Source organism: Streptomyces sp. NPDC050315, from assembly GCF_040655775.1.
Classification (GTDB): domain Bacteria; phylum Actinomycetota; class Actinomycetes; order Streptomycetales; family Streptomycetaceae; genus Streptomyces.
Window position 1 is genome coordinate 1 of sequence record NZ_JBFAKN010000002.1, and the last position, 110,727, is coordinate 110,727.

At 72.1% G+C, this 110,727-nt stretch carries 110 protein-coding genes and 1 riboswitch; of the genes, 48 read left to right on the top strand and 62 right to left on the bottom strand.

Annotated features, from left to right (window positions below; translation table 11 throughout):
• Positions 1–391: 391 nt before the first annotated feature.
• Positions 392–1,042, bottom strand: a complete 651-nt coding sequence (locus AB0I82_RS07015; RefSeq protein WP_363256110.1) for a DNA-3-methyladenine glycosylase — start codon at positions 1,040–1,042, stop codon at positions 392–394.
• Between the two features lie 214 nt (positions 1,043–1,256).
• Between AB0I82_RS07015 and AB0I82_RS07020 the strand changes: the two genes are divergently transcribed.
• From AB0I82_RS07020 to AB0I82_RS07030, 3 genes are all read left to right on the top strand, one after another.
• Positions 1,257–2,039 carry a sporulation protein gene (locus tag AB0I82_RS07020; RefSeq protein WP_363256111.1) on the top strand — a complete coding sequence of 261 codons (783 nt, stop codon included), beginning with the start codon at positions 1,257–1,259 and terminating at the stop codon, positions 2,037–2,039.
• Positions 2,040–2,163: 124 nt separating this feature from the next.
• A complete protein-coding gene (locus AB0I82_RS07025; protein WP_030264789.1) occupies positions 2,164–2,703 on the top strand; it encodes a YbhB/YbcL family Raf kinase inhibitor-like protein in 540 nt (179 codons plus the stop codon).
• A 386-nt stretch (positions 2,704–3,089) separates the two neighbouring features.
• Positions 3,090–3,593: an HNH endonuclease gene (locus AB0I82_RS07030; protein ID WP_030264786.1), complete on the top strand. Its 504-nt coding sequence runs from the start codon at positions 3,090–3,092 to the stop codon at positions 3,591–3,593.
• Between the two features lie 69 nt (positions 3,594–3,662).
• Here the strand turns inward: AB0I82_RS07030 and AB0I82_RS07035 are convergent, their stop codons facing one another.
• From AB0I82_RS07035 to AB0I82_RS07050, 4 genes are all read right to left on the bottom strand, one after another.
• Positions 3,663–4,430: a sulfite exporter TauE/SafE family protein gene (locus tag AB0I82_RS07035; protein WP_363256112.1), complete on the bottom strand. Its 768-nt coding sequence runs from the start codon at positions 4,428–4,430 to the stop codon at positions 3,663–3,665.
• Positions 4,431–4,529: 99 nt separating this feature from the next.
• Entirely contained in the window at positions 4,530–5,462 is a 933-nt protein-coding gene (locus AB0I82_RS07040) for an SPFH domain-containing protein (protein WP_363256114.1), read from the bottom strand.
• Between the two features lie 141 nt (positions 5,463–5,603).
• The gene (locus AB0I82_RS07045) at positions 5,604–6,017 is read right to left on the bottom strand and encodes an NfeD family protein (protein ID WP_363256884.1); all 414 of its coding nucleotides are present in this window, start codon (positions 6,015–6,017) and stop codon (positions 5,604–5,606) included.
• A gap of 126 nt (positions 6,018–6,143) precedes the next feature.
• Positions 6,144–6,956 carry an ABC transporter ATP-binding protein gene (locus AB0I82_RS07050; RefSeq protein ID WP_363256115.1) on the bottom strand — a complete coding sequence of 271 codons (813 nt, stop codon included), beginning with the start codon at positions 6,954–6,956 and terminating at the stop codon, positions 6,144–6,146.
• Between the two features lie 87 nt (positions 6,957–7,043).
• Here AB0I82_RS07050 and AB0I82_RS07055 point away from each other — a divergent pair, with 87 nt between their 5' ends.
• Positions 7,044–7,847 carry a hypothetical protein gene (locus AB0I82_RS07055; protein WP_363256116.1) on the top strand — a complete coding sequence of 268 codons (804 nt, stop codon included), beginning with the start codon at positions 7,044–7,046 and terminating at the stop codon, positions 7,845–7,847.
• A gap of 60 nt (positions 7,848–7,907) precedes the next feature.
• On the opposite strand, the gene AB0I82_RS07060 is transcribed toward AB0I82_RS07055, so the two are convergent.
• Both AB0I82_RS07060 and AB0I82_RS07065 read right to left on the bottom strand, forming a co-directional pair.
• Positions 7,908–8,576, bottom strand: a complete 669-nt coding sequence (locus tag AB0I82_RS07060; RefSeq protein ID WP_363256117.1) for a response regulator transcription factor — start codon at positions 8,574–8,576, stop codon at positions 7,908–7,910.
• On the bottom strand, positions 8,569–9,726 hold the full coding sequence (locus AB0I82_RS07065; protein ID WP_363256118.1) for a GAF domain-containing sensor histidine kinase: 1,158 nt from the start codon (positions 9,724–9,726) through the stop codon (positions 8,569–8,571). Before AB0I82_RS07065 ends, AB0I82_RS07060 begins: the two co-directional genes overlap by 8 nt.
• Positions 9,727–10,329: 603 nt before the next feature.
• Here AB0I82_RS07065 and AB0I82_RS07070 point away from each other — a divergent pair.
• Complete coding sequence (locus tag AB0I82_RS07070) at positions 10,330–11,082, top strand: transglycosylase SLT domain-containing protein (protein ID WP_363256119.1); 753 nt, start codon at positions 10,330–10,332, stop codon at positions 11,080–11,082.
• A 102-nt stretch (positions 11,083–11,184) separates the two neighbouring features.
• Here AB0I82_RS07070 and AB0I82_RS07075 read toward each other — a convergent pair whose 3' ends face one another.
• Positions 11,185–13,677 (bottom strand): FHA domain-containing protein, encoded by a 2,493-nt coding sequence (locus AB0I82_RS07075; RefSeq protein WP_363256885.1) that lies wholly within the window; start codon positions 13,675–13,677, stop codon positions 11,185–11,187.
• A gap of 284 nt (positions 13,678–13,961) precedes the next feature.
• On the opposite strand from AB0I82_RS07075, the gene AB0I82_RS07080 reads away from it, so the two are divergent.
• Both AB0I82_RS07080 and serB read left to right on the top strand, forming a co-directional pair.
• On the top strand, positions 13,962–15,731 hold the full coding sequence (locus AB0I82_RS07080) for a streptophobe family protein (RefSeq protein WP_363256120.1): 1,770 nt from the start codon (positions 13,962–13,964) through the stop codon (positions 15,729–15,731).
• A 146-nt stretch (positions 15,732–15,877) separates the two neighbouring features.
• Positions 15,878–17,122: a phosphoserine phosphatase SerB gene (gene serB / locus AB0I82_RS07085; RefSeq protein WP_363256121.1), complete on the top strand. Its 1,245-nt coding sequence runs from the start codon at positions 15,878–15,880 to the stop codon at positions 17,120–17,122.
• Between the two features lie 114 nt (positions 17,123–17,236).
• Here serB and AB0I82_RS07090 read toward each other — a convergent pair whose 3' ends face one another.
• The 4 genes from AB0I82_RS07090 to AB0I82_RS07105 all read right to left on the bottom strand — a co-directional run bounded on the left by AB0I82_RS07090 (position 17,237) and on the right by AB0I82_RS07105 (position 19,658).
• Positions 17,237–17,755: a histidine phosphatase family protein gene (locus AB0I82_RS07090; protein WP_363256122.1), complete on the bottom strand. Its 519-nt coding sequence runs from the start codon at positions 17,753–17,755 to the stop codon at positions 17,237–17,239.
• Positions 17,756–17,838: 83 nt separating this feature from the next.
• Positions 17,839–18,042 carry a hypothetical protein gene (locus tag AB0I82_RS07095; protein WP_363256123.1) on the bottom strand — a complete coding sequence of 68 codons (204 nt, stop codon included), beginning with the start codon at positions 18,040–18,042 and terminating at the stop codon, positions 17,839–17,841.
• Positions 18,043–18,211: 169 nt separating this feature from the next.
• Entirely contained in the window at positions 18,212–18,328 is a 117-nt protein-coding gene (locus AB0I82_RS07100; RefSeq protein WP_263302694.1) for an SGM_5486 family transporter-associated protein, read from the bottom strand.
• A gap of 37 nt (positions 18,329–18,365) precedes the next feature.
• Positions 18,366–19,658, bottom strand: coding sequence for an MFS transporter (locus AB0I82_RS07105; RefSeq protein ID WP_363256124.1), 1,293 nt, complete (start codon positions 19,656–19,658; stop codon positions 18,366–18,368).
• 58 nt (positions 19,659–19,716) lie between these two features.
• On the opposite strand from AB0I82_RS07105, the gene AB0I82_RS07110 reads away from it, so the two are divergent.
• Entirely contained in the window at positions 19,717–20,403 is a 687-nt protein-coding gene (locus AB0I82_RS07110; RefSeq protein ID WP_363256126.1) for an FCD domain-containing protein, read from the top strand.
• Positions 20,404–20,594: 191 nt separating this feature from the next.
• Here AB0I82_RS07110 and fabI read toward each other — a convergent pair whose 3' ends face one another.
• On the bottom strand, positions 20,595–21,362 hold the full coding sequence (fabI, locus tag AB0I82_RS07115; RefSeq protein ID WP_363256127.1) for an enoyl-ACP reductase FabI: 768 nt from the start codon (positions 21,360–21,362) through the stop codon (positions 20,595–20,597).
• A gap of 5 nt (positions 21,363–21,367) precedes the next feature.
• The gene (fabG, locus tag AB0I82_RS07120; RefSeq protein ID WP_363256128.1) at positions 21,368–22,072 is read right to left on the bottom strand and encodes a 3-oxoacyl-[acyl-carrier-protein] reductase; all 705 of its coding nucleotides are present in this window, start codon (positions 22,070–22,072) and stop codon (positions 21,368–21,370) included.
• A gap of 200 nt (positions 22,073–22,272) precedes the next feature.
• Between fabG and AB0I82_RS07125 the strand changes: the two genes are divergently transcribed.
• The 3 genes from AB0I82_RS07125 to tyrS all read left to right on the top strand — a co-directional run bounded on the left by AB0I82_RS07125 (position 22,273) and on the right by tyrS (position 26,817).
• Positions 22,273–23,835, top strand: coding sequence for a TldD/PmbA family protein (locus tag AB0I82_RS07125; RefSeq protein ID WP_363256886.1), 1,563 nt, complete (start codon positions 22,273–22,275; stop codon positions 23,833–23,835).
• Positions 23,836–23,861: 26 nt separating this feature from the next.
• A complete protein-coding gene (locus AB0I82_RS07130) occupies positions 23,862–25,277 on the top strand; it encodes a metallopeptidase TldD-related protein (RefSeq protein WP_363256129.1) in 1,416 nt (471 codons plus the stop codon).
• Between the two features lie 136 nt (positions 25,278–25,413).
• On the top strand, positions 25,414–26,817 hold the full coding sequence (gene tyrS, locus AB0I82_RS07135) for a tyrosine--tRNA ligase (RefSeq protein WP_363256130.1): 1,404 nt from the start codon (positions 25,414–25,416) through the stop codon (positions 26,815–26,817).
• An 83-nt stretch (positions 26,818–26,900) separates the two neighbouring features.
• Here the strand turns inward: tyrS and AB0I82_RS07140 are convergent, their stop codons facing one another.
• Positions 26,901–27,185: a GlsB/YeaQ/YmgE family stress response membrane protein gene (locus AB0I82_RS07140; RefSeq protein ID WP_363256131.1), complete on the bottom strand. Its 285-nt coding sequence runs from the start codon at positions 27,183–27,185 to the stop codon at positions 26,901–26,903.
• Between the two features lie 219 nt (positions 27,186–27,404).
• Here AB0I82_RS07140 and AB0I82_RS07145 point away from each other — a divergent pair, with 219 nt between their 5' ends.
• Both AB0I82_RS07145 and AB0I82_RS07150 read left to right on the top strand, forming a co-directional pair.
• A complete protein-coding gene (locus tag AB0I82_RS07145) occupies positions 27,405–27,791 on the top strand; it encodes a DUF3099 domain-containing protein (protein ID WP_363256132.1) in 387 nt (128 codons plus the stop codon).
• Positions 27,792–27,990: 199 nt separating this feature from the next.
• Entirely contained in the window at positions 27,991–28,227 is a 237-nt protein-coding gene (locus AB0I82_RS07150; RefSeq protein WP_363256133.1) for a hypothetical protein, read from the top strand.
• A gap of 51 nt (positions 28,228–28,278) precedes the next feature.
• Here AB0I82_RS07150 and moaA read toward each other — a convergent pair whose 3' ends face one another.
• The 3 genes from moaA to AB0I82_RS07165 all read right to left on the bottom strand — a co-directional run bounded on the left by moaA (position 28,279) and on the right by AB0I82_RS07165 (position 31,326).
• The gene (gene moaA, locus AB0I82_RS07155; protein WP_363256135.1) at positions 28,279–29,268 is read right to left on the bottom strand and encodes a GTP 3',8-cyclase MoaA; all 990 of its coding nucleotides are present in this window, start codon (positions 29,266–29,268) and stop codon (positions 28,279–28,281) included.
• A gap of 148 nt (positions 29,269–29,416) precedes the next feature.
• A complete protein-coding gene (locus AB0I82_RS07160) occupies positions 29,417–31,042 on the bottom strand; it encodes a cation acetate symporter (RefSeq protein ID WP_363256136.1) in 1,626 nt (541 codons plus the stop codon).
• Complete coding sequence (locus AB0I82_RS07165) at positions 31,039–31,326, bottom strand: DUF485 domain-containing protein (RefSeq protein WP_363256887.1); 288 nt, start codon at positions 31,324–31,326, stop codon at positions 31,039–31,041. The genes AB0I82_RS07160 and AB0I82_RS07165 overlap by 4 nt, the downstream gene beginning before the upstream one ends.
• Before the next feature lie 681 nt (positions 31,327–32,007).
• On the opposite strand from AB0I82_RS07165, the gene AB0I82_RS07170 reads away from it, so the two are divergent.
• A complete protein-coding gene (locus AB0I82_RS07170) occupies positions 32,008–33,513 on the top strand; it encodes a S8 family serine peptidase (protein ID WP_363256137.1) in 1,506 nt (501 codons plus the stop codon).
• Here the strand turns inward: AB0I82_RS07170 and AB0I82_RS07175 are convergent.
• The 3 genes from AB0I82_RS07175 to AB0I82_RS07185 form a co-directional block, all read right to left on the bottom strand.
• On the bottom strand, positions 33,474–34,175 hold the full coding sequence (locus AB0I82_RS07175) for a lysoplasmalogenase (RefSeq protein WP_363256138.1): 702 nt from the start codon (positions 34,173–34,175) through the stop codon (positions 33,474–33,476). The two genes, AB0I82_RS07170 and AB0I82_RS07175, sit on opposite strands and share 40 nt — an antisense overlap.
• Positions 34,172–35,053 (bottom strand): sterol desaturase family protein, encoded by an 882-nt coding sequence (locus tag AB0I82_RS07180; protein ID WP_363256139.1) that lies wholly within the window; start codon positions 35,051–35,053, stop codon positions 34,172–34,174. Before AB0I82_RS07180 ends, AB0I82_RS07175 begins: the two co-directional genes overlap by 4 nt.
• A gap of 101 nt (positions 35,054–35,154) precedes the next feature.
• Positions 35,155–36,453 carry an amidohydrolase family protein gene (locus tag AB0I82_RS07185; protein WP_363256140.1) on the bottom strand — a complete coding sequence of 433 codons (1,299 nt, stop codon included), beginning with the start codon at positions 36,451–36,453 and terminating at the stop codon, positions 35,155–35,157.
• Between the two features lie 260 nt (positions 36,454–36,713).
• On the opposite strand from AB0I82_RS07185, the gene AB0I82_RS07190 reads away from it, so the two are divergent.
• From AB0I82_RS07190 to AB0I82_RS07210, 5 genes are all read left to right on the top strand, one after another.
• Complete coding sequence (locus AB0I82_RS07190) at positions 36,714–37,748, top strand: DEDDh family exonuclease (protein ID WP_363256141.1); 1,035 nt, start codon at positions 36,714–36,716, stop codon at positions 37,746–37,748.
• Positions 37,749–37,877: 129 nt separating this feature from the next.
• A complete protein-coding gene (locus AB0I82_RS07195; RefSeq protein WP_052868272.1) occupies positions 37,878–38,111 on the top strand; it encodes a hypothetical protein in 234 nt (77 codons plus the stop codon).
• Between the two features lie 45 nt (positions 38,112–38,156).
• On the top strand, positions 38,157–38,984 hold the full coding sequence (locus AB0I82_RS07200; protein WP_363256142.1) for an SURF1 family protein: 828 nt from the start codon (positions 38,157–38,159) through the stop codon (positions 38,982–38,984).
• A gap of 41 nt (positions 38,985–39,025) precedes the next feature.
• Complete coding sequence (locus AB0I82_RS07205; RefSeq protein ID WP_363256143.1) at positions 39,026–40,825, top strand: glycoside hydrolase family 15 protein; 1,800 nt, start codon at positions 39,026–39,028, stop codon at positions 40,823–40,825.
• Between the two features lie 4 nt (positions 40,826–40,829).
• Positions 40,830–41,585 (top strand): SDR family oxidoreductase, encoded by a 756-nt coding sequence (locus AB0I82_RS07210; RefSeq protein ID WP_363256144.1) that lies wholly within the window; start codon positions 40,830–40,832, stop codon positions 41,583–41,585.
• 24 nt (positions 41,586–41,609) lie between these two features.
• Here AB0I82_RS07210 and amaP read toward each other — a convergent pair whose 3' ends face one another.
• The 8 genes from amaP to abc-f form a co-directional block, all read right to left on the bottom strand.
• Positions 41,610–42,212: an alkaline shock response membrane anchor protein AmaP gene (gene amaP, locus AB0I82_RS07215; protein WP_363256145.1), complete on the bottom strand. Its 603-nt coding sequence runs from the start codon at positions 42,210–42,212 to the stop codon at positions 41,610–41,612.
• 9 nt (positions 42,213–42,221) lie between these two features.
• The gene (locus AB0I82_RS07220) at positions 42,222–42,887 is read right to left on the bottom strand and encodes a DUF6286 domain-containing protein (RefSeq protein ID WP_363256146.1); all 666 of its coding nucleotides are present in this window, start codon (positions 42,885–42,887) and stop codon (positions 42,222–42,224) included.
• Positions 42,888–42,921: 34 nt separating this feature from the next.
• Positions 42,922–43,419, bottom strand: coding sequence for a hypothetical protein (locus AB0I82_RS07225; protein ID WP_363256147.1), 498 nt, complete (start codon positions 43,417–43,419; stop codon positions 42,922–42,924).
• 3 nt (positions 43,420–43,422) lie between these two features.
• On the bottom strand, positions 43,423–43,623 hold the full coding sequence (locus AB0I82_RS07230; protein WP_363256148.1) for a hypothetical protein: 201 nt from the start codon (positions 43,621–43,623) through the stop codon (positions 43,423–43,425).
• A gap of 56 nt (positions 43,624–43,679) precedes the next feature.
• Complete coding sequence (locus tag AB0I82_RS07235) at positions 43,680–44,147, bottom strand: Asp23/Gls24 family envelope stress response protein (protein ID WP_363256149.1); 468 nt, start codon at positions 44,145–44,147, stop codon at positions 43,680–43,682.
• 229 nt (positions 44,148–44,376) lie between these two features.
• Positions 44,377–45,165, bottom strand: a complete 789-nt coding sequence (locus AB0I82_RS07240) for an enoyl-CoA hydratase/isomerase family protein (protein ID WP_363256150.1) — start codon at positions 45,163–45,165, stop codon at positions 44,377–44,379.
• 130 nt (positions 45,166–45,295) lie between these two features.
• The gene (locus AB0I82_RS07245; RefSeq protein ID WP_006606369.1) at positions 45,296–45,517 is read right to left on the bottom strand and encodes a helix-turn-helix domain-containing protein; all 222 of its coding nucleotides are present in this window, start codon (positions 45,515–45,517) and stop codon (positions 45,296–45,298) included.
• 438 nt (positions 45,518–45,955) lie between these two features.
• Positions 45,956–47,554 carry a ribosomal protection-like ABC-F family protein gene (abc-f, locus tag AB0I82_RS07250; RefSeq protein ID WP_363256151.1) on the bottom strand — a complete coding sequence of 533 codons (1,599 nt, stop codon included), beginning with the start codon at positions 47,552–47,554 and terminating at the stop codon, positions 45,956–45,958.
• A 282-nt stretch (positions 47,555–47,836) separates the two neighbouring features.
• On the opposite strand from abc-f, the gene AB0I82_RS07255 reads away from it, so the two are divergent.
• Positions 47,837–48,253, top strand: coding sequence for a VOC family protein (locus tag AB0I82_RS07255; RefSeq protein ID WP_363256152.1), 417 nt, complete (start codon positions 47,837–47,839; stop codon positions 48,251–48,253).
• A gap of 59 nt (positions 48,254–48,312) precedes the next feature.
• Here AB0I82_RS07255 and AB0I82_RS07260 read toward each other — a convergent pair whose 3' ends face one another.
• From AB0I82_RS07260 to AB0I82_RS07270, 3 genes are all read right to left on the bottom strand, one after another.
• Positions 48,313–49,908 carry a hypothetical protein gene (locus AB0I82_RS07260; RefSeq protein ID WP_363256153.1) on the bottom strand — a complete coding sequence of 532 codons (1,596 nt, stop codon included), beginning with the start codon at positions 49,906–49,908 and terminating at the stop codon, positions 48,313–48,315.
• 163 nt (positions 49,909–50,071) lie between these two features.
• Complete coding sequence (locus AB0I82_RS07265; protein ID WP_363256154.1) at positions 50,072–51,199, bottom strand: alpha/beta fold hydrolase; 1,128 nt, start codon at positions 51,197–51,199, stop codon at positions 50,072–50,074.
• A gap of 83 nt (positions 51,200–51,282) precedes the next feature.
• The gene (locus tag AB0I82_RS07270; protein ID WP_363256155.1) at positions 51,283–51,954 is read right to left on the bottom strand and encodes a class II aldolase/adducin family protein; all 672 of its coding nucleotides are present in this window, start codon (positions 51,952–51,954) and stop codon (positions 51,283–51,285) included.
• Positions 51,955–52,169: 215 nt separating this feature from the next.
• Between AB0I82_RS07270 and AB0I82_RS07275 the strand changes: the two genes are divergently transcribed.
• From AB0I82_RS07275 to AB0I82_RS07285, 3 genes are all read left to right on the top strand, one after another.
• Positions 52,170–52,946: a lysozyme gene (locus AB0I82_RS07275; RefSeq protein ID WP_363256156.1), complete on the top strand. Its 777-nt coding sequence runs from the start codon at positions 52,170–52,172 to the stop codon at positions 52,944–52,946.
• A gap of 170 nt (positions 52,947–53,116) precedes the next feature.
• Positions 53,117–54,367 carry an inorganic phosphate transporter gene (locus AB0I82_RS07280; RefSeq protein WP_363256157.1) on the top strand — a complete coding sequence of 417 codons (1,251 nt, stop codon included), beginning with the start codon at positions 53,117–53,119 and terminating at the stop codon, positions 54,365–54,367.
• Between the two features lie 31 nt (positions 54,368–54,398).
• Positions 54,399–54,647 carry a hypothetical protein gene (locus AB0I82_RS07285; protein ID WP_363256158.1) on the top strand — a complete coding sequence of 83 codons (249 nt, stop codon included), beginning with the start codon at positions 54,399–54,401 and terminating at the stop codon, positions 54,645–54,647.
• Between the two features lie 25 nt (positions 54,648–54,672).
• Here the strand turns inward: AB0I82_RS07285 and AB0I82_RS07290 are convergent, their stop codons facing one another.
• Genes AB0I82_RS07290 through AB0I82_RS07300 form a run of 3 tightly spaced genes read right to left on the bottom strand, consistent with a single transcriptional unit; the run spans position 54,673 to position 59,126 of the window.
• Positions 54,673–56,019 (bottom strand): extracellular solute-binding protein, encoded by a 1,347-nt coding sequence (locus AB0I82_RS07290; protein ID WP_363256159.1) that lies wholly within the window; start codon positions 56,017–56,019, stop codon positions 54,673–54,675.
• Positions 56,016–58,694 carry a caspase family protein gene (locus AB0I82_RS07295; RefSeq protein ID WP_363256160.1) on the bottom strand — a complete coding sequence of 893 codons (2,679 nt, stop codon included), beginning with the start codon at positions 58,692–58,694 and terminating at the stop codon, positions 56,016–56,018. Before AB0I82_RS07295 ends, AB0I82_RS07290 begins: the two co-directional genes overlap by 4 nt.
• Before the next feature lie 6 nt (positions 58,695–58,700).
• Positions 58,701–59,126 carry a hypothetical protein gene (locus tag AB0I82_RS07300; protein WP_363256161.1) on the bottom strand — a complete coding sequence of 142 codons (426 nt, stop codon included), beginning with the start codon at positions 59,124–59,126 and terminating at the stop codon, positions 58,701–58,703.
• Between the two features lie 201 nt (positions 59,127–59,327).
• Positions 59,328–59,461: riboswitch (cobalamin riboswitch) on the top strand.
• A 156-nt stretch (positions 59,462–59,617) separates the two neighbouring features.
• On the opposite strand from AB0I82_RS07300, the gene AB0I82_RS07305 reads away from it, so the two are divergent.
• From AB0I82_RS07305 to AB0I82_RS07325, 5 genes are read left to right on the top strand one after another with little or no spacing between them, the layout of a single operon-like run.
• Positions 59,618–60,586, top strand: coding sequence for a cobalamin biosynthesis protein (locus AB0I82_RS07305; protein ID WP_363256162.1), 969 nt, complete (start codon positions 59,618–59,620; stop codon positions 60,584–60,586).
• Complete coding sequence (locus tag AB0I82_RS07310) at positions 60,583–62,118, top strand: cobyric acid synthase (RefSeq protein WP_363256163.1); 1,536 nt, start codon at positions 60,583–60,585, stop codon at positions 62,116–62,118. The genes AB0I82_RS07305 and AB0I82_RS07310 overlap by 4 nt, the downstream gene beginning before the upstream one ends.
• Positions 62,119–62,168: 50 nt before the next feature.
• A complete protein-coding gene (locus tag AB0I82_RS07315; RefSeq protein WP_363256164.1) occupies positions 62,169–64,289 on the top strand; it encodes a putative cobaltochelatase in 2,121 nt (706 codons plus the stop codon).
• Positions 64,289–64,885: a cob(I)yrinic acid a,c-diamide adenosyltransferase gene (cobO, locus tag AB0I82_RS07320; RefSeq protein ID WP_363256165.1), complete on the top strand. Its 597-nt coding sequence runs from the start codon at positions 64,289–64,291 to the stop codon at positions 64,883–64,885. Before AB0I82_RS07315 ends, cobO begins: the two co-directional genes overlap by 1 nt.
• Before the next feature lie 34 nt (positions 64,886–64,919).
• Positions 64,920–66,284 carry a cobyrinate a,c-diamide synthase gene (locus AB0I82_RS07325; RefSeq protein ID WP_363256166.1) on the top strand — a complete coding sequence of 455 codons (1,365 nt, stop codon included), beginning with the start codon at positions 64,920–64,922 and terminating at the stop codon, positions 66,282–66,284.
• A 5-nt stretch (positions 66,285–66,289) separates the two neighbouring features.
• On the opposite strand, the gene AB0I82_RS07330 is transcribed toward AB0I82_RS07325, so the two are convergent.
• Entirely contained in the window at positions 66,290–67,018 is a 729-nt protein-coding gene (locus AB0I82_RS07330; RefSeq protein WP_363256167.1) for a ZIP family metal transporter, read from the bottom strand.
• 119 nt (positions 67,019–67,137) lie between these two features.
• On the opposite strand from AB0I82_RS07330, the gene AB0I82_RS07335 reads away from it, so the two are divergent.
• The 3 genes from AB0I82_RS07335 to AB0I82_RS07345 all read left to right on the top strand — a co-directional run bounded on the left by AB0I82_RS07335 (position 67,138) and on the right by AB0I82_RS07345 (position 69,741).
• Complete coding sequence (locus AB0I82_RS07335; protein WP_363256169.1) at positions 67,138–67,611, top strand: cobalamin biosynthesis protein; 474 nt, start codon at positions 67,138–67,140, stop codon at positions 67,609–67,611.
• Positions 67,608–68,645: an Rv2231c family pyridoxal phosphate-dependent protein CobC gene (gene cobC, locus AB0I82_RS07340; protein ID WP_363256170.1), complete on the top strand. Its 1,038-nt coding sequence runs from the start codon at positions 67,608–67,610 to the stop codon at positions 68,643–68,645. The genes AB0I82_RS07335 and cobC overlap by 4 nt, the downstream gene beginning before the upstream one ends.
• Before the next feature lie 73 nt (positions 68,646–68,718).
• Positions 68,719–69,741, top strand: coding sequence for a bile acid:sodium symporter family protein (locus tag AB0I82_RS07345; protein WP_363256171.1), 1,023 nt, complete (start codon positions 68,719–68,721; stop codon positions 69,739–69,741).
• A gap of 111 nt (positions 69,742–69,852) precedes the next feature.
• Here AB0I82_RS07345 and AB0I82_RS07350 read toward each other — a convergent pair whose 3' ends face one another.
• Positions 69,853–70,944, bottom strand: coding sequence for an amidohydrolase family protein (locus AB0I82_RS07350; RefSeq protein WP_363256172.1), 1,092 nt, complete (start codon positions 70,942–70,944; stop codon positions 69,853–69,855).
• 410 nt (positions 70,945–71,354) lie between these two features.
• Between AB0I82_RS07350 and ectA the strand changes: the two genes are divergently transcribed.
• The 4 genes from ectA to thpD all read left to right on the top strand — a co-directional run bounded on the left by ectA (position 71,355) and on the right by thpD (position 74,707).
• A complete protein-coding gene (gene ectA, locus AB0I82_RS07355) occupies positions 71,355–71,921 on the top strand; it encodes a diaminobutyrate acetyltransferase (RefSeq protein WP_363256173.1) in 567 nt (188 codons plus the stop codon).
• 55 nt (positions 71,922–71,976) lie between these two features.
• Positions 71,977–73,245 carry a diaminobutyrate--2-oxoglutarate transaminase gene (gene ectB / locus AB0I82_RS07360; RefSeq protein WP_223735891.1) on the top strand — a complete coding sequence of 423 codons (1,269 nt, stop codon included), beginning with the start codon at positions 71,977–71,979 and terminating at the stop codon, positions 73,243–73,245.
• A gap of 83 nt (positions 73,246–73,328) precedes the next feature.
• A complete protein-coding gene (locus tag AB0I82_RS07365) occupies positions 73,329–73,733 on the top strand; it encodes an ectoine synthase (RefSeq protein ID WP_030264599.1) in 405 nt (134 codons plus the stop codon).
• Positions 73,734–73,807: 74 nt separating this feature from the next.
• Positions 73,808–74,707: an ectoine hydroxylase gene (gene thpD / locus AB0I82_RS07370; RefSeq protein ID WP_351587737.1), complete on the top strand. Its 900-nt coding sequence runs from the start codon at positions 73,808–73,810 to the stop codon at positions 74,705–74,707.
• An 88-nt stretch (positions 74,708–74,795) separates the two neighbouring features.
• On the opposite strand, the gene AB0I82_RS07375 is transcribed toward thpD, so the two are convergent.
• The 4 genes from AB0I82_RS07375 to AB0I82_RS07390 all read right to left on the bottom strand — a co-directional run bounded on the left by AB0I82_RS07375 (position 74,796) and on the right by AB0I82_RS07390 (position 78,755).
• Positions 74,796–75,854: a maleylpyruvate isomerase family mycothiol-dependent enzyme gene (locus AB0I82_RS07375; protein ID WP_363256174.1), complete on the bottom strand. Its 1,059-nt coding sequence runs from the start codon at positions 75,852–75,854 to the stop codon at positions 74,796–74,798.
• Positions 75,854–76,399 carry a sigma factor gene (locus AB0I82_RS07380; RefSeq protein WP_363256176.1) on the bottom strand — a complete coding sequence of 182 codons (546 nt, stop codon included), beginning with the start codon at positions 76,397–76,399 and terminating at the stop codon, positions 75,854–75,856. The genes AB0I82_RS07375 and AB0I82_RS07380 overlap by 1 nt, the downstream gene beginning before the upstream one ends.
• Before the next feature lie 146 nt (positions 76,400–76,545).
• Positions 76,546–77,613 carry an alkene reductase gene (locus AB0I82_RS07385; RefSeq protein WP_363256177.1) on the bottom strand — a complete coding sequence of 356 codons (1,068 nt, stop codon included), beginning with the start codon at positions 77,611–77,613 and terminating at the stop codon, positions 76,546–76,548.
• A gap of 92 nt (positions 77,614–77,705) precedes the next feature.
• A complete protein-coding gene (locus tag AB0I82_RS07390) occupies positions 77,706–78,755 on the bottom strand; it encodes an aminotransferase class V-fold PLP-dependent enzyme (protein WP_363256178.1) in 1,050 nt (349 codons plus the stop codon).
• Positions 78,756–78,997: 242 nt separating this feature from the next.
• On the opposite strand from AB0I82_RS07390, the gene AB0I82_RS07395 reads away from it, so the two are divergent.
• The gene (locus AB0I82_RS07395) at positions 78,998–79,585 is read left to right on the top strand and encodes a methyltransferase domain-containing protein (RefSeq protein ID WP_363256179.1); all 588 of its coding nucleotides are present in this window, start codon (positions 78,998–79,000) and stop codon (positions 79,583–79,585) included.
• On the opposite strand, the gene AB0I82_RS07400 is transcribed toward AB0I82_RS07395, so the two are convergent.
• Both AB0I82_RS07400 and AB0I82_RS07405 read right to left on the bottom strand, forming a co-directional pair.
• The gene (locus tag AB0I82_RS07400; protein ID WP_363256180.1) at positions 79,560–80,090 is read right to left on the bottom strand and encodes a GNAT family N-acetyltransferase; all 531 of its coding nucleotides are present in this window, start codon (positions 80,088–80,090) and stop codon (positions 79,560–79,562) included. The genes AB0I82_RS07395 and AB0I82_RS07400 overlap by 26 nt on opposite strands.
• 5 nt (positions 80,091–80,095) lie before the next feature.
• Positions 80,096–81,622, bottom strand: coding sequence for an aldehyde dehydrogenase (NADP(+)) (locus tag AB0I82_RS07405; RefSeq protein WP_363256181.1), 1,527 nt, complete (start codon positions 81,620–81,622; stop codon positions 80,096–80,098).
• 121 nt (positions 81,623–81,743) lie between these two features.
• Here AB0I82_RS07405 and AB0I82_RS07410 point away from each other — a divergent pair, with 121 nt between their 5' ends.
• On the top strand, positions 81,744–82,514 hold the full coding sequence (locus tag AB0I82_RS07410) for an IclR family transcriptional regulator (protein WP_363256182.1): 771 nt from the start codon (positions 81,744–81,746) through the stop codon (positions 82,512–82,514).
• 31 nt (positions 82,515–82,545) lie between these two features.
• On the opposite strand, the gene AB0I82_RS07415 is transcribed toward AB0I82_RS07410, so the two are convergent.
• A complete protein-coding gene (locus AB0I82_RS07415; RefSeq protein ID WP_363256183.1) occupies positions 82,546–83,745 on the bottom strand; it encodes a hypothetical protein in 1,200 nt (399 codons plus the stop codon).
• Between the two features lie 159 nt (positions 83,746–83,904).
• On the opposite strand from AB0I82_RS07415, the gene AB0I82_RS07420 reads away from it, so the two are divergent.
• The 3 genes from AB0I82_RS07420 to AB0I82_RS07430 all read left to right on the top strand — a co-directional run bounded on the left by AB0I82_RS07420 (position 83,905) and on the right by AB0I82_RS07430 (position 86,500).
• Positions 83,905–84,714, top strand: a complete 810-nt coding sequence (locus AB0I82_RS07420; RefSeq protein WP_363256184.1) for an NAD(P)-dependent oxidoreductase — start codon at positions 83,905–83,907, stop codon at positions 84,712–84,714.
• A 115-nt stretch (positions 84,715–84,829) separates the two neighbouring features.
• Positions 84,830–85,102 (top strand): GlsB/YeaQ/YmgE family stress response membrane protein, encoded by a 273-nt coding sequence (locus AB0I82_RS07425; RefSeq protein WP_363256185.1) that lies wholly within the window; start codon positions 84,830–84,832, stop codon positions 85,100–85,102.
• Between the two features lie 117 nt (positions 85,103–85,219).
• Positions 85,220–86,500, top strand: coding sequence for a TerD family protein (locus AB0I82_RS07430; protein WP_363256888.1), 1,281 nt, complete (start codon positions 85,220–85,222; stop codon positions 86,498–86,500).
• On the opposite strand, the gene AB0I82_RS07435 is transcribed toward AB0I82_RS07430, so the two are convergent.
• Together AB0I82_RS07435 and AB0I82_RS07440 are read right to left on the bottom strand one after the other, a co-directional pair.
• Positions 86,475–87,524, bottom strand: a complete 1,050-nt coding sequence (locus AB0I82_RS07435) for an MsnO8 family LLM class oxidoreductase (RefSeq protein WP_363256186.1) — start codon at positions 87,522–87,524, stop codon at positions 86,475–86,477. The two genes, AB0I82_RS07430 and AB0I82_RS07435, sit on opposite strands and share 26 nt — an antisense overlap.
• On the bottom strand, positions 87,469–87,831 hold the full coding sequence (locus AB0I82_RS07440) for a hypothetical protein (protein WP_363256187.1): 363 nt from the start codon (positions 87,829–87,831) through the stop codon (positions 87,469–87,471). Before AB0I82_RS07440 ends, AB0I82_RS07435 begins: the two co-directional genes overlap by 56 nt.
• Before the next feature lie 100 nt (positions 87,832–87,931).
• Between AB0I82_RS07440 and AB0I82_RS07445 the strand changes: the two genes are divergently transcribed.
• Positions 87,932–88,156, top strand: a complete 225-nt coding sequence (locus AB0I82_RS07445; RefSeq protein ID WP_363256188.1) for a GntR family transcriptional regulator — start codon at positions 87,932–87,934, stop codon at positions 88,154–88,156.
• A 42-nt stretch (positions 88,157–88,198) separates the two neighbouring features.
• A complete protein-coding gene (locus AB0I82_RS07450; RefSeq protein WP_363256189.1) occupies positions 88,199–89,032 on the top strand; it encodes a class I SAM-dependent methyltransferase in 834 nt (277 codons plus the stop codon).
• Between the two features lie 40 nt (positions 89,033–89,072).
• Here the strand turns inward: AB0I82_RS07450 and AB0I82_RS07455 are convergent, their stop codons facing one another.
• Positions 89,073–90,509, bottom strand: a complete 1,437-nt coding sequence (locus tag AB0I82_RS07455; RefSeq protein ID WP_363256190.1) for an alkaline phosphatase PhoX — start codon at positions 90,507–90,509, stop codon at positions 89,073–89,075.
• A gap of 465 nt (positions 90,510–90,974) precedes the next feature.
• Here AB0I82_RS07455 and AB0I82_RS07460 point away from each other — a divergent pair, with 465 nt between their 5' ends.
• Together AB0I82_RS07460 and AB0I82_RS07465 are read left to right on the top strand one after the other, a co-directional pair.
• Positions 90,975–92,135 carry a hypothetical protein gene (locus AB0I82_RS07460; RefSeq protein ID WP_363256191.1) on the top strand — a complete coding sequence of 387 codons (1,161 nt, stop codon included), beginning with the start codon at positions 90,975–90,977 and terminating at the stop codon, positions 92,133–92,135.
• Positions 92,136–92,152: 17 nt separating this feature from the next.
• Entirely contained in the window at positions 92,153–92,596 is a 444-nt protein-coding gene (locus AB0I82_RS07465) for a hypothetical protein (RefSeq protein ID WP_363256192.1), read from the top strand.
• Between the two features lie 64 nt (positions 92,597–92,660).
• On the opposite strand, the gene AB0I82_RS07470 is transcribed toward AB0I82_RS07465, so the two are convergent.
• Entirely contained in the window at positions 92,661–94,142 is a 1,482-nt protein-coding gene (locus AB0I82_RS07470) for a hypothetical protein (RefSeq protein WP_363256193.1), read from the bottom strand.
• Between the two features lie 325 nt (positions 94,143–94,467).
• Between AB0I82_RS07470 and AB0I82_RS07475 the strand changes: the two genes are divergently transcribed.
• Positions 94,468–96,297 (top strand): endonuclease/exonuclease/phosphatase family protein, encoded by a 1,830-nt coding sequence (locus AB0I82_RS07475; RefSeq protein WP_363256194.1) that lies wholly within the window; start codon positions 94,468–94,470, stop codon positions 96,295–96,297.
• On the opposite strand, the gene AB0I82_RS07480 is transcribed toward AB0I82_RS07475, so the two are convergent.
• The 12 genes from AB0I82_RS07480 to AB0I82_RS07535 form a co-directional block, all read right to left on the bottom strand.
• Positions 96,287–97,093 (bottom strand): EI24 domain-containing protein, encoded by an 807-nt coding sequence (locus tag AB0I82_RS07480; RefSeq protein ID WP_363256195.1) that lies wholly within the window; start codon positions 97,091–97,093, stop codon positions 96,287–96,289. The two genes, AB0I82_RS07475 and AB0I82_RS07480, sit on opposite strands and share 11 nt — an antisense overlap.
• A gap of 95 nt (positions 97,094–97,188) precedes the next feature.
• A complete protein-coding gene (dapD, locus tag AB0I82_RS07485) occupies positions 97,189–98,178 on the bottom strand; it encodes a 2,3,4,5-tetrahydropyridine-2,6-dicarboxylate N-succinyltransferase (RefSeq protein ID WP_363256196.1) in 990 nt (329 codons plus the stop codon).
• 43 nt (positions 98,179–98,221) lie between these two features.
• Entirely contained in the window at positions 98,222–98,797 is a 576-nt protein-coding gene (locus AB0I82_RS07490) for a TetR family transcriptional regulator (protein WP_363256197.1), read from the bottom strand.
• Positions 98,797–99,120, bottom strand: a complete 324-nt coding sequence (locus AB0I82_RS07495) for a multidrug efflux SMR transporter (protein ID WP_363256198.1) — start codon at positions 99,118–99,120, stop codon at positions 98,797–98,799. Before AB0I82_RS07495 ends, AB0I82_RS07490 begins: the two co-directional genes overlap by 1 nt.
• A 124-nt stretch (positions 99,121–99,244) precedes the next feature.
• Entirely contained in the window at positions 99,245–99,610 is a 366-nt protein-coding gene (locus tag AB0I82_RS07500; RefSeq protein ID WP_031065217.1) for a metal-sulfur cluster assembly factor, read from the bottom strand.
• Positions 99,607–100,065: a Fe-S cluster assembly sulfur transfer protein SufU gene (sufU, locus tag AB0I82_RS07505; protein WP_030264518.1), complete on the bottom strand. Its 459-nt coding sequence runs from the start codon at positions 100,063–100,065 to the stop codon at positions 99,607–99,609. The genes AB0I82_RS07500 and sufU overlap by 4 nt, the downstream gene beginning before the upstream one ends.
• Before the next feature lie 20 nt (positions 100,066–100,085).
• The gene (locus tag AB0I82_RS07510; RefSeq protein WP_363256199.1) at positions 100,086–101,342 is read right to left on the bottom strand and encodes a cysteine desulfurase; all 1,257 of its coding nucleotides are present in this window, start codon (positions 101,340–101,342) and stop codon (positions 100,086–100,088) included.
• Positions 101,339–102,103: a Fe-S cluster assembly ATPase SufC gene (gene sufC / locus AB0I82_RS07515; RefSeq protein WP_363256200.1), complete on the bottom strand. Its 765-nt coding sequence runs from the start codon at positions 102,101–102,103 to the stop codon at positions 101,339–101,341. The genes AB0I82_RS07510 and sufC overlap by 4 nt, the downstream gene beginning before the upstream one ends.
• 7 nt (positions 102,104–102,110) lie before the next feature.
• Positions 102,111–102,434 carry a non-heme iron oxygenase ferredoxin subunit gene (locus AB0I82_RS07520; RefSeq protein ID WP_363256201.1) on the bottom strand — a complete coding sequence of 108 codons (324 nt, stop codon included), beginning with the start codon at positions 102,432–102,434 and terminating at the stop codon, positions 102,111–102,113.
• On the bottom strand, positions 102,431–103,612 hold the full coding sequence (sufD, locus tag AB0I82_RS07525; protein ID WP_363256202.1) for a Fe-S cluster assembly protein SufD: 1,182 nt from the start codon (positions 103,610–103,612) through the stop codon (positions 102,431–102,433). Before sufD ends, AB0I82_RS07520 begins: the two co-directional genes overlap by 4 nt.
• An 89-nt stretch (positions 103,613–103,701) precedes the next feature.
• Entirely contained in the window at positions 103,702–105,123 is a 1,422-nt protein-coding gene (gene sufB, locus AB0I82_RS07530; protein ID WP_363256203.1) for a Fe-S cluster assembly protein SufB, read from the bottom strand.
• A complete protein-coding gene (locus AB0I82_RS07535; RefSeq protein WP_363256205.1) occupies positions 105,120–105,986 on the bottom strand; it encodes an ArsR family transcriptional regulator in 867 nt (288 codons plus the stop codon). Before AB0I82_RS07535 ends, sufB begins: the two co-directional genes overlap by 4 nt.
• Before the next feature lie 184 nt (positions 105,987–106,170).
• Here AB0I82_RS07535 and AB0I82_RS07540 point away from each other — a divergent pair, with 184 nt between their 5' ends.
• The 3 genes from AB0I82_RS07540 to AB0I82_RS07550 all read left to right on the top strand — a co-directional run bounded on the left by AB0I82_RS07540 (position 106,171) and on the right by AB0I82_RS07550 (position 109,002).
• Positions 106,171–107,133, top strand: a complete 963-nt coding sequence (locus AB0I82_RS07540; protein WP_363256206.1) for an ABC transporter ATP-binding protein — start codon at positions 106,171–106,173, stop codon at positions 107,131–107,133.
• On the top strand, positions 107,130–107,915 hold the full coding sequence (locus AB0I82_RS07545) for an ABC transporter permease (RefSeq protein WP_363256207.1): 786 nt from the start codon (positions 107,130–107,132) through the stop codon (positions 107,913–107,915). The genes AB0I82_RS07540 and AB0I82_RS07545 overlap by 4 nt, the downstream gene beginning before the upstream one ends.
• Before the next feature lie 97 nt (positions 107,916–108,012).
• Entirely contained in the window at positions 108,013–109,002 is a 990-nt protein-coding gene (locus tag AB0I82_RS07550; RefSeq protein ID WP_363256208.1) for a COX15/CtaA family protein, read from the top strand.
• A gap of 115 nt (positions 109,003–109,117) precedes the next feature.
• On the opposite strand, the gene AB0I82_RS07555 is transcribed toward AB0I82_RS07550, so the two are convergent.
• Positions 109,118–109,465: a hypothetical protein gene (locus AB0I82_RS07555; RefSeq protein ID WP_363256209.1), complete on the bottom strand. Its 348-nt coding sequence runs from the start codon at positions 109,463–109,465 to the stop codon at positions 109,118–109,120.
• Between the two features lie 142 nt (positions 109,466–109,607).
• Positions 109,608–110,570, bottom strand: coding sequence for a heme o synthase (locus AB0I82_RS07560; RefSeq protein WP_363256210.1), 963 nt, complete (start codon positions 110,568–110,570; stop codon positions 109,608–109,610).
• Between the last annotated feature and the right edge of the window lie 157 nt (positions 110,571–110,727).

A 110,727-nucleotide genomic window follows, 5' to 3' on the forward strand; every position in this document is an offset into this window, starting at 1 on the left:
TCACCCTCGCGGGCTTTCCTCCGGGCGCTTCCCTTCGGTCTTGCGTTTCCGACTCTATCAGATCCTTGCGGCTCCGATTTTCGCCGGTGCGTTTCCGCCTTTCGGCTTCTTCGCGGTTCCGACTTTACCAGATCCTCGTTCGTTCCGTTTCCGGTCCGAATTTGTTTCCGGTGGCCTTTGGATTGGCCTTTGCCTTTCGGCGTGTCCACTACTTTAGCGGATTCCCTTGGGCACTCATAATCGAGTCGCCCGGGCCTATTTTCGGCAGCGCCGAAGGAGACCCGATTGAGGGAGTCGTTCGAAAGTGATGGTGGTGCCGCCTGCGGCGTGCGCACATAGCGCTGCCCGTCTCAAGCGGCTCGGGCTACGTTACGACTCTGCCCGGGCAGAGTCAAGCAGCCCTGGTCCGGCGCTTTCGGGGGACGTGTGCCCGGTACGGACTGACCGTCGGGTCGCCGTCGATCCAGAAGCGCCACGGGTGGGTCGCACCGTCGCCGCCAACTCCGGTGCGCGGCCCGCTGCGTACCAGGTCAGGGGCGGCCGGCGTGCCCTCGAGGACGGAGAGCGGCGCATCGGGACCCGCGCACACGTCGGTGCCGTTCAGCTGCCGGTCGATGGCGAGGCCGGTGGCCAGCCGGGCCGGGCCCTGGGCGAGTTCACTCGGGCGGCGGGACTTCGGGCGGCGCGCGGCCACCTGCTCCGTACCGCTGAGCACCTCGCCGGCACGCAGCAGGACACCGCTGGCGTAGCCGTTGGGGCCGCAGACGAGGTTGAGGCTGAACCACATGCCGTAGATGAAATAGACGTACGCGTGTCCGGGCGGGCCGAACATCGAGGCGTTCCGCTCCGTGCGGCCCCGGTAGGCGTGCGAGCCGGGGTCGTTCTCACCGTCGTACGCCTCGACCTCCGTAAGGCGCAGTTCGATGGTGCCCTCCGGGGTGCTGCGCACGAGGGTGCGGCCGAGCAGGTCGGGGGCGACTTCGAGGACGGGGCGGTCGAAGAATGTCCGCGGGAGCGGCATACGGGTGGGTTCGGAGATCATGCGTTCCCAGGGTAGTGGACCTCGGCTGTTCTCTTCGGGGCCGCGGAGTGGCCTGGGAGTACCCCGTCTTGGCAGGCTGTGGGCGTGCGGCGGCCGGCCGCCGGGGGAACCGCCGTACGCCGTTTCGCGTTCGTAGGGATCGGACCCGGAGCGGGCAGGCGTGCCGCGGCCGGACATCACCGAAGTACAGGCGCGTGCCTGGAGAGGACGATCAATGGGGTTCAAGAAGCTGCTGGCGAGTCTGGGTGCCGGAGGCGCGGCGGTGGAGACGGTGCTCTTCGAGGAGAACGTCGTTCCCGGCGGCGTCGTGCACGGTGAGGTGCGGATCCAGGGCGGTTCCGTGGATCAGGAGATACAGGGGCTGTCGGTCGGGCTGCAGGCCGTCGTGGAGGTCGAGACCAGCGACGGGGAGCACAAGCAGAACATCGAGTTCGCCAAGCAGAAGCTGGGCGGGGAGTTCGCGCTGCAGGCCGGCGCGGCGCACACCGTGCCGTTCGGCCTGGAGGTCCCGTGGGAGACCCCCATCACGTACTTCCTGAACACGCGCCTGAAGGGCATGCAGGTCGGTGTGACGACCGAGCTGGCGATCGCCCGCGCGGTGGACTCCGGTGACCTCGATCCGGTGAACGTGCACCCCCTGCCGGCGCAGCAGGCGATCCTGGACGCGTTCGGGCACCTGGGTTTCCGCTTCAAGAACGCGGACCTGGAGCGCGGGCACATCCGGGGCACGCGCCAGTCGCTGCCCTTCTACCAGGAGATCGAGCTGTACGCGCCGCAGCAGTACCGCGGTCTGAACCAGGTCGAGGTCTCGTTCGTGGCGGACAGCAACGCGATGGACGTCGTGCTGGAGATGGACAAGAAGCCCGGTCTGTTCACGGAGGGCAGCGACACGTTCCGCTCGTTCCAGGTGGGTCTGCACGACTTCCAGGGCACGGACTGGGTGGCGTACCTGAACCACTGGCTGGCCGAGGTCGGCAGCAAGCGCAACTGGTTCTGAGCCCCGGGCGCGGCACCTTCTGACGCGCGGTGACATGAGTTCCGGCCGGGCCGGGCACCGGTTCTGCCACGAGCAGGTTCTAACCTGGCCGGACGGTCTCCGAATGCGATCAGGAGGTGTCGAAGTGTCCGAGCAGAAGCGCCGGCCGCTCCCGCACGATTTTCATCCGCAGGTGCCCTCGTTCACGGTGGTGAGCGACGATCTGCAGGAGGGCGGGACGCTGGCGGACGCCCAGGTGTTCAGCGCGGGGAACACCTCGCCGCATCTGCGGTGGGAGGGCGCCCCGGAGGGGACCCGCAGCTACGCCGTCAGCTGCTACGACCCGGACGCGCCGACCGGCAGCGGTTTCTGGCACTGGTCGGTGTTCGACATTCCGGCGTCGGTGACGGAGCTGCCGGCCGGTGCGGGTTCCGGTGACATGAAGGGCCTGCCCGAGGGCGCGGTGCACGTACGGAACGACTACGGGACGCGTGACTTCGGTGGCGCGGCGCCGCCCCCCGGGGACGGCCCGCACCGGTACGTCTTCACCGTGTACGCGGTGGACCAGGAGAAGCTCGGCCCGGACGCGGACGCTTCGCCTGCCGTGGTGGGCTTCAACCTGCGGTTCCACACGCTGGGCCGGGCCCAGCTGATCGGCGAGTACGAGATCCCCGCCGAGGGGTGACGCGGGCTCGCCCGTAATTCCGTTGCGCCCCGGCGCCCCGGATCGCACAGTGGTGTTTGGCCGACGGTTGCCGCATGGCCGTCGGGCAGTCGGCACCGCAGTGGCGGGGGCGGCGGGGCGCAGGTGTGTCCCCTGTCGTCTGCCGGAGTCCGCTTCGTGTCGGACGTCCGCGCCGGCTGCCGTGACGCTCCGGGTCCCTTGTCACGGGGGACGGGGCCCGGAGCGTTCCCCCGCCTCTCCCCCTTGCCGGTTCGCCATTCGTTCGCCCGTTGCTCACCTGTCATCTCCCTTGCGGCATACGGAAATTGCGTTGTCCGGGGGATCACTGGAACTGCACAGTGGAGCCACTTCGCCGAGCGGCGGACGGGATGCGGGAGGTGGTCGGGATGCGCGAGACGCTGGTCCTCAACGCGAGCTTCGAGCCGCTGTCGACGGTGTCGCTGCGGCGGGCGGTCGTGCTGGTCATGCAGGACAAGGCCGTGGTCGAGCAGGCGCACCCCGGGCTGCGCATCCGGGGCGCCGCGGTGGATCTCCCGGTACCGCTGGTGATCAGGCTGAGCAGGTACGTACGGGTGCCGTTCCGAAGACAGGCGCCGTGGTCGCGGCGGGGTGTACTGGTGCGGGACCAGCATCGGTGCGCGTACTGCGGGCGGCGGGCGACGACCGTGGACCATGTGGTGCCGCGGGCGCACGGGGGCGGTGACACTTGGCTGAATACTGTCGCCTCCTGTGCCGAGGACAATCACCGCAAGGCGGACCGGACGCCGGAGCAGGCGGGGATGGAGCTGCTGCGGCGGCCGTTCGTGCCGACGCCCGCCGACACGATGCTGGCGGCGCTGGGGGTGTCCGTACGGGAGGAGCTGCCGGACTGGCTGGTGCAGTCGGCGTAGGGCCGGCGCACGAGTGTGCGTGAAGGGGCGCGGGGAGAGACCCGCGCCCCTTCTTCGTACGTGATCCTGTCAGCGCAGCAGCAGCTGCACGATGGCGACGATGCCGACCGCGACGATGACACCGCGCAGGACAGGAGGCGGCAGCCGGCGGCCGATCTTCGCGCCGAGCTGGCCGCCGAGCGCGGAGCCGACGGCGATCAGGAGGACGGCGGTCCAGTCGAAGTCGGCGACGAAGAGGAAGAAGACGGTGGCGACGGCGTTGACGATGAGGACGAGGATGTTCTTGAGCGCGTTGTTGCGCTGCAGGGTCTCGTCGAGCAGCAGGCCCATCAGGGCGACGTAGATGATGCCCTGGGCGGCGCCGAAGTAGCCGCCGTACATGCTGGCGCACAGCAGTCCGGTCAGGAGCGCGAGGCCGCCGTCGCGGTGCGGCACGGTGCCGTTGCGGGCGCGGCGGGCCTTGACGGCGGCGGACAGCCGGGGCTGCAGGACGACCAGGACCAGGGCGACGGCGATCAAGGCGGGGACGATCGCGTCGAAGGCGCCGGAGGGCAGGGCCAGCAGCAGGACGGCGCCGATGAGGCCGCCGAGGGCCGCGGCGGCTCCGAAGCGGAGCATGCGGGGGCGCTGGCCGCGCAGTTCGCGGCGGTAGCCGATGGCGCCGCTGATGGAGCCCGGTACGAGGCCGAGGGTGTTGGAGACGTTCGCGGTGACGGGCGGGAGGCCGATCCCCAGGAGTACGGGGAAGGTGATGAGCGTGCCGGACCCGACGACGGTGTTGATGGTGCCGGCGCCGATGCCCGCGGCGAAGACCGCGAGCGCTTCCCAGACGGACATGCCGAACCCCCGGTGCGTGATCGGTGCAGTACGAACCGATCATGCACCAGGGGTGCGGCGGGACGACTCAGGAGGCCATGGATCGAGACGGCCTGTCGGTCAGTCGATGGACGGCTTCTCGAGGTGGGTGGTGGTGGGCGCGGACGGGGTGCCGCCGCCGGGCGTGAAGTTCCCGAGGGCGCCGCCGAGGCCCTTGAGCGCGTCGCCGATCTCGCTGGGCACGATCCAGAGCTTGTTGGCGTCGCCCTCGGCGATCTTCGGGAGCATCTGGAGGTACTGGTACGAGAGCAGCTTCTGGTCCGGGTCGCCGGCGTGGATGGACTCGAAGACCGTACGGATCGCCTGGGCCTCGCCCTCGGCGCGCAGCGCCGCGGCCTTGGCCTCACCTTCGGCGCGGAGGATCGCGGACTGCTTCTCGCCCTCGGCGCGCAGGATCTCGGACTGCCGGACACCCTCGGCCTGGAGGATCGCGGCGCGCTTGTCACGGTCGGCGCGCATCTGCTTCTCCATCGAGTCCTGGATGGAGGTCGGCGGCTCGATGGCCTTGAGCTCGACGCGGTTGACGCGGATGCCCCACTTGCCCGTGGCCTCGTCCAGGACGCCGCGCAGCGCGGCGTTGATCTCCTCGCGGGAGGTGAGGGTGCGCTCCAGGTCCATGCCGCCGATGATGTTCCGGAGGGTGGTGACCGTGAGCTGCTCGATCGCCTGGATGTAGCTGGCGACCTCGTACGTCGCGGCGCGGGCGTCCGTCACCTGGTAATAGATGACGGTGTCGATGTTGACGACGAGGTTGTCCTGCGTGATGACCGGCTGGGGCGGGAAGGGCACGACCTGTTCGCGCAGGTCGATGCGGTTGCGGATGGAGTCGATGAACGGCACGACGATGTTCAGGCCCGCGTTCAGCGTGCGGGTGTAGCGGCCGAAGCGCTCGACGATGGCGGCGCTGGCCTGCGGAATGACCTGGATCGTCTTGATGAGTGCGATGAACACCAGCACCACCAGGATGATCAGGACGATGATGATCGGTTCCACAGTGGCTCCTCGTGTCCTTCCATAGCTGTCGGCCGGTCCCGCCCGGCGAGTAGGTGATCGAGTCTTTCAGAGACTCGCCCTCTTGTGCAGGCCGTTCTCCGGTCCTGCGAGGGCCAGTTGATCAAGCCGTCATGCAAGTCGTCACATGACGACGGCGGTTGCTCCCTCGATGTCCACGACGTCCACTTTCTGGCCTGGCTCGTACACCTGACCCTCGTCCAGCGCGCGTGCGGACCACACCTCGCCGTTGAGCTTGATGCGGCCGCCGCCGGAGTCGTCGACCCGCTCGATGACCGTTGCCTGCCTGCCCTTCAGGGCGTCAACTCCGGAGGCCATGCCGGGCCTTCGGGAGCGGGCGCGCTTGGCGATCGGGCGCACGACGGCGACGAGCGCGACCGAGACGGCGGCGAAGACGATGACCTGCGTGACGATGCCACCGCCCAGCGCGGCCACCACGGCACCGGCGACAGCGCCGACCGCGAACATCCCGAACTCGGGCATCGCGGTGACGACGAGAGGAATTCCCAGTCCTACGGCAGCGATGAGCCACCACACCCATGCATCCACGGGCTCATGGTAGATCGGCGAGCGGCGTCGCGGACAGGGTGCGATCGATCGCGGCCGGATAGGGCCGGGGCTTTTCGGCCCCGGCCCCGGTCAGCGATCGTTCCGCGCCAACTGTCAGGTGAGCGGCAGGCCTTGGGCGGTCCAGCGATCACTGCCGTTGCGCTCGACGATGAGCGGCAGGCCGAAGCAGCGGGAGAGGTTGCTGGAGGTCAGCTCCAGGTCGATGGGGCCGGCCGCGAGCACCTTGCCCTGACGGATCATCAGGACGTGGGTGAAGCCGGGCGCGATCTCCTCGACATGGTGGGTGACCATGATCATCGACGGTGCGAACGGGTCGCGGGCGAGTCTGCCGAGGCGGCGTACGAGGTCCTCGCGGCCGCCGAGGTCCAGGCCCGCGGCCGGCTCGTCCAGCAGGAGCAGCTCCGGGTCGGTCATCATCGCGCGGGCGATGAGGGTGCGCTTGCGCTCGCCCTCGGAGAGCGTGCCGAACTTCCGGTCGAGGTACTTGCTCATGCCCAGCCGGTCGAGGAAGGCGCGGGCGCGCTGCTCGTCGACCGGGTCGTAGTGCTCCTGCCAGGTGGCGGTCATGCCGTACGCGGCGGTGAGCACGGTCTGCAGCACGGTCTGGCGGCGCGGCAGCTTGTCCGCGAGCGCGATGCCGGCCATGCCGATGCGCGGGCGGAGGTCGAAGACGTCGACCTTGCCGAGCGTCTCGCCGAGGATCGTGCTGGTGCCCGTGGTCGGGAAGACATAGCTGGAGGCGACATTGAGGAGGGTGGTCTTGCCGGCGCCGTTCGGGCCCAGGATCACCCAGCGCTCTCCCTCCTTCACCGACCAGGAGACCTGGTCCACCAGAGCCCGGCCCTCGCGGACCACGGATACGTCCACCAGCTCCAGAACATCGCTCATGAGCGCGTTGTCTCCCATTGCATCTCGGTCGTCGGTGCGCCTGTGGGCGCAGCCCTCTGCAAACCTACGCCACCCATTGTCAGTGCCTGTCCTTAGGCTGGGTCCATGCTCGATGAACCTCGATCAGGACGGCTGGCCGCGTGGGGAAATGCCCTGTTGGCCGGGCTTGTCCCACCTGATGACGCAGCGGAGCGGATCGCGGAGGGTGACGCGGTGCACCGTGTCACCGGGCTGCCCGGCGAGCCGGGCCCTGTGGGGCTGACGCTCGCGCTGGGCCGGCTGCGGGCACTGGGCGCGACCGGACTGCGGGTGGCGCTGCCGGTGCCGGGGCACCCGCTGGGGCTGAGCGGGCCGCCGGAGTTCAACGCGCGGGCGATAGAGGCCGAGGAAGCGGTCACCGTCTGCGGGGTGGCGCTGGGCCTGGTGCCGGAGGTGCACGAGGCGGGGCCCGAGGGCGATGTGCACGTCGAGGTCGTATGGCACTGCATGGCGGTACGGGACGCGCCGCCGGCGGACGTGCCCTCGCTCGGCGAGGCGGAGCGGGAGCTGGCGCAGGCGCTGCGGGAGGCGACGGAGCTGCTGGCGAAGCTGGATGTGGCCGGATCGGGCCCGGTCGCCGACGCGGCGCTGGCGGCGTACCGCGCGCGGGCCGAGGCCGGGCGGCAGCTGCTGGCGCCGGGGTATCCGCCGCGGTCGGTGCGGGTGCTGGAGCTGGCGCAGAAGGTCGGCGCGCTCATCCGCATTGCGGAGGGGCCCGGCGGGGATGGCCGGGAGCATGGGGCGGCGGTCAGCGCCTCGCAGATGGCCGCGCGTCGGGACGCGTTGCGTCCGGTTGAGCGGACTGCTCGGCGGGCGCAGGTGGCTGCGTACAACGCGGCTGTGGAGGAGCGGGAGAGGCGGGCGCCGTAGGGGTTCTGTGCGTTGGCGGGCGCGGCGCCGTTGTGGTTGCTCGCGCAGTTCCCCGCGCCCCTACGGGGCGCTCACTCCGTGGCGGACTGCCCACAGGGCGGCCTGGGTGCGGTCTGACAGGTCCAGTTTCATGAGGATGTTGGAGACGTGGGTCTTGACCGTTTTTTCGGAGAGGACCAGGGCGCGGGCGATCTCGCGGTTGGAGCGGCCGTCCGCTATCAGGGCCAGCACCTCGCGCTCCCGGTCGGTGAGGGAGCCGCCGCGGCCCTGGCCGCCGCCCGTGTCCTCCTGGCTGAGCAGCGCGTCGGCGACCTCGGGCTGGAGCAGGACGTGCCCGGCGTGCACGGAGCGGATGGCGCCGGCCAGCGCGTCGGGGTCGATGTCCTTGTAGACGTAGCCCGCGGCGCCCGCCCGCAGCGCGGGGATGACGGTCCGCTGCTCGGTGAAGCTCGTCACGATCAGCACCCGGGCGGGGCTGCGCTGCTCCCGCAGCAGCCGCAGCGCCTCGACGCCGTCCATGCCGGGCATCTTGATGTCCATGAGGACGACGTCGGGGTGCAGCCGCTCCGCCGCGGCCACGCCTTCCTCACCGTCGGCGGCCTCGCCGACGACCTCGATGTCGTCCTGCACTTCCAGGAACGTGCGCAGCCCGCGCCGTACGACCTGGTGGTCGTCGACCAGCAGCACCTTGATGGGGCCGCCGAGCGAGCCCCTGCCTCCGTCAGCCACCGGGGACCTCCATCTCGACAGCGGTGCCCTTGCCGGGCGCCGACTCCACCGTGAGCGTGCCGCCGACGCCGCTCGCCCGGTCCCGCATCGACACGAGGCCCAGGTGGCGTCCGGCCCGGCGGACGGTGCCGGGGTCGAAGCCGCGGCCGTCGTCGGCGACCCGCAGCACCGCGCCCTGCCCGTGACGTACGAGAGTGACGTCGACACGCTGCGCGTCGGCGTGGCGCAGCGCGTTGTGCAGGGCTTCCTGCGCCACCCGCAGCAGCGCCTCCTCCTGCGCGGCGGGCAGCGCCCGCAGCCCGTGGGCGGCGAAGGTGACCTTGGCGCTGTGGGCGCGGTCGAGCACCTGGATCTGGGTACGCAGCGTGGCGATCAGGCCGTCCTCGTCCAGGGCGGCGGGCCGGAGCTCCACGACGGCCGCGCGCAGCTCGTCGGCGGCCTCCGCGGCGAGCCGGGTGACCTGCTGCAGCTCGCCCTTGGCGCGGGCCGGGTCGCGGTCGACCAGGGCGGTGGCGGCCTGCGCGGTCAGCCGCAGCGAGAAGAGCTTCTGGGAGACCGCGTCGTGCAGCTCGTGCGCCAGCCGGGCGCGCTCCCCCGCGATGGTCAGCTCGCGGCTGCGCTCGTACAGCCGGGCGTTGGTCAGGGCGATGGCGGCGTGCTGGGCGAGCATGCCGAGCAGCGCCTCGTCCTCCTCGGTGAAGCCGCAGCCGCCGGCCGGCTTCGGGCACCTCTTGTTGGCGAGGAAGAGCGCGCCGAGGATCTCGTCGCCGTCGGCGACCGGCATGCCCAGGAAGTCGGACATATCGGGGTGGGCGCCGGGCCAGCCCTCGAAGCGGGGGTCCTGGCGGACGTCACCGAGGCGCTGCGGGGTGGCCTCCTGGAGCATCGCGGCGAGGATGCCGTGCTGGCGGGGCAGCGGGCCGATGGCCTTCCACTGCTCCTCGCTCACCCCGTCCACGACGAACTGCGCGAAGCCACCGTGGTCGTCCGGCACGCCGAGCGCGGCGTACTCCGCGTCCAGCAGCTCGCGGGCCGACGCGACGATCGTCTTGAGCACGTCGCGCACTTCCAGGTGCCGGCTCATGGCGAGGATGGCGCCGCTCACCGCGGAGAGCCCGGCCCCCCGCGCCGCCCCTGGTCCCTTGGTCATGCGCTTACCGTACCGGCGGCCCGCACCCCGCGTATCCGCCTGCGGCGGGGCGCCGGCTACGTCCGCGGGCCTAGGGCGGAAGGCCGGGCGGCGGGCGCAGCCCTGGCATGCCCGGCCCCCGTGCGGGTCTTTCCGCTCCCGCCCCGCGGGACCATCGGCCACTTTGGAGCGAGGACTTTCTGCCCCCTATATATAGGGGAGAGGAAAGGCCGCCTTTCGCGGCCGGCCGGCCGCGGGGCACGCCCTCGCGCAGGCAATCCCGGCGCTTACTTTCCGTACCGAGTCAATGACATAACGGCAGGCGGCACCCCTAAACATGTGAGCCCGGGCATAGGACGTACATCACTTACGACCGAAGTTAGTGGGGGGTAAATGCGGGCAGCCGCAGGAGTTGATCCGAGCCACCCCTTGGACTGAGTGCCTTTCGGACGCAATTCGGTGGCCCGAGGTTCCACTATCCAGCTTCGTACGTCACATGATTGCGGGGTCAAATTCCGGCCGCTAACAATGGCTGACGTCGCCCGGCGCCGTGGAAAAGGATCTCGGCGTTCTTGCGCCAATCCGGCCCACGCGACGTCCCCCATTGGAAGAGGTTCTTTCCGCATGCCCCTGCACGCCATTCCTGGCTACAGCCGCCTGAACCGGAATCACAAGCTCTCCGCCGCTGCCGTGGCCACGGGCGGTGCCGCCGCACTGATCTTCACCGTCGTCCCGGGTTCGGCCAACGCCGAGCCGACCCAGGCCGCCCAGAACGTAAAGCCCGTCGCCTACCACGTGGTCGACGACTCCTCCGCGTACAGCCTGGTCGACAACGCGGCCGCCAAGGCGCAGCACGCCGAGCTGACGCAGAACAGCACCCGCGCCGCCGAGCAGGCCAGCGCCTCCGCCCTCGCGGCGAAGAAGCAGGCCGAGGGTGACGCCAAGGCCGCCGCTCAGGCCAAGGCCAAGGCTGCCGCCGACGCGGCCGCCCGGGCCAAGGAGGCCGCCAAGAACCAGGCCGCGAGCCGGTCCGCCGAGCGCCAGCCGGTCACCTACCCCAACAACCTCGACGGCTGGATCCGCGAATCCCTCGCGATCATGAAGAAGCACGGGATCCCCGGCTCCTACGAGGGCATCAAGCGCAACATCATCCGTGAGTCCGGCGGTAACCCGCGCGCGATCAACAACTGGGACGTGAATGCCCAGATGGGTATCCCGTCCAAGGGTCTGCTGCAGGTCATCAAGCCCACCTTTGACCAGTACCACGTCGAGGGCACGGCGCACGACCAGTACGACCCGGTCGCCAACATCGTCGCCGCCTGTAACTACGCGGCCGACAAGTACGGCTCGATGGACAACGTCGACTCGGCGTACTGAACCACCGCGGCGCGCCGGAGCATCGGCGCCGGACGATGAATACCGCGAGGGGCGGCACCCGAATTCCGGGTGCCGCCCCTCGCGGCTCTCTGCCTGTAATTGCTACTTGCGCATGACCTCGGGCTCGTGGCGGCGCAGCAGCCGCGCCACCGCGAAGGCGAGGAGCACGCCGAGCGCCAGCATGAAGACCATGTCCATCACATAGACGCCGGTCTGGTGCTGCCACAGCGGGTCGGGGTCGGTCTTGTCCCACGGCAGGAGCGTGTTCAGGTCGGCGGTGGCGCCCAGCGCCGCGACCGCCCAGCGCGAGGGCATCAGCCAGGAGATCTGCGCGACGCCCGGGGTGTTGTACAGCTGGAAGAGCACGCCGGTGAAGACGACCTGCACGATGGCGAACATGACCAGCAGCGGCATGGTCTTCTCGGCGGTCTTGACCAGGGCGGAGATCAGCAGGCCGAACATCATCGAGGTGAAGCCGAGCGCGATGATCGCGACGGTCATCTCGATGGCCGGCAGGTCCTCCACGATCAGGCCCTCGGCGGGCATGTTCCGGGTCGAGAAGCCGATCACCGCGATGATCACGCCCTGTACGGCGGTGACCAGGCCGAGCACGATCACCTTCGACATCAGGTATGCCGAGCGGGACAGGCCGGTGGCCCGTTCGCGCTCGTAGATGACGCGTTCCTTGATCAGTTCTCGTACGGAGTTGGCCGCGCCCGAGAAGCACATGCCGACCACGAGGATCAGCATGATCGTCGTGGCGTCGCGGTTGGTCCGGGCCTTCTCCAGCGGCCCGTACCCGAGGCCGAAGTCGCTGGGGATCAGCATGGAGACCACGCCGAGCACGGCGGGCAGCACCAGCATCAGGCCCAGGAAGCCGCGGTCGGAGGCGATCACGGAGACGTACCGCCGCATCAGGGTCCACAGCTGGGAGCCCCAGCTCTGGGACTTCTGCATACGGGCCGGCGGCGCCTGGACGCTCACCGACTGCGGCGCGACGGCGTCGATGTCGGCCGCGTACATCTGGTAGTGCGGGGAGCCGCGCCAGCGGCCCATCCAGTCGTAGTCCCGGTAGTTCTCGAACGCCGAGAAGACGTCCGCCCAGGACTCGTACTGGAAGAAGTTCAGCGCCTCCTCGGGCGGGCCGAAGTAGGCGACGCCGCCGCCCGGCGCCATGACCAGCAGCTTGTCGCAGAGCGCGAGCTCGGCGACGGAGTGCGTGACCACCAGGACCGTACGGCCGTCGTCGGCGAGGTCCCGCAGCAGCTTCATGACGTCGCGGTCCATGCCCGGGTCGAGGCCGGAGGTCGGCTCGTCCAGGAAGATCAGCGACGGCTTGGTCAGCAGCTCCAGGGCGACCGAGACGCGCTTGCGCTGGCCACCGGAGAGCGAGGTGACCTTCTTCTCCTTGTGCACGTCGAGCTTGAGCTCGCGCAGCACCTCGTCGATCCGGGCCTCGCGCTCGGCCTCCGCGGTGTCACCGGGGAAGCGGAGCTTGGCCGCGTACCGCAGCGCCTTCTGGACGGTCAGCTCCTTGTGCAGGATGTCGTCCTGCGGGACCAGACCGATGCGCTGCCGCAGCTCGGCGAACTGCTTGTAGAGGTTCCGGTTGTCGTAGAGGACGTCGCCCTGATTGGCGGGGCGGTAACCGGTGAGCGCCTTGAGCAGCGTGGACTTGCCGGAGCCCGACGGGCCGATGACCGCGACCAGCGACTTCTCGGGCACGCCGAAGGAGACGTCCTTCAGGATCTGCTTGCCGCCCTCGACCGTGACGGTCAGATGGCGCGCGGAGAAGGAGACCTCACCGGTGTCGACGAACTCTTCCAGCCGGTCGCCGACCAGCCGGAACGTGGAGTGACCGACGCCGACGGTGTCGTTGGGCCCGATGAGGGCGCTGCCGCTCTTGGGGACCGGCTGGCCGTTGACGTACGTACCGTTGTGGCTGCCCAGGTCGTGGATCTCGAAGCGGCCGTCGGGCGTGGCCCGGAACTCCGCGTGGTGCCGGGAGACCTGCAGGTCGGAGACGACCAGCTCGTTCTCCAGGGCACGGCCGATGCGCATGACACGGCCGAGGTCCAGCTGGTGGAAGGTGGTCGGGCTGCGGTCGCCCGCCGCCTGCGGGGCCGCGCCGCCCTGTGCCGGGGGCTGCTGCGACCCGCCCTGCGGCGGGATACCGGCGCCGTACGAGGACGGGCCCTGCTGCGGTGCGCCCTGCTGCGGCGCGTCCTGCCATCCCTGCTGCGGCGCCGGCTGCTGCTGCGCGCCGGCCCAGCCGGGGGCGCCCTGCTGTGCGGGTGCCGGGGCGGCGTACGCGTCCGCCGCGGCGGCCGCCGCCGTACCGCTGAGAGTCAGCCGGGGACCGTCGGTGGCGTTACCGAGGTGCACGGTCGAGCCGGGGCCGATCTCCATCTGGTGGATCCGCTGCCCCTGCACATACGTGCCGTTGGTACTGCCCTGGTCCTCGATGACCCAACTGCGCCCTCCCCAGCGGACGGTCGCATGTCGCCAGGACACCCGCGCGTCGTCCAGCACCACATCACCGTGGGGATCGCGCCCCAGGCTGTACACCCGGGACGCATCGAGCGCCCAGGTCATTCCGTTGATTTCGAGTACGAGTTCAGGCACTCCATGCCCCACTAGTTGTCCCCCGAGTGACCCCCTGCACGGGAAGTCTAGGGATGGTGAACATCGTGAGGAACTATTCCAGGCAGCGGGCCACGACCGAAAGCCGGGCCGTGGCAAGAGCACGAAGCAGACAGCGTTGACGTCGGCGAAAGGCCCCCGGAGAGTGGGAGAAACCCACGGATCCGTACGGATGCCACGCGATGCGGGCAACACGGATGACTCAGCATCGCTCGGCGGCACGATCGGGGGCCGCGATGAGCGCGACCGCAACTCCGCACACCGGGCCGGGTGCTGTGCTGCTCTCCGCCGTCGTCGCGGTCTGCTGCGCGTTCCTGGCGATGGCCGGCGTCGCGGCGCTCGGACTGCATCTGCTGGGCGCCGATGCGTACGGTTCGCTGGGCCCGATGACGGCTGCCGTCATGGTGCTGGCGGTGGGGGGATCGGTGACCCCGCGGGGTGCTGTCTCGGCCTTCGGGGAGTCCGGCGTGACGGCCGAAACCGCCATTGACATCGTGCCGTTGGGCGTGGGACTGACCGGTGCCCTGGTGCTGGGGACGGTGTTCTTACGGTCGGTGCGCGCGGTACCGGGCGGGGTCACGCCGGGCGGGCTGGCGGCGCGCGCCGCGACGGTGGCCGCGCTGTTCACCGCGCTGGTCGGCGGCCTCACCTGGGCCGGACACGACTCCGTAACGATCCCGGGGCGAGCGCTGATACCCGGCCCGGGCGGCGGGGGCGGCGGGCCGTTCGACCGGCTGCCGGACCTGCCGGGGCTCGGCGAGCTGCCGGATCTGCCCGGCCTCGGTGACTTACCGGATCTGGGGCGGGAGCTGCCCGGTCTGCGGCTGCCGGACGGGCTCGCGGAGCTCGCGGACGCCCGGCTCCGCGTCGACTTCGAGGTGGCGGCCTGGCCCTCGCTGGTGGCCGGCGCGGTGTGGGTACTGGCCGTCCTGCTGATCGCGCTGGCGGCCTCCCGGCGCACCCCGCTCCCCCGCGCGCTGGCCGGCGCGGGCCGCGCCGTCCGCCCCGCCGCCTCCGCGCTCACTCAGGTGCTGGGCTTCGCGGTACTCCTGGGCCTGGCGGCCGGGGTGTACGGGGTGACCAGCGGCGGCCAGCCGCGCCGGGCGCTGGGGGCCGCGCTGCTGGGCGCGCCCAACGGGGTGTGGCTCGCGATGCCGCTGGGCCTTTTCGTGCCCTGGCACGGCTCGGCGAGCGGGGCCCTGCTGGCGGTCCTCCCGGCGCCGCTGCGGGAGCTGCTGGGCGGGCCGGGCTCCGGGGGTGCGCGGACCCTCACGTTGCAGCGGCTGGCCGAGCAGAGCGGGTGGGTGTGGCTCGCGGCGCTGGTGGCGGCGGTGCTGATGCTGCTGGCCGGGGTCCTGACGGCCGCCCGTACGGCGCGCGGGGGATCCGGCGTCCTGGCGTACGCGGGCGGCTGTGCGCTGCGTCTGGGCGCGCTGACCGCACTGGCCGTACCGCTGCTGGTGTGGCTGACGGAGGTCACGGCGGACGTCCGGCTGACCGTCATGGGGATCGGCGTCCACGGGACGGGCCTCGACCTGCGCGGGAGCCCCGGAGCGGGGCTGCTGCTGGGGGCGCTGTGGGGCGCGGCGGCCGGGCTGGCGGGGGCGCTGCTGGCGGTCGGGACGGGGCTCGCGGGCCGGAGCGCGGCGGACCCGCCGCGACCGGTGCACGGACCGGTGCACGGACCGGCCGCATACGGGCCGGGGTACGGGGACGATTCGGGGCGCCCGGGGCCGTACACGCCGTCGGTCCCGTACCGGCGGCCGAACCCGGACACCAATCCGTACATGCGGACGCTGCCGCCGCGTGGGGAGCCTTCCCCTGGGGAGCCGCCCCGGAAGCCGCCGCCGCACGGGAGCGACACCGCCTCGGCGCCCACCGTGAGCGGCACACCACTCCCCCGCCCCGCCCGGCCGGGCCCCCGGCCGCGGCGGGACCGGGACGAGCCGCCACCGGAGCCGCCACCGGAGCCGCCGCCACCCGGACGGCCGGGCGCCGGCCGCTGAGGACGGGCCCCCGCGGGCCGCGGGCCGGACCCCGCTCCGTACGGGCATGTACGGGCCCGTGGCCCACTCGGCCGCGTGGTGGCAGACGTCCACTCGGCGGGACACCTGTACGGTCCCGCGACGCGGCCGGATACCGTAAGAGCACCATGAGCGCATCGCAGACACCGCCTGCCACCGCCGTACCGGGCGACGACGTACCGACCCTTCTCGTGAAGATCTTCGGAAAGGACCGGCCCGGGATCACCGCTGGTCTCTTCGACACCCTCGCCGCCTACTCGGTCGACGTCGTCGACATCGAGCAGGTCGTGACCCGGGGCCGCATCGTGCTGTGCGCCCTGGTGACCACGCCCTCCGGGAGCGCGTCGAACGGTGCCTCCGAAGGCGACCTGCGCGCGACCGTGCACAGCTGGGCCGAGTCGCTGCACCTCCAGGCCGAGATCATCTCCGGTACCGGTGACAACCGTCCGCGCGGCACCGGCCGTTCGCACGTCACCGTCCTCGGGCACCCGCTCACCGCCGAGTCCACCTCCGCCATCGCCGCCGCCATAACGGCCACCGGCGGCAACATCGACCGCATCTTCCGGCTCGCCAAGTACCCCGTGACCGCGGTCGAGTTCAATGTCTCCGGCACGCCCACCGACACGCTGCGCACCGCACTCGCGACCGAGGCGTCGGTGCTGGGCGTGGACATCGCCGTGGTGGACTCCGGACTGGCCCGCCGCGCCCAGCGGCTGGTCGTGATGGACGTGGACTCCACGCTGATCCAGGACGAGGTCATCGAGCTGTTCGCGGCGCACGCGGGCTGCGAGGCCGAGGTCGCCGAGGTGACCGCCGCCGCGATGCGCGGCGAGCTGGACTTCGAACAGTCGCTGCACGCCCGGGTGGCGCTGCTGAAGGGCCTGGACGCCTCGGTCGTCGAGCAGGTGCGCAAGGAGGTGCGGCTGACGCCCGGCGCGCGGACGCTGGTACGCACCCTGAAGCGGCTGGGTTACCAGGTCGGCGTGGTCTCCGGCGGCTTCACGCAGGTCACCGACGCGCTCAAGGACGAGCTGGGGCTGGACTTCGCCTCGGCGAACACCCTGGAGATCGTGGACGGCCGGTTCACCGGCAAGGTCACCGGCGACATCGTGGACCGGGCGGGCAAGGCCCGGCTGCTGCGCTCCTTCGCCCAGCAGGCCGGGGTGCCGCTGGCGCAGACGGTGGCCATCGGCGACGGCGCCAACGACCTGGACATGCTGAACACGGCGGGCCTGGGCGTCGCCTTCAACGCCAAGCCGGTCGTACGGGAGGCCGCGCACACCGCCGTGAACGTGCCGTTCCTGGACACCGTGCTGTACCTGCTCGGCGTCACCCGCGAAGAGGTCGAGGCCGCCGACACGATCGCGGACTGACCCGTCACCCACCGCATACGAAAGGGCCCCGGCACGAGGTGTGCCGGGGCCCTTCGGCGTACACGGCCGACGGCGACCGCCGGTGTCAGGCGCTCAGCTCCGGCGCTCCGGTGATCAGTCCCGGGGCGACCAGTAGGCGACCAGGCGGCCGACGCCGTGCTCGACGGACTTCCAGGAGCCGTTGAAGGTCACCACCGCGAGGGAGGCGGTCGGGAAACCGCTGCGGTTCATCCGCGCCAGCAGCTCGCCGTCCGCCTCGCCGGAGAGCGCGTCGGCGAGGGCGTGCATGCCCGGGTTGTGGCCGACCAGCAGCAGGTCGTTCACGTCGTCGGACGTCTCGTTGACCAGCGCGATGAGCTCGCCCAGCGAGGCTTCATACAGCCGGTCCTCGTACACGGTCTTCGGGCGCTGGGGCAGCTTGGGGGCGCACAGCTTCCAGGTCTCGCGAGTGCGAACGGCCGTGGAGCAGAGGGTCAGGTCTGGATTGATGCCGGCCCCGGCGAGCCAGAGTCCGGCGGCGGGGGCGTCCCGGCGGCCGCGGTCGGCGAGCGGCCGCTCGTGGTCGTCCCCATCGGACCACTCGGCCTTGGCATGTCGGAGAAGGACAATCCGGCGAGGAGAATCGACGCTCATGTGTCCCAGCTTCGCATGAAACGCGGCGCGGGGCGCGGGGTGTTGACAGCCTCATCCCACAAAGCGGGACACGGAACCGGCGGCTACACTCCGGCGCCGACCAGCCGCGCGAGGAAGTGAACCACGGAGGTCATGGCGGGCGGAGCACCCGCCGCTTCGGCCTCCGCGGCGGGGGTCATCACGAAGAGCAGCGCCACGAACGAGACCACCGCCAGGGCCACGGCCCACCACGGCAGCCGCACGGGCCGGGCACTGCCCTCGGTGTGCCGGGTCTGAGCGGCGGACATGGGATCGCCTCCGTACGGATCGGGGTGCGGCGCGTTGTCCCTCGAATCTACGGGTGTCCGACGGCGCTTCCCATCAGGTGAGCCACCCACTTACCCCTGACCCTGGCCCCCTAGGGGACGCTGGGGAAAACCCCACCGGAGCCCCCGAGCCGGCCCCACCGGCGCCGGGTCAGGGTGCGGCGATGCTGGCGATGATCCCCACCACGACGGTCACGGCGAGCATCGCGCCAAAGACGAGGAGCAGCTTCTTCTGTCCGCCCTGCGGATTCGGTTCGAGCACTGGCATGACCCCAGTGTCGCACCCTCCCGTCACCGGGCTTCCGTCAGCCCTCGTCCTCGATCCGGCGGTCCCGCCCGGCCAGTACGCCCACCGCGATCTGCGGCACCATCAGGCCCGCCATCAGCGCGATGGGCAGGCCCCAGCCGCCGCTGTGCTGGTACAGCGCGCCCACCAGGAGCGGCCCGGGGATGGAGATCAGGTAGCCGATGCACTGGGCGAAGGCGGAGAGCTTGACGACGCCGGTGGCGCTGCGGGCACGCATGCCGATCATGGTGAGGGCGAGCGGGAAGGCGCAGTTCGATATGCCGAGCAGCAGCGCCCAGCCCCAGGCGCCGGCCGCGGGCGCCAGCCACAGGCCCGCGTACCCGATGAGCCCGCAGGCCCCGAGGGCCACGGCCAGCAGCCCCTGGTGACGCATCCGGGCGGCCAGCCGCGGCAGCAGGAAGGACAGCGGGATGCCCATGGCCATGACGAGGGCGAGCAGCACGCCGGCGGTCCCGGCCGACACCCCGGCGTCGCGGAAGATCTGCGGCAGCCAGCCCATGGTGACGTACGCGGCGGTGGCCTGCAGGCCGAAGAAGACGGCCAGCGCCCAGGCGGTGGGCGAACGGCTGATCCGGACGGCCGGGGCGTCCTGCTGAGGCGCGCCCGCCGCTTCCGGTGCCGCCTGGGGCGCGCGGTGCTTCAGTACGGCGAGCCAGGGCCCGACGGCCAGTACGGCGAGCGCGGCCCACACGGCGAGCCCGGCCTGCCAGCCGCCGCCGAGCGCGCCGGTGACCGGCACGGTGAGGGCGGCGGCCAGCGAGGTGCCGAGCGCCAGGGCCATGGAGTACAGCCCGGTCATCGAGCCGACCCGGTCGGGGAAGAAGGTCTTGATCACGACGGGCAGCAGGATGTTGCTGACCGCGATGCCGGCGAGCGCCAGGGCGCTGGCGGCGAGGAAGCCGGCCGTGCCGCCCGCGAAGGGGCGCACCAGGACGCCGACCGCGATGGCGACCATGCCGGCGCACACGATGGTGGCCGCGCCGAAGCGGCGGGCCAGTCGCGGCGCCGCGATGCCGAAGACGGCGAAGCAGAGGGCCGGTACGGAGGTGAGCAGGCCCGCGACGGTGCCGCTCATGCCGAGCCCGTTCCGCACCTCCTCCAGGAGGGCACCCAGGCTGGTGATGGCCGGGCGGAGGTTGAGCGCGGCGAGGACGAGACCGGCGGTCAGGACCGCGCCGAGCCAGCGCGGTACGGGCGCGGGGGCGGGGTCCAGGGGGCCGGTTCCCGGGTGCGCGGTGGTCCGTGGTGTCTCGGTGCCGGTGCCGAGGGTCGCAAGGTCGTCGTCTGCCATAGGACTCATCATAGAATCATGGGATGAATGGCTGTCCAATCGCTTCGGGAGCTCGTCCATGCCACTGACCCCCTCGCCCCGGCGCTCCGCCCTGGCCGACCAGGTGATCGCCCAGCTGCGCGCCCAGATCACCGCGGGCGAGTGGCCGGTCGGCGAGCGCATCCCGACCGAGCCCGAGCTGGTCGAACAGCTCGGCGTGGCCCGTAACACCGTCCGCGAGGCGGTCCGCGCGCTCGCCCACAACGGGCTGCTCGACATCCGCCAGGGCTCCGGCACGTACGTCGTCGCCACCAGCGAGCTGGCCGGGGTGATGAACCGCCGCTTCGCCGACGCCGACCCCCGGCACGTCGCGGAGCTGCGCAGCGCCCTGGAGGCGGAGGCCGCCCGGCGCGCCGCGGAGCGCCGTACGGAGGCGGACATCAAGCAGCTGGACGCGGCACTCGTGCGGCGCGAGCAGGCGTGGGAGTCGGGCGCGGCGGCCGCGTTCGTGGAGGCGGACGCCACGCTGCACATGGCGATCGTGGCGGCCTCGCACAACGACGTACTGGCCGAGCTGTACGCGGACCTCGGCGGCGTCCTGCGCGAGTTCCTCCGCGCCGACGTGGGCGAGGAGCTGCGCCCCGAGTGGCACATGGACCACTCGCGGCTGGTGGACGCGATCCGCGAGGGCGACGGCGACCGCGCGGCGGCCGAGGCGAGCTCCCATTCGTACGGCTGCCGCCCCGGGCGCCTGGGACGGAGCTGAGGCGATTCCCGGCCGCCCCCCTCGGGTAATCCCCCGGTGGGGGAGCGCTCTCGTTCGATTCCCCCCGTATGCGCAGCGGTAAGCGCAGGCAGCAACGCACCCAGCAAGCGCACCCGGCAAACCCACGCACAAGGGCCGCGGCCCGTACGTCTCCGTACGGGCCGCGGCCCTCATCGCGTCAAGCGGACGGGTCAGGCACCCATCATGTGCACGCCGCCGTCGACGTGGACGATCTCGCCCGTCGTCTTCGGGAAGAAGTCCGAGAGCAGGGCGACGACGCCGCGGCCCGCGGGCTCCGGGTCGGCCATGTCCCACTTCAGCGGGGAGCGGGTGTTCCAGACGTCCGCCAGCTCGGAGAAGCCCGGGATGGACTTGGCGGCCATCGAGCCGATCGGGCCGGCCGAGATCAGGTTGCAGCGGATGCCTTCGGGGCCGAGGTCACGCGCGAGGTAGCGCGAGGTGGCCTCCAGGGCGGCCTTGGCCGGGCCCATCCAGTCGTACTGCGGCCACGCGTACTGCGCGTCGAAGGTGAGGCCGACGACGGCGCTGCCCTCGCTGAGCAGCGGGCGGCAGGCCATGGTGAGCGACTTCAGCGAGAACGCCGAGACGTGCATGGCCGTGGACACCGACTCGAAGGGGGTGTTCAGGAAGTTGCCGCCGAGGGCGTCCTGCGGGGCGAAACCGATGGAGTGCACGACGCCGTCGAGGCCGCCGAGCTCCTCACGGACGACGCCCTCCAGGCGGTCCAGGTGCTCGTCGTTGGTCACGTCCAGCTCGATGACCTTGGCGGGCTTGGGCAGCTTCTTGGCGATGCGCTCGGTGAGGGTCGGCCGCGGGAACGCGGTGAGGATGACCTCGGCGCCCTGCTCCTGCGCGACCTTGGCCGCGTGGAAGGCGATGGAGGACTCCATCAGCACACCCGTGATCAGAATGCGCTTGCCGGCGAGGATTCCGCTCATATCGATCAGTGACCCATGCCCAATCCGCCGTCGACGGGAATGACGGCTCCAGTGATGTACGCGGCCTCGTCGGAGGCCAGGAAGCGGACCGAGGCGGCGATCTCCTCGGGCTGCGCGTAGCGCGCGAGCGGCACCTGCTTCACGATGTTCTCGCGCTGCTCATCGGTGAGCGCGCGGGTCATGTCCGTGTCGACGAAGCCGGGGGCCACGACGTTCACGGTGATGTTGCGGGAGCCCAGCTCGCGGGCGAGGGAGCGCGCGAAGCCGACCAGGCCCGCCTTGGAGGCCGCGTAGTTCGCCTGCCCCGCGGAGCCCAGCAGCCCCACGACGGACGAGATCAGCACGACCCGGCCCTTGCGCGCCCGCAGCATGGCCCGGTTGGCCCGCTTGACCACGCGGAACGTGCCGGTGAGGTTGGTCTCCAGGACCGAGGCGAAGTCGTCCTCCGACATCCGCATCAGCAGCTGGTCGCGGGTGACGCCGGCGTTGGCCACCAGCACCTCGACCGCGCCCTGCTTCTCCTCGATCTCCTTGTACGCCTGCTCGACCTGCTCCGTGTCGGTGATGTCGCACTTCACGGCCAAGAACCCCTTGGGGGGCTCGCCGGAGCGGTAGGTGATGGCGACCTTGTCGCCTGCCTCGGCGAAGGCCCGGGCGATGGCGAGGCCGATGCCGCGGTTGCCTCCGGTGACCAGAACCGAGCGGCTCAAGAGATCACCCTTTCCGTGTCCTGTCCGTCGTGTGTTCTTTACGAAACTAGCGGTCACGACCCTCATACGGAGAATCCAGCTCGCACAGGGGCACATCCCGGTCACTGTGGGGTCCCTACAGAAGCGACCGCTCCGCGACCCGGCGAAACGGCGCGACGAACCGCCGGACCCCGTGCGCGCCCGGGGTCCGGCACGGCATGATGCGTGGCGCCGACCCCGGGAGGGATGCCGTGCCCGCTACACCTCGTTCCGTTGACGAGAGCTTCCTCGCGCTGCCCCTGCATGCGCTGGCCGACGCCGCGCTCGCGCGGGCCCGCGCGCTGGGGGCCGACCACGCCGACTTCCGGCTGGAACGCATCCGGTACGCGTCCTGGCGGCTGCGCGACGCGAAGACGGCCGGGTCCTCGGACAGTACCGACCTGGGGTACGCGGTGCGCGTCGTGCACGGCGGGGCCTGGGGGTTCGCGTCCGGTGTGGACCTGACCATGGACGCGGCGGCGCGGGTGGCGGCGCAGGCGGTGGCGATGGCCAAGCTGTCGGCGAAGGTCATCGACGCGGCCGGCTCGCAGGAGAAGGTGGAGCTCGCCGACGAGCCCGCGTATCCGGACCGGACGTGGATCTCCTCGTACGAGGTCGATCCGTTCGATGTGCCGGACGCGGAGAAGACCGGGCTGCTGGCGGAGTGGAGCGGGCGGCTGCTGGCCGCGCCGGGCGTCACGCACGCGGACGCCTCGCTCCTCACGATCCGGGAGAACAAGTTCTACGCCGACACGGCGGGAACGACGACCACCCAGCAGCGGGTCCGGCTGAACCCGGAGTTGACGGCCGTCGCGGTGGACGACCGCAGCGGGGAGTTCGACTCGATGCGGACCATCGCGCCGCCGGTCGGCCGCGGCTGGGAGTACCTGACCGACGGGCGGTACGACTGGGACGCCGAGCTGGCGGAGATGCCCGCGCTGCTCGCGGAGAAGATGCGCGCGCCGAGCGTCCGGGCCGGGCGGTACGACCTGGTGGTGCACCCCTCCAACCTGTGGCTGACGATCCACGAGTCGATCGGGCACGCGACCGAGCTGGACCGGGCGCTGGGCTACGAGGCGGCGTACGCGGGCACCTCGTTCGCCACCTTCGACCAGCTGGGGAAGCTGGCCTACGGGTCGTCGCTGATGCACGTCACGGGCGACCGGACGGCCGAGCACGGGCTGGCGACGATCGGGTACGACGACGAGGGCGTGGCGGCGCAGTCCTGGGACCTGGTCAAGGACGGCGTCCTGGTCGGCTACCAGCTGGACCGCAGGATCGCGCGACTGACCGGCTTCGAGCGGTCCAACGGATGCGCGTACGCCGATTCGCCCTCCCATGTACCGGTGCAGCGGATGGCCAACGTCTCCTTGCAGCCGGCACCCGAGGGGCCGTCCACCGAGGAGCTGATCGGGGGCGTGGAGCACGGCATCTACGTGGTCGGCGACCGGTCCTGGTCCATCGATATGCAAAGGTACAATTTTCAATTTACCGGACAGCGGTTCTTCCGGATCGAGAACGGGCGGCTGGCGGGGCAGCTGCGGGACGTGGCGTACCAGGCCACCACCACCGACTTCTGGGGCTCGATGGCCGCGGTCGGCGGCCCGCAGACGTACGTACTGGGCGGCGCCTTCAACTGCGGCAAGGCCCAGCCGGGCCAGGTCGCCTCCGTCTCGCACGGCTGCCCTTCCGCCCTCTTCACGGGCGTCAACATCTTGAACACGACCCAGGAGGCCGGTCGATGAGCACACACGACTCAGGAGGCCGGTCGATGAGTACACGTCGTACGTCTCGTGCTTCTCGTACGAGCGCGCCGCACGAGGTGGTCGAGCGGGCGCTGGATCTGTCGCGGGCCGACGGCTGCGTGGTCATCGCCGACGAGACCGCCACCGCCAATTTGCGCTGGGCGGGCAACGCGCTGACCACCAACGGGGTCACCCGCGGCCGCACCCTCACCGTGATCGCCACCGTGGACGGCAAGGAGGGCACCGCGTCGGGCGTCGTCTCGCGCGCCGCGGTCACCGCCGACGACCTGGAGGGCCTGGTGCGGGCGGCGGAGGCGGCCGCCGCATCGGCGGGCCCCGCCGAGGACGCGCAGCCGCTCGTACCGGGCGGCGCGCCCTCCCCCGGCTTCACCGAGCCGCCCGCCGAGACCTCCTCCGAGGTGTTCGCGGACTTCGCGCCGGCGCTGGGCGAAGCCTTCCGGCGGGCCCGGGACGGCGGCCGCGAGCTGTACGGGTTCGCCCACCACGAGGTCGTGTCCTCCTACGTGGGCTCCTCCACCGGGCTGCAGCTCCGGCACGACCAGCCCACCGGCACCCTGGAGCTGAACGCCAAGTCGCCCGACCGCACCCGCTCGGCCTGGGCGGGCCGGGCCACCCGGGACTTCCGGGACGTCGACCCGCTGGCCATGGATGCCGACCTGGCGCGGCGGCTGGCCTGGGCGGAGCGGCGGACCGAGCTGCCCGCCGGGCGGTACGAGACGTTGCTGCCGCCCACCGCCGTCGCCGACCTGCTCGTGTACCAGATGTGGTCCTCCGGGGCGCGGGACGCGGCCGAGGGCCGCACGGTCTTCTCGGCGCCCGGGGGCGGCACCCGGGTCGGCGAGAAGCTCTCCGGGCTCCCTCTGACGCTGCGCAGCGACCCGGGGGCCGCGGGCCTGGAGTGCGCGCCCTTCGTACTGGCGCACAGCTCCGGGGACGACGCCTCGGTCTTCGACAACGGGCTGCCCCTGGAGCCCACCGACTGGCTGCGGGACGGCGCGCTGAACCGGCTGGTCACCACCCGGCACAGCGCGGGCCTGACCGGCCTGCCGGTGGCCCCCGCGGTCGACAATCTGCTGCTGGACGCGGGCGGCACGAAGTCGCTGGACGAGCTGGTGGCCGGTACGGAGCGCGGGCTGCTGCTGACCTGCCTGTGGTACATCCGCGAGGTCGACCCGGCGACGCTGCTGCTCACGGGGCTGACCCGGGACGGGGTGTACCTCGTGGAGGGCGGCGAGGTGGTCGGCGAGGTGAACAACTTCCGGTTCAACGAGTCGCCGGTGGATCTGCTGGGGAGGGCGAGCGAGGCGGGCCGTACGGAGCGGACGCTGCCGCGCGAGTGGAGCGACTACTTCACGCGGGCCGCGATGCCGGCGCTGCGTATCCCGGACTTCAACATGAGCTCGGTGAGCCGGGGCGTGTGAGGGGCCCCTCCCAGAGGTGGCGGGCATTCGTCATACCGCGTGGCCGGCCTGTGGATACTCGGTCGGCCACGCTTCGCGCGGCTAATAGAATCGGTTCCGTCCTCCCGTTTGGGATCAACGACCGATCAGGAACGCCATGACACGCCTCGGCGAATCCGTCGCCCGCGCCAGCACGCTGCTCTCCGCAGACCTCTCCGCCGACGCCACCGTCGAGGAGCTGCTGAAGGAGACGGGCGCGCGGCGCTATCTCGACCTGACGGACCTGCCGGCCAAGGAGCAGGCCGAGCTGATCGCCTCGCGCACGGTCGAGGTGATCCCGGGCGTGGAGCAGCTCGCCGAGCGCATCGAGGAGCGCAAGGCGGCCGGCAAGGGCCTGCACATCAAGCTGGGCATCGACCCGACGGGCACGGACGTGCACCTCGGGCACGCGGTCCCGCTGATCGTCCTCAGCCGCTTCCAGCGCCTCGGCCACGACGTCACGCTGATCATCGGTGACTTCACGGCCAAGATCGGCGACCCCTCGGGCCGCAGCACCGAGCGCCCGCCGCTGACCGACGAGGACATCGCGAAGAATCTCGCGACCTACCGCGACCAGGTCCGGCCGTTCTTCGACTTCGAGAAGGTCAGCTTCCGGCAGAACAGCGAGTGGCTGGCGCCGTACACCTTCCCCGAGCTGCTCGGCCTGCTCGCGAAGGTGCCGGTCTCCCAGCTGCTGCAGCGCGACGACTTCCGCACCCGCCTCGCGGACGGCTCCGGCCTGACCATGACCGAGATGCTGTACCCGATCGCGCAGGGCCTGGACTCGGTCGCGCTGAACGACGACGTGGAGCTCGGCGGCGCCGACCAGCTGCTCAACCTCCAGTTGGCCCGCAAGCTCATGGAGCTGCACGGCCAGCAGCCGCAGCTGGTCGTCACGATGCCGCTGATCGAGGGCACGGACGGCACGGGCGCGAAGATGTCCAAGTCCAAGGGCAACTACGTCGCTCTGAACGCCCCCGCCGAGGACGTCTTCGGCAAGATCATGTCGATCCCGGACCGGCTGATGGAGCCGTACCTCAAGGCGTGGACGGAGTGGACGGACGAGGAGATCGCCCAGGTCCTGGCCCGCATCGAGGCGAAGTCGCTGCACCCGATGGATCTGAAGAAGATCCTCGCGGGTGAGGTCGTGACCGCGCTGTACGGCGTCGAGGCGGCTATGGCGGCCCGCGCCGGGTTCGTCGCGCAGTTCTCCAAGAAGTCCTTCGCCGATGTCTCCACGCTGCCCTCGGTGGACCTCGCCGAGCACGGCTCGGAGACGGTGGCCACGGTGCTGACCAAGGTGCTGGAGTTCACGCAGAGCGCGTCGGCGGCCCGCCGGCTGGCGAAGCAGAACGCACTGCGGCTGGTCATCGAGGCCGAGTCGGGCCAGGAGACGGTGGTACTGGCCGAGGCGGACGCGATTCGCCCGCTGGCCGAGGTACTGGCGGAGAAGCTGGCCGCCACGCCCGGCACTCCGTACCTCAAGGCGGGCCGCAAGCTGGCCCAGGTGGAAGGCGCGTAAAGCCGCGGGAACAGGCGGCCCTGCACCCGACCGCTCCTGCGGGCCTGATGTCAGGCCCGCAGGAGCGGACTGCCGCGGCGCGGTCACGCCTGCTGATGCCGGTGTTTCCTCCCGCGCACCATGGCCCACAGCCGGCTGCCCACGCCGACGACGATCACCGCGCCGATCAGCTGCAGTACGTGCCGGGTCCAGTCGACGCCCTTGGTGTCCTCGACGCCGATCCCGGTGGCCGCCCAGTTGCCCAGCACGCTGCCGAGCATGCCGAAGATCACCGTCAGCCAGAGCGGGATCGCCTGCTTCCCCGGGATGAGCGCCCTCGCGATCACACCCAGAACCAGACCCAGAATGATGGCCCACAACCAATTCATGTCGCCTCCTAGTGGGGCGCGGTGTACAAGGCCGTGCATCGTTCAGTTTCGTACCGCCACCCGTACGGCGCACGTCGGAGCGGCCTGTACGCATGACGCCGGTATGTACCCCGCCGGGCGTATCGCGACCCGGTCTCGAAGGCTGCGCAGACCCGGCGTAACGTGGGAACAGGTCCGGCATCGGCGTGTGCCCGGTACGACAACAGGTGGTGGAACGTGATGCGGAAGCAGAGCAGTGCCCAGTCCTTCCGGATCACGGGAGCCCGCCAGGGGCTGACCGAGGACGTCCGTGGGCGGCAGCGACGCTATGTGATCTCGATGTCCGTACGGACGGTGGCGGTGGTCCTCACCGCCGTGCTCTGGAACGTCGAGCGGCCCATCGCCATTATCACCCTGATTGCGGGTCTGGTACTGCCGTACGTTGCGGTCGTCATCGCCAACGCGGGCCGGGAGAACGTCACTTCGCTCCCCTCGACCTTCGTGGCGGCCCCGTCCCGGCCGATGCTGACCGCGTCGACCGACGAGTCACCGCGGGAGACCGGCGCGGAAGGCGGCCCGGAAGCGACGCGTACGGACTCCGCCGAGCAGCGCGGCGAGCGCGGCTGATTTACCGACGATCCGCAAAGCTCAAGAAAAGCTCAGATCAATCATGTGGTTCCGGTGCACCCGGCACGGTCCCCCGTGACATACTTCGTACGCGCTCCGCATCCCCCGTCGGAGCGACGGACCGACGCCGGGCGGCTCCCCCCGTGGCTGCCCGGCGTCGCCATGTCCGGACGCAGGGGCGCGACGTAGGGTTGAGGACGTGAACCTCCCGAACGTCTCCGAGAACGTCACCATCTGCTCCGCCAAGGGCTGCCGAGCCGACGCGGTGTGGGTCCTGGCGTGGAACAACCCGAAGCTGCACACGCCGGACCGCCGCAAGACCTGGCTCGCGTGCGAGGAGCACCGCGAGCATCTCTCCCAATTCCTCGGCGTCCGGGGCTTCTTGAAGGACGTGGTGAAGCTGGAGGAGTGGGAGGCGACGCAGGCGGAGGGCTGAGGCGAGGCCCGGCCTGGGCCCGCAAGGCCCCCGGGCCGAAGCCGGCCGGCGTCAGCCGCCGATGGCCGACATCGGCCGCTCCGGCTGCAGGAAGCTCGGGTCGTCCAGGCCCGAGCCCGCCTTCTTGCCCCACATCGCGAGCTTCCATATGCGCGCGATCTCTTCGTCCCCCGCGTCCGAGCGCAGCGCGGCCCGCAGGTCCGTCTCCTCCGTGGCGAACAGGCACGTCCGCACCTGGCCGTCGGCCGTCAGCCGGGTCCGGTCGCAGGCACGGCAGAAGGGGCGGGTGACCGAGGCGATGACGCCGACGCGCTGCGGCCCGCCGTCGACGAGCCAGCGCTCGGCGGGCGCGGAGCCGCGCGCCCCCTCGTCCTCGGGGGTCAGCGTGAAGCGAGTACGCAGCGAGGCGAGGATGTCGCCCGCGGTGATCATGCCCTCGCGCTTCCAGCCGTGCTGGGCATCGAGCGGCATCTGCTCGATGAAGCGGAGCTCGTAGTCGTGCTCCACCGCCCAGGCGAGGAGGTCGGGGGCCTCGTCGTCGTTCAGCCCCGGCATGAGCACCGAATTGACCTTGACGGGGGTGAGGCCTGCGGCGCGGGCGGCTTCCAGGCCCCGCAGTACGTCCTCGTGGCGCTTGCGGCGGGTCAGGGTCTGGAAGACGTCCGGGCGCAGGGTGTCCAGCGAGACATTGACCCGGTCCAGGCCGGCGTCGCGCAGCGCGGTGGCGGTGCGCTCCAGGCCGATGCCGTTGGTGGTCAGGGACATCTGCGGGCGCGGCTCCAGGGCCGCGACGCGCTCGACGATGCCGACGAGGCCGGGGCGGAGCAGCGGCTCGCCGCCGGTGAAGCGGACCTCTTCGATGCCGAGGTCGGTGACGGCGATGCGGATGAGGCGGACGATTTCGTCGTCCGTGAGCAGATCGGGCTTGGCCAGCCACTGCAGGCCTTCTTCGGGCATGCAGTACGTGCACCGCAGGTTGCACCGGTCGGTCAGCGAAACCCGCAGGTCGGTGGCTACTCGCCCGTATGTGTCGATGAGCACGAGGCCCCCTCCCCCGGTGGCGGATCAGTTGTTGTCGAGCCTACGCGATGGGTCCGACAACGAGCACGGATCCGATGTCACGATGCGGGACCGGCCGCGTCGTAGGGATCTACGACGCGGCCGGCGCTCCGCCTGCGGGATCGGGCGGTCAGTGCGCTCCGGTGCCGGTCAGGGACCGGACCTCCAGCTCGGCGTACTTGCGGACGTCCGGCTCCTCCTTGGAGAGCAGGGACCCGAGCCAGCCGAGCAGGAAGCCCAGCGGGATGGAGATCAGGCCCGGGTTCTCCAGCGGGAAGAAGTGGAAGTCCACGCCGGGGAACATCGAGGTCTCCTTGCCGGAGACGACCGGCGAGAAGAGCACGAGGAGGACCGAGGAGGCCAGGCCGCCGTAGATCGACCACAGCGCTCCGGAGGTGGTGAAGCGCTTCCAGAAGAGGCTGTAGAGGATCGTGGGCAGGTTGGCGGAGGCGGCGACCGCGAAGGCGAGGGCGACCAGGCCCGCGACGTTCAGGCCGCGCGCGAAGACGCCGAGGATGATCGCGACGGCGCCGATGCCGACGGTGGCCCAGCGCGCGGCGCGCACCTCGTCCTTCTCCGACGCCTTGCCCTTCTTGATCACGTTGACGTACAGGTCGTGCGCGAAGGACGAGGACGAGGCGAGGGTGAGGCCGGCGACCACGGCGAGGATGGTGGCGAAGGCGACCGCCGAGATCACGGCGAGCAGGATGGCGCCGCCGGTGGAGTCGGCGCCGCCGCCGATCTCCTGGGCGAGGAGCGGTGCCGCGGTGTTGCCCGCCGGGTTGGAATCGGTGATCGTCTTTGGCTTGATGAGCGCTGCGGCGCCGAAGCCGAGCGCGATGGTCATCAGGTAGAAGACGCCGATGATGCCGATGGCCCAGTTCACGGACTTACGGGCGGCCTTGGCCGTGGGCACGGTGTAGAAGCGGATCAGGATGTGCGGCAGGCCCGCGGTGCCGAGGACCAGGGCGATGCCCAGTGAGATGAAGTCGATCTTCGAGGTGGCGCTGACGCCGTACTTCAGGCCCGGCTCCAGGAAGGCCGCGCCCTTGCCGCTCTCCTTGGCGGCCTCGCCGAGCAGAGTGGAGATGTTGAAGTCGAACTTGAGCATCACCAGGAACGTGATCAGCAGGGTGCCCGCGATCAGCAGGACGGCCTTGACCATCTGCACCCAGGTGGTGCCCTTCATGCCACCGATGGAGACGTACAGGATCATCACGATGCCGACGAGGATGACGACGAGGATCTTGCCGGCCTCGCTGGTGATCCCGAGGAGCAGCGTGACGAGCGCGCCCGCGCCCGCCATCTGCGCCAGCAGGTAGAAGATCGAGACGATGATGGTGGAGACGCCCGCCGCAGTGCGCACCGGGCGCTGCCGCATCCGGTACACGAGGACGTCGCCCATCGTGAAACGGCCGGAGTTCCGCAGCGGCTCGGCGACCAGCAGCAGCGCGACCAGCCAGGCGACGAGGAAGCCGATGGAGTACAGGAAGCCGTCGTATCCGAAGAGCGCGATGGCGCCCGCGATACCGAGGAAGGACGCGGCGGACATGTAGTCGCCGGAGATGGCCAGGCCGTTCTGGAAGCCGGAGAACTGCCGGCCGCCGGCGTAGAAGTCCTCGGCGCCCTTGGTCTGCCGCCCCGCCCACACGGTGATGCCGAGGGTGGCGGCGACGAAGACCGCGAAGAGCGTGATGATCAGCGGCCGGTGCTGGGAGGCGCCCTCGGCGGCGAGCTGGAAGGTCAGGTGGCTCATGCGTCGCCCTCCAGGCGGTTCTTGATCGCCTCGGCCTTGGGGTCGAGCTTCGCGGCGGCGTGCCGCGAGTACCACCAGGCGATGAGGAACGTCGTCACGAACTGGGCGATACCGAGGACGAACGCGACGTTGATGTTGCCGAGGACCTTGGTGCCCATGAAGCCGCCCGCGTAGTTGCTGAGCAGCACGTACAGCAGGTACCAGAGGACGAAGGCGACGGTCAGCGGGAAGGCGAACGAGCGGTAGGAGCGGCGCAGTTCGGTGAACTCCGCGCCGGACTGCACCTCGGTGAAGTCTCGTGCCTCCTGGGGCGCGTCGTGCTGCGCCTCGTGCTCCTCGTGCGGCCCGGGGTCCTCGGGCGGCTGGGCGGCGGTGCTCACGCGGTCTCCTGATTTCTCACGGTGCTGGCAATTCCTGGCGAGTTCTGTCGCACAAGTCGCACAATCTGCAGGGCGTTCCGTAGGCGACATAAAGTTCAGATCAGTGATCCGGATCACGCATGCTAGAGGGGCACGGCCGCCTTCCGACAGGGGGCAGGCCCTGAAATCCGCAGGAAATCGGGGGGTACGACCGCCACTGCTGCCGCGCCGGATCGTTGTCCGGGTGTGACGCCTTCGCCGCCCCGGCAGCCACCAGGACCGGGCCGACTCCCGTACGGCGCCGTGCGGTTGTCCTCCCCCGTCGCCCTCGCCCCGCCCGCGCCACCCCGCCCGACCTGCGCCGTTGCCCGCCGCTGGGACGGCCGGCGGATCGCGCTGCCGCTGCTGAGCTTCGGGACGCTGCGCCGTCCCGGTGTGGTTGACGGACCCCGCTCCTGCGGAAGTTGACGGGTTTTCCCCCGCCGACAGGCGGGTTTTGGCTGCCGACCGTTGAACTGTCCGGGTGATCACGGTTAGCTTCACTCGTCACGGAACCGGCTCGCGCGCGACCTGCCCGCGAGCGGTCAAAGATGATGTGGAGTACCCATGGCACATCTGAGATCCAGACGGGTGCGCGCACTCGCCGTACCGGTCGGACTGGCCCTCGTCGCCTCCCTCGGCTTCCTCCCGCAGGCGGCGACCGCCGCTCCCCAGGAGGCCCGGGCCACGGTCACCACCGACGGCCCGCTGCTCTCGTACGTCGTCAACGCCACGCCGGGCAAGGCGTCGATGACCGAGGTCGGCAAGGCGATACGCGCGGCCGGCGGCAAGATCGTCGTCGCCCACGAGAAGATAGGCGTGATCGTCGTCCACTCCGCGAACCCGAAGTTCGCCGAGACGATACGCACGGTGCGCGGCGTCCAGTCGGCCGGCGCCTCCCGCACCGCCCCCCTGAAGCCCTCCGGCACCACCGACATCGGAAAGCCGCAGAAGGCCGATCTGAGCAAGGCCGCGAAGCTGGCCGGCGCCAAGGCCAAGGCGGCCGGCGAGGAGCCCCTGGAGTCCCTCCAGTGGGATCTGCCCGCCATCAAGGCCGACCAGGCCGCGAAGGTGAACCCGGGCAGCAAGAAGGTCACCGTCGCGGTCATCGACACCGGCGTGGACGACACCCACCCGGACCTGAAGCCCAACTTCTCCGCGCAGCAGTCCGCCAACTGCGTGGGCGGCGTGGCCGACACCACCGCCGGTTCCTGGCGCCCGTGGAGCGCCACCGACGACTACCACGGTACGCACGTCGCGGGCACCATCGCCGCCGCGCGCAACGGAGTCGGCATGGCCGGCGTCGCGCCGAACGTGAAGGTCTCCTCCATCAAGGTCAGCGAGCCCGAGACCAGCCTCTTCTACGCCGAGAGCGTGGTCTGCGCCTTCGTCTTCGCGGCCGACCACGGCGTCGAGGTCACCAACAACAGCTACTACGTCGACCCGTGGATGTTCAACTGCAAGGACGACCCCGACCAGGGTGCGATCGTCGACGCGGTGGGCCGGGCGGCCAAGTACGCCGAGCGCAAGGGCGCGATCAACGTCGCCGCGGCCGGCAACTCCAACCTCGACCTGGCGGCGAAGGAACTGACCGACAAGTCGAGCCCGAACGACACCACTCCGGTGGAGCGGAAGATCGACCCGGCCAAGTGCTGGGACGTGCCCACCCAGCTCCCGGGCACGGTCACGGTCGCCGCGACCGGCGTGAAGAAGCTCAAGTCGTACTACTCCAACTACGGCAACGGCGTGATCGACGTGGCCGCGCCGGGCGGCGACAGCCGGCAGGTCCCCGAACTCCCCGCCAAGAACGGCAACATCCTCTCCACCATGCCGGGCGGCGACTGGGCCTACCTGGCGGGCACCTCGATGGCCTCGCCCCACGTGGCGGGCGTCGCGGCGCTGGTGAAGAGCGCGCACCCGACGAGCAGCCCGCAGGAGATCCAGTGGCTGCTGAAGAAGGACGCCGACAACCCGGGCTGCCCCCAGGGTGACGCGACGTGCACCGGTACTCCGCACGTCAACGGCCACTACGGCTACGGGATCGTGGACGCGCTGGACGCGGTCAAGGAGTGAGGTGAGCTGCGCCGGGCCGCGGTGGCGGTCCGGCGCAGCGACCCGTCAGCGAGCAGCCACTGGGCCGCGAGGTAGGTCAGCATGATGCAGAACTGCGGCGCTGGCGGCTGCGGCCAGTGCGCGAGGCCGCTCGCGATGAGGGTGTCGGAGGCCAGGAAGAGCAGGCCGCCGAGCAGAGCACGCGGCCCGGCCCGCAGCGCGCCGTACGCCGTCGCGGTGAGCAGCAGGCTGTACCCGGCGACCGGCCCGCGCAGATCGGCCGTCAGATCCGGCCACAGCAGCGCGACGGTGCCGAGCCAGGCAACGGCGTACGCGGCAGCCGCGGCGAGCAGCCACCGGTGGCCCCACTCCGGCGCAGCTCCCCGCCGTACGAACAGCACCAGATAGCAGACGTGTCCGGCCCCGAAGGACGCCATCCCCACAAGGAAGGCGGTGTCGCCGCCCACCTGAAGGAGCGTGTCCCCGCCGCACCCGAAGAGCAGCGCGGCGGCGAGCAGTACGGGGCCGCCGCGCGCGAGTACGTAGGCGGCGAGGACCGGCATCAGCGCCGGCTTGGTCGCTACCTCCACCGTCCCGGCCCCAACGAGCAGCGCCCCGAGGTGGACGGCGGCCAGCAGCCCGAAGGCGGCGAGGAGAGCGCGCGCCGCGGTGCCGCGGCTCATGCGGCGGAGGTCTCGGTGCCCGGCACCCGGGAGGCGGCCTCGCCGCTCCGTGCGGGCTGCCAGCCGGGCCCCCGGAAGATCCGCCCCGCGCGCTCGCTCCAGCTGCCCGCGGCCCGTACATCGCGCGCGATGGCCGCGTACTCGTGCGTGGCGACCCGCAGCGGGTTGAAGGTGTCGATGTTCTTCGTGAGTCCAAAGACGGGCCGCTCGGTCTCCGGTACGAAGGAGCCGAACAGCCGGTCCCAGATGATCAGGATGCCGCCGAAGTTCCGGTCCAGGTAGCCGCCTTGGGAGGCGTGGTGGACGCGGTGGTGGGAGGGCGTGTTCAGCACGTACTCGAAGGGGCGCGGCAGCTTGCCGACCCGCTCGGTGTGCACCCAGAACTGGTACACGAGGTTCGCCGAGGAGCAGAAGGCGACGGCCGCCGGGTGCACGCCGAGCGCGATCATCGGTACGTAGAACGGCCACACCGTCCAGGTGGTCCAGGGCTGGCGGAGCGCGGTGGTGAGGTTGAACTTCCGGCTGGAGTGGTGCACAACGTGACAGGCCCACAGGATCCGGATGACGTGGTGGCCGCGGTGCGACCAGTAGTAGAAGAAGTCCTGCGCGAGCAGCATCAGGGGCAGCGTCCACCACAGCACAGGGATGCGCAGCGGCGTCAGCTCGTAGACCGCCGCGTAGATCGCGACGATCGGGATCTTCCACAGCGCGTCGAAGACCAGGCTGCCGAGCCCCATGCCGATGCTGGTGGCGGCGTCCTTCGTCTCGTATCCGGCGGCGTCCTCGTCCGGGTGCAGCCGGTAGCTCACCATCTCCAGGACGGTGAGCAGGACGAAGGCCGGTATGGACCACAACACGACATCGGGCAGGTGCGGCATGCGGGCACCATAGAACGGCGTACAGGGGCTCGGCCAGAGGTTGTTACCAACGAGTACCAACAAATGTTACCGGCGGTACGCTCGCGGGGTCGGGGCCCGCGTCACTCCCCCACCCCCACGAACGGGAAGTCGAAGCCGGTCAGCCAGTGCCGGCCGGTCTCCCGGGCGCGCCGCCAGGACGCCTCGACGGGCGCCTGATTGCGCGGCTGCCCCAGGTCGTCCGGGGTCGGCCCGATGCGGCGCGCGAGCGGCGCGAGCCGCCGCTTGTCGAAGCCGAAGACCTCCGCGGCCGACTCGCCCAGCATCCGGCGGGTCTCCCCCACCGGGATGTCGTGGAAGGCCCGGCGCAGCCACTCCCCCGTGTGCGGCCAAGTGCCCTCCGGGTGCGGGAAGTCGGAGCCCCACAGGATGTTGTCCACGCCGATCTCGTAGCGCTGCGCCAGCTCGCGGCGCTGCGGCGCGGCGGCGCACACGAAGACCTGACGGTCGAGGTACTCGTGCGGGGACCGCTTCAGCGCGGCGAACGGGGAGCGCTTCTTGCCGCCGCGCGCGCCGAGGTAGAGCCGGTCCATGTGCCACAGCAGGTTCGGCAGCCACCAGCAGCCGGCCCCGGCGACCCCGAAGCGCAGCCCCGGGTGGCGTTCAAAGGCCCCGGACCACAGCAGGAACCACAGCGGGCGGGCCGGCCACCAGGCGGCCTCGGACAGCTCGATGCCGAGGTGGCCGCCGTACTCGTGGCGGGGCGCGGCCCCCGGGTACGTGAGGACGGGCATCGCGGTCTCGGCGGCGGCCGCCCAGACGGGGTCGTACCGGCGGTCGTGGAACGGCGCCCCGTCGGCCCATGTCGCCGGGATCAGCAGCGCGCCCAGCCCGGACTCACGGGCCCGGTGGACCTCCGCGACCACCTCGTCCACCTCTTCCGCCTCGCCGACCGCGAGCGGCAGCACGGCGACCCCGCAGTGCCGCTCCGGGTCGGTGGCACAGAACTCCGCGAGCCAGCGGTTGTACGCCCGGGCACCCGCCATGCCCAGTTCGGGGTCCTGCCCTTCGGGCGCGTCCAGGCCCGCCCCGAAGGGCGCAGCGACGCCGCCGTCCACGGGGTCCGTGTCGGGCAGTACGACCTCGGCGGCCACCCCGTCGCCGTCCAGCTCCTTGGCGCGCCGTGCGGCGTCCCAGCCGCCGCGCAGCCCTTCCTCGTTGTCCTCGTGCCACTTCATGGCGGAGGTCTCGGTCCGTATGCCGCGCCGTGCCGTACGGGCGCGCCGGGCGTCCCGCTGCCCGAGAAAGTCCTCGAAGGCCCGGTGGTGCCCGGCCTCCAGATAGGGCCGGTACCGCTCGGCGGGCAGCCCGGCGTGGCAGTCGGCGGAGATGATCAGGTACGGGTCGGTCGGGTCCGTCATCGCGGCTCCTCGGTCGGTCCGGAAGGAAGCGTTCGAGGTGGTGCGCGTACGTGTCGTGCCCGTGCTGGAACAGGGTTACAGCGCGACACCGCAAGAGGTAAAGAGACGTGCGTCGGTCATGGCGTGGAGGCACCAGGGAACTGACGCACTTTCAGGGGCTCGGGCGCACGGGGCGCGCGATGTCCGAATCATCCCCAAGCGCGCATCCGTACGCCCCCGCAGGGCATCGCTGTCAGTGCCGGCCCGTATCCTCATGGACCATGCTCGAAGACCGCACGGCAGCCGACCGCCCGCTCTCCCCGGAGATCGTGCGGCAGCCGGCCCCGCAGGAGGAACAGGCCGACTGGCCCACCGCGTACCCGCAGGGGTATGCGGTGGTCGACGTGGAGACCACCGGCCTGGCCCGCGACGACCGGATCATCTCTGCCGCCGTGTATCAACTGGACGCCCGCGGCGAGGTCCAGGACCGCTGGTACACCCTCGTCAACCCCGAGCGCGACCCCGGCCCGGTCTGGATCCACGGCCTCACGACCGAGGTGCTGGCGGGCGCCCCGCTCTTCCCGGAGATCGTCCCCGAGCTGTCCCGGCGTCTGGAGGGCCGCGTCCTCGTCGCGCACAACGCGATGTTCGACTGGTCGATGATCGCCCGCGAGTACGCCCGCGCGAAGGCCGAGGCGCCGGTCCGCCAGCGCCTGTGCACGATCGCCCTCTCCAAGGAGCTGCGGCTCCCCCTCCCCAACCACAAGCTGGAGTCCCTCGCGGCGCACTACGGCGTCGTGCAGGAGCACGCGCACCACGCGCTGGACGACGCCCGGGTGCTCGCCGAGGCGTTCCGGCCGAGCCTCCTCCGCGCCGCCCGGGAGAACCTCCGGCTGCCGCTGCTGGCCTGCCAGCCGCTGACCGAGTGGACCGACGCACCGCGCCCGCCCGCGCAGCGCTCCGGATACGGCGCGGGGTACCGCCCGACGACGACCTGGCGCCCCTCCCGCAAGCGCCCGGCCTGCCCGTATCCGAACCCGGGGCGGTACGAAGCGGGTGGCCGGCTCATCCAGGGCATGCGGGTCGCCTTCTCCGGCGACACCTCCGTGGACCGCGAGCTGCTGGAGGACCGCGCGATCGAGGCCGGCCTGCACGTCGCGACCAGCGTCTCCCGCCTGACCAGCCTCCTCGTCACCAACGACCCCGACTCCCCCACCTCCAAAACCACCAAGGCCCGCACCTTCGGCACCCCGGTCATAGACGAGCCCGCCTTCATGCAGCTCCTGCAGGACGTACTCCCAGCCCAGCCCAAGTAAGGGGCCGCGCCCCGTAAGGGGCGCGGGGAACTGCGCGAGCAACCACAACGACGCGGCAGCCGGGTGAACGAGGGCAACACACCCGCCCCGGGCCTGGCCCGTCGGAAAACCGCGCCCCACCCTGGGCGCATGGCACGATGCGAAGTCTGCGGAAACGACTACGGCATGACGTTCGAGGTGCACGCGCAAGGCGCCGTGCACGTCTTCGACTGCTTCTCCTGCGCCATCCACCGCATGGCGCCCATCTGTGAGCACTGCCGGTGCCAGGTGATCGGCCACGGCGTCGAGGCCGAGGGCCGCTGGTTCTGCTGCGCCCACTGCGCCCGCGCGGAGGGGATGGTGGGCATCGTCGACCGAGTCTGAGACCCGGGCGTCGCCACCCAAAGCCTGACAGGTACCGTCAATGACGTGTACCGCTTCCTGTTGTCCCGGCAGTGGGTGATCCTCACCCTCGTGGGCCTCGTCCTGATCCCCGTCATGGTCAAGCTGGGCTACTGGCAGCTGCACCGCCATGAGCACAAGGTGGCGCAGAACGCCCAGATCGCCAAGGCGCTGGACGCGAAGCCGGTACCGGTCACCGATCTCGCGAAGCCGGGGCGCGACCTGCCGGAGGCGGACCGCTGGCACCCGGTGAAGGCCACGGGGCAGTACGACACCAAGGGCGAGGTCGTGGTGCGCAACCGCACCGCCGCCGACGAGCAGACCATCGGCTACTACGTCCTCACCCCGCTGCGCCTGACCAGCGGCGCAACCGTCCTGGTCAACCGCGGCTGGATCGCGCCCAGCGGCGGCGCGCTCACCACCTTCCCCGACGTGCCCCCGGCGCCGATGGGCACGGTCACCGTCACCGGCCGGGCGATCCCCGACGAGACCACCGCCGAGAGCGGGATCAAGGACACCAAGGGGCTGCCCGACCGCCAGGTCATGCTGATCAACAGCAAGCAGGCGGCCGAGCGGCTGCACCGCCCGGTGCTCGGCGGCTACATCGAGCAGACCGCGCCGGAGCCCAAGAGCGGCAAGCCCGAGCTGGTCCCCGAACCGGACCACGACAGCATCGGCCCGCACATGGCGTACGCCATCCAGTGGTGGCTGTTCGCCGCTGCCGTACCGGTCGGCTGGGTGATCCTCGTACGCCGAGAACGCCGGGACCGCGCCGCTGCCGCCGCCTCGGAGACCGCCGGCACACCCGCGGAACCGGCCGAACCGGCCACCCCCGCAGCCGCGGCCAAGGACTGACCCCCGCATAGCCCCCGCCCCCTCCGGGCAGTCGTCACAGCGTGCATCCACCTATCGAGGACTACGCGCTCATCGGGGACCTGCAGACCGCCGGGCTCGTCGGCCGCGACGGCTCCATCGACTGGCTGTGCCTGCCCCGCTTCGACTCCGCCGCCTGCTTCGCCGCCCTGCTGGGCAACCGCGACAACGGCCACTGGCGGCTCGCCCCCGCCGACCACCGCGCCCACGGCGAGCGGTCCTACCGGGGCGACTCGCTCGTCCTGGACACCGTCTGGACGACCGACACCGGCCGCGTGCGCGTCACGGATTTCATGCCGCAGCGCGACCGCGCCCCCGATGTCGTCCGTCTCGTCGAGGGCCTGGAGGGCAGCGTCGAGATGCGCGGCGTCCTGCGGCTGCGCTTCGACTACGGACGCGCCGTCCCCTGGGTCCGGCACGTCGGGGACTGCCGGGTCGCCGTCGCCGGGCCCGACTCCGTATGGCTGCGCGCCGTGCCCGAGGTGACGACGTACGGCCAGGGCTTCAGTACCCGCTCCGACTTCACCGTCGAGGCCGGCGAGCAGGTCGCCTTCGTCCTCACCTGGCACCCCTCCCACGAGCCGCGCCCCCGCCGCATCGACCCGTACGAGTCGCTGCAGTGCACGCTGGACGACTGGAAGGAGTGGGCGGCGCACTGCTCGTACGACGGGCCGCACCGCGATGCCGTCGTCCGCTCCCTGATCACGCTCAAGGCGCTGACGTACGCGCCCACCGGCGGCATCGTCGCGGCCCCCACCACCTCGCTGCCCGAGGAGATCGGCGGCGTCCGCAACTGGGACTACCGCTACTGCTGGCTGCGCGACGCCACCCTCACCCTCAACGCGCTGCTCTCCGCCGGGTACACCGAGGAGGCCGTGGCCTGGCGCGACTGGCTGCTGCGCGCGGTGGCCGGCTCCCCCGCCGACCTGCAGATCATGTACGGACTGGCGGGCGAGCGGCGGCTCCCGGAGGCGGAGCTGCCCTGGCTGGCTGGCTACTCCGGCTCCAGCCCCGTCCGTATCGGCAACGCCGCCGTCGAACAGCTCCAGCTCGACGTCTACGGCGAGGTCCTGGACTCCCTCTACCTCGCTCAGGCCGCCGGGATGCCCGACAAGCCGCACGCCTGGAACATCCAGCGCGCGCTGCTCGCCTTCCTGAAGAAGAACTGGCAGGAGCCGGACGAGGGGCTGTGGGAGGTGCGCGGCCCGCGCCGGCACTTCGTGCACTCCAAGGTCATGGCCTGGGTCGCCGCCGACCGCGCCATCCGCACCGCCGAGGCGCACCCGCATCTGAAGGCGGACCTCGACGTCTGGCGCGCGATGCGGGACGAGGTGCACCGCGAGGTCTGCGAGAAGGGGTACGACCCCGAGCGCGGGACGTTCACCCAGTACTACGGCTCGGAGGAGCTGGACGCGGCGACGCTCCTCATCCCGCGCGTCGGCTTCCTGCCGGGCGACGACCCCCGCGTCATCGGCACGGTCGACGCGGTCCAACGGGAGCTGACGCACAACGGCCTGGTGCACCGGTACAGCACGCGGCGGGCCGACGGGCCCCACCACAAGACCGACGGGCTGCCGGGCCAGGAGGGCACCTTCCTGGTGTGCTCCTTCTGGCTCGCCGACGCGCTGCACCTCACCGGGCGGAAGAAGGAGGCCCGCGAGCTCTTCGACCGCCTCCTCGAACTCCGCACCGACCTCGGGCTGCTGGCCGAGGAGTACGACCCGGCGACCGGCTGCCAGCTCGGCAACTTCCCGCAGGCGTTCAGCCACGTCGGCCTGATCGGGACCGCCTTCACGCTGGCGGGGATGCTCAAGGCAGACTGACCCCATGGACCTTGGACTCACCGACCGTACGTACATCGTCACCGGCGCGACCCGCGGACTGGGCAACGCCACCGCCGCCGCGCTCGTCGCCGACGGCGCGAACGTCGTGATCAGCGGGCGTACGGAAGAGGCGGCCACCGAGGCCGCGAAGCAGCTCGGCCCGCGCGCCCACGGCGTCGGCGCGGACAACGCCGACCCGGCCGCGGCCCAGCGCCTGGTGGACGCCGCCCGCGACCGCTTCGGCGGCCTGGACGGCATCCTCATCAGCGTCGGCGGCCCGCCCCCGGGCAGCGCCGCCTCCAACACCGACGAACAGTGGCAGGCCGCGTTCGACTCGGTCTTCCTCGGCGCGGTCCGGATGGCCCGCACGGCCGCCCAGGCGCTCGGCGAGGGCGGCGTGATCGGCTTCGTCCTCTCCGGCTCCGTCCACGAGCCGATCCACGGCCTGACCATCTCCAACGGGCTCCGCCCCGGCCTGGCCGGCTTCGCCAAGTCGCTCTCCGTCGAGCTGGGCCCGCAGGGCATCCGCGTCCTCGGCGTCCTCCCCGGCCGCATCGCCACCGACCGGATGCAGCAGCTGGACGAGCTGTCGGGCGACGCGGAGGCGTCCCGCGCCCGCAACGCCGCGACGATCCCGCTGCGCCGCTACGGCACCCCGGAGGAATTCGGCCGCACCGCCGCCTTCCTGCTCTCCCCCGCCGCTTCGTACGTCAACGGCGTCATGCTGCCCATCGACGGCGGGGCGCGGCACGGCTTCTGAGCTCCCCGGGCGGCGCTCCCGGTCTCAGCTGACCCGTTCGGCCCGGTGCCGTACGGCCCGCAGCCTGACCTCCGCCGGGAGTTCCGGCAGGCCCGTCGACTCGCGGGCGTGCGCCACCGCCTGCGTGCCGAGGAGGTCCACCGCGCCGGCCGGGTCCGCGTGCGGTTCCAGCAGGAGCCGGACCCGTACGCGGGGCTCGCGGCGCCGTCCCGTCAGGTGCGCGACGGCCCTGTGCACCCCGTCCGCGCTCGCCGCCTCGGCCGCGAGGACGTCTTCCAGGGCGCGCCCGCGCAGCAGTGCGCCCTCGCCGTCCCCGGTGTCGACGAGGACCTCGCGCAGCCGGCGGCCGCGGAACTGGGTCAGCAGCCACCAGAGGGCGAGCAGTACCAGGACGCCGAGCGCGCCGAGCACCACCGGCCACCACCAGCCCGTACCCGTCCAGCGCGTGCGCTCGGCCGCGGGCAGCAGCACGTCACCGGGCGCGGCCCACGGCCACCCGTCCGGCAGTCCGGAGTGCCACTCCCGCGGCAGCGCGCCGCCGAACAGCACCAGCCCGCCGGCGCCCAGCAGCACCAGCCCGGTCAGCCCGAGCAGTACACGGTTGACCGCCCGCCGTACCTGACGCATCGGCACCGCTCACCTCTTCCCCGGACGGCGTACGTGGACGGACAGGGCGAGCGGCCGGGCGAGGCCGAGCCGGTCCAGGCCCTCGGCGAGCGCGGCGTCCACGTCACCACGCACCTCGTCCAGCTCGCGGAAGTGCGCGACCGCGCGCGCCCGCACCCGGCGGCGCGAGACCGTGATCCGTACGGACTGCACGCCCGCCACCTCCATGACGCGGTCGCGCAGCACCAGCGCGGCGGCCGGGCGGTCCAGCCCGGCCCGTATCCCGGGCGTCGCGGGCCGCATCGTCAGGACGCCGCGCAGCCCGGGCGTCACCGCGAGCACGATCAGCCAGAGACCCAGGGCCGCGGCGAGCGCCGCCGCGGCCAGCACCCAGGGGCTGTCCACGCGGCGGGTCGCCAGCTCGTCGGCGAGCCACCGGCGCCAGGCCATCGCCGGCTCCCCGGCCCGCACCGCGGCCACGTCGTACAGGAAGAGCCCGGCCACCGCGAGCAGTACCAGCGCCACCAGCGCGGCCGGCACCCGCCGGGCGGACCAGAAGCGTCCGGCCCGGCCACCGGCGGCGCCGGAGGTGTACGCGGCGGCGGACGCCGACTGCTCGGGCCCGTCCGGGCCCCCGGGGCCGTCCGGTGTCTTCTCCAGCGTCGGGAGCCGCCGCGTCGTCTCCGGCTCGCTCATGTCGCGCGCCCCGTCGCACAGGTCGCCGTACGTCTCATCGCACTCTCCCCTGCCCGGCCCGCTTGAGCTGCGGCGAGTGCAGGCGCGTCACCCGCACCGCCACCTCGGGCACCGTCATGCCCGCCAACGCCCATACCCGTTCGGTCACTTGCCGACGCACGGCACCGCACTCCGCGCCGATGTCGCAGGGATAGCCGAGCTCGACGGAGATCCGGACGTGCGCCTCGCCGAGGGTGTCCTGACTGTTGTGCCGCCGCACCACGACGGTGGCACGGGCGTCATCGGGACGGACGTCGCGGGGACGGGTGTCGCTCTGCGGGGTGTCGCTCTGAGCTGTGCCGTTCTGCGGATCCTGGGGATACGGGACGTCGGCGGCGTGCGCGCCGCTGACCTCCCCCGGCACCCCTTCCGGTCCGCGCCGCAGCGCCTCCCGTGCCGCCTGGGCCGCGATCTTCGCGACCACCCGGTCGGCGACCCGTGTCGCGCCGCGCTGTCCCGGCGGGACGGCGGGCTGCGGGGTCGGTCCGGCCACGCCTCACCGCCGCCGGGCGTCGCGTTCGCGGCCGCCGGCGCGGCGGAAGAAGTCGCCCGGCTCCAGGTCCCCGTCCAGGAACCGCCCGGCCACGAAGCCGACCGCGCCCAGCGCCGCCACCAGCAAGAAGGCACCGAACCCGCCGAAGTACCCGGCGAAGCCCAGCGCCATGCCGGCCAACAGACCGGCCACGGCCATGCTCATCGTGCACTCCCTTGTCGGGCCGTAACTGCTATCGGGCTGTTACTGCTTTCGGGCTACTACTGGAGCCTGGGCTCCTCTTCTTCCTCGTCCACTTCGTCCGGCAGCTTGACGTCGCTGACCGCGATGTTGACCTCGACGACCTCCAGGCCCGCCATCCGCTCGACCGCCGCGATGACGTTCTCCCGTACCGCCCTGGCCACCTCGCCGATCGCCACGCCGTACTCGACGACGATCTCCAGGTCCAGCGCCGTCTGCACCTCGCCGACCTCGGCCTTCACGCCGCGCGTGACGGACCGGCCGCCGGGCACCCGGTCGCGTACCGCGCCGAACGTGCGGGCGAAGCCGCTGCCCATCGTGTGGACGCCCATGACGTCCCGGGCCGCCATGCCCGCGATCTTCTCGACCACGCCGTCCGCGATGGTCGTGCGCCCCCGGGTCGCCGGGTCGCCGCCGCCGCGCTTGGTCCCGAGGGTCCTCCGGGCGCCCTCGCCCTGCGGCTGGCCGCCTTGTGCGGTGTCGCTCATCGCATCGTCCCTTTCCGCGGAAGGAGCGGACGGAGCGGCACGCCTGACACCGCTCCGTGGCCCACAGTAGGCGGGACCGGGGCATCGCGCCGCCGGGATACGCCTAGTGGGCGAGGAACGACGCGGACTCGCCCGTCGCACGCCCCGGCGCAGCACTGCAGGGGTACTCCCTTGTCACGCGCCCCCGTTATTCCTCGGGCGCACCGCGGCAGGCGTGCGAACCGGTGTCCTACTCGCCCGCGCCCGCGAGGTCGCGGAGGCGGCGGCCCTGTGCCGCCCGTTCCGCCGCGCGCTGCTCGTCGAGCGAGCGCGTCCCGGCCCCGGCCAGCAGGGCCTTGGTCTCGATGACGGCGTCCCTGGGCGCGGCGAGCAGCGCCGCCGCGAGATCCGTGACGGCGCCGTCGAGCTGGTCGCCGGGCACCACGAGATTGGCGAGGCCCGTACGCTCGGCCTCGTCCGCGTGGACGTACCGCCCGGTGGCGCAGATCTCCAACGCCCGGGCATAGCCCACGAGATGGACGAGCGGCTTGGTGCCGGTGAGGTCCGGCACCAGGCCAAGGCTCGTCTCACGCATGGCGAACTGCACGTCCTGCGCGCACACCCGCAGGTCGCAGGCGAGCGCGAGCTGGAACCCGGCGCCGATGGCGTGCCCCTGGACAGCGGCGACCGACACGACGTCGTTCCGCCGCCACCACGTGAACGCCTCTTGGTACTCGGCGATCAGCGCGTCCATCTCGTGCTCCGGGCCGCGCCCCATCTCCAGGAACGACGGCTCGCCCGCGAAGCCCTCGGGAGTGAATGCCTGCCGGTCCAGGCCGGCGGAGAAGGATGGGCCCTCGCCGCGCAGCACCACGACCCGCACACTCCCGGGCAGCTGCTGCCCCGCCTCGACCAGGGCCCGCCACAGGGCGGGCGACTGCGCGTTGCGCTTCGCAGGGTTGGTGAGGGTCACCGTGGCGACGGCGTCGTCAACGGTGAGCCGGACACCGTCCTTGTCGAGCAGGGTCTGGGAACTCATCGCGCGCCTCCGAGTCGGCCGTCGGCCACTGAACAGTAGCCAGTGAGTCTACTGAACAGTAACCACCCGGTCGATGGCTTCTTCGACCGGGTGGCACCGTCGGCTCTTCGGAGTCGCGGGCCGCCTCAGGTCACGCCGAGGCGGCCTTCTTGCCCCTCGTGGCCCCGCCGCGACCGCGCAGGACCACACCGGATTCGCTGAGCATCCGGTGCACGAATCCGTAGGAGCGGCCCGTTTCCTCGGCCAGCGCCCGGATGCTCGCTCCGGAGTCGTACTTCTTCTTCAGGTCTGCCGCGAGCTTCTCGCGCGCGGCGCCGGTCACCCGGCTGCCCTTCTTCAGAGTCTCGGCCACCCGTGCCTCCTCATGGGAAGTGCGCTCTGGACTCTCATGATCACCCCTTACGCCCGTCCTGGCCACCCATTCGGCAAGGTCCGTAGGACATCGTTTGGCGCGCGCGGCGGCGCACGGCCGCTCGGAATAATCGATTCCAAGGGCCTTACGTGGCCACCCGCGCCGAGGCGTGCGAAGAAGGGCCAGGTCAGGGGGTACGCGGCGAAGTGCTGCGGAATCCGTAGCCGTCCGGCCCCACCCGTGCGGCGCGCCGCGCCGGGTACGAGCCGTTCTCACTCAGATGATGGATCACCCGTCGGCCGAATGATCCATACCGCGTTGATCAAGATGCCCTACGGCCCGTGCCGCGCGGTGCCGGGCACCGCGAGCGGCCGGGCGAGCGCGGTGCCGGGCGCCGCGGGCGATCAGGCGAGCGCGGTGGCGGAGCGCCGCGGGGGGTCAGGCGAGCGCCACCAGATCCGCGTAATCCGGGCCCCACAGGTCCTCCACGCCGTCCGGCAGCATGATGATCCGCTCCGGCTCCAGGGCGTCCACGGCGCCCTCGTCGTGGGTCACCAGGACCACCGCGCCCTCGTACGTGCGCAGCGCCCCGAGGATCTCCTCGCGGCTGGCCGGGTCGAGGTTGTTGGTGGGCTCGTCCAGAAGGAGGACGTTGGCGGAGGAGACGACCAGGGTGGCGAGCGCCAGCCGGGTCTTCTCGCCGCCGGAGAGCACGCCGGCGGGCTTGTCCACGTCGTCGCCGGAGAACAGGAAGGAGCCGAGGGTCTTGCGGACCTCCACGAGGTCCAGGTCCGGGGCCGCCGAGCGCATGTTCTCCAGGACCGTGCGGTCCGGGTCGAGCGTCTCGTGCTCCTGCGCGTAGTAACCGAGCTTGAGGCCGTGACCGGGGGTGACCTGGCCGGTGTCGGGCTTCTCGGCGCCCGCGAGCAGCCGCAGCAGGGTCGTCTTGCCGGCGCCGTTGAGGCCGAGGATGACCACCCGGGAGCCCTTGTCGATGGCCAGGTCGACGTCGGTGAAGATCTCCAGCGAGCCGTACGACTTGGACAGGCCCTCCGCGGTGAGCGGGGTCTTGCCGCACGGGGCGGGCTTCGGGAAGCGCAGCTTGGCGACCTTGTCGGACTGCCGCACCTCCTCCAGGCCCGAGAGCAGCTTCTCGGCGCGGCGGGCCATGTTCTGCGCGGCGACGGTCTTCGTCGCCTTCGCGCGCATCTTGTCCGCCTGGGAGTTCAGCGCGGCGGCCTTCTTCTCGGCGTTGGCGCGCTCGCGCTTGCGGCGCTTCTCGTCGGCCTCGCGCTGCTGCTGGTACAGCTTCCAGCCCATGTTGTAGACGTCGATCTGGGACCGGTTGGCGTCCAGGTAGAACACCTTGTTGACGACGGTCTCGACGAGGTCCACGTCGTGGGAGATGACGATGAAGCCGCCGCGGTAGGTCTTGAGGTAGTCCCGCAGCCAGACGATCGAGTCGGCGTCGAGGTGGTTGGTCGGCTCGTCCAGGAGGAGCGTGTCGGAGTCCGAGAAGAGGATCCGGGCCAGTTCGACGCGGCGGCGCTGACCACCGGAGAGGGTGTGCAGCGGCTGGGCGAGGACGCGGTCGGGCAGGCCGAGGCTGGCGCAGATGGTCGCGGCCTCCGCCTCGGCGGCGTACCCGCCCTTGGTGAGGAACTCCGTCTCCAGGCGCTCGTACTTCTTCATCGCGCGCTCACGGGTGGCGCCCTTGCCGCCCGCCATCCGGTCCTCGTTCTCGCGCATCTTGCGCAGGACCTCGTCCAGGCCGCGCGCGGAGAGCACGCGGTCGCGGGCCAGTACGTCCAGGTCGCCGGTGCGCGGGTCCTGCGGGAGGTAGCCGACCTCGCCGGAACGGGTGACCGTGCCGGCGGCGGGGATGCCCTCGCCCGCCAGGACCTTGGTGAGGGTGGTCTTGCCCGCGCCGTTGCGGCCGACCAGGCCGATGCGGTCGCCCTTGGCGACACGGAAAGAGGCGGACTCGATGAGGACTCGGGCGCCGGCGCGCAGCTCGAGGCCGGAGGCGGTGATCACGGGAAAGACTCCAGGGCAGGGTGGACGGCGGAACGGACGGGCGGGAGAAGCCGCAACGCGGCGCGCTCCACGAGGAGCGCAACGGACCGGCGCCGTCTAATGCACAAGGAGAATTGCCATAGGGCCAGTCTAACGGTGGTGTGCAAGCAGTTTTCCCGGCCACCGCCGCCCCCGCCGGGCGCCCGCCGGAAGGGGCGAACTCCCAGGCCAGATGGCGTTGTCAGACCCTGCTGGCAGACTTGTGTGAGTCAGGACACACCGGCTCGCGAAGGGACCGAGATCATGCCCGCCACCCCGCCTCCCTCCATCTGCCCGACGCTGCTCTACGCCGACCCCAAGGCCGCGATCGAGCTCCTGACGACCGCCTTCGGCTTCACCAGGGGCGCGCTGTACGAGGACGAGTCCGGCACTGTGCTGCACGCCGAGCTGTCGTACGGCAACGGCACGGTCATGATCGGCGCCAAGGGGCGCGGCGGCGTCTTCGCCGAGGCGATGGGCGACGCCGGGCCGACCGGCGTCTATGTCGCCGTCGACGACGTCGACGCGCACCACAAGCAGGCCGCCGCGGCCGGTGCGGAGATCCTCATGCCACCCACCGACCAGGACTACGGCTCCCGTGACTACATGGCCCGCGACAAGGAGGGAAACGTCTGGAGCTTCGGCACGTACGCACCGTCGACGAGGGACGCGGACGCCTGAGCCGCGCCCCGGCCCGGGGGGGGGCCGGCGCCCGCACCCGGCCGCCGGGCCCGGAATCGTCAGGCGCCGCCCGTGTGGACCTGGAAGGCCGCGCGGCGGACGGCCTTGGCCAGGGCCGGGTCGGGGTGCGCGGCGGCCAGCGCGACGAGGACCTGGACGGTGCGCGGATGCCCGACGGCGCGTACTTCCTCCAGCAGGCGCGGCACGGAGCCCTGCACGGCGGAGTCCAGGTGCCGTACGAGCAGCCGGCTCTCGCCGTGGTCGGCGACGGCCGCCGCGGTGTCCACCCACAGCCAGGTGGACTCCTCGCGGGTGAGCACGTCCGGCGCGGTCTCCGGGTCGCCGCCCTCGTGCTCGACCAGCCACAGCAGGGCGTAGGGCCGCAGGGCGGGCTCGTCGGCCGCGGCCCGTACGGCGGGCTCGGCCGGTGCGCCGACCGCGCGCAGCGCCTCGAAGGCGAGCCCGCGCAGCAGGGCGTCGTCGCCGCGGGCGACCGCCAGCAGCTCCTCGACGGCGCTGCCGGCCGACCGCGCGGCCAGCCACGCCCGGTACTCGGCGCGGGCGGGTCCCGGGGTGAGCCGCGCGCAGCCGCGCAGCATCGCCTCGGCGGACTGCTCGATGTTGCCGGCGGGGCTCTGCGCGGCCACGCAGATCTGCTCCAGCTTGACCCACACGGCCCAGCTGCCGAGCGGGGTGAGCCGGGCCTGCCGCTCACCGGCCGGTTCGCCGCCCCGCAGCAGCACGGCGGCGTCCCCGGCCGCGCGCGCCCGGGGAGCGCCGTTCTCGCCGCGTACGACGAGCGCACCGACCGCGGCGAGCGCGCCCAGCGCCCAGTCCAGCAGCTCGGCGGACGACACCTCGGCGTCGGGCGCATGTTCAGTGGCCTGGCCATCGGCATCCGGGGCAGTGCCGGTGCCGGTCGCCTCTTGGGCGCCGGGCTCCGCGCCCCGGGCAGCCGCGTCCACCGGACCCGCATCGACCGGGCCCGGGCCCGCGTCCACCGAGCCGGCCTCCGACGGCCCCTCGTACGGCACCTCGCACCGTTCCGTGCGGAGTTCGGCGATGCGTTGGTCGAGGAGCTCCTGGAGGTCGGTCAGCTGGACCGGGCCCGAGGAGAGGTACAGCAGCGACAGGACCTGGGGCAGCGCCTCGATCACCTCGGCGACCGCTCCGGGGCGGGCGGCCTTCGGGGCGGGGCGCGCCAGTGACCAGGCGTCGAAGAGCGCGACCCAGCCGCGCAGCGCCGCCGAGTCGTCGCGGTCCCAGGCGCGCAGCCGCCAGCCCGGCCGGGCCTCTCCGCCGTGCAGCTCGATGAGTCCGGCCAGCCGGGCCCGGTCCCAGTCGGCCCGCACCTGCTGCGGCGTCAGATCCAGTTCGGCGGCGGCCTCCTCGGCCGCGGCGTCCGGGAGCGAGCCGTCGGGGCCCGCGCACGCGCCCACGCCCTCGCCCCGCGCGCGGTCGGCCCAGCGGGCCACCCGGACGGCGCCCGCCAGTCCGCTGCGCGCCATCCGGGCCAGCTCCGCGGGCGGCGGAGTGCCCTCGGGCGGCCGCGTCGCGGGCCTGGCGGTCCGGGTGCTCACCGCGCGGCGCGCGGCGGCGATCGGTTGTCTGGGGACGAGGCGGAGCCGGGAGTCGCGCGGAGTACGGGACGTCACAGGAGCAGTCTTGCTCTTGTGGGCCCGAAAACCCAATCGGAATGCGGATTGCGTTCTTCGGAAGGTCCGCTCCTGCCCGTTCCGCCCATGATCGCCCCCCTCACCGCGGCACCCCGTGCCAGCCCCTCGGCCCCTCCGTGCCAGGTCGGCGCGCACGCGGCCGCTACATCAGCGGCGTCAGAAACCGCCGCAGCGACTCCTCGTACTCCTCCGGCTCCGCATTCCACATGGCGCCGTGCGGGGCGTCGCTGACGGTGTGCAGGCTGACCAGGTCGGGGCGGGCCGCCTTCAGGCGGCGGGAGGCCGTCCAGGGGGCGATGGTGTCGCCCGGGCCGTGGAAGATCAGCGTCGGTACGGAGAGCAGCGCCGGGTCGCGCGCCTCGGCCAGCCGGTCGGAGTGCAGCCCCGTGCTCCCCTCGGCGGCCCGCACGGCCAGCGGCAGCACGGGGCGCGGCACCCGGTGGGCCGCCGCCAGCGCCCGTACCGTCGCGCGCCAGTCCAGTACCGGCGAGTCCAGCACCAGCCCGGCGATCCGGTCGCGCAGCACGGAGTGCGCCGCGGTGTGCAGCGCCATCGTCGCGCCCGTGGACCAGCCGTGCAGGATCACCCGGCGCGCGCCGTACCGCAGCGCGTACCGGATCACCGCGTCCACGTCGCGCCACTCGGTGTCCCCGAGGTGCCCGATGCCGTCCGTGGTACGCGGCGCGCCGAGGTCGTTGCGGTACGCCGGGGCCAGCACCGGGAAGTGATGGCGTTGCAGGAACGGCATCACGACCATGGGGTGCTCCCGTGTCGTGCCGAGGCCGTGCACGGCGATGACCCAGGTCTCCCGCTCGCCCGGCACGAACCACGTGGGCAGCGCGCCCAGTTCGCCGGGCACGTCCACGTCCGCGCACTCCAGGCCGAGCGCGTCGGAGGGGCTGCCGATGTGCACCTGCGGGGTCAGCCGCAGGCGGGTGCCGCGGCCGAGGGTTCCGTGGGTGATCCGCTCCAGGCGCCGGACGACGGTGTCGGCCGCGTGCGGCTCGTCGTCGCACACCGGGCCGATGACCGCGTGGCAGTTGCGGCCCGTCAGGCCGTACCGGCCGGGCCGCAGCGCGGACAGGCTGCGGGTGAGCGTGACCCGGTCCGCGGTGGTGGCGTGCACCGTCAGCCGCCCGTCGCCCGGGAACGGCCGGTCGGGGGCGGGTTTCAGAGCGACGTCGCTGGCATACCGGCCGGCCGCCAACACGGCCGCTCCGGTACCGATCACGGTGGAGACGGCCGCTGCCGCCGCGGTACCCAGGCGCACCCTCCCCAGTCTGGGGAGCCGGGCGACGCCTGGCCAGTGGGCCGCTCCGGCCGGGTGACGGCCCCGGCCCCCCGCGGCCCGCCTCAGCCCCGCTGCCCGTACCCCCGCAGCCGCTCGCCCGCCTCGGCGAGCTGGTCCTCGGAGAGCAGGGACGGAGTATGGCCGGGGACGGACGCGGCGGTCAGCCACAGCCGGCACATCCACTCCAGCTGCGCCGTACGGTCGTACGCCTGGTCGAGGGTGTCGCCGTAGGTGAGGGTGCCGTGGTTCTGCAGCAGTACGCCCGTGCGGCCGCGCAGCGCGTGCAGCATGGTGTCGGCCAACTCCTGGCTGCCGTACGTCGCATATGAGGCAACCCGGACGGTACCCCCGAGGGCCGCGGTCATGTAGTGCACCGGCGGGAGTTCGGGGACCAGTGTGGAGACTGCGGTGGCGTGCACCGCGTGGGTGTGGACGATGGCGGCGGCACTGGTGTGGCGGTACACCGCGAGGTGCATCGGCAGCTCGCTCGTCGGCTTCAGCTCACCGGCCACCTGCCGCCCGTCGGCCGGGTCCACGGCCACCAGGTCGGCAGGGCCGAGCCGGTCGTAGGGGACGCCGCTGGGCGTGACGAGCACCAGCCCGCCGGCGCGCACCGAAACGTTCCCCGACGTGCCGACCACCAGCCCGTCTGCCACCGTGCGCCGCGCCGCGGCCACCAGCGCGTCCCACGCCTCCGCCACCTCTCGTACCGGTCCGGGCTCCCGCTCCGTCATCCCGCCCCACTCCCTCCTGACGCACCTGGGCTCCGCACCGTACCGGCCGTCTCCCGCGCAGCCGCCGCACTGTAAGGCGGACCCTTCACCTCCGGTATCCCACAAACCGGTACATCTCAGTGATAAACGGTGATTGGCCGGAGGTCGCCGCCATCTCGGGATCATCCAATAACCTCTGGTTGATTTGTCATGCACGTCGCCATCCGGGGGGAACCATGGCTCGTGACCACAAAGGTGACCACACACCGGCCTTACTGCCCCGCCTGACCTCCGCCGCCACCGGAACCGCTCTGGCCCTGGCCGTACTGGCCGGCGCCGCGCTCACCGATCTCGCCGCCGCGAGCCCCTCGGCGGCATCCAATGTGCCGCACGGCCACGACGTCTCCTCGCACCAGAAGAACGTCGACTGGCCCGAAGCCCGGGCGAACGGCGCGCGGTTCGTGTACGTCAAGGCCACCGAATCGACCTCCTACACCAACCCCTACTTCGGCAGGCAGTACCGCGGCGCACGCAAGGCCGGCCTGCTGCACGGCACGTACCACTTCGCGGTGCCGAACCAGTCCTCCGGCACCGCGCAGGCCCGGTACTTCCTGAACCACGGCGGCCAGTGGAAGGCGGACGGCTGGACGCTGCCGCCGGCCCTGGACATCGAGAACAACCCGTACAGCAAGAAGCACAAGTGCTACGGCGTGAGCAAGAAGAAGATGGTCCGCTGGATCTGGGGCTTCAGCAACGAGGTCAAGCGGCAGACCGGACGCCGGCCGGTCATCTACACGACCACGCGCTGGTGGAACACCTGCACCGGCGGCAGCAGCGCCTTCGCGCAGAGCCACCCGCTGTGGCTGGCGTCGTGGCACGGGAGGCCCGGCAAGCTGCCGAAGGGCTGGTCGTTCCTCAGCATCTGGCAGTACTCCAACAAGGGCCGATTCCCGGGCGACCAAAACGCCTGGAACGGTTCATACAGTCAGCTCCGCAGGTTTGCAGCGGGCTAGTCCGCAGCACGTCTCGGCCACCCCTGGGTGAACTCCGAGTTACTGGTGAGGCGCCTCCGCACGAAATCGGCGGGGGCGTCACCACCAGGCCCGTTGTCGTTCATCTTCCGTTCACCCATCCTCCCTACGGTCGTTCGCGTCACTGACCATCGAACTGATTGCCTGGGTGAATGGAACACATCACGCTTCTCATCGGGATCGTGATCGTCACGGCCTTGGTGTTCGACTTCACGAACGGCTTCCACGACACGGCCAACGCCATGGCCACCACCATTTCCACGGGGGCGCTCAAGCCCAAGACCGCGGTGGCGATGTCGGCGGCGCTGAATCTCGTCGGCGCCTTTCTCTCCGTTGAGGTGGCCAAGACCATCTCCGGAGGCATCATCGACGAAGGCTCCGGCATCCGACCAGAAGTGATCTTCGCCGGTCTCGTCGGCGCGATCGTCTGGAACCTGCTGACCTGGCTCGCCGGCCTCCCCTCCAGCTCCTCGCACGCCCTCTTCGGCGGCCTGATCGGCGCGACCCTGGTGTCCGTCGGCATCGGCGGGGTGAACGCCGACGCGGTCGTCATGAAGGTCCTCATCCCGGCCGTGGCCGCGCCCATCGTCGCCGGCATCGCCGCGACGGTCGCCACCCGGCTGACGTACCGACTGGCCCGCAACCGCGCCGAGGAGGACACCGCCAAGGGCTACCGCGCCGGGCAGATCGCCTCGGCCGCGCTGGTCTCCCTCGCGCACGGCACCAACGACGCCCAGAAGACGATGGGCGTCATCACCCTCGCGCTGATCACCGGCGGCGCGCTGGCCCCGCAGGCCGACCCGCCCATGTGGGTCATCGCCTCGGCCGGTATCGCCATCGCCCTGGGCACGTACCTCGGCGGCTGGCGGATCATCCGCACGATGGGCAAGGGCATCACCGACATCCAGCCGCCGCAGGGCTTCGCCGCCCAGACCGGCGCCGCGGTGACCATCCTCGCCTCCTCGCACCTCGGCTTCGCGCTCTCCACCACCCAGGTCTGCTCCGGTGCGGTCATGGGCTCCGGCCTCGGCCGCAAGGGCGGCGTGGTCCGCTGGTCCACGGCGGGCCGGATGGTCATGGCCTGGGGCCTGACGCTGCCGGCCGCCGGGCTGGTCGCCGCCGGTGCGGCCTTCCTGGCCGGCCAGGGCACCTGGGGCGTCACCACCGTCGCCGTGCTCGGTGTCGTGATCTGCGGCGCCATCTGGGCCGCCTCCCGCCGCAAGCCGGTGGACCACAGCAACGTCAACGACGTCGAGCCCGTCGAGCCGGCCGGTGTCGTCACCGCCGCGCTGCAGTCCGTCGCCCCGCCGCCCGCCGGGTCGACCACGGCCGGCGACGGGACCATAGAGGGCATCCCGGCGCAGTCCACCACCCGCTCCCCCGCCACCTCGGCCGTCCGCTGACGCCGGGCGCTCGAGTTAAGGAACTCACGCCATGAACATCGACTGGGCGGCACTCGGCCAGGTCTTCGGCACCACCCTCGTGGTGACCGTCGCGATGGTGGGCCTGTTCACCCTGGGCATCGTGGGCACGTCCCGCAAGGCCCGCCAGGAGGGCGAGGCAGGCACCGCCGCGACCGTCGGCGGCGGCTCCTCCGCCGTGGCCCGCACCGGCGGCTACGCCTGCTTCGCGCTCTGCCTCGCGGCCGTCGGCTACGGCATCTTCCTGATCGTCGCCGGCTGACCCCACAGGGCACCTTCGAAGGCGCTCAGCGTCCGCGTTCTCCGCGGCCGCTGAGCGCCTTCGTCGCTTCCTCGGCGAGCTCGTCGGCGATGGACGCGTCGTCCTTGCCGGTGAGGTAGTCGAAGACGTACAGCTGCACGACCTTGCTGTACGTGGCGTAGTGCGGGCTGCGCGGCCGGGGCGCCGCGTCCTTGAGCGCGCGGTGCAGCAGGTCCGTGTACGGCGGGCCCTGACCGGGCGGCGCGGTGCGGTGCCGGGCGCCGTCGCCCTCCTCCCGGCGGGCGTCGTCGGGCGGCAGATCGCACGCGGGTGCCGTGCCGTCGTACGCCGAGGCGCGGGTGGCCGCGAAGCCGCGCTGCAGCAGGCAGTGCTCGCTGCGCGCCGAGGTGAGGGCGGTGATCAGGGAGCGGGCCTCGTCCGGGTGCGCGGCGTCGGCCGCGAGGGCGAGGTTCTGGCCGCCCAGGACCGTGCGGTGGCGGCCTTCCGAGGAGCCCGCGGGCAGCTGGGCCACGTCGAACTCCCGGCCCGGTTCGAGCTTCTCCGCGACCGAGGCGTACTCCACCGGCCAGTTCCGCATGAACAGCGCCCGGCCCTCGGCGAACCACTCCCTGCTGGCGGTCTCGTCCATCGCCGTCGCTTCCTGCGGCATGATCGTGCGCAGCCGCTCCTTGAGCGCGTACACGCCCTGCTGCAGCGCCCCGGCGAGGTGCGCCGTCCGCTCCGGGTCGCCGCCGGACGCCCAGACCGACTCCAGGGTGTTGACCGTGAGGCCCTCGTAGGGCCGCAGCTGGGCGACCATGCCGTACAGCTTCTCGTCGGCCGGGCGGTGGGCGTTCTCCTCGGCCATGATCTCCTGCGACCAGGTGCGCAGCTGCTCCCAGGTCTCGGGCGGCCCGTCGTACCCGTACTTCTTCAGCAGGTCGCTGCGGTAGTAGAGCAGCCCGGCGTCGGTATTGAAGGGGACGGCCCAGACGGTGCCGTCGGAGCCGGTGGTGACCGTCTTCTTGACGCTGGCGAGGAAGTCGCCGCTCAGCTCCTTGCCCCAGGGCCGGATGATGCCGGCCGCGGCGAACTCCGCGGTCCAGGCCACGTCGATGTTGAGCACGTCGTACCCGCTGTTGCCGGACTGCCCTGCGGCCAGCAGCTGGCTGCGCTGCCCGTCGGCGGTGTCCGGCAGCTTGACGATGCGGACGTGCTTGCCGGTCCGCCGCTCCCACTGGCGGATCAGCTCCCGGCGCACCCCTGTACTGCTGAGGTCGCTGCCCGTGGCCAGGACGATGTCCCCGTCGGCGGCGGGCGTGGGACCCGGGTCCGTACAACCCGCCGCGAGCAGGCAGAGAACGGCGGCGGCCGCCGCGGCCACGCGCTTCACCGGCCCGCCTCCTGTCCGCCCGTACCGAAGGAGGCCACCAGTCCGGCCAGGGTGTCCGCGGCTCCCGGGCCGCCGGTCACGCAGTTCCCTCCGGAGTCCTCGACGACGTGCCGGACCGGGGCCGCGTCGCAGCCGCCCCGGCCGGTCGCCAGCACCACCACGGGGATCCGGGGGTGCGCGGCGAGCGCGTCGGAGAGCGCTTCGCGCGCCGCCGTCGACCGCTTCCCCGCGCCGTCGTCCTCGTCGAGGACGAGCACCACGGCCTTGGTCCGCTCGGCCGGGCTGTCGCGCAGCCGTTCCAGCCCGGCGGTCAGCGCCTCCTGCATCCACGCCCCCTGATCGACCAGGCCGCCATCGTCCCGCTGCAGGCGCTCCAGCAGCCTGCGCCCCGCCGCCGGGTCGGAGCTCCCGGCCCTGATCCGCTCGACGGGGCGCTCGCGGTCGCGCGCTGCGGTGCCGGGCCGGGGGTAGGTCCACAGCCCGTACGTGTCCTTCGGCCCGAGGATCTCCAGGGCGCGGCCGACCGCGTCCGCCGCCTCGGCGATCCGGCCGCCGTCCGCCATGGAGGTGGAGGTGTCGAGGAGGAAGAGGAGCTGCCCGGGGCGGTGCGCCGTGTCGTACGCGGCCAGCACCCGGGCGACCTGCTCCCGCCCCGCGGTGTACGGCTCCACGCCGACGTCCGGCAGGACGCCCGCGCGGCTGTCGCGGAGCGGGGAGCCGGTGGGCGGCGGGGCGGCGCGGCCGTCCGCGTTCACCCCGCGGTACCCGGCCTCCGTGATCACCCGCTGACCGCCGTCCGGCCGCCGCAGCCAGTCGGCGAACCGCTCCGAGGCGGCCTGCCGGCGGGCGGCGTCGGCGGCCCCCTGCCAGGCCACCCGGATCAGCGGGTGGTCCAGGCCCGGCACGCCGGCCGGGTAGTACGCCTCGTAGCGGTCGTCCTTCTCGGGGACGGTGGCGAGGGCCGGGCAGTTGCCGACCGCGTGGCCGAGGTTGGCGTCGGCGAGGGACTTCTCCGTGACCAGCGGCGCCGCGGTGGCGCGCGCCTGCGCGGCCCCCGAAGCGCCAGGGCGCAGCGAGCACAGCAGCTCGGCGCTGCCCGCGTACTGGCTGCCCGGCGCCCGCAGCCGGCTCTCGGCCCGCTCGGCCACCTCCGCCCGTGGCGCGCCGCTGTCCCGGTCGACGGGGGCGCCCTCGTCGGCCAGGTACAGGCCGATGGTGTGCATCAGGCCGACGCCGGACAGCGCGGGGCTGGGGCGGAGCAGCCGCAGCTTCCGGTCCGCCGCGTCGTCCAGGATCTCGTGCCAGCTGCTGCCGGCCTGCTCCACGTCGGACAGGCCGCGCGCCGCGGGGACGCCCACGACGAGCGGGGTGAAGGCGACCGGGCCGATGCGGTGCAGGGTGGCGGGCGCGTGCGCCGCCATGCCCTGGCGGACCTGGAGGTAGTCGACGGTCGATTCGGGCACCCACAGGTCGGGCTGGGGGCCCGGGCGGTAGAGCGGCTCGGTGACCCGGCCGTCGCCGTCTCCGGGCGGGGTCTCGTCGGCGCCCTCGGCCTCGCCCTGCCAGCGGTCCGCCGCGGCGAAGCCCTGCGCCACCTGGTCCTTGGCGGCGGAGTACACGGTGATCTGGGTACGCCGACAGCCGTCGGGCACGTCGTCCTCGCCCGGCACGGGCTCGGTGTTGAGGGCGGACATCTCGTACGCGAGGGCGGCGGCGCGCAGCGTCGGCTCGGCCTCGGGGGCGGTGAGCAGCCGCAGCTCCTGGGCGGGCGGGCAGCTCTCGGGCGGCGCGAGCCGGTCGGTGAGGACCAGCGCGGTGGCGACGAGGGCCGGCGCGACGGCGGCGGCGGTCAGCAGCCGTAACCGGCGCCGGGGACGGGAGCGCCACCAGCGCCGGGCCCGGACGGTGAACGGGGTACGGGGCCGCAGCTCGCGGGTGGCGAAGGAGACCACCACGTCGTCGACGGTGTTCTGTTTGGAGGCGCGCGGCACCCAGGCGCCGCCCTGCGGGGTCGTGTGCCCGGCGAGCCGCCGCCGCAGTTCGCCCGCCAGATCCTCGAAGGTGACGAACTCCTTGCCCTCGATGCCGTGTTCGAGGATGTCGAGCACGGCCCGGGTGAAGACGGTGCCGCCGCCGGGCTCGGTGCCGCTGAAGATGCGGCGGTTCGGCTGGGCGGCCATCAGCAGCGAGACCGGCTTCTCGTGGGTACGGAAGCTGTCGTCCGCGTTGCCCGCGAAGCAGCATTCGAGCACGACGACGACGCGGTCGGCCCGCGACCTCTCCAGGCGCGGCAGCACGTCCTTGGCCCAGGAGACCGCTTCGTGCGAGGCGACCCGTCGCTCGTCCTGCGCCACCCGCGAGGACCCGACCAGCAGGTGCAGGTCGCTGCCGTCGCGCCGGACCCGGCCGTGCCCGGAGAAGTAGACGAGCAGCAGTCCGCGTGCCTCGTCGGCCGCGGTGCGCAGCGCGGCGGTCAGCTCCTCGGGGGTGTCCGGGCGCAGCGGCGTCACTTCCTGGGGCAGGAAGAGGTCGGTGGCCGGGGCGCACAGCACCCGGCCCAGCTCGTCGGGGTTGGCGAAGACCGCGTCGAGGTCGTGCAGCCGGGGGTCCTGGTACCGGCTGACGCCGATGATCAGCGCGCGGTTCCGCTTGCCCCGCGCGTCGTAGAGGGGCATCGCCGGTTACTCCGTGCCGACGCGGCCGCCCTGGTCGTCGCGTTCGGCGCGCGGATCGGGGTCGTCGAGGCGGCGGTGTCCGGAGGCGTCGGTGATGTCGAGCCCCGGGGCCTCGCCCTTGGCGGCGGTCTCCCTGCGGTGCGCGAGCCACTCCCGCAGGGCGATGAGGAGCTGCTCGGTCATCGGCGCCACGACCGCGCCGATGAGGACCAGGACGAGGTCGTCGATACCGACGGCCATTTCGGGTCCCTGGTCCGCCGCGCCGGTGCGCGGGGCGGTCTCCGCGCCCGGTGCCCGGCGCCATGCGTGGTTGCCGGGCGTCAGCCAGGACTCGCGCTGCAGCCACCGCTGCAGGTCTTCCAGATCCTGGCCCCCGTCATGGGTGCCGGTGACTCTGATGCGTACCTCGTGATGCTGCCGGTTCTCCGCCATCACCGTCCCCCTCCTGCGGCACCTTTGCCATAGGTGCCCCGATGGTGTCGTGCGGGAGGTACGGCAGGCAACAGGTCGTCAACCGCCGTCCACGCTGTGTCGTTGACCACAGGGCCTGCCATACGCCCGCGTCGCAGGTCAAGGGTGAGTTGACGGGCATTCGCGGCACGTGGTGGACTGCCCGATGCCATTCGGCGACAGATGAGGAAGTCCGGTGAGAATCCGGCGCGGTCCCGCCACTGTCACCGGGGAGCGCTCCTCCAGAAGCGGCCACGGCCCGCGCAGACACGGGCTGGAAGGCCGGGGGCAGCGCCGATCCGGGAGCCAGGAGACTCTCGTCGCCCGTCACGTCGAGCCAGGGCGCGGACCCTGAGTGAGGACACACGCCATGCCGGGCCCCGAGCCGAGACCCCTGCCTTCCTCCGCCGTACGCCCGGTACGCGACCGCGTGCGGCCGTCCCTCCGAGGCACGACGGCAGGCTGATCCGACGATGCGTGCCGAACACGCCACCTATGCGTGCGGCGCGGCTCTGGGCTTTCTCGGCGACCTGGCCGTGGGCGATCCCCGCCGCGGCCACCCGGTGGCCGCCTTCGGGCGGGCGGCGGGCGCCGTGGAGCGCGGGCTGTGGCGCGACCACCGTGGATACGGAGCGGCGCACACCGCGCTGTGCGCCGGCGGGGCCGCCGTGGGCGCGGCCCTGCTCTCCCGTGCCGTACGCCGCTGCGCCCCCGCACACATCGCGCTGACCGCCGCCGCCACCTGGGCCGTGCTGGGCGGGACGACGCTGGGCCGGGAGGCGCGCGCCATCGGCGGCGCACTGGAGGCCGGCGACCTCGACGTGGCGCGCGAGCGGCTGCCGCACCTGTGCGGCCGCGACCCGCAGTCCCTGGACGGGCAGCAGATGGCCCGCGCGGTCGTGGAGTCCGTCGCCGAGAACACCTCCGACGCGGTCGTGGGCGCGCTGGTCTGGGGCGCCGTGGGCGGCGTACCGGGCCTGGTCGCCTTCCGCGCGGTCAACACGCTGGACGCGATGGTGGGTCACAAGTCCGACCGCTACCGCCGGTACGGCTGGGCCTCGGCCCGGCTGGACGACGTGGCGGGCTGGCCCGGCGCCCGGCTGACCGCGCTGCTGGCCACCGTCGCCGGGCCCGACCCGCGCGGCGCGTGGCGCGCCTGGCGGGCCGACGGCAAGCGGCACCCGAGCCCCAACGCGGGCCCGGTGGAGGCCTCCTTCGCGGGCGCGCTCGGCGTACGGCTGGGCGGCACGCTCGCGTACGCGGGGCGGGTCGAGCACCGGCCGGTGCTCAACGACGGCGCACGCGCGGTCGACGGCGCGGACATCGCGCGCGCGGTGCGGCTGTCGCGCCGGGTGAGCGCGCTGGCGCTGGCGACGACGGTCGGGGCACGGATCGCCGTGGGCGCGGTCCGCGGCGCGCGGAAGGCGAGGAGATCCCGGTGAGCGGTAGCGGTACGGACAGGACTCTCGGTGGCGGCCTGCTGGTGGCCGGCACCACGTCGGACGCGGGCAAGAGCGTCGTCACGGCGGGCATCTGCCGCTGGCTGGCCCGCAAGGGCGTCAAGGTCGCGCCCTTCAAGGCGCAGAACATGTCGCTCAATTCGTACGTGACGCGCGAGGGCGCGGAGATCGGGCGGGCGCAGGCCATGCAGGCCGCGGCGGCCCGCGTCGAGCCGACCGCGCTGATGAACCCGGTCCTGCTCAAGCCCGGCAGCGACCGCAGCAGCCAGGTCGTGCTGCTGGGCAAGCCGGTGGGCGAGCTGAGCGCGCGCGGCTACCACTCGGGCCGCCAGGAGCGGCTGCTCGGCACGGTCACCGACTGCCTGACCGAGCTGCGCCGTACGCACGACGCGGTGATCTGCGAGGGCGCGGGCAGCCCGGCCGAGATCAACCTCCGCCGCACGGACATCGTGAACATGGGCCTCGCGCGCGCCGCGAACCTCCCCGTGGTCGTCGTCGGCGACATCGACCGCGGCGGCGTCTTCGCGTCCTTCTTCGGCACCACCGCGCTGCTCTCCGCGGCCGACCAGGCGCACCTCGCGGGCTACCTGGTGAACAAGTTCCGCGGCGACGTGACGCTGCTGGAACCGGGCCTGGACATGCTCAAGGAGCTGAGCGGGCGGCCGACGCTGGGCGTACTGCCGTTCCGGCACGGGCTCGGCATCGACGAGGAGGACGGCCTGCACGTCTCGCTGCGCGGCGCGGTGCGCGAGAGCACGGTCGCGCCGCCGCACGGCAAGGACATCCTCCGGGTCGCGGTCGCCGCCGTGCCCCTGATGTCCAACTTCACCGACGTGGACGCGCTGGCGGCCGAACCGGGTGTCGTCGTCCGCTTCGTGGACCGCCCCGAGGAGCTGGCCGACGCCGACCTGGTCGTCCTGCCCGGTACGCGCGGGACCGTACGGGCGCTGCAGTGGCTGCGCGAACGCGGCCTCGCGGACGCGGTCGCGCGCCGGGCCGCGGAAGGCCGCCCGGTACTCGGCATCTGCGGCGGCTTCCAGATGCTCGCAGAGCACATCGAGGACGAGGTGGAGTCGCGGGCCGGCGCGGTCGACGGGCTGGGACTGCTGCCCGTACGCGTCCGCTTCGCGCAGGAGAAGACCCTCGCCCGGCCGGAAGGCACGGCACTGGGCGAGCCGGTGGCGGGGTACGAGATCCACCACGGCGTGGCCGACGTCCGGGAGGGCGACGAAACCTTCCTCGACGGCTGCCGCGTCGGCTCCGTATGGGGCACGCACTGGCACGGCTCCCTGGAGAGCGACGGCTTCCGGCGTGCCTTCCTGCGCCGGGTGGCGGCGGCCGCGGGACGCGCGTTCGTGCCCGCGCCGGACACCTGCTTCGACGCGCTGCGCGAGGAACAGCTCGACGCGCTGGGCGACCTGATCGAGGAACACGCGGACACGGAGGCGCTGCTGCGCCTGATCGAGAACGGGGTGCCCGCGGGTCTGCCGTTCGTACCGCCGGGGGCACCGTGAGCGCGCCCGGCGAGAAGCCAACGAAAGCCACTCGGAGGAGTGATCCGTACGTGAGCACCCGGTATCCGTTCACCGCCGTCGTCGGCATGGACGACCTGCGGCTGGCGCTGCTGCTGAACGCCGTCAGCCCGGCGGTGGGCGGCGTCCTGGTCCGCGGCGAGAAGGGCACGGCCAAGTCGACCGCGGTCCGTGCGCTCGCCGACCTGCTGCCCGACGTGTCGGTCGTCGCCGGCTGCCGCTTCAGCTGCGACCCCGCCGGTCCGGACCCGGAATGCCCGGACGGGCCGCACGAGGTGAGCCCCGCCGAATCGCGCGCGGCGCGCATGGTCGAGCTCCCCGTGGGCGCCTCGGAGGACCGCCTCGCAGGCTCGCTCGACATCGAGCGCGCCCTGTCCGAGGGGGTCAAGGCGTTCGAGCCGGGCCTGCTCGCGCACGCCCACCGCGGCATCCTGTACGTCGACGAAGTCAACCTGCTGCACGACCACCTGATCGACCTCCTCCTCGACGCCGCCGCCATGGGCGCCTCCTACGTCGAGCGCGAGGGCGTCTCCGTACGGCACGCGGCGCGCTTCCTGCTCGTGGGGACGATGAACCCCGAAGAGGGCGAGCTGCGGCCGCAGTTGCTGGACCGCTTCGGGCTGACCGTGGAGGTCGCGGCCTCCCGCGAGCCGGACCAGCGGGTGGAGGTCGTACGGCGGCGGCTGGCGTACGACGCCGACCCGGCCGGTTTCGCGGCGCGCTGGGCCGCCGAGGAGGAGGCCCTGCGGCAGCGGATCGCCACGGCCCGGGCGCTGCTCCCGGATGTCGTGCTCGGTGACGCGGCGCTGCGCCAGATCGCCGCAGTCTGTGCGGCGTTCGAGGTGGACGGTATGCGCGCGGACATCGTGATGGCCCGTACCGCAACCGCGCTGGCCGCTTGGGCGGGCCGCGCCGAGGTGACCGAGGACGACGTCCGGCAGGCCGCGCTGCTGGCGCTGCCGCACCGGCGCCGCCGCAACCCGTTCGACGCCCCCGGCCTCGACGAGGACAAGCTCGACCGGACGCTGGAGGAGTTCGCCCCCGAGGACCCGCAGGACTCCCCGGAGGACGAGGAGCCGGACCCGGAGCCGGAGGGTCCGGACGACGGGCCGGACGGCGGCGGTCCTGACGGCGGTCCCGACGGTGGCGGCGGGCAGCCCCCGCAGGGCAGCGGCCCGGACGACGCGCCGCCGCCGTCCGGCGCGGGCTCCGACGCGGGCCCCGAGCAGCCCTCCGTACCGGACCAGCGTTCGGACGGCGCTCCGGAGCAGCAGCCCGCCCAGCCCCAGAACGAGGGCGGTGCCGCTCCCGAGAAGGCCGCGGTCGGCGCCGCGGAGCCGTTCAAGACCCGGCGGCTGGACGTGCCGGGGCTCGGCGAGGGCGCCGACGGCCGCCGCTCGCGGGCCCGTACCGCGCACGGCCGTACGACCGGCTCCCGCCGCCCCCAGGGCGCGCTGGGCAAGCTGCACCTGGCCGCCACCGTGCAGGCCGCCGCGCCGCACCAGAAGGCGCGCGGACGGAGCGGCCCGGGACTGCTCGTCCGCCGCGACGATCTGCGCGAGGCCGTGCGCGAGGGCCGCGAGGGCAATCTCGTGCTCTTCGTCGTGGACGCGTCCGGCTCGATGGCGGCGCGCAAGCGGATGACCGCCGTCAAGGGCGCGGTCCTGTCGCTGCTGCTGGACGCGTACCAGCGACGCGACAAGGTCGGCATGATCACCTTCCGGGGCGCGGACGCCGAGCTCGCGCTGCCGCCCACCTCCTCCGTGGAGGCGGGCGCGGCCCGGCTGGAGCAGCTGCCCACCGGCGGCCGCACCCCGCTGGCCGCGGGCCTGCTGAAGGCCCATGAGGTACTGCGCGTGGAGCGGATGCGGGATGCCTCGCGCCGCCCGCTGGTCGTGGTCGTCACGGACGGCCGGGCGACCGGCGGCGTCGAGCCGCGCCCGCGTGCCGCCAAGGCCGCGCGGCTGCTGGCCGCCGAGGGCACCGCCTCGGTCGTCGTGGACTGCGAGGCCGGTCCCGTGCGCCTCGGCCTGGCCGGCGAGCTGGCCCGCGATCTGCAGGGCACCGCCGTCACCCTCGACGAACTCCGCGCGGACAGCGTCTCCGCGCTCGTCCGCACCGTCACCGACACCACTCACCGGAGGGCCGCCTGATGCCGCAGGGACAGCCGACCGTCGTACCGAACGACGGCCTCACCACCCGTCAGCGCCGCAACCGCCCGCTCGTCTTCGTCCACACCGGCACCGGCAAGGGCAAGTCCACCGCCGCCTTCGGGCTGGCGCTGCGCGCCTGGAACCAGGGCTGGCCGGTGGGGGTTTTCCAGTTCGTGAAGTCCGCGAAGTGGAAGGTCGGCGAGGAGCGCGCGCTGAAGACGCTCGGCGAGACCGGCGAGGGCGGCACGGTCGCCTGGCACAAGATGGGCGAGGGCTGGTCCTGGGTCCAGCGCGACATCGAGTCCAGCGAGGAGGCGGCCCGCGAGGGCTGGGAGCAGGTCAAGCGGGACCTGGCGGCCGAGTCGTACAAGCTGTACGTGCTGGACGAGTTCGCGTACCCGATGCACTGGGGCTGGATCGACACCGATGAGGTGATCGAGGTGCTGCGGAACCGTCCCGGCACCCAGCATGTCGTGATCACCGGCCGCAACGCGCCGGAGAAGCTGGTGGACTTCGCCGACCTGGTCACCGACATGACCAAGGTCAAGCACCCGATGGACGCGGGCCAGAAGGGCCAGCGGGGCATCGAGTGGTGAGCCGTTCCACGACCGGTCAGCTGAGGATCCCACAGTGAACATCCCGCGCCTGGTGATCGCCGCGCCCTCCTCGGGCAGCGGCAAGACCACCGTCGCCACCGGCCTGATGGCCGCCTTCCGCGAGGCCGGTCTCGCGGTGTCCCCGCACAAGGTGGGCCCGGACTACATCGATCCGGGCTACCACGCGCTGGCCACCGGGCGTCCGGGCCGCAACCTCGACGCCTACCTGTGCGGTCCGGAGCGGATCGAGCCGCTGTTCCTGCACGGCGGGGCGGGCGCGGACCTGGCGCTCGTCGAGGGCGTCATGGGCATGTTCGACGGCGCGTCCGGGATGGGCGAGCTGGGTTCGACGGCGCAGGTCGCCAAGCTCCTGCGGGCCCCGGTCGTACTGGTCGTGGACGCGTCCTCGCAGTCCCGGTCGGTCGCGGCGCTGGTGCACGGCTTCGCGTCCTGGGACCCGGAGGTGCGGCTCGCCGGGGTGATCCTCAACAAGGTCGGCTCGGACCGGCACGAGGCGCTGCTGCGCGAGGCGCTCGGCGGCGCGGGCGTGCCGGTACTGGGCTGTCTGCGGCGCGCGCCGAAGGTCAATACGCCCGCCCGGCACCTGGGACTGGTCCCGGTCGCGGAGCGGGCTCCGGAGGCCGTGGAGTCCGTACAGGCGCAGGCGGCGCAGATCCGCGCCGGGTGCGACCTCGACGGGCTGCTGGCGCTGGCGCGCAGCGCGCCGGAGCTGACCGGCCCCGCCTGGGAGCCGCACGCCCCGGAGACGCCCGCCACGGGCCGCCCGGTGATCGCGGTGGCCGGCGGCGCGGCCTTCACGTTCTCGTACGCGGAGCACGCCGAGCTGCTGACGGCGGCCGGTGCCGAGGTCGTCCCCTTCGATCCGCTGCGCGACGAGAAGCTGCCGCCGGACACGGCCGGGCTGGTGATCGGCGGCGGGTTCCCGGAGGTGTACGCGCCGGAGCTGTCGGCGAACGCGCCGCTGCGCGCCGAGGTCGCCCGGCTGGCGGCCGCGGGCGCGCCGGTCGCCGCGGAGTGCGCGGGCCTGCTGTACCTGTCCCGTTCGCTGGACGGGAAGCCGATGTGCGGGGTGCTGCCGGCCGACGGGCGAATGTCGGAGCGGCTGACGCTGGGCTACCGGGAGGCGGTGGCCATCGGTGACAGCGCGCTGGCGGCCGCCGGGACGCGGGTCCGCGGCCACGAGTTCCACCGCACGGTCCTGGAGCCGGGTACGGGCGAGAGTCCGGCGTGGGGCTTCGTGCGCCCCGAGCGCCGTACCGAGGGCTTCGTACAGGACGGTGTGCACGCCTCGTACCTGCACGTGCACTGGGCCGCCGAGCCGTCGCTCGCGCACCGGCTGGCGGCGCGGGCCGGGGCGTGGGCGGCGGGGCGCGCCTGATGGCCTCAGTGGCCCGACAGGCCGACCACCAGCCACATGAAGCCCACCCCGGCGGCCGTACAGCCCAGCGTCGACAGCGCGGGGTGGTCGTGGTGGGCCTCCGGCAGGATGTCGGAGGTCGCGAGGTAGAGCAGGACGCCGCCGAAGAAACCGAGGTAGAACCCGAGCGGCTGCTCCGGCAGGGTGATCAGGAGCGTGGCCGCCGCGCCCACGAGGGGCGCCAGCGCGTCCGCGCCGAGCAGCAGCAGCGCCTTGCGCCGGGCGTTCCCGTAGAGGCTGGCGATGGTGTACGTGTTGAACCCGTCGGCGAAGTCGTGGGCGATCACGGCGAGCGCCACGGCCACCGCCATCTCGCTGCCGACCTGGTAGGCCGCGCCGATCGCGAAGCCGTCCATGAGGCTGTGCACGACCATGGCGGCCGCGGCCGTCAGCCCCACCTGCGGGACACGCTCCTCCGGGTCCATGCCGTGCGCGGCCTTCCGTACCGCCAGGAGCCGTTCCGCGGCGTGCGCGGCCAGGAAGCCCAGCACGAAGCAGAGCAGCGCGGCAGGCACCCCGAGGAGCGGCACATCGGCCGCCTCCAGGGCCTCCGGCAGCAGGTCGAGGCCGACGACGCCCAGCATCAGGCCGCCGGCGAGGCCGAGGATGAGGTGGCGGCGGTCGGTGACCCGGTGGGCGACCCAGCCGCCGACGAGGGTCATCAGGAACGCGCCGACCGCGATGACCACAGGCACTGTGTCGCCCCTTCCGCCGCCGTGCCCACGCGTGTACCGGTGCCGGTACCCGTGTCACCTGCTTACTGATCCCCGGCCGGTCCCGCATGTCCGGCTCCGCCCCGCTGAAAGGACCCGCCGTGCAAGCAGAGGGACCCCGGCGCGACCTGACGGTAGGGATCGGCGCCCGGCCCGGAGTGCCGGCGGAGGAGCTGACGGCGCTGGTCGGGGCCGTACTCGCGGAGGCCGGGCTGCCGCTCGCCGCGGTCCGTGCGCTGGCCACCGTGGACGCCAGGGCCCGGGAGCCGGGGCTGCGGGCCGCCGCGGCGCTGCTGGGAGTGGAGCTGTTGGCGTACCCGCCGGCCGTACTGGCCTCCGTACCGGTGCCGCATCCCTCGGACACGGTGCTGGCGGCCGCCGGGACGCCGTCCGTCGCCGAGGCCGCCGCGCTGGCCGCGGCGGGCCCTGGCGGCACGCTGGCCGTCCCCAAGCGGAAGGCCGCACCCGCGGACGGCGGCGCGGCCCGGGCCACCTGCGCGGTCGCCCGCCGCGCCGCACCCCACGACAACAGCACGCAGCCGACCGTACGCACGCACGAGGAGACGACGCCGTGACCACCCTGCCCGACCTTCGCCACCACGGGGACGCCGAGGTACGCGGCGCCGCGGCCGGCCTGACCGACCTGGCCGTCAACGTCCGTACGGGCACCCCGCCGGCCTGGCTCAAGGCCCGGATCGCCGCGTCGCTGGACGGGCTGGCCGCGTACCCGGACGGCACGGCGGCGCGCGCCGCGGTCGCCGCGCGGCACGGGCTGCCGGTCTCCCGGGTCCTGCTGACGGCCGGCGCCGCCGAGGCGTTCGTGCTGCTCGCGCGGGCCGTGCGCGCCGCGCGGCCGGTCGTGGTGCATCCGCAGTTCACCGAGCCGGAGGCGGCGCTGCGGGACGCCGGGCACGAGGTGGGCCGGGTGCTGCTGTCCGAGCGGGACGGCTTCCGGCTCGACCCGGCCGCCGTACCGGACGACGCGGACCTGGTGGTGGTCGGCAACCCGACCAACCCGACCTCCGTGCTGCACCCCGCCGAAACCGTGGCGGCGCTGGCCAGGCCCGGGCGCACGCTGGTCGTCGACGAGGCGTTCATGGACGCGGTGCCGGGCGAGGCGGAGTCGCTGGCCTCCCGTACGGACCTGCCGGGCCTGGTGGTGTTGCGCAGCCTCACCAAGACCTGGGGGCTGGCCGGGCTGCGCATCGGATACGTGCTGGCGGACCCGGAGACCATCGAGGCGCTGGAGCGGGTCCAGCCGCTGTGGCCGGTCTCCTCGCCCGCGCTCACCGCCGCGGAGGCGTGCAGCGGCCCGGAGGCGCTCGCGGAGGCCGAGAAGGCGGCCGAGGACATCGCGGCCGACCGGGCGTACCTGATCGCGCGGCTGGGCGAGTTCCCGCAGGTCACGGTGGTTCGGCCGGCCGAGGGGCCGTTCGTACTGATGCGGCTGCCGGACGCGGCGGGCGTACGGGAGCGGCTGCGGGAGCTGGGCTTCGCGGTCCGGCGCGGCGACACGTTCCCGGGGCTGGGCGACGAGTGGCTGCGACTGGCGGTGCGGGACCGGAACACCATCGACCGCTTCGTGACGGCCCTGGCGAAGGCGGTCTGAGGGCCGCCCGAGGGCCGTCCACCATCCGGAACCACGTTGCCCGGGGCACCTAAGATCGCCGTAAGGTGCCGACGTGACGAACGAGCAGACGAATCAGAAGGCCGCGGCGCCCGAGGGGCCCGCACCCGCCGCGCCGCATGGGCCGGGCACCGGTGACCTCCCCGCTTCCGACCGCGCCGCGCGGCGCGCCGTGACGCTCTTCCCGCTGCTCGTGATCGTGGCCGGGCTGATCGGCCTGTTCTGGCCGTCGCACTTCACCGGCTGGGCCCCTGCCGTGCCGTGGCTGCTCGGTGTCGTGATGTTCTCGATGGGCCTCACGCTCACGGTCCCGGACTTCGCCGCGGTCGCCAAGCGGCCGTGGGCGGTCGGACTGGGCCTGGTCGCGCACTACGTGATCATGCCGGGGCTGGGCTGGCTGGTGGCCACGGTGCTGGACCTGCCGCCCGCGCTGGCGGCCGGCGTGATCCTGGTCGGCTGTGCCCCGAGCGGTACGGCCTCCAACGTCGTGACCTACCTGGCACGCGGCGATGTCGCGCTGTCCGTCTCGGTGGCAACGGTCTCGACCGTCGTCGCCCCCTTCGTGACCCCGCCCCTGACGTACCTGCTCGCCGGCCAGTTCATGCACGTGGACGCCGGCGTCATGGTCACGGACATCCTCAAGACGGTCCTGCTTCCGGTCTTCGCCGGCCTGCTGGTCCGGCTGATGGCCGGGCGCTTCATCGACAAGCTGCTGAAGGCGCTCCCGTGGCTGTCCGCGCTGACCATCGCGGTGATCGTGCTGGTCGTGGTGGCGGGCAGCGCGGCGCAGATCAAGGACGCGGCGGCGCTGGTGCTGCTCGCGGTGGTCCTGCACAACGGCCTCGGCCTGGCACTCGGCTACGGCGCGGGCGCGCTGGCCCGCCTGGGCCGCCCGGCGAGCCGCGCCATGGCCTTCGAGGTCGGCATGCAGAACTCCGGCCTGGCCGCCTCCCTGGCCACAGCCCACTTCAGCCCCGCAGCGGCGCTGCCTGCGGCGGTCTTCTCGGTCTGGCACAACATCTCCGGCGCGGTGGTCGCGGCGTGGATGGCCCGGAGCGCCCGCAAGGCCGGCGCGTAGCGCGGCCAAGGGGCGGGCGCGCAGCGCCCGCTCCAGGGGCGCGGGGAACTGCGCGCCCAGCCAGGACGGCGCCGCAGGGGGCCGACGACACCCACCACAGCGGCGCTGTCCCTAACCGACCACCCTCCCCCGCAGAATCACCCGCCGCGGCGTGCCGAGAACTCGTACGTCCGCCCGAGGATCCGCCTCGTACACCACCAGGTCGGCAGGCGCGCCCTCGGTGAGCCCGGGGCGCCCGAGCCACTCCCGGGCGCCCCAGGACGTCGCCGAGAGCGCCTCCACGGCCGGGATACCGGCCTTGACCAGCTCCCCGACCTCCTGGGCGACGAGCCCATGCGCGAGCGAGCCCCCCGCGTCCGTGCCGACATAGACCGGCACACCCGCGTCGTACGCCGCCCGTACCGTGTCGTAGCGCCGCTCGTGCAGCCGCCGCATGTGGTCGGCCCAGCGCGGGTACTTCGCGTCGCCACCGGCCGCCAGCTGCGGGAAGGTCGCGATGTTGACGAGCGTGGGGACGATCGCGACGCCCCGCTCGGCGAAGAGCGGAATCGTCTCCTCGGTCAGCCCCGTCGCGTGCTCGATGCAGTCGATACCGGCGGAGACCAGCGGCTCCAGGGACTCCTCGGCGAAGCAGTGGGCCGTGACGCGCGCCCCCAGCCGGTGCGCCTCCGCTATCGCGGCCTCGACCGCGCCCCGCGGCCAGCAGGACGCCAGGTCGCCGGTCTCCCGGTCGATCCAGTCGCCGACCAGCTTGACCCAGCCGTCCCCCCGCTTCGCCTCCTGGGCGACGTACGCCACCAGGTCCTCGGGCTCGATCTCGTGCGCGAAGTTGCGGATGTAGCGGCGGGTGCGCGCGATGTGCCGCCCGGCGCGGATGATCCGCGGCAGGTCCTCCCGGTCGTCGACCCAGCGGGTGTCCGCGGGCGACCCGGCGTCGCGGATCAGCAGCGTGCCCGCCTCACGGTCGGTGAGCGCCTGCTTCTCGCTGGTCGCCTCGTCGACCGCCCCGTGCGCGTCCAGGCCCACGTGACAGTGCGCGTCGACCAGACCCGGCAGCGCCCAGCCCTCGATGGTGGTGACGTCCCGCGCCCCGGCCGGCCGCTCGTAGCTGACGCGTCCGCCGACGACCCACAGGCCGTCCCGTACGTCGTCCGGCCCGGCCAGGACCCTCCCCTTGATGTGCAGCACCGCGCTATCGCTCATGCACGCACTGTACGAGCCGCGCGTGAACCGCTGGACGGGACGGTCCGCGGGGAGGAATCCCGGAAACCCCATGGCGCTCCGGGCTTTCCTTGCTGTACACCTGTTACCAGAGAATTGCCAATTCTTCAGGCGCGCAGCTTCCCGTATTCTTCTGCCCGCTTTTCCGCAGCTCAAACGCGTCGATTCGGGTGACCCGCAAGTCCCGTAATTCGGACGGATCTCGCAGCCGTTACGCACATGTGACCGACCACACAGGCGGACTGATTTGCCCCCTATTTTCCGGGCAAACCAAGACATCCCAAGGGTCTTCCGTGCGCCCGTGCGTCCCCGCGCGATAACACAGAACCCCCCGTCTCCGTAACCCCAGCCCGCGATGCAATTTCGAATTTCCCTCGGTAAATTTAATTCCCATGACCGCCGCACAAGCAGACCTTGCACGTGCCCGAAGCGAATTCAGAGAAATGCCGGAGGGCTTCAAGCTCGATGCCCCGCGAGTGGAGGACGGGGCCGCCATCTGGCGCATAGCCCGGGACTCCCGCACGCTGGACCTGAACTCCTCCTACAGCTACCTGCTGTGGTGTCGTGACTTCGCCGCCACCTCCGTCGTCGCCCGCGACGCGAAGGGCGAGACGGCCGCCTTCATCACTGGCTACATCCGCCCCGCCCGCCCCGAGACCCTCGTCGTCTGGCAGGTCGCCGTCGACGACGCGCACCGTGGCCGCGGGCTGGCGGCAGCTCTCCTGGACGGCCTCGCCGGCCGCGTCGCGCAGGAGCAGGGCATCACTCGCCTCGAGACCACGATCTCGCCCGACAACACCGCATCGAACCGGCTCTTCGCCTCCTTCGCCGAGCGCCACGGCGCCTCCGTGGAGCGCGAGGTCCTCTTCGACGCCGGGCTGTTCCCCGAGGAGGGCCACGAGCCGGAGGTGCTGCACCACATCGGCCCCTTCGCCGCCCCTGCAAAGCCCGTGCGCTGAGCGCACCCCAAGACTTCCCCCCTCTGTCACACCCCACATCTCCCAGGAGCATGCTGTGACCATCACCCAGCCGGATCTGAGCGTCTTCGAAACCGTCGAGTCCGAGGTGCGGAGCTACTGCCGCGGCTGGCCCACCGTCTTCGACCGGGCGCAGGGCAGCCGCATGTACGACGAGGACGGCCACGCCTACCTCGACTTCTTCGCCGGCGCCGGGTCGCTGAACTACGGCCACAACAACCCGGTACTGAAACGGGCGCTGATCGACTACATAGAGCGAGACGGCGTCACCCACGGCCTGGACATGTCCACCACGGCCAAGCGGGCGTTCCTGGAGTCGTTCCAGAACGTCATCCTGCGCCCGCGCGACCTGCCGTACAAGGTCATGTTCCCGGGCCCGACGGGCACCAACGCGGTCGAGGCCGCGCTGAAGCTGGCCCGTAAGGTCAAGGGCCGCGAGTCGATCGTGTCCTTCACCAACGCCTTCCACGGCATGTCGCTGGGCTCGCTCGCCGTCACCGGCAACGCGTTCAAGCGGGCCGGCGCGGGCATCCCGCTGGTGCACGGCACCCCGATGCCCTTCGACCACTACCTCGACGGCCGCTACCCGGACTTCCTGTGGTTCGAGCGGCTGCTGGAGGACCAGGGCTCGGGCCTGAACCAGCCCGCCGCCGTGATCGTCGAGACGGTCCAGGGCGAGGGCGGCATCAACGTCGCCCGTCCCGAGTGGCTGCGCGCCCTCGCGGATCTGTGCCACCGCCGTGACATGCTGCTCATCGTGGACGACATCCAGATGGGCTGTGGCCGCACCGGTGCCTTCTTCTCCTTCGAGGAGGCGGGCATCGTGCCGGACATCGTCACGGTCTCCAAGTCCATCAGCGGCTACGGCCTGCCGCTCGCGCTCACGCTCTTCAAGCCGGAGCTGGACATCTGGGAGCCGGGCGAGCACAACGGCACCTTCCGCGGCAACAACCCGGCCTTCGTCACCGCCGCCGCGACCCTGGACACGTACTGGGCCGACGGCCAGATGGAGAAGCAGACCATCGCCCGTGGTGAGATCATCGAATCCCACCTGCGGGCCATCGCCGAGGAGCACCCGCGGGCCGGTGTGGACTACCGCGGCCGCGGCATGGTCTGGGGGATGGAGTTCGCCGACAAGAGCCTGGCGAACAAGATCTCCAAGCGGGCCTTCGAGCTGGGCCTGCTGATCGAGACTTCGGGGCCGGAGAGTGAGGTCGTCAAGCTGCTGCCGGCGCTCACCACCACCCCCGAGGAGCTGGACGAGGGGCTGCGCACCCTCGCCCGCGCAGTCCGCGACTGCGTCTGACCGACGCGTACGGGGCCGGTCGGCAGGCAGCCGACCGGCCCCGCGGGCTACACCACCAGCAGAACAGAAAGGTTTTGAACCACGTGATCGTTCGCTCGTTCAAGGACATCGAGGGCACCGACCGCCACGTCAAGTCCGCTTCCGGGACGTGGGAGAGCAAGCGCATCGTGCTCGCCAAGGAGCGCGTCGGTTTCTCGCTGCACGAGACCACTCTTTACGCGGGCACTGAGACCGACATGTGGTACGCGAACCACATTGAGGCCGTACTGTGCGTAGAGGGCGAGGCAGAGCTCGAGAACCGGGAGACCGGTGAGAAGCACTGGATCGAGCCCGGCACGATGTACCTGCTCAACGGCCACGAGAAGCACACCCTGCGGCCGAAGACGGACTTCCGTTGCGTGTGCGTCTTCAACCCGCCGGTCACCGGTCGCGAGGACCACGACGAGAACGGCGTGTACCCGCTGCTCACCGAGCCCGAAGCGAGCTGACGCCGCTGGTTCAGGCCCGCTGCCCCGTCCGGCAGTTGAGGAAGGCACGTACGAGAGGAGAGGAAGGCAACACCATGACCACCGCACCCGAGCGCACCGCCGACCTGTACCCGACCCGTGGGGCCACCGAGGTGATCACCCCGCGCCAGGACCCGGTGGTGTGGTCGCAGCCCGGCACGGCAGGCCCGTTCCAGCCGTCCGAGCTGAGCGACTTCGAACGCGACGGCTTCTTCGCCATCGAGGAACTGCTGACGCCGGACGAAGTCACGGTGTACCGCGCCGAACTGGACCGGCTCACCCATGACCCGGAGGTCAAGGCCGACCCGCGCTCGATCGTCGAGGCGAAGTCGGACAAGGTCCGGTCCGTTTTCGAGGTGCACAAGATCAGCGAGGTGTTCGCCAAGCTGGTCAGCGACCCGCGCGTGGTAGGGCGCGCCCGTCAGATCCTCGGCTCGGACGTCTATGTCCACCAGTCGCGGATCAACGTCAAGCCGGGCTTCGGTGCCTCCGGGTTCTACTGGCACTCGGACTTCGAGACCTGGCACGCCGAGGACGGCCTGCCGAACATGCGTACGGTGTCCATCTCGATCGCGCTGACCGAGAACTACGACACCAACGGCGGCCTGATGATCATGCCCGGCTCGCACAAGTTCTTCCTGGGCTGTGCGGGCGAGACGCCGAAGGACAACTACAAGCGGTCCCTGCAGATGCAGGACGCGGGTATTCCGACGGACGAGGCGCTGACCAAGCTGGCCGACCGGCACGGCATCCGCCTGTTCACCGGCAAGGCGGGCTCGGCGACGTGGTTCGACTGCAACGCCATGCACGGCTCCGGCGACAACATCACGCCGTACCCGCGGAGCAATGTCTTCATCGTGTTCAACAGCGTGGAGAACGCCGCGGTGGAGCCCTTCGCGGCCCCGGTGCGGCGCCCTGAGTACATCGGTGCCCGGGACTTCACCCCGGTCAAGTGATCCACCTCGAGTGATCCACTCCTCTGCCTCGTGACGAGGAGCCCGGTTCCGGGCCGGGGGGCCTTGGGTACTCCCAGGGGCCTCCGGCTCATAACCAGGCGAGTGACGCGGCCGTCGCCAGCACGTGCTGAGCGGCGGCCGCGTCGCCTGCCTGGCCCCGGCTCACCTCCTGCGGGGTGAGCCGGCCGCCCACCAGCAGGCAGAGGTCGACCGCTTCCAGGACCAGTTCCGCGGCGACCGGCTCGGCAGCCGGGCCCAGTACCCAGTCGCCGCCCGCCTCGCCCTCCACGGCCAGCAGGACGGGCCGGGCCCCGTCCCCCAGTGCCAGGTCCAGGATGCGGACCGCGAGCGCCACCAGCCGCCGCAGATGCACGGGAGGCGGCGCCGGGACGCCCAGACCGAGCGCCCGGCCGATGTCCCGGGTGTGGATCCAGGTCTCGAACGCCCTGATCACGTAGTGGTCCGCGACCGGCAGCCGGCGGCCCATGAGCGCAGTGGACAGCGCGGCCGGCTCCGCCTCCCGCGCCTCGGGCAGGTCCAGCAGCCCGTGCGCCTGGGTCCGCCACGCCTCGGCCGTCTCGGCGGGTGGCCGGGTGTGCTCGTACGCCACCACCTCCTCCGTACGCGCCGCCCAGCGCACCTCCCACGGGGCCCCGGCCCCCGGCCCCTCCGGCCGCGCCTCGGTCACCGGCAGCAGCCCCAGCCGCTCGGCCAGCGGCTCGTCCGCCGCGATCAGATGCGCGACCGTGCCCTGTACGTCCCAGTCGTGCACCACCGGCGTCCCCCAGCGCGCAGGCTCCCCGTCCAGCTCGCGCAGCAGCGCCTCCAGGCTCGCGACCGCCGCGGCGTACGGAGCGGCGTGCGCGGCGGGCGCGTCGTGCCCGGTGCGCGCCGTGCGGGCCGCCGCCATCAGCCGGCCCCGGCCGACCTTGTCCGCACCCTTGCGGGCGCTCTTGGCCGGCTCGGCGGGCGGCCCGTCCAGCCGGTGCACCGCCTCCCGCAGCCGCGCCAGTTCCTCCGCGCACTCGGCGCAGTCCTCGATGTGCGCGCGGATGCGTTCCTCGTCGCCGGACATCACCGCGTCCAGCGCCCAGGCGGCGAGCAGCGCGTCGATCTCGGGGTGCTCCTCCGCGGGGTCCCAGCCCATCAGATGCCTCTCTCGACGGCCGGATCCGGCGGGTCGGCCAGCCGGTCGGCGAGGCTGCGCAGCGCCGCGCGCAGCCGGGTCTTGGCGGTGTCCTCGGGAATGCCCAGCTCCACCGCGACCTGCCGGTAGGTGCGCCCCGCGAAGTACGCCAGGTGGAGCACCTGCCGCTGGGCCAGCGGGAGCTCGGTGAGCGCGGCGTGCAGCAGCGCGGCGTCGGCGAGCGCGGCCCCGGGCTCGGGCGCCGCGTCGCGCACCCGGTCGACGGCCCGGCGGTGGGCGAGCATGCTGAGCCAGGCGCGCAGCGAGCCGCGGGCCGGGTCGAAGGCGTAGGGGCGGGCCCACAGGTGGGTGAGCACCTCCTGGACGACGTCCTCGGCGGCGTTCGTGCTGCGGGTGACGCTGCGGGCGACGGCGTGCACCAGCCCGCCGAAGGCGTCGTACACCTCGCCGAGGGCGGACTCGTCGCCGTACACCAGTCGCCGGTGCAGGTCCTCGTCGCGCGGCGGAGTTGACGAATTGGCAGCTCTTCGGTCCACCGGCACCACCTCGTGAGGTCGTGCTGCTATTCGTAGCCGTCCGGGCCGCCGCGCGGTAGCCGTCCGCTCAGCCGAATTCGAAGGCCGGCGGGCCCGGGCGGATGGCCGTAGGGCGCGGCCACCCGCCCGGAGTCCGAGGGATGCTCAGCCGGCTCTCAGCCGGTGAGCGCGGGGTAGTCCACGTAGCCGCTGTCGTCGCCGCCGTAGAAGCTCTCCCGTACCGGCTCGTTGAACGGGCCGCCGGCCGCGAGGCGCGCGGGCAGGTCGGGGTTGGCGAGGAACAGCCGGCCGTACGCCAGCAGGTCGGCCTCGCCCTCCTCGACCAGCGACAGCTCTTCGGGCCCGGCGGGGCGGCCGTCGACGGCGGGGTTCAGTACGAACGTGCCGCCGAAACGCTTCCGCAGCCGCGCCAGCAGCCCCGCGTCCCGCACGTCGCAGGCGTGCAGGTAGGCCAGGCCCAGCGGGGCGATCGCCTCGACCAGGGCGGTGTACGTGGCCTCGGGGTCGGGCTCCGACATGCCGTTGAAGGGGTTGCCGGGCGAGATCCGCAGGCCGGTGCGGTACGCGCCGATCTCCGCCGCGACGGCCTTGGTGACCTCGACGGCGAAGCGGGCGCGGGCCTCGTCGGAGCCGCCCCACTCGTCGGTGCGCAGGTTGCTCGCGGGCGAGAGGAACTGGTGGATGAGGTAGCCGTTGGCGCCGTGGATCTCCACGCCGTCGAAGCCGGCCTCGATCGCGTTGCGCGCCGCGACCGCGAAGTCCGCGATGGTCTCGCGTACCTCGTCGTCGGTCAGCTCGCGCGGCACGACGCAGTCCTTCATGCCGTCCTGGGTGAAGACCTGCTGGTCGGCGGCGACCGCGGAGGGCCCGACCGGTATCAGGCCGTCCGGCAGCAGTACGGGGTGGCCGATGCGGCCGCCGTGCCACAGCTGCGCGAAGATCTTGCCGCCCGCGGCGTGCACGGAGTCGGTGACCGTACGCCAGCCCGCGATCTGCTCGGCGGTGTGCAGCCCGGGGGTGAGCGGGTAGCCGCGGCCCACCACGTTCGGCTGGGTGGCTTCGGTGATGATGAGTCCGGCCGAGGCCCGCTGGGTGTAGTAGCGGACCATGGACGGGGTGGGCACGCCGTCGGCGGTGGCGCGGTTGCGCGTCATCGGGGCCATGACGAGGCGGTTGGCGAGCGTCAGCCCGGCCAGGTCGACGGGGTCGAAAGCAGTGGTCAAGGCGTTCCTTTCACGAAGCCGGTGGTCACCGGTCCCCAACACGGCCCGCCGCCGGGACATTCCCGGCACCCTCAACACCCTTGTACCGATGGCTACTTGAGCAGCTCCAGCAGCCGGTCCACGTCGTCCGGCGTGTTGTACAGGTGGAAGCCGGCCCGCAGCTTGCCCGCCCGTACGGCCGCTACGACGCCCGCCTCGGCCAGCCGCGCGTGCGCATCCGCGAGGCCGGGGACGGTGACGATCGCGGAGCCGGGCGCGGGCAGCGGCTCGTGCCCCAGCTCGGCGAGGCCGGCGCGGTACCGCTCCGCCAGCGCGGTGTTGTGCGCGTGCACCGCCGCCACCCCGATCTCTTCGAGGAGCGCGAGGGAGTGCTGGGCTCCGACGTACGAGAGGATGGCGGGCGGCTCGTCGTAACGGCGGGCGTCCTCGGCGAGCCGCTCGATCGGGCCGTAGTTGGACTGCATCGGGTCGGCGCCGGCCACCCAGCCCGCGTGCAGCGCGGGCGGCTGCGGCGCGTCCGCGCCGACCACCAGGAACGAGGTGCCCCGCGGGCACAGCAGCCACTTGTAGGCGCCGCACACGACGTAGTCGAACTCCCGGGCGTCCAGCGGCAGCCAGCCCGCGCCCTGCGTCACGTCCAGCAGCGTCCGGGCGCCGTGCGCGCGGGCCGCTTCCCGGACGGCCGCGAGATCGGCGATCCGGCCGTCCAGCGCCTGCACGGCAGCCAAGGCGACCAGCGCGGTGTCCGGCCGCACGGCGTCGGCCAGCCCTTCCAGCGGCGCGGTGCGCACCCGCAGCCCCGGCCGCATCGCGAAGGGGTTGACCACCGAGCTGAACTCCCCCTCGGGGAGCAGCACTTCGGCACCCTCGGGCAGCGCGGCGGCGATCAGCGCGCTGGAGACGGCGACCGAACCGGCGACGGCGACCCGGTCCGGGGTGGTGTGCAGCAGCCGCGCGAAGGAGGCGCGCGCGGCGTCCGCCGGGCCGAAGTAGTCGTGGCCCATCGTGCCGTACGAGGTGGCGACGTCGAGCTCGTCGCGCAGCGCCGCGCGGGTCCTGGCGGGCAGCAGCCCGCTGGCGGCGGTGTTCAGATACGTCGTCTCGGGCGCGAACTCCGCGCCGCCCAGTCGCTGTTCGGTCATTGCACCACTGTGATCGTTCCGCGTCCCGGCGTCCATCCCGAATCTCCTTGGCCACGCCCAAAGGACTGCTTGGAGAACGGTCCCGGAGGGCGTCTCGGTGTACCTCTCGGAGGACGTCTCCGTTAGGTGGAGGGACCAGTTTTACCCACCCATGGTCGGTTTTGCGCTGTCCTCCGGCGCTCGGCGATGCACTTGCCGTGCATCGGGCCGTCCGCGCCGTCCCGCGCCGGTACGGTCCGGGCATGACTACGCCGCACGAATGTCTCGGCTCCTGGGAGAGCGCCGGGACCGACCCCGCCGCCGGCCACCCCTTCGACCCCGCAGCGCTCCGATGGCAGCTGGCACCCGGCGCACGGGTGCTGGACCTCGGCGGCGGCCGGCGGACCGCGGAACTGACCGCACTGGGGTACGCGGTGGAAGGCGTGGACCGCCCCGGACTGCCGCTGCCCTTCGGGGACGGACGCTTCGACGCGGCGCTGCTCTTCGGGGTGCTGACCCGCGTGGCGCACGACACCGGGCAGCGCGCGCTCCTCGGGGAGCTGGCGCGTGTCGTGCGCCCCGGCGGGCTGCTGCACCTCAGCGACGTACCGCTGCAGACCGACCCGCGCTCGCGTGCCCGGTACGCGGCGTACGAGGACGAGTTCGGCGCGTACGGGGTCTTCCGCACCGAGGACGGCGCGGTGGTCCGGCACCACGAACCGGAGCAGCTGCGGCGCCTGCTCCGGATGCACGGCTTCGCCGTCACCGAGGAGCGCACCGACACCGTCGGCGCGCTGCACGGTCACTCGGTACGCCGGCTCCAGCTCATCGCGCGCCGGGCACCAGCGTGAGCGCCAGGCTGAGGTGGGTGTCGTCGGGGGCCGGGCGGCGGCCTTCGTCCGGCCGCCAGCCGTGCCGGGCGTAGAAGTCGCGGGCCCGGCGGTTGTGCCAGTAGACCTGGAGCCGGGCGAGGGGGTGGCCCGCCGCGCGCCAGGCGGCGACGCAGGCGTCGTGCAGCGCGGTGCCGACGCCGCTGCGCCAGTGGGCGGGGTCGACGTGGAGCTGGCTCAGCTCGACGCCGTCCGGGGGCAGGTCCTTGCCGGGCCGGTACGCGGCGACGCCGACCGGCGCGCCGGACCGCTCGGCGCACAGCACCGTCGTCTCCGGGCAGGCCAGGGCCTGGTGCCAGGTCTCGCGCGAGCGGGCGCGTTCGGCGGGGGTGTCCAGGAGCGCGTCGGGCAGCCGCCCGCTGAAGTACCGGGCGCGGGCCCCGGAGTGCAGCGCGGCCAGCGCATCGAGGTCACGCGGGGCAGCGGCCCGGACGGTGAGGTCCGGGCCGCTCGCCTGATGGGGCACGGGCGTCACGCTTCCCGTACGCCGTCGACCCGGCGCGGCAGCCCCAGCGGGTTCTCCTCCCGCAGCTCGGGCGGGAGCAGCGCGGGCGGGGTGTCCTGGTAGGCGACCGGGCGCAGCCAGCGCTCGACGGCCGTGCCGCCCACGGAGGTGGAGGTCGAGGTGGTCGCCGGGTACGGGCCGCCGTGGTGCTGGGCGGGGGCCACGGCAACGCCGGTGGGCCAGCCGTTGACCACGACGCGCCCGGCGAGCGCGGTGACCTCGGCGAGCAGCTCGCCGCCCCGGCCCTCGCCCGCGCACTCCGCGGTGGAGAGCTGGAGGGTCGCGGAGAGGTTGCCGGGCAGCCGGCCGAGGACGGCGGTCGCCTCGGCGTCGTCGGCGTACCGCGCGACCACCGTCACCGGGCCGAAGCACTCCTCCAGGAGCAGGTCGTGCGGGCCGTCGGCGGCCAGCCGGGCAGCGGGGAGGGTGAGGAAGCCGGCGGCCACGGTGTGCTCGCCGCCCGCGCCCGGCGTCACCGGGGCTTCCACGTCGGGCAGTTCGGCGCGGGCCTGTACGCCCGCGATGAAGGCGTCCCGCATCCGGTGGTCGAGCAGTACGCCCGCCTCGGTGTCGCTGACCTTGGCGGTGAGCTCCTTGACGAGCCCGTCACCGGCCGCGCCCTCGGGCACCAGCACCAGGCCCGGCTTGACGCAGAACTGGCCGACGCCCAGCGTCATCGCGCCGGCCAGGCCCGCGCCGATCTGCTCGGCGCGCTCCTCGACGGCGTCCTGGGTGACCACGACGGGGTTGAGACTGCCCAGCTCGCCGTGGAAGGGGATCGGGTGCGGGCGGGCCGCCGCCGCGTCGTACAGGGCACGGCCGCCGCGTACCGAACCGGTGAAACCGGCGGCGGAGATCAGCGGGTGGCGGACCAGCTCCACGCCCGCGTCGAAGCCGTGCACCAGGCCGACGACGGCCTCGGGGATACCGGTCTCGGCGGCGGCGCGGCGCAGCAGGGCCGCGCACAGCTCGGAGGTGGCGGGGTGGTCCGGGTGCGCCTTGACGACGACCGGGCAGCCCGCGGCCAGGGCGCTGGCGGTGTCGCCGCCGGGCACCGAGAAGGCGAGCGGGAAGTTGGAGGCGGAGTAGACCGCGACCACGCCCAGCGGGATCTTGTAGCGTCGCAGGTCGGGGCGGGGCGGGGCGAGCTGCGGGTCCGCGTGGTCGATGTGCACGTCGAGGAAGGCGCCCTCGTCGACGATGTCCGCGAACGCGCGCAACTGGTATGTCGTGCGGGCCAGTTCGCCGGTGAGCCGGCCGGGGCCGAGCGCGGTCTCGGCGTCGGCGGCCTCGATCACCGCGTCGCCTGCCTGGTCGAGCAGGTCGGCGGCGCGGCGCAGGAAAGCGGCGCGCACGGTGCGGTCGGCGAGGGAGCCGCGGGCTTCGTGCGCGGCCCGTACGGTCGCGTCGACCTCCTCGGCTGTGGCCTCGGCCGCAACCTCTTCGCGCTGCTTCCCGCTGCGGGGGTCGACGCTCCAGACTGGTGCTGCCACCGTGCATTCCTCCCGGGCCGAGTACTTCTGCAGTCCGGGCGTTGTTCGATATACTGAACTTCGTCCCGGAGTGTGAATACGCTGGGACTCTATGACTGTCCGAACTGAGGGGTCAAGGGCGATGCCGGCTGCCGAGACCGGGGGATCACAGGTCAAGTCCGCGGTGCGGACGGTCGAACTGCTGGAGTACTTCGCGGGCCGCCCCGGAATGCACAGCCTCGCCTCCGTCCAGGAGGCCGTCGGCTACCCGAAGTCCAGTCTGTACATGCTGCTGCGCACGCTCGTCGAGCTGGGCTGGGTGGAGACGGACGCCACCGGCACGCGGTACGGCATCGGGGTGCGCGCCCTGCTGGTCGGCACGTCGTACATCGACGGCGACGAGGTCGTGGCCGCCTCCCGGCCCACGCTCGACCGCCTCTCGGACGACACCACCGAGACCATCCACCTCGCCCGCCTGGACGGCACGAACGTCGTCTACCTGGCGACCCGTCAGTCGCAGCACTACTTGCGCCCGTTCACCCGCGTCGGCCGCCGCCTCCCCGCGCACTCCACCTCGCTCGGCAAGGCCCTGCTCGCGACGCACACGGACGAGCAGGTGCGCAAGATGCTCCCGGATACGCTGCCCTCCCTCACCGAGCACACCACGACCGACCGCGAAGCGCTGATCGAGGAGCTGCACGCGGTACGGGAGCAGGGGTACGCGGTCGACCGCGAGGAGAACACCCTCGGGCTGCGCTGCTTCGGAGTGGCGATCCCGTACCGCACACCGGCCCGCGACGCCATCAGCTGCTCGGTCCCGGTCGCCCGGCTCACCCCGGCCCACGAGCAGATGATCAAGGACGCGCTCTTCGACGCGCGGGACCGGCTGACGCTGGCGACGCGGCGCCTGTAGGGGCCCACGCGACTTTCGCCCGCGCGGCTTTCTAGGCCCCCGAGCCGCTCAGCTCCGTAAGGGCCGTACGGACGACCTCCAGGTCCACATCGGACGCCAGGCCCGCGTGATACAGCCGCAGTTCGTCGGCGCCGTGTGCGGCCGCGTGCGCGGCGTCGGCGGCGAGCGTGTCCGGGCTGCCGCCCATCCCGCGCACGACGGTGAAGTTCGCGGCACGGACGCCGCGCCCCTTGAAGGGCGCCAGCGCCGCGGCCCGTTCCGTTGCGCTCCCCGTGCACGGCACGACCACCCCGTCCGCGTGGTCGAAGACCCCCTCGGGGTCCACTCCCGCGTTGGCGCCGCAGCGGTGCGGGGCGGGATCGGCGTGCAGCATGACGCGGAAGTCCGGCCCGGCGGCGGCCCGTACGGCGGCCACGGCGTCGCGCTGCAGCTCTTTCGCGCCCCGATCCCGCCAGGCGGTGACGGCCCCCGCGTACTCCTCGCCGAGCGCCTCGACCACCTCGGCCCACTCCCCCGCCCGATCACCCGCTCCCTCCGTGCCGCCACCCGCCCACACCGGGGCCAGCGCGCGTACTACGGTGCGGCGCAGCTCTTCGGGGTCGGCGCCCAGCCCCGTATACCCGGCGCGGCACTCCGTACAGAAGCACAGCGACATCAGGTACTGCGCCGCGCCGCTCAGGGAGACGCCGCCGATCTTGTCGTGCGCGTGCAGGTGCGCGAGCCCGTACCAGCCGCAGGACTCCAGCTCGGTGCCGCGGGTGTACGGCCGTACGGCGGCCTCGGCGGCCAGCGTCACCAGGTACTCGTGCACCTCGGGGCGGGCGATACACGGGGCCCAGGGGTAGGCGTCCCCGTAGGCGTTGCGGACGACGGACTCCGGGTGCTCGGCGCCCAGCCGGGAGTTGTGCGCCAGGACCACCCAGGAGTGCACCTCCAGGCCCGCTTCCGTGAGCGCGCGGGCGGCCTCCGTGTACGGGTCGGGCCCCGTTACCCAGTCCTGCGCATACGGGCGCAGCGCACGGCCGGCCCAGCGCTCCGGGGACGGCGGGTAGAGGACGGCGGAGTGCCGGGCGGTGACGATGCGGTGCTTCGGGTGGCGCGGGGTGAGGGCACGAGTGGAGTGGTAGGCGGCGGCGAGGGTGACCCGGTCGACGCCGAGCCCGGCGGCCCGCCGCGCGGCGTCCGGATCACCGACGACGTCCCACGGGTAGAGAAAGGCAGCGGCGCGCATCGGGGCTCCCTCCGGAAAACCACATCCGCAAGAACGCATCCGTGGCTGGCGTCCATGTCCATGAACGACATGACGCTAAATCAGCGCACACACCGGGTCAAGAGCCCTTCCGCGTACACCATCTTGACCAGACCACCGCCCTTCTTTACGTTGACGACCATGACCGCACCCCGCACCGTCCTGCTCACCGGGGCCGCCGGCGGCCTCGGCACTCTGATGCGCGAGTTACTGCCCTCGTACGGCTACCGACTGCGGCTCTTCGACCGGCTGCCCATCGAGGGCGAGCCGGACGCGATCGTCGCCGACCTCGCCGACAAGGAAGCGCTGCGCGAGGCCGTGCGAGGCGTGGACGCGGTGATCCACCTCGCGGGCATCTCCCTGGAGTCGACGTTCGAGAAGATCCTCCAGGCCAACATCGAGGGGACGTACCACCTCTACGAAGCGGCCCGTGAGGAAGGCGTACGGCGGATCGTCTTCGCCTCCTCCAACCACGCCGTCGGGTTCACGCCGCGCCCCCAGGACGGCTCGGCCGCTATACCGGTGAACACCCCGCGCCGCCCCGACACCTTCTACGGACTCTCCAAGGGCTTCGGCGAGGACCTCGCCTCGCTCTACTGGGACCTGCACGGCATCGAGACGGTCTCGATCCGCATCGGGTCCTGCTTCCCGAAGCCCACATCCGTACGCATGCTGTCGATCTGGATGAGCCCCGCCGACTGCGCCCGGCTGCTGCACGCGGCGCTCACCGCCGAGGACGTCGGCCACACCGTCGTCTACGGCTCCTCCGCCAACACCCGGCTGTGGTGGGACCTGAGCACCGCCCGCGCCCTCGGCTACGAGCCGCAGGACGACTCCGAGGAGTACGCCGCGGAACTCCTCGCCACGCAGGGCGAGCTGGACCCGGAGAACCCCGAACACGCGCACTTGGGCGGCGCCTTCTGCACGGACCCGCCGATCTGGCCGTACTGAGAACCGCCGTCGGCGGCCGACCTCGGCCGATGGTGGCATACCGCACGGAACTCCGGGCGGCGTCCTCGCGTCCTTGAAGGCGTAACAACCCCTTGCAGGAACGAGGAACACCATCATGGGCATCGTCAGCTGGCTCGTACTGGGGCTGGTCGCCGGCGTCATCGCCAAGGTCCTGCTGCCCGGACGGGACCCGGGCGGCCTGGTCGGCACCACCCTGACCGGCATCGTGGGCTCGTTCGTGGGCGGCTGGCTCTCCACGAAGTTCCTCGACCGTCCGATACCGAAGGACTTCTTCGACCCGGCCATGTGGGTCGCCTCCATCGCCGGCGCCCTGGTCCTGCTGATCGCGTACCGGCTGCTCTTCGGGAACTCCCGCGAGCGGCACTGAACGGGCCCGTCCGGCTCCTCACTGAACGGGCCCCGTTCGGCTCAAAACCGAACGAGCCCGTTCCGCTGGTAATGGAACCGTAAAGCGGTGCCGGTCGTTACTCGGGACATGACCGCTATGACTCCTGGCTCGAATCTCCCGCTCTCCGCAGCGCGGGTCGCGGTGGACGTCACCGCTCCCGTGCGGCTGGACGTGTCGGGCCTGCTGCTGACCCCCGACGGCAAGGTCCGCTCCGACGACGACTTCGTTTTCTACAACCAGCCGAGCGGTCCGGGCGTGACCCACACCGCGGGCACGAGCGGCGGCGGCGACACGATCACGGTGGACACCGCCGCCGTGCCGCCCGGCATCGACAAGATCGTCGTCACGGCGAGCCTGGACGCGCCGGGCGCCACCTTCGCCGGCACGGAGCCGACGGCGACGGTCCGCAGCGCCGACGACGGCAGCGTGCTCGCCACGTTCACCCCGCCCCAGCTGGGCTCCGAGACCGCCCTGGTGGTGGTCGAGGTCTACCGCCGCGGCGACGCGTGGAAGGTCCGCGCGGTGGGCCAGGGCTATGCGAACGGCCTGGCGGGCATCGCCACGGACTTCGGCGTCAGCGTCGAGGAGCCCGCCGCGCCGGCCGCTGCGCCCGTCGCGCCGCAGCAGCCCGCCACGCCGCCCGCGCCGCCGCACCCCGGCGCGCCGAGCGCCGGCCAGTGGGGCCCGCCCGCCGGTGCCGCGGCCCCGCTCGCCCCGCCGACCGCCGCCCCCGGCGCACCGGGCTCGATGGGCACCCCCGCGCCGCCCCCGGCTCCGGCCGCGCCCGCCCCGGGCACCGGGAAGATCAATCTCGACAAGGGCCGCGTCAGCCTCCAGAAGAACCAGACCGTTTCCCTCGTCAAGGGCGGGCAGCCGCTGCTCTCCTCGGTCCGGATGGGCCTCGGCTGGGAGCCCGCTTTCCGCGGCAAGGACATCGACCTCGACGCGTCCGTGATCGCGTACGGCCCCGACCGCAAGAAGATCGACAACTGCTTCTTCGGCAAGCTCACGATCCTCAACGGCGCCATCCAGCACTCCGGGGACAACCTCACGGGTGAGGGCGCGGGCGACGACGAGGCGATCACGGTCCACCTCGGCGGCCTCCCCCCGGAGGTCACGGGCCTGGTCTTCACGGTGAACAGCTTCACCGGTCAGAAGTTCACCGACGTCGCCAAGGCCTACTGCCGCCTGCTGGACGCGCAGTCCGGTGAGGAGCTGGTCCGCTTCGACCTGACCGGCTCGGAGAAGCGGACGGGCGTCCTGATGGCCAAGCTCATCCGGCAGTACAGCGGCGAGTGGGAGATGACGGCCCTCGGCGAGTTCGTCGACTCCCGCACGGTCCGCGGCATGGTCAAGCCGGCCGCGCAGGCGCTGTGACCGGCGCGCCGTCCAGCCCGGCCACCACCGCGAGCCGGCGGTAGGAGTCCAGCTGGGCGGCGCGGTCGTACGTGCTCGTGGTGACCAGCAGCTCGTCGGCCCCCGTGGCGGCGAGCAGCTCGGCAACGGCCGGGCGTACTTCGTTCTCCGTGCCGTGGATCTGGCCCCGCTGCGCCGCCTCGTAGAACTGCCGCTCCTTCGCGGTCATGGTGGCCTCCCGCGCGAGCACGTCTTCGACCGGCTCCAGCGGCGGAAAGACCCCACGCGTACGGGAGTACGCCATCGCCCAGGCTTCCGGGAGCAGCAGCCGGCGGGCCTCCTCGGTGCTGGCGGCCACGGCGACGGTCGCGGAGACGACGACGTATGGCCGCTCCCAGAGCACGGACGGCCGGAAGGCGGCGCGGTAGCTCTCGACGGCCCGCAGCAGCGCTTCCCGCCCGCGCACGTCGCCGAGCACCAGCGCGAGTCCCGCCTCGGCGGCGATCTTCGCACCGGCCCCGGTGGCCAGCACGAACGCGGGCACGGTGAGCCCCTCGGCGGGCCGCGCGTGCACCTGCGGATGGGCGGTCTGGGTGCCGGTGAAGTAACCGGTCAGCTCGGCGAGCTGCGCACCGAAGTCTTCGGTCGCGTCCTTGTCCGTCCCCAACGCCCGCCGGATCCCGTCGGTGAACCCGACCGAGCGCCCCAGCCCCATGTCGATCCGCCCCGGAAACAGCGACTCCAGCACGCCGAACTGCTCGGCGACGACCAGCGGCCGGTGATTGGGCAGCATGACGCCGCCGGTACCGACGCGAATACGGCTGGTGGCGGCCGCGACAGCCGCCGCGAGCACGGTGGGCGCCGATCCGGCCACACCCGGCACGCTGTGGTGCTCCGACACCCAGAACCGCCGGTACGCGCCGAGCGCCTCCACCTCCTGCGCGAAGCGCACCGTCTCCTGCAGCGCCTCCCCCTGCGGCCGACCCGCTCTAGTACGGGACCGGTCCAGGACCGAGATGCGTGGGGCCACTGTCGTCGAGTTCACCCCCAGTACAACGCTCCCCGCCGCCCGAGATTCCACCGGCGGCGCCGGGCAGCCGCTCCGCCCGAAGCTCGGCGACGAGGGCGGCGTCCTCCACCGCGCGAGCCAGGTACCGGACGGCCCGCCGCAACTCCGCCCCCGAGGCGTCCGGATCACCGGCCAGGGCCCGCCCCCTCGCCACATCGGTCCTCGCCATGCCGAGCATCTCGCCCTCCATGACATCAGCCAGCCGATTCACCAGCCCGTCCCCCAGGGGGACGTAGGCCGCCCGCCCACCGTCGGTCCACGGCAGCCGTCGTAGAGGCTCCATGTCGTCGCTCCTTCGTAGCGAGGCCCTGTCGCACGCCAACCTTACGCGGTTTCGCGGTTACGCGGTAGCACGCTGACGCGTCTCCGCGCACGCTGGAGGTATGGACCTTGATCGCTCAGTGCCCGTCTGGCCGCAAGTGGCCGCTGATCTCCGCCGTCGGCTCGATGCCGGGGAGTGGGAGCTTGGCGAGCGCTTCCCGGGCACGGTCACGCTGGCCGCTGAGTACCGCGTAACCCAGTCGACGGTCCAGAAGGCCGTCGTGCAGCTCCGCAAGGAGGGCCGCCTTCGCACGGTCCTGGGCGCTGGCAGCTACGTCACGGGCTGAGAGAATCGTGGGGCCGCTGTCGCCGCACGCGAGGAGCCCCCGATGTCGTCCGCCGACCAGCCCCCACCCACCGTTCCCGCGCTCGACGAGATCTACGGCGCGTTCGACCTCAGTCACGTGCCCGCGTTCGCCGGTGGGTTCATCAACTTCGGGTACTGGGCGGATGCGCCGTCCGACCGACCGCTGACCGAGGCCGAGCGGGTCGAGACCGAGAGGGAGCTGTACCGGCTCGTACTGCGGGGCTTCGCGCGGACCGAGGGGCGGGACGCCGTCGAGGTCGGCTGCGGGCTGGGGCTCGGATCCGCGCTCGCGCTGTGCGAGTACGGCTTCGGGTCGGTCGTCGGGCTGGACATTCACCCCGACCAGGTCGCAAGGGCCCAGGCGCGGAACGCCGCCGTGCGGGACGCGCACCCGGGACGGCTGGAGTACCGGCGCGGCGCGGCCGAACGGCTGCCGCTGCCGGACGCCTCCGCGGACTGTCTGTTCTCGGTCGAGGCGGCCCAGCACTTCCCCGACATCCCGGGCTTCGCGCGCGAGACCGCGCGTGTGCTGCGCGCGGGCGGCCGGCTGGTGCTGACGACGTTCCTGGCCACCAGCGAGGAGGCCGCCCGCGCGCTGCCCGGACTGCTGCCCACCTACGCCGACGGCCTCGACCTCGCCCACGTGGCGGACGAGGTGACCGCCACGCTGGCGGCGGCCGGGCTGTCGGACGTGCGGATCCGGGCGATCGGGGAATCGGTGTGGGCCGCGTACGACCGGCATCTCGGCCAGGTGCCCGAGCTGCGCGACCTGTGGCCACGCCGCTTCCTGACCGCGTACGAGAAGGGGCTGCTGGATTACTACGTGATCACCGCGGACCGGCCGGAGCCCCACTGACCCGACCGGTCCGATGGCGCGTCAGCGCCCCGCGCCCCCGTCAGCCCTGCCGACGCCAGGGCCCCGTGATCGCGAGCATGATGCCCGGGTCCTGGATGTTGGCGAACAGCGTCTCCCCGTCGGGCGAGAAGACCGGGCCGGTGAACTCGGCGTACACCGGCTCCTCCGCCGTACCGACGTTGATCTCGTTGCGCGCGACCGGGTAGGTCCGGCCGTCCTCGGTGGTGCCGTAGAGGTGCTGCACGCCCTCGCCGTCCTCGGCGATGATCAGGCCGCCGTAGGGCGAGACGCTGATGTTGTCCGGGCCGTCCAGCGTGCCTTCCTTCGACGGGTCGGCGTTGATGCCGAAGCGGATCTTCAGGGTCAGCGTGCGGCGCGCGGGGTTGTAGAACCACACCTGGCCGTCGTGCTGGACCGGGCTCTCCTCGCGGGCGTAGGACGACACGACGTACACGCCGCCGTCCGCCCACCACATGCCCTCCAGCTTGCGGGCACGGGTGATCTCGCCGTCCTTGAACTGCTTGCGCACGGACGTCGTACGGGCGTCACGGTCGGGGACCTCGACCCAGTCGACGCCATAGACCGTGCCGGGCTCGGTGGCCCGGGAGAGGTCGTCGACGAAGCGGCCGCCGGAGTCGAAGCACTTGAACGCGGCGAGCACGCCCGCGTCGTCGGCGAGGGTACGCAGCTGCCCGCGGCCGTGCGTGAAGCCCTGCGGCGGGGTCCAGCGGTAGAGCAGGCCGTTGGGCTCCTCGGCGTCCTCGGTCAGGAAGACGTCGCCGCGCTTCGGGTCGATGACAACGGCCTCGTGCGGGTACCGGCCGAACGCCTTGACCGGCTTCGGGTCCCGGGCCGCCCGCTCGTCGTGCGGGTCGACCTCGAAGACGTAACCGTGGTCCTTGGTCATGCCGTTCTGGCCGGCCTTGTCCTCGGTCTCCTCACCGGTCAGCCAGGTGCCCCAAGGCGTGCTGCCGCCGGCGCAGTTGGTGGAGGTACCGGCGATGCCGACCCACTCGCTGATGTGGCTGCCGTCCTTGGAGACCTCCACAACGGTGCAGCCGCCGGCCGCCGCCGGGTCGTAGACCAGGCCCTCGGCGAGCGGCACCGGGTGGTCCGCGTCGGCGCGCGGGCCCTTGATCTCGTGGTTGTTCACGAGCAGGGTTGCGCCGCGCTGCCCCTCGAAGGTGGCCGTGCCGTCGTGCTTGGCGGGCGTGTACTCGCCGCTCTCCAGCTTGGTCACACCGGTACGGGTGACGATCTTGTAGCTGAAGCCCGCGGGCAGCGCGAGGATGCCCTTCGGGTCGTCGATGAGCGGGCCGTAACCGAGCTGCCGCGTCCCGTCGTCGCCGGAGGACTCCGCGGCCTCCTCGCCGATGGCCCCGGGGGCCGTGGCCAGTACCCCGACGCTGCCGGCGAGCGCCACTCCGGCGCCGGTGTACGCGGAGCGCTTGGCGAAGTCCCTGCGAGTGAGGGGCATGGTGATCTCCTGAATGGCTGGTTTCTTTCTCCCCCGTCCTGACACAGGCTTGCGGGCCCGTCCGAACGCAAGTTGAACGGGGCACGACGTCCAGGAAGCGTTTCGCCTGCGGCAATGAACCATGACAAACAAGGTCATCCACGCTGTTCCGCAGCACACTGCAAGATTTCTGGCTTTCCACCTTGACCGCCCCCCGCGACCGGCAATAGACAGTGCCTACCTGCATCACCCGTAAGGCGAGCGCCGGGCCGGCGGCCGTACGGACGGGTCGCCCGTACGCGGCAGTACGGACAGGCCGCCCGCCCCAGGCCGTACCGGGCCCTGCGTCTCCCTCCGAGAGCCGGCCGCCACGGCGGCCCGGCCCGTCAAGCCACACGCGGTCCCGCCGCGGAAGCCGTATGCCCGCCTGCCCGGCGCGCGACGGCCCGCGCGCCGGACGCCCCACCGGGGAAGAGGTGGTCTGGTGTGAACCAGCCCGAGATGATGCGCGGTCCCACCGGCGGACAGGTCAGTGACACCTCCCGCCAACAGGCGCTGTCGGACTTCATGAACCCGCAGCACCCGCTCGCCAACGTCGTCGGCTTCGGCCACGGCGTGAAGTGGACGGGCGGCGAGCCGACGGGCGAGGAAGCGGTCCTGGTCTTCGTGACGCAGAAGGTCCCCGAGTCGGTACTGTCCGAACGGGACGTGGTGCCGCACGAGATGGACGACGGCACGCCGACGGACGTGGTGGCCGTCGGTCATGTCGCGGCCCAGCGCAGCCGCCTCACCGCACCGGGCGGCGGCACGGAGGAGCAGTCCGGCCTCGGCCCCGACGGAATGACGTCCGTACTGTCCCGGCCGCTGCTGGACGAGCTGGGCCAGGAGCTCGGCCGGCTCCGCACGGCCACGGAACCGCAGCGGCTGACCCGCAAGATGCGCCCGTGCCCGTCCGGCTTCTCGGTCGGCAGCGTGCGGATCACCGCGGGCACGCTCGGCAGCGTGGTCTACGACCTGCTGCCCGACGCGCGGATCAACCCGCCGGAGCCCGGCACCGGCATCCCCGCCACGTACTACATCCTGAGCAACAACCACGTGCTCGCCGACTCCAACCGGGCGCCGCTGGGCAGCCCCGTGGTGCAGCCCGGCCCCGCGGACGGCGGCATGGACCCGCCCGACCGGATCGGCACGCTGTCCCGCTTCGTCGCGATCCAGTTCGCGCCCCAGGTCCCACTGGCCCAGCAGAACAACATCGTGGACGCGGCGCTGGCGAAGGTGGAGTTCCACAACGCCACCCGCGAGCAGTACTTCAACGGCCCGCCGCGGGCCTGGCGGCGCAAGGCGCAGGTGGCGGTGGGCGACCGGGTGAAGAAGGTCGGCCGGACCACCAACCTGACCGTCGGCCGGATCCTCTCCACCGACGCGACCATCGACGTCTCGTACGGCACGGCCGGCACCGCCCGCTTCAAGGACCAGATCGTCACCACGAACATGTCGGCAGGCGGTGACTCCGGTTCCCTGATCACCTCGCTCGACAATGTCGCCGTCGGCCTGCTCTTCGCGGGATCGCAGCAGGTCACGATCGCGAACCACATCGAGAACGTCCGCGCGCTGCTGCGCGTCGAGATCGCCGAGCAACTGGCCTGACCCGGGGAGCGAAAGCCATGACGAGCGCAGCCAAGAAGAAGGGCCAGGGGCAGGAGCACCGGTTCATCAACGCCCAGGGCTCCGAGGTCAAGACGCGCGACGAAGCGTTCGCCGCGCAGCGCGACGTATCGGCCGAGGCGCTGCGGGTCACCGCGAAGATGCGGCTCAACAACGGAGCGCTCAGCTTCGACATGGAGGTGACCTACAACCCCAACACGTATCCGCACGTGATCACCGGCGGCCGGATCACCTCCGGCATCTGCGGCGCCCCGTGGGACATCACCGGCGGCGAGCTCGGCCCCCGGCTGGTACTGCGCGCCACCCGCCCCGGCGGGTCGAGCAACTGCGCCAAGACCATGACGGTCATCGGCCAGTTCCAGGTGCCGCTGTCCTACCGCGGGACGTACGGCTTCAACGGCCAGTCCGCGTCGTTCTCGCACACGACGCAGTACTTGTGCTGAGGAACCCGGCGAGCTGACGGCCCGCCGGGCTTCCGCAGCACCGCGCCGAAGTACCGACGGACCGTCAGCTGTCCTTCTTGGAACGGGCCTTGAAGGCCGCCTTACGGGCCTCCTTGGCCGCCTTCTTGTCCGGGTGGAGCCGGCCCATCGCCTCCAGTACGTCGGCGGTGGCCGGGTGGTCCACCCGCCAGACCGCGTCGAAGAAGCCCGCATGCTGACCGGTCAGCCCCTCGACCAGATCCCGCAGCTCGGCCGCGTCCTCGTCGGCGGTGCCCAGCTGTGCCGCGAGGGTGTCCACGGTCAGCCAGAAGATCATGTCCTGGGAGGGCTCGGGGATGCCGGTCGCGCCGTGCTCGGCCAGCCAGACCCGGGCCAGCCCGCCCAGCTGCCGGTCGTCCAGCACCTCGCGGAGCGCGGGCTCGGCCTCCGGGCCGACCAGCGACAGGGTCTGCTGGCAGGCGAGCCGGCGCTGCGGCGCCCGGTCGTCGTCGCCGCGCGCGGCGGACAGCAGGTCGCGGGCCGCGGTGAGGGCGTCGCGGGCCGCGAGCCACTGCTCGGACTCGGCCTGCGCCAGCGTCTCCGGGTAGTCGGGCAGCGCGCCGAGCAGTACGTCGGCGCCCTTGTCGGCGAGGTCGCCGACGGCCGGGGCCTCGACGCCCGCGTCCAGCATCCGCGCGCGGACGGCGTACATGCCGAGCGGGGTGAGCCGGACCATGCCGTACCGGCTGACGTCCTCCTCCTCCAGCGGCTCGGCCGACCGTACGGTCTCGCCGTCCTCGTCCAGCTCCTCGATGAGCGCCTCGTCCACGGGCTGGTACGCGACCAGGCCGATCGGCGCCAGCACCCGGAACTGGTCGTCCAGGCGCATCATCGCCTCGGAGACCTCTTCGAGGATGTCGTCGGTGGGCTCGTCCATGTCCGCCGGGACGATCATGGAGGCGGCGAGTGCCGGCAGCGGGACGCTCTGCTCCGGGTCCTCGGCCAGCGCACAGAGCATGTAGAGGTTGCCGAGGATGCCGTCCAGCAGCTCGGCCTCGTCCTCCGGATTCCAGTCGATGGAGTCCAGGTCCAGCTCGCCGCCCTCGGCGATCTGCTCCACCAGGTCGCCCAGGTCGGGCGCCGCGGCGTCGGCCAGTACGGTCTCCATGCCGCCGAGCCAGATGGCCAGCACGTCCTGCGGGCTGCCGGCGGTCAGCAGGCGGAGCTCCTCGCCGGGCGTGGCCGTGCCGGACGGGGCGCCGTCGGGCAGGTCCTCGTCCTCGTCCGCGTGCTCCTCGATCTCGACGAGGCCGGTGTCCACGGCCAGCTGCCATGCCTCGGCGGCGTAGCCGGTGCCGTCCTCGTCCACGGCCAGTCCGAGGTGGACCGCGGCCTCGGCGAGCTGCTCTTCGAGGAGGTCGCCGCCGACGCCGACCGGTACCTCCCGTTCGGCCCAGCGGGCGAGCTTCGCCGCCCGGGCGAAGAGCGGGGCGCTGAGCGCGTCCCTGGCCAGCTCCGCTTCGGGGTGCAGCCGCACCGGGGGAAGGGTGGGGCGCTCGTCGGACATCTAAGGTTCAGCTCCTCGGGCGGACTACTGCTGGTGCGTCGCCCAAGCGTAGACGGAATCGTGACGATCCCGGGCGGTTCACCGGACCGCCCGGGGTGCCCAGGGGACGGCTCACCGGCTCGTCCGGGGTGCCCGGCGGACGGTTCACCGGCTCGTGCGAGGTGCCCGGTGACGGGCGGTTCACCGGCCCGTCCGCTCCCGTCCACCGGGATCTTCTTGACAACTCGCGGGCGCACACAAGAGATTGACGCGCGTAGCGGACCGTTCTCCGATACGCAGCCCGGCCCTTCTCCTCCCTTGTTTCCCCACGCTTCCGGAGGCCACCATGCCGTCCCGCCGTACGCTTCGCAGACCGCTCACGCTCGCCTCTGCGGCCGCCGCGGCCCTCGCCGCAGGGCTGCTCGCCGTCCCGCAGTCCGCCTCGGCGGCGGACGCCAGGATCCATGACATCCAGGGCGGTACCCGAATATCCCCGCTGGCCGGGAAGCAGGTCACCGGCGTGCCGGGCGTCGTCACCGCCGTACGGTCCTTCGGGTCCGCGCGCGGCTTCTGGTTCCAGGACCCGCGGCCGGACCGCGACCCGGCCACCAGCGAGGCCGTCTTCGTCTTCACCGGGAAGCAGACCCCCGAGGTCGCCGTGGGGGACGCGGTGGAGGTGACCGGCACGGTCACCGAGTACTACCCCGGCGGCAAGGACGCCGGGCTGCAGTCCGTCACCGAGATCACTGGCGCGAAATGGACGGTGAACTCGGCGAAGAATCGTCTCCCCGCGGCCTTCACGCTGGACCCCGATTCCGTGCCGAATCGATACGCCCCGGACAACGGCGGCAAGAACATCGAGCCGCTGAAGCTGCGACCCGGCAGCTACGCGCTGGACCGGTACGAGTCGCTGGAGGGCATGCGGGTCGCGGTCTCCGACGCACCGGTCGTCGGCCCCACGAACACGCATCACGAGCTGTGGGTGACCGCCGAGCCCGGCCACAACCGCACCGCGCGCGGCGGCACGCTCTACAGCTCGTACGCCGACCCGAACGCGGGCCGCCTCAAGGTCACCTCGCTGATCCCCTTCGCCGAGCGGCCGTTCCCGGTCGCCGATGCCGGCGACGCGCTGACCGGCACCACCGCCGGGCCGCTGGACTACGACAACTTCGGCGGCTACACGATCGAGGCGACGGACCTGGGCAAGCTCGCCGACCACGGGCCGGCCCGCGAGACGACCCGCAAGCAGTCGGCCGACGAGCTGTCGGTGGCCACGTACAACGTGGAGAACCTCTCGCCGAAGACCGCGCAGGCCAAGTTCGACCGGCTGGCCGAGGCGCTGGTGAAGAATCTCGCCTCCCCCGACATCGTCGCCCTGGAGGAAGTCCAGGACGACAACGGGCCCACGAACGACTCGGTGGTGAGCGCGGGCGCCACGCTCAAGAAGCTCACCGACGCCGTCAAGAAGGCGGGCGGCCCCGCCTACGAGTGGCGCCAGATCGACCCGGCCGACGACCAGGACGGCGGCCAGCCCGGCGGCAACATCCGCGTCGCCTTCCTGTTCAACCCCGAGCGGGTCTCCTTCACGGACGTGGCGGGCGGCGACGCGACGACCCCCGTCAAGGTCACGGGCAAGGACGGCAAGCCGGCGCTCTCCGTCTCCCCCGGCCGCATCGACCCGGCCAACACGGCCTGGAAGGACAGCCGCAAGCCGCTCGCCGGCCAGTTCTCCTTCCGCGGCAAGCCGGTCTTCGTGGTCGCCAACCACTTCAACTCCAAGGGCGGCGACCAGGGCCTGGACAGCCGCTTCCAGCCGCCGGCCCGCACGTCCGAGGCCCAGCGCACGGCTCAGGCCGAGGCCGTGCACGGCTTCGTGACGGACGTACTCGCCGTCGACCCGAAGGCCGCCGTGATCGTCGCGGGCGACCTGAACGACTACCAGTTCTCCCCGGCGCTGAAGAAGCTCACCGCGGGCGGCGTCCTCACCGACCAGGTGAACCGGCTCCCGAAGCCCGAGCGCTACGGCTACGTCTACAACGGCAACTCCCAGGCCCTGGACCACATGCTCACCAGCCGCGCCCTGAACCGCGCCGACTACGACATCGTCCACCTCAACGCCGAATACGCCGACCAGGCCAGCGACCACGACCCGCAGGTGCTGCGCGTCAGGCCGTGAATCCGGGGTGCGGCGCGGGGGCCTCTCCCGCGCCGCCCTCGGGCCCCTGGTCCGGTATCGGCTCCGCCACCAGGTCCCGTACCAGCAGGGTCGCGCCCGCTACCGCGCCCGGCATCAGGATCACGGCGATGAACGGTACGAGGAAGAGCAGCACGAGCGGGGTGCCGAAGCCGACGGCGAGGGCCTTGCGGCCGCGGAGCAGGCGCATCCGCTCGCGCACCGGTATCCCGCGGCGCTGCAGGGCCACCGAGGCCAGTTCAAGGGTGAGGAAGAAGCCGGAGACGCAGAACCCGATGGCCGGGATCACGGTCTGGCCGATGACCGGCACGAAGCCGAGCAGGAAGAAGAGCAGGCCGAAGCCGGCCGCGCGCAGCAGGACGTACACGCTGTCCTTGAGCGCGATCCACACCTCCCGCCACACCGAGAGACCGAGCCCCTCCGGGCACTCCCCCTCGGACTCCTCCACCTTCTCGGAGAGCGACTCGTAGAACGGGTCGCCGATCAGCAGCGTGACGGCGGTGAAGGTGAGCACGGTCAGCAGCAGCCCGCCCGCGAAGAGCAGGGCGACGAAGAGTCCGCGCAGCAGCCCCTGCCAGGGGGAACCCCAGCCGTCGGCGAAGGGCGTCGCCCAGGCCGCGATGTCGTCCGTCCAGAAGGCGAAGACGGTCAGCACCCCGGCGTACAGCACCAGCGTGATGAGCGCGGGCAGCAGCCCGAAACCCCACCACCGGCCGTGCCGCGCAACCCAGCGCTGCCCCTTGCCCCAGTAACCCAGCCCCGCCACAAGATCACGCATAGGACAAGCCTAGCGGGCACCACTGACAACGCCGACGGCCCGTGCGGTCCGGGGGTTCCGGACCGCACGGGCCGTCGGTCGGCGCGCCGTAGGCGTCAGTTGTGGTGCAGCACGTCGTTCAGGCCGCCCCACTCCGCGTTGTTCGGACGGGCCTCCACCACGCCGGTGGTGGAGTTGCGGCGGAAGAGGATGTTGTCGGCGCCGGACAGCTCGGCGGCCTTCACGATCTGGCCGTCGGGCATGGTCACACGGGTACCGGCGGTGATGTACAGACCCGCCTCGACCACGCACTCGTCGCCCAGCGCGATGCCCACACCGGCCTCCGCGCCGACCAGGCTGCGCTCGCCGATGCGGATGCGCTCCTTGCCGCCGCCGGAAAGGGTGCCCATCGTGGACGCGCCGCCGCCGATGTCGGAGCCGTTGCCGACCACGACGCCCTGGCTGATCCGGCCCTCGACCATGGAGGTGCCGAGCGTGCCGGCGTTGAAGTTGACGAAGCCCTCGTGCATGACGGTGGTGCCGGCCGCGAGGTGCGCGCCCAGGCGGACCCGGTCGGCGTCGGCGATGCGGACGCCCGCCGGGGCGACGTAGTCCGTCATCCGGGGGAACTTGTCGACGCCGTACACCGCGAGGTGCAGGCCCTCGGCGCGGGCGTTCAGCCGTACGGTCTCCAGCTGGTCCACGGCGACCGGGCCGAGCGACGTCCAGGCGACGTTCGCCAGCAGCCCGAACAGGCCGTCGAGGTTCTGGCCGTTCGGCTGCACCAGGCGGTGGCTGAGCAGGTGCAGACGGAGGTAGCCGTCGTGCGCGTCGAGCGGCTTGTCGTCCAGGGAGGAGATGACCGTGCGCACGGCCACGATCTCCACGCCGCGGCGGGCGTCGGGGCCGAGCGCCTTGGGCGCGGCCTCGCCGAGCAGTTCGGCGGCGCGCTCGGCGGTCAGCCGCTCGGTGCCGGCCGGGCCGGGCTCGGCGACGAGCTCGGGCGCCGGGAACCAGGTGTCCAGGACGGTGCCGTCGGCGGTGACGGTGGCGAGTCCGGCGGCGACGGCGCCGGTCGTACGGGAGGAGGCTGCTGCTTCGGTCATGCGGAAAACCTAACCGGCGCGCCCCCGGCCTGGCGAACCGGTCTCAACGGTCAGACGAGCGACCGCCCAGTACGGGCTCCTCGCCGACCACCCGCGCCACCTCCGCCCGCACCTCGTCACGGTCGAACGGCCGGCCGGTGAGCAACGACTGCAGCAGCATCCCGTCGATCAGCGCGGAGAGCGTGCGCGCCGTACCGGGGTCGGTGTACCGGGCCAGCACCTCCAGCGTGCTGTCCAGCCACTCGGCGGCCACCGGGCTCAGCGCGGGCCGCCGCAGCGCCGCGAGGTACAGCTCGTACTCCATCCGCACCCGGCCGCTGCGGCTCTCGTCCATGTACGCGGCCAGCAGGTCGGCGATCCGGTCCGCGAGCGGCGCGTCCCGCTCCAGGTACTCCGTCCAGCCCTCCACCGTGGTGCCGGACTCGCCGCACACCTGGCGCAGCGCGGCCACCAGCAGGTCGTCCAGCGACGCGAAGTGGTACGTCGTGGAGCCCAGCGGCACGTCCGCCGCCGCGGCCACCACACGGTGGCTGAGCGCCCCGATGCCGCGCTCCTCGGCCACCCGGATCGCCGCGTCGATGATCCGCTGCCGCCGCTCCGGGTCGTAGCGCCGCGGCATCAGTGCGCCGCCCCGCCGAGGTTCAGCAGCACCACGCCACCGATGATCAGCGCGATCCCGATCAGCCGCGCCGCGTTCGCCGCCTCCCCGAGGAACAGCATCCCGATCGCCGCGATCACGGCGGTCCCGGCCCCCGACCAGATGGCGTACGTGGTCCCCACGCTCATCGTCTTCAGCGTCTGCGCGAGCAGCACAAAGGCCACCAGATACCCCGCCGCGGTCCCGAGCGAGGGCCACAGCTTCGTGAACCCCTCGCTGTACTTCATCGCGGTGGTGGCGAGCACCTCCACCAGTATCGCCGCGCCGAGCGTCAGATAGGCCATGCGTACGAGCGTACACAACGATGCGTACGGCCGTACACAAAGCGAGGGGCGAGGCACGAAAAAACGGCCGTGCCCGCCAGATTTTCCTGGCGGGCACGGCCGAAAAGCCGGTCGACGGGGCGTCTCAGACGTTGAAGCCCAGCGCGCGCAGCTGCTCGCGGCCGTCGTCGGTGATCTTGTCCGGGCCCCACGGGGGCATCCAGACCCAGTTGATCCGCAGCTCGTTGACGATGCCGTCCGTGGCGGACTTCGCCTGGTCCTCGATGACGTCGGTCAGCGGGCAGGCCGCCGAGGTGAGCGTCATGTCGATGGTGGCGATGTTGGCGTCGTCGATGTGGATGCCGTAGATCAGGCCGAGGTTGACGACGTCGATGCCCAGCTCGGGGTCGACGACGTCGTACAGGGCCTCGCGGACCTCTTCCTCGGTGGCCGGCTTGAGGGCCGCGGCGGGCGCCTCAGCGGTCTCCGCGGCGCTTGCGTTCTCGGTCATGCGGTCTTCGCCTCCTCGGAGAGGGCTTTGGCGGTCGCGTCCTTCCACGCCATCCAGCTCAGGAGGGCGCACTTGACGCGAGCGGGGTACTTGGAGACGCCGGCGAACGCGACCGCGTCCTCCAGCACCTCCTCCATGGCGTCGTCGGGCTCGATCTGGCCCTTGGACTGCATCAGCTCCAGGAAGGTCTCCTGGATCTGCTGCGCCTCGCCGAGCTCCTTGCCGACCAGGAGTTCATTGAGGACGGACGCGCTGGCCTGGCTGATGGAGCAGCCCTGGCCCTCGTACGACACGTCTTCAATGGTCGCGCCGTCCAGGCGGACGCGCAGGGTGATCTCGTCGCCACAGGTCGGGTTGACGTGATGCACCTCGGCGTCGCCGTCCCGCAAGCCCCGGCCGTGCGGGTGCTTGTAGTGGTCCAGGATGACGTCCTGGTACATGGAATCCAGCTTCACGGGTCAGTCAGTCCTCGTCCTCATCCGAAGAAATTACGGACGTGCTCCAGGCCGGCGACCAGGGCGTCGACCTCGGCCGGGGTGGAGTACAGATAGAACGACGCTCGTGTCGTCGCAGGAATTCCGTACCGCAGGCAGACCGGGCGGGCGCAGTGGTGGCCGACGCGGACCGCGATGCCCTCCTCGTCGAGCACCTGTCCCACGTCGTGGGGGTGGATGTCACCGAGCGTGAAGGAGATCGCGGCGCCGCGGTCCTCGGCCGTGGTGGGGCCGATGATCCGCAGGTCGGGGACCTCCAGCAGCCGCTTGACGGCGTACTCGGTGAGTACGTGCTCGTGCTCGGCGATCCGCTCCATGCCGATGGAGTTGAGGTAGTCCACCGCCGCGCCGAGGCCGACGGCCTGGGCGATCGGGGGCGTACCGGCCTCGAACTTGTGCGGCGCCGGGGCGTAGGTGGAGGAGCTCATCGAGACGGTCTCGATCATCTCGCCGCCACCGAGGAACGGCGGCAGGTCCTCCAGCAGCTCCTGGCGGCCCCACAGGACGCCGATGCCGGTCGGGCCGCACATCTTGTGGCCGGTGAAGGCCACGAAGTCGGCCTGGAGCGCCTGGACGTCCAGCGGCATGTGCGGCGCGGCCTGCGAGGCGTCGAAGACGACGAGCGCGCCGACGTCCTGCGCCTTGCGGACGATCGCCTCGACCGGGTTGACCGTGCCCATGAGGTTGGAGACCAGGGTCAGCGAGACGACCTTGGTCTTCTCGGTGATGATCTCGTCGATGTTGGAGAGGTCGAGCCGGCCGTCCTCGGTCAGCCCGAACCACTTCAGCTTCGCGCCCGTGCGCTGCGAGAGCAGCTGCCACGGCACGATGTTGGAGTGGTGCTCCATCTCCGTGATGACGATCTCGGTCTCGTGGTCCACGCGGTAGGGCTCGTCGGCCCAGCCCAGCATGTTCGCGACGAGGTTGAGCGACTCCGAGGCGTTCTTGGTGAAGATCACCTCGTCGCGGCTCGGTGCGTTGATGAACTCGGCGACCTTGTCGCGAGCACCTTCGTACAGCGCCGTGGCCTCCTCGGCGAGCACGTGCACGCCGCGGTGGACATTGGCGTTGTAGCGTTCGTAGTACTCGCTCAGCACGTCGATGACCTGGCTGGGCGTCTGCGAGGTCGCGGCGCTGTCCAGGTAGACGAGCTTCTTCCCTTCGTGGACCTCGCGGCCCAGGATCGGGAAGTCCTTACGGATCGCCTCTGTGTCGAGGAGGCCCGGCAGCTGTGTCACGCGGTTGCGCCACCCTTCACGTATGCCTCGTAGCCCTCGGCCTCCAGCTTGTCCGCCAGCTCCGGGCCGCCGGACTCGGCAATACGGCCGTTGGCGAAGACGTGGACGTGGTCGGGCTTGATGTAGCGGAGAATCCGGGTGTAGTGGGTGATCAGCAGGGTGCCGACCTCACCGGACTCGCGCACGCGGTTGACGCCCTCGGAGACGACGCGCAGCGCGTCGACGTCCAGGCCGGAGTCGGTCTCGTCGAGGATCGCGATCTTCGGCTTGAGCAGCTCCAGCTGGAGGATCTCGTGGCGCTTCTTCTCACCGCCGGAGAAGCCCTCGTTGACGTTGCGCTCCGCGAAGGCGGGGTCCATGGACAGGCGCTCCATGGCCTCCTTGACCTCCTTGACCCACGTCCGCAGCTTGGGGGCCTCGCCGCGGACGGCGGTGGCGGAGGTGCGCAGGAAGTTGGAGACGGAGACGCCGGGGACCTCGACCGGGTACTGCATGGCGAGGAAGACGCCGGCGCGGGCGCGCTCGTCGACGGACATCTCCAGGACGTCCTCGCCGTCGAGGGTGACGGTGCCGCCGGTGATCGTGTACTTGGGGTGACCCGCGAGGGAGTACGCGAGGGTGGACTTGCCGGAGCCGTTGGGGCCCATGATGGCGTGCGTCTCGCCCTGCTTCACGGTCAGGTCGACGCCCTTCAGGATCTCGCGCGGGCCGTTCTCGGCCTCGACGGAGACGTGCAGGTCGTGAATCTCAAGCGTTGCCATGGGGAACTCAGGACTCCTGGGATACGGAGACGAGCACGTCGTCCCCTTCGATCTTTACGGGGTATACGGGGACGGGCTGCGTCGCGGGAAGGCCGGACGGCTTGCCGGTGCGGAGGTCGAAGCTGGAGCCGTGCAGCCAGCACTCGATGGAGCAGTCCTCCACCTCGCCCTCCGAGAGGGAGACGTTCGCGTGCGAGCAGATGTCGTTGATCGCGAACACCTCGCCCTCGGTGCGGACGATCGAGACCGGGGTGCCGTCGAGCTCGACGCGCTTGGGCGTGTCGTCTTCGAGCTCGCTCAGCCCACAGGCTCGTACGAAGGTGGCGGTCATGCTACGGACGCCTCCAGCTCGGCATCGATCTTGGCGAGGAGGCGCTCCTCGACGTCCGGCAGGCCGATCTGCTGGACCAGCTCGGCGAAGAAGCCGCGGACCACCAGGCGACGGGCCTCGTCGGCGGGGATGCCGCGGGCCATCAGGTAGAACAGCTGCTCGTCGTCGAAGCGGCCGGTCGCCGAGGCGTGGCCGGCGCCGACGATCTCGCCGGTCTCGATCTCCAGGTTCGGCACCGAGTCCACCCGCGCGCCGTCCGTGAGGACGAGGTTGCGGTTGAGCTCGTAGGTGTCCGTACCGGTGGCCGCGGCGCGGATCAGGACGTCGCCGATCCAGACGGCGTGCGCGTCCTGGCCCTGCAGAGCGCCCTTGTAGACGACGTTGGAGCGGCAGTTGGTCGCCTCGTGGTCGACGAAGAGACGGTGCTCCTGGTGCTGGCCGTTGTCGGTGAAGTACAGGCCGTAGAACTCGGCCTCGCCACCGGGACCGGCGTAGGTCACGCGCGGGTTCAGCCGGACCAGGTCGCCGCCGAAGGTGACGATCACGGACTTGAAGGAGGCGTCCCGGCCGACCAGGGCGTTGTGCTGGCCGGCGTGGACCGCGGCGTCGTCCCAGTCCTGGACCGAGACGACGGTCAGCTTGGCGCCGTCGCCGAGGAGGTAGTCGACGTTGGCGGCGAGCGTGGCGTCACCGGTGTGGTCGATGACGACGACGGCCTCGGCGAAGGCTCCGAGCTCGATGACCTGGTGGCCGTAGGCGACGCCGCCCTCGCCGCGGACGGCGATGCGGATCGGCTCGTCCAGCACGGTCTCCTTGGGCACGGAGACCACGGACGCCTTCTCGAAGGAGCTGTACGCCTGCGCCGCGACCCGGTCGATGGGCGTGCCGGCCTTGCCGACCCGCGCGTCGTCGCGGCCCGCGGTCTCGACCGTCACGCCCTCGGGCGCGGTGATCTCGACCGAGACGCCGCCGGTGGCGGTGGCGGTGCCGTCGTGGAGGCCCTTCAGGCGCTCCAGCGGCGTGAAGCGCCACTCCTCCTCGCGGCCGTGCGGCACGGGGAAGTCCGCCACGTCGTAGGACGGCGGGGCGCTCATCCGGGTGGCGACGGTGGACTCCGCGGCCACCGCGATCGAGCCGGCGGTGGTGGAGCCCGCCGGGATGTTCTGAGCCTCAGCCATGGCTGTCGTAGTGCTCGCTTTCTGGATCAAGAATTTTGCTGCGGCGGGGGTGGGCCGGGTCCGCGGACCCGGCCCGGGGGCGGCTTCGGTCAGCCGACCGCGCCCTCCATCTGCAGCTCGATCAGCCGGTTGAGCTCCAGCGCGTACTCCATGGGCAGCTCACGGGCGATGGGCTCGACGAAGCCGCGCACGATCATCGCCATGGCCTCGTCCTCGGAGAGGCCGCGGCTCATCAGGTAGAAGAGCTGGTCGTCGCTGACCTTGGAGACGGTCGCCTCGTGGCCCATGGACACGTCGTCCTCGCGGACGTCCACGTAGGGGTACGTGTCCGAGCGGGAGATCGTGTCCACCAGCAGGGCGTCACAGAGCACGTTGGACTTGGCGCCCTCGGCACCCTCGCCGATCTCGATCAGACCGCGGTACGAGGTCCGGCCGCCGCCTCGCGCCACCGACTTGGAGACGATGTTGGAGGAGGTGTTCGGGGCCATGTGGACCATCTTGGCGCCGGCGTCCTGGTGCTGGCCCTCGCCCGCGAAGGCGATGGACAGCGTCTCGCCCTTGGCGTGCTCGCCCATCAGGTAGACGGCCGGGTACTTCATCGTGACCTTGGAGCCGAGGTTGCCGTCGACCCACTCCATGGTCGCGCCCTCGTAGGCCACGGCACGCTTGGTGACCAGGTTGTAGACGTTGTTCGACCAGTTCTGGATCGTCGTGTAGCGGCAGCGGCCGCCCTTCTTCACGATGATCTCCACGACGGCGGAGTGCAGCGAGTCCGACTTGTAGATCGGCGCCGTGCAGCCTTCGACGTAGTGGACGTAGGCGTCCTCGTCGACGATGATCAGCGTCCGCTCGAACTGGCCCATGTTCTCGGTGTTGATCCGGAAGTAGGCCTGCAGCGGGATGTCGACGTGCACGCCCGGGGGCACGTAGATGAACGAGCCGCCGGACCACACCGCGGTGTTCAGCGAGGCGAACTTGTTGTCACCCGCCGGGATCACCGTGCCGAAGTACTCCTTGAAGAGCTCCGGGTGCTCCTTGAGCGCGGTGTCGGTGTCCAGGAACAGGACGCCCTGCTCCTCCAGGTCCTCGCGGATCTGGTGGTAGACGACCTCGGACTCGTACTGCGCGGCGACGCCGGCGACCAGGCGCTGCTTCTCCGCCTCCGGGATGCCGAGCTTGTCGTAGGTGTTCTTGATGTCCTCCGGCAGCTCCTCCCAGCTGGCAGCCTGCTGCTCGGTGGAGCGGACGAAGTACTTGATGTTGTCGAAGTCGATGCCGGAGAGGTCCGAGCCCCAGTTCGGCATGGGCTTCTTGTCGAACAGCTTCAGGCCCTTGAGACGAAGCTTGAGCATCCACTCCGGCTCGTTCTTCTTCGCCGAGATGTCGCGGACGACGTCCTCGGAGAGGCCGCGCTTGGCGGAAGCGCCGGCGACGTCGGAGTCGGCCCAGCCGTATTCGTACTTGCCCAGACCCTCGAGCTCAGGGTGAGCAGTCTCCGTGGGGAGCGTCATGCGGGGTTCCTCCCGGCCGTGCTTGCAGATGCTGTGGTGGTCTTTGTGGTGCGGTGGTCGGCCTTGCCGGTGGCCTTCGCCGCCCTGGGAGGGCCCTGGGCCTTGGGGGTGCCCTGGGCTGTCGCCTTGGGTACGAAGGTCGTGCAGACACCGTCGCCGTGGGCGATGGTGGCAAGACGCTGCACATGGGTCCCGAGCAGGCGCGAGAAGACCTCGGTCTCCGCCTCGCACAGCTGAGGGAACTGCTCGGCCACATGGGCGACCGGGCAGTGGTGCTGGCAGAGCTGCTCACCTTGTTGCAGATGGGGGGCGCTGCGCGCCGTAGCAGCGTACCCGTCGGCGGTCAATGCCTTCGCAAGGGCTGCCGTGCGCTCCTCGGGGGACGCGGCCTCGATCGCCGAGCGGTACTCGGCCGCCTGGGCCTCCAGTCGGGCGCGGGCGAACTCGGCAACCGCGGCCTCGCCGCGCTCGCCGCCGCCCGCGGCCTGCGCGATCCAGCGCAGCGCGTCGGAGGCCAGGCTGTCGTATGCCTGGTCGAAGGCGTCCCGGCCGCAGTCGGTCAGCGCGAAAGCCTTGGCGGGGCGGCCCCGGGAGCGCGTGCCGTACACCCGCTTCTCGCGGGGCTCGACGACACCCTCGGCCTGGAGGGCGTCGAGGTGGCGGCGGACGGCGGCCTGGGTCAGCTCCAGCCGGAGCGCCAGCTCGGCGGCGGTGGACGGGCCGTGGTCCAGGATGGAGCGCGCCACGCGATTTCGCGTGCCGTGCGCCTCGTCCTGGGCGGTGACCTGCGCAGAGGCGGAGGTCACCGGCCCGGCGGCCGGAGTGGCCGCGGGTACCTGTCGGTCCTCGCTCGCGTATTTCACAACGACATTGTTGCGTAATTCTTCAGACCAGGACAAGCCTCGCCGGGGCGCGGCCGTGGTGGCCTCTATCACTTAGGGGAGCCTAAGTGCAAGGCCGCCTCGCGCCGGGTACGCGCCGGGTACGCATCGGGTACGCGGGAGCCCCCGTGGGAGCCGAGGGGCGCTCCTTCGTAGACTGCGGGTCATGCGCAGCACCTCCCCGGGGGACGTTCCCCGGACCCCCGGGCGCGAGCCCGCCGTCGAGGTCACGGGCCTGGTCAAGCGGTACGGCAGCAAAACCGCCGTGGACGGCCTGGACCTCACCGTCGCCCGCGGCACCGTCACCGCCGTCCTCGGCCCGAACGGCGCCGGGAAGACCACCACCGTCGAGACCTGCGAGGGCTACCGCCGCGCCGACGTCGGCACCGTCCGCGTCCTCGGCCTGGATCCCGTCGCCGACGCCGCGGCGCTGCGCCCCCGTATCGGCGTGATGCTGCAGTCGGGTGGCGTGTACGCGGGTGCGCGCGCCGAGGAAATGCTGCGGCACACCGCCTCGCTGCACGCCCACCCCGTCGACGTGGACGTCCTGATCGAGCGGCTGGGCCTGGGGTCCTGCGGCCGGACGACCTACCGGCGGCTCTCCGGCGGCCAGCAGCAGCGCCTGGCGCTGGCCATGGCCGTCGTCGGCCGCCCCGAGCTGGTCTTCCTGGACGAGCCGACCGCGGGCCTGGACCCGCAGGCCCGCCGCGCCACGTGGGACCTCGTACGCGAGCTCCGTACGGACGGCGTCAGCGTCGTACTGACCACGCACTTCATGGACGAGGCCGAGCAGCTCGCCGACGATGTCGCGATCATCGACGGGGGCCGGGTCATCGCCCAGGGGAGCCCCGAGTCGCTGTGCAAGGGGGGCGCGGAGAACACCCTGCGCTTCACCGGGCGGCCGGGCCTGGACCTCGCCTCGCTCCTGAAGGCGCTGCCGGCCGACTGCGCGGCGGCCGAGCTGACGCCCGGCGCGTACCGGGTCACCGGCACGATCGACCCGCAGCTGCTGGCCACCGTCACCTCCTGGTGCGCGCAGAACGGCGTGCTGCCGGACCGCATAGCGGTCGAGCGGCACACCCTGGAGGACGTCTTCCTGGAGCTCACGGGTAAGGAGCTGCGCGCATGAGTGCGACCCCGAGTGCGACCACGGGTGTGTTCACCCCGAAGCCGGGCGCGGCGCCGCTCTCCCGGATGATCCGCGCGCAGGCCCTTCTTGAGACGAAGATGCTGCTGCGCAACGGGGAGCAGCTGCTGCTCACCGTCGTCATCCCGACGCTCCTCCTGGTGCTGTTCTCCGCCGTGGACATCGTCGACACCGGCAAGGGCAAGTCCGTGGACTTCCTGGCCCCGGGCATCCTCGCGCTCGCCGTGATGTCCACCGCCTTCACCGGGCAGGCCATCGCCACCGGATTCGAGCGGCGCTACGGAGTCCTCAAGCGGCTCGGCGCCTCGCCGCTCCCCCGCTGGGCGCTGATGACCGCCAAGACCTGCTCCGTGCTGGTCACGGAGGTCCTGCAGATCGTGCTGCTGACCGTGGTCGCCTTCGCGCTCGGCTGGTCGCCGCACGGCAACCCCGTATGGGTCGTGCTGCTGCTGATCCTCGGTACCGCGGCCTTCTCCGGGCTCGGCCTCCTCATGGCCGGCACGCTCAAGGCCGAGGCCACGCTCGCCGCGGCCAACCTGGTCTTCCTGCTTCTGCTGGTCGGCGGCGGCGTCATCGTCCCGCTGGAGAAGTTCCCCGGCGCCCTGCAGTCCGTACTGCAGCTGCTGCCGATCTCGGCGCTCTCGGACGGGCTGCGCGACGTCCTCCAGCACGGCGCGGGGCTCCCCTGGGCCGACCTCGGCATCCTGGCCGTCTGGACGGTGCTCGGGCTGGGCGCCGCGGGGAAGTTCTTCCGCTGGGAGTGAGCCGAGGAGTGAGCCGAGGCCACTGGAGAGTGACCCGAGGCCACGTACCCGGACCCCCTCGTGAAAATCCGCACAAGCCTCCGCATAGCATGAACCCGTGCCGAATTCGCTGAATCCCCTGGAGCAGATCGCCCGTCGCTGGCAGCCGTCGGCTGCCTTCGTGCGACGTGCCGCGCTCGCCACGGTCGTCATGGCCGTCGTCATCGTCGTGACCGGCGGCGCGGTCCGGCTCACCCAGTCGGGCCTGGGCTGCTCCACGTGGCCCCAGTGCACCCCCGGCAGCCTCACGCCGACCCACGAGATGGGCATCAACGGCATCATCGAGTTCGGCAACCGCCTGCTCACCTACGTGCTGTGCGCGGTCGTCGGCCTCTTCATCATCGCCGCCCGCGCCCGGCACCCCCGGCGCCGCTCGCTCACCCGGCTGGGCTGGGCCCAGTTCTGGATCGTCATGGGCAACGCCGTGGTCGGCGGCATCACCGTGCTGACCGGGCTGAACCCGTACATCGTCAGCTCGCACTTCCTGCTGTCGACCGGGCTGCTCACGGTGGCCGTGATCTCCTGGCGGCGCGCCTCCGAGGGTGACGACGAGCCGCGCGACCTGGTCGCCCGGCCGGTCCGCCAGCTCTCCTGGCTGCTGGTGCTCTCCACCGCCGCGCTGACCGTGATCGGTACGGTCGTCACGGGCGCCGGCCCGCACGCCGGTGACGCGCGCAAGGTGCACCGCATCCCGGTGGACTGGCAGGAGATCACCCAGCTGCACGTGGACTTCGTGTACATCGTGGTCGGCCTGAGCGTCGCCCTGTGGTTCACGCTGCGTGCCGTGAAGGCGCCGGCCGCGCCCCGGCGCATGGTGCTGGAGCTCTTCGGCTGCCTCGCCCTCCAGGGCGTCATCGGCTACGTGCAGTACTTCACCGGCCTGCCGGAGCTGGTCGTGGGCCTGCACATGCTCGGCTCGACGCTGGTGTGGATCTGCGTGCTGCGGGTCTTCCTCTCGCTGCGCGAGCGCGGCCCGCTGGCGGCCGTTCCGGCCCCCGCCGGGGACCGGGAGCCGACGGACGCTCCCAAGGCCGCCACGACGGTCTGAGGCCCCTCCCGGCCCCCTTCACGCAAAAGCCCGCCGGTTTCACCGCAAAAGCCCGCCGGCCACGGTCCGAGGACCGTGGCCGGCGGGCTTTTCGCACCTGCGGCGGCGTGCGCCGTCAATCGTTGGACGGCCCGCCCACCTGAAGGCCCGCCATCCGCGACCACTCGTAGCGCCCGGTGCGCACCTTGGCGGCCAGCTCGCCGTCGAAGTCGTCGTGCAGGGTGATGCCGGCCTTCTCGGCGCCCTTCTTGGCGGCTTCGTACGAGCGGGCGACGAGGTTGCCCCACTCGCCGTTGGCGCCGACCAGGGCGATCCGCGTCTGCCCCCGGCCTATGTGCGCCAACTGGCCCTCGGCGCTGCCGCCGTGGCTCCTGGCGAAGGCCTGCATCTCCCGGGCGAGCTTGGCGGCCTGCTTCTCGGAGCGCTTGTCCAGCCGCTCGTCCGCCTGCGTGGTCTCTGACATGGCCGCATGCTACCGAGCGGTAAACACCGCACGGAAGAAGGCCGCCGTGACCTCCCGTATGGGATCGGTCACGGCGGCCTTCGAGAAGCGCGGCGGGCAGCGCCCGTATGTACCGCGGAGGCTCAGTGCAGAAAGCGGAGGCTCAGCGCAGGAAGGGGTCGACCGCCACGGCCACGAAGAGCAGCGACACGTACGTGATCGACCAGTGGAAGAGCCGCATCTCCTTGAGCTTGGCGCCCGTGATCTCGGCCTTGGCGCGGGCCTGCAGGCCGTGCGCCTCCTTCAGCCAGAAGGCACCGCACAGGACCGCGACCACCGTGTAGAACCAGCCGGTGTAGCCCAGCGGCTGCAGCAGCAGCGACACGCCGACCATCACCCAGCTGTAGAGCACGATCTGCCGCGCGACCACCTTGTTCGAGGCGAGGACGGGGAGCATCGGCACGCCCACGCGCGCGTAGTCCTCCTTGACCTTCATGGACAGCGGCCAGTAGTGCGGCGGCGTCCAGAAGAACATCACCAGGAAGAGGATGATCGGCGCCCAGGACATCGAGTTGGTCACCGACGACCAGCCGATGAGGACCGGCAGACAGCCCGCGATACCGCCCCACACGATGTTCTGCGAGGTGCGGCGCTTCAGGATCATCGTGTAGACGACCACGTAGAACAGCAGCGCGCCCAGAGAGAGCCAGGCCGAGAGCCAGTTGACGGTCAGTCCGAAGAGCAGCGTGGAGATGACCGCGAGCGAGATGCCGAAGACCAGGCACTCGCGCGGGCTCACCATGCCGGTGACCAGCGGCCGCTGCGAAGTACGGTCCATCAGCGCGTCGATGTCGCGGTCGATGTACATGTTCAGCGCGTTGGCACCGCCGGCCGAGAGGTAGCCGCCGACGCAGGTGAGGAGCACCAGCGTCAGGTCGGGCACGCCCTGTTCGGCGAGGAACATCACCGGAACGGTGGTGATGAGCAGCAGCTCAATGATCCGCGGCTTGGTGAGCGCCACGAATGCCTTGACCCGGGCCCCGAACGGCCGGTCGCTGGGACCGGAACTCCCTGGGCTCCCCGAGAGCGCCCCCGCAGGACGGGATTCGACGGCCGTCACGCACACCCCTGGAAGTAACTTCTGCGGCTGGCGCCGCGGAGATAAAGGCCAGCAAGCACATTCGGGCAGTGAAGGCCCGGTGAAGACTTGCGCGTACCACGCCACTCTAGACGTTGGGGATAGCGCGATCTTCGCGGGGGTGGGTTCGTGTTGGCGCGGCACC

What these genes read in the sequence shown, in the direction of transcription:
- AB0I82_RS07015 (WP_363256110.1), bottom strand. Translation starts at nt 1,042, where the DNA reads ATGATCTCCGAACCCACCCGTATGCCGCTCCCGCGGACATTCTTCGAC.
- AB0I82_RS07020 (WP_363256111.1), top strand. Translation starts at nt 1,257, where the DNA reads ATGGGGTTCAAGAAGCTGCTGGCGAGTCTGGGTGCCGGAGGCGCGGCG.
- AB0I82_RS07030 (WP_030264786.1), top strand. Translation starts at nt 3,090, where the DNA reads ATGCGCGAGACGCTGGTCCTCAACGCGAGCTTCGAGCCGCTGTCGACG.
- AB0I82_RS07035 (WP_363256112.1), bottom strand. Translation starts at nt 4,430, where the DNA reads ATGTCCGTCTGGGAAGCGCTCGCGGTCTTCGCCGCGGGCATCGGCGCC.
- AB0I82_RS07050 (WP_363256115.1), bottom strand. Translation starts at nt 6,956, where the DNA reads ATGGGAGACAACGCGCTCATGAGCGATGTTCTGGAGCTGGTGGACGTA.
- AB0I82_RS07055 (WP_363256116.1), top strand. Translation starts at nt 7,044, where the DNA reads ATGCTCGATGAACCTCGATCAGGACGGCTGGCCGCGTGGGGAAATGCC.
- AB0I82_RS07065 (WP_363256118.1), bottom strand. Translation starts at nt 9,726, where the DNA reads ATGACCAAGGGACCAGGGGCGGCGCGGGGGGCCGGGCTCTCCGCGGTG.
- AB0I82_RS07070 (WP_363256119.1), top strand. Translation starts at nt 10,330, where the DNA reads ATGCCCCTGCACGCCATTCCTGGCTACAGCCGCCTGAACCGGAATCAC.
- AB0I82_RS07075 (WP_363256885.1), bottom strand. Translation starts at nt 13,677, where the DNA reads ATGACCTGGGCGCTCGATGCGTCCCGGGTGTACAGCCTGGGGCGCGAT.
- AB0I82_RS07080 (WP_363256120.1), top strand. Translation starts at nt 13,962, where the DNA reads ATGAGCGCGACCGCAACTCCGCACACCGGGCCGGGTGCTGTGCTGCTC.
- serB (WP_363256121.1), top strand. Translation starts at nt 15,878, where the DNA reads ATGAGCGCATCGCAGACACCGCCTGCCACCGCCGTACCGGGCGACGAC.
- AB0I82_RS07090 (WP_363256122.1), bottom strand. Translation starts at nt 17,755, where the DNA reads ATGAGCGTCGATTCTCCTCGCCGGATTGTCCTTCTCCGACATGCCAAG.
- AB0I82_RS07095 (WP_363256123.1), bottom strand. Translation starts at nt 18,042, where the DNA reads ATGTCCGCCGCTCAGACCCGGCACACCGAGGGCAGTGCCCGGCCCGTG.
- AB0I82_RS07100 (WP_263302694.1), bottom strand. Translation starts at nt 18,328, where the DNA reads ATGCCAGTGCTCGAACCGAATCCGCAGGGCGGACAGAAGAAGCTGCTC.
- AB0I82_RS07105 (WP_363256124.1), bottom strand. Translation starts at nt 19,658, where the DNA reads ATGGCAGACGACGACCTTGCGACCCTCGGCACCGGCACCGAGACACCA.
- AB0I82_RS07110 (WP_363256126.1), top strand. Translation starts at nt 19,717, where the DNA reads ATGCCACTGACCCCCTCGCCCCGGCGCTCCGCCCTGGCCGACCAGGTG.
- fabI (WP_363256127.1), bottom strand. Translation starts at nt 21,362, where the DNA reads ATGAGCGGAATCCTCGCCGGCAAGCGCATTCTGATCACGGGTGTGCTG.
- AB0I82_RS07125 (WP_363256886.1), top strand. Translation starts at nt 22,273, where the DNA reads ATGCGTGGCGCCGACCCCGGGAGGGATGCCGTGCCCGCTACACCTCGT.
- AB0I82_RS07130 (WP_363256129.1), top strand. Translation starts at nt 23,862, where the DNA reads ATGAGTACACGTCGTACGTCTCGTGCTTCTCGTACGAGCGCGCCGCAC.
- tyrS (WP_363256130.1), top strand. Translation starts at nt 25,414, where the DNA reads ATGACACGCCTCGGCGAATCCGTCGCCCGCGCCAGCACGCTGCTCTCC.
- AB0I82_RS07140 (WP_363256131.1), bottom strand. Translation starts at nt 27,185, where the DNA reads ATGAATTGGTTGTGGGCCATCATTCTGGGTCTGGTTCTGGGTGTGATC.
- AB0I82_RS07145 (WP_363256132.1), top strand. Translation starts at nt 27,405, where the DNA reads ATGCGGAAGCAGAGCAGTGCCCAGTCCTTCCGGATCACGGGAGCCCGC.
- AB0I82_RS07160 (WP_363256136.1), bottom strand. Translation starts at nt 31,042, where the DNA reads ATGAGCCACCTGACCTTCCAGCTCGCCGCCGAGGGCGCCTCCCAGCAC.
- AB0I82_RS07170 (WP_363256137.1), top strand. Translation starts at nt 32,008, where the DNA reads ATGGCACATCTGAGATCCAGACGGGTGCGCGCACTCGCCGTACCGGTC.
- AB0I82_RS07175 (WP_363256138.1), bottom strand. Translation starts at nt 34,175, where the DNA reads ATGAGCCGCGGCACCGCGGCGCGCGCTCTCCTCGCCGCCTTCGGGCTG.
- AB0I82_RS07180 (WP_363256139.1), bottom strand. Translation starts at nt 35,053, where the DNA reads ATGCCGCACCTGCCCGATGTCGTGTTGTGGTCCATACCGGCCTTCGTC.
- AB0I82_RS07185 (WP_363256140.1), bottom strand. Translation starts at nt 36,453, where the DNA reads ATGACGGACCCGACCGACCCGTACCTGATCATCTCCGCCGACTGCCAC.
- AB0I82_RS07190 (WP_363256141.1), top strand. Translation starts at nt 36,714, where the DNA reads ATGCTCGAAGACCGCACGGCAGCCGACCGCCCGCTCTCCCCGGAGATC.
- AB0I82_RS07195 (WP_052868272.1), top strand. Translation starts at nt 37,878, where the DNA reads ATGGCACGATGCGAAGTCTGCGGAAACGACTACGGCATGACGTTCGAG.
- AB0I82_RS07210 (WP_363256144.1), top strand. Translation starts at nt 40,830, where the DNA reads ATGGACCTTGGACTCACCGACCGTACGTACATCGTCACCGGCGCGACC.
- amaP (WP_363256145.1), bottom strand. Translation starts at nt 42,212, where the DNA reads ATGCGTCAGGTACGGCGGGCGGTCAACCGTGTACTGCTCGGGCTGACC.
- AB0I82_RS07220 (WP_363256146.1), bottom strand. Translation starts at nt 42,887, where the DNA reads ATGAGCGAGCCGGAGACGACGCGGCGGCTCCCGACGCTGGAGAAGACA.
- AB0I82_RS07230 (WP_363256148.1), bottom strand. Translation starts at nt 43,623, where the DNA reads ATGAGCATGGCCGTGGCCGGTCTGTTGGCCGGCATGGCGCTGGGCTTC.
- AB0I82_RS07235 (WP_363256149.1), bottom strand. Translation starts at nt 44,147, where the DNA reads ATGAGCGACACCGCACAAGGCGGCCAGCCGCAGGGCGAGGGCGCCCGG.
- AB0I82_RS07240 (WP_363256150.1), bottom strand. Translation starts at nt 45,165, where the DNA reads ATGAGTTCCCAGACCCTGCTCGACAAGGACGGTGTCCGGCTCACCGTT.
- AB0I82_RS07255 (WP_363256152.1), top strand. Translation starts at nt 47,837, where the DNA reads ATGCCCGCCACCCCGCCTCCCTCCATCTGCCCGACGCTGCTCTACGCC.
- AB0I82_RS07270 (WP_363256155.1), bottom strand. Translation starts at nt 51,954, where the DNA reads ATGACGGAGCGGGAGCCCGGACCGGTACGAGAGGTGGCGGAGGCGTGG.
- AB0I82_RS07275 (WP_363256156.1), top strand. Translation starts at nt 52,170, where the DNA reads ATGGCTCGTGACCACAAAGGTGACCACACACCGGCCTTACTGCCCCGC.
- AB0I82_RS07280 (WP_363256157.1), top strand. Translation starts at nt 53,117, where the DNA reads ATGGAACACATCACGCTTCTCATCGGGATCGTGATCGTCACGGCCTTG.
- AB0I82_RS07285 (WP_363256158.1), top strand. Translation starts at nt 54,399, where the DNA reads ATGAACATCGACTGGGCGGCACTCGGCCAGGTCTTCGGCACCACCCTC.
- AB0I82_RS07295 (WP_363256160.1), bottom strand. Translation starts at nt 58,694, where the DNA reads ATGCCCCTCTACGACGCGCGGGGCAAGCGGAACCGCGCGCTGATCATC.
- AB0I82_RS07300 (WP_363256161.1), bottom strand. Translation starts at nt 59,126, where the DNA reads ATGGCGGAGAACCGGCAGCATCACGAGGTACGCATCAGAGTCACCGGC.
- AB0I82_RS07305 (WP_363256162.1), top strand. Translation starts at nt 59,618, where the DNA reads ATGCGTGCCGAACACGCCACCTATGCGTGCGGCGCGGCTCTGGGCTTT.
- cobO (WP_363256165.1), top strand. Translation starts at nt 64,289, where the DNA reads ATGCCGCAGGGACAGCCGACCGTCGTACCGAACGACGGCCTCACCACC.
- AB0I82_RS07350 (WP_363256172.1), bottom strand. Translation starts at nt 70,944, where the DNA reads ATGAGCGATAGCGCGGTGCTGCACATCAAGGGGAGGGTCCTGGCCGGG.
- ectA (WP_363256173.1), top strand. Translation starts at nt 71,355, where the DNA reads ATGACCGCCGCACAAGCAGACCTTGCACGTGCCCGAAGCGAATTCAGA.
- thpD (WP_351587737.1), top strand. Translation starts at nt 73,808, where the DNA reads ATGACCACCGCACCCGAGCGCACCGCCGACCTGTACCCGACCCGTGGG.
- AB0I82_RS07375 (WP_363256174.1), bottom strand. Translation starts at nt 75,854, where the DNA reads ATGGGCTGGGACCCCGCGGAGGAGCACCCCGAGATCGACGCGCTGCTC.
- AB0I82_RS07390 (WP_363256178.1), bottom strand. Translation starts at nt 78,755, where the DNA reads ATGACCGAACAGCGACTGGGCGGCGCGGAGTTCGCGCCCGAGACGACG.
- AB0I82_RS07395 (WP_363256179.1), top strand. Translation starts at nt 78,998, where the DNA reads ATGACTACGCCGCACGAATGTCTCGGCTCCTGGGAGAGCGCCGGGACC.
- AB0I82_RS07410 (WP_363256182.1), top strand. Translation starts at nt 81,744, where the DNA reads ATGCCGGCTGCCGAGACCGGGGGATCACAGGTCAAGTCCGCGGTGCGG.
- AB0I82_RS07415 (WP_363256183.1), bottom strand. Translation starts at nt 83,745, where the DNA reads ATGCGCGCCGCTGCCTTTCTCTACCCGTGGGACGTCGTCGGTGATCCG.
- AB0I82_RS07420 (WP_363256184.1), top strand. Translation starts at nt 83,905, where the DNA reads ATGACCGCACCCCGCACCGTCCTGCTCACCGGGGCCGCCGGCGGCCTC.
- AB0I82_RS07425 (WP_363256185.1), top strand. Translation starts at nt 84,830, where the DNA reads ATGGGCATCGTCAGCTGGCTCGTACTGGGGCTGGTCGCCGGCGTCATC.
- AB0I82_RS07430 (WP_363256888.1), top strand. Translation starts at nt 85,220, where the DNA reads ATGACTCCTGGCTCGAATCTCCCGCTCTCCGCAGCGCGGGTCGCGGTG.
- AB0I82_RS07440 (WP_363256187.1), bottom strand. Translation starts at nt 87,831, where the DNA reads ATGGAGCCTCTACGACGGCTGCCGTGGACCGACGGTGGGCGGGCGGCC.
- AB0I82_RS07445 (WP_363256188.1), top strand. Translation starts at nt 87,932, where the DNA reads ATGGACCTTGATCGCTCAGTGCCCGTCTGGCCGCAAGTGGCCGCTGAT.
- AB0I82_RS07450 (WP_363256189.1), top strand. Translation starts at nt 88,199, where the DNA reads ATGTCGTCCGCCGACCAGCCCCCACCCACCGTTCCCGCGCTCGACGAG.
- AB0I82_RS07455 (WP_363256190.1), bottom strand. Translation starts at nt 90,509, where the DNA reads ATGCCCCTCACTCGCAGGGACTTCGCCAAGCGCTCCGCGTACACCGGC.
- AB0I82_RS07465 (WP_363256192.1), top strand. Translation starts at nt 92,153, where the DNA reads ATGACGAGCGCAGCCAAGAAGAAGGGCCAGGGGCAGGAGCACCGGTTC.
- AB0I82_RS07470 (WP_363256193.1), bottom strand. Translation starts at nt 94,142, where the DNA reads ATGTCCGACGAGCGCCCCACCCTTCCCCCGGTGCGGCTGCACCCCGAA.
- AB0I82_RS07475 (WP_363256194.1), top strand. Translation starts at nt 94,468, where the DNA reads ATGCCGTCCCGCCGTACGCTTCGCAGACCGCTCACGCTCGCCTCTGCG.
- AB0I82_RS07480 (WP_363256195.1), bottom strand. Translation starts at nt 97,093, where the DNA reads ATGCGTGATCTTGTGGCGGGGCTGGGTTACTGGGGCAAGGGGCAGCGC.
- dapD (WP_363256196.1), bottom strand. Translation starts at nt 98,178, where the DNA reads ATGACCGAAGCAGCAGCCTCCTCCCGTACGACCGGCGCCGTCGCCGCC.
- AB0I82_RS07490 (WP_363256197.1), bottom strand. Translation starts at nt 98,797, where the DNA reads ATGCCGCGGCGCTACGACCCGGAGCGGCGGCAGCGGATCATCGACGCG.
- AB0I82_RS07495 (WP_363256198.1), bottom strand. Translation starts at nt 99,120, where the DNA reads ATGGCCTATCTGACGCTCGGCGCGGCGATACTGGTGGAGGTGCTCGCC.
- AB0I82_RS07500 (WP_031065217.1), bottom strand. Translation starts at nt 99,610, where the DNA reads ATGACCGAGAACGCAAGCGCCGCGGAGACCGCTGAGGCGCCCGCCGCG.
- sufC (WP_363256200.1), bottom strand. Translation starts at nt 102,103, where the DNA reads ATGGCAACGCTTGAGATTCACGACCTGCACGTCTCCGTCGAGGCCGAG.
- AB0I82_RS07520 (WP_363256201.1), bottom strand. Translation starts at nt 102,434, where the DNA reads ATGACCGCCACCTTCGTACGAGCCTGTGGGCTGAGCGAGCTCGAAGAC.
- sufD (WP_363256202.1), bottom strand. Translation starts at nt 103,612, where the DNA reads ATGGCTGAGGCTCAGAACATCCCGGCGGGCTCCACCACCGCCGGCTCG.
- sufB (WP_363256203.1), bottom strand. Translation starts at nt 105,123, where the DNA reads ATGACGCTCCCCACGGAGACTGCTCACCCTGAGCTCGAGGGTCTGGGC.
- AB0I82_RS07540 (WP_363256206.1), top strand. Translation starts at nt 106,171, where the DNA reads ATGCGCAGCACCTCCCCGGGGGACGTTCCCCGGACCCCCGGGCGCGAG.
- AB0I82_RS07545 (WP_363256207.1), top strand. Translation starts at nt 107,130, where the DNA reads ATGAGTGCGACCCCGAGTGCGACCACGGGTGTGTTCACCCCGAAGCCG.
- AB0I82_RS07555 (WP_363256209.1), bottom strand. Translation starts at nt 109,465, where the DNA reads ATGTCAGAGACCACGCAGGCGGACGAGCGGCTGGACAAGCGCTCCGAG.